This window comes from Streptomyces xylophagus, assembly GCF_000716435.1.
GTDB classification, from domain to species: Bacteria; Actinomycetota; Actinomycetes; order Streptomycetales; family Streptomycetaceae; genus Streptomyces; species Streptomyces xylophagus.
This window is the reverse complement of record NZ_JNWO01000011.1, coordinates 1-112,059: the sequence shown is the minus strand read 5'-3', so window position 1 is coordinate 112,059 and position 112,059 is coordinate 1. Positions and strand designations below refer to the sequence as shown.

111 protein-coding genes and 1 pseudogene (1 of these 112 only partly in view) are annotated in these 112,059 nt (G+C 70.0%); 59 read left to right on the top strand and 53 right to left on the bottom strand.

The features are described from left to right. A protein-coding gene (locus OO70_RS25310; RefSeq protein WP_043675900.1) for a TetR/AcrR family transcriptional regulator crosses the window boundary here: on the top strand, positions 1–195 show its 3' end. Its footprint begins 399 nt before the window's first position; only the last 195 of its 594 coding nucleotides appear in the window; its start codon lies off the left edge, out of view; the stop codon is at positions 193–195. A gap of 1 nt (position 196) precedes the next feature. Here the strand turns inward: OO70_RS25310 and OO70_RS25305 are convergent, their stop codons facing one another. After that, complete coding sequence (locus tag OO70_RS25305) at positions 197–697, bottom strand: Lrp/AsnC family transcriptional regulator (protein ID WP_407702827.1); 501 nt, start codon at positions 695–697, stop codon at positions 197–199. A gap of 174 nt (positions 698–871) precedes the next feature. Between OO70_RS25305 and pdhA (OO70_RS25300) the strand changes: the two genes are divergently transcribed. The 7 genes from pdhA (OO70_RS25300) (at position 872) to OO70_RS25270 (ending at position 8,879) form a co-directional block, all read left to right on the top strand. Next, on the top strand, positions 872–2,005 hold the full coding sequence (pdhA, locus tag OO70_RS25300; protein WP_043675894.1) for a pyruvate dehydrogenase (acetyl-transferring) E1 component subunit alpha: 1,134 nt from the start codon (positions 872–874) through the stop codon (positions 2,003–2,005). Then, positions 2,005–3,009 carry an alpha-ketoacid dehydrogenase subunit beta gene (locus tag OO70_RS25295; RefSeq protein WP_043675892.1) on the top strand — a complete coding sequence of 335 codons (1,005 nt, stop codon included), beginning with the start codon at positions 2,005–2,007 and terminating at the stop codon, positions 3,007–3,009. The genes pdhA (OO70_RS25300) and OO70_RS25295 overlap by 1 nt, the downstream gene beginning before the upstream one ends. Continuing rightward, positions 3,009–4,334 carry a dihydrolipoamide acetyltransferase family protein gene (locus tag OO70_RS25290; RefSeq protein ID WP_043675891.1) on the top strand — a complete coding sequence of 442 codons (1,326 nt, stop codon included), beginning with the start codon at positions 3,009–3,011 and terminating at the stop codon, positions 4,332–4,334. Before OO70_RS25295 ends, OO70_RS25290 begins: the two co-directional genes overlap by 1 nt. A 54-nt stretch (positions 4,335–4,388) precedes the next feature. Next, on the top strand, positions 4,389–5,342 hold the full coding sequence (locus tag OO70_RS25285; RefSeq protein ID WP_043675889.1) for an NTP transferase domain-containing protein: 954 nt from the start codon (positions 4,389–4,391) through the stop codon (positions 5,340–5,342). Further along, positions 5,339–6,736, top strand: a complete 1,398-nt coding sequence (locus tag OO70_RS25280; protein ID WP_043675886.1) for a molybdopterin molybdotransferase MoeA — start codon at positions 5,339–5,341, stop codon at positions 6,734–6,736. Before OO70_RS25285 ends, OO70_RS25280 begins: the two co-directional genes overlap by 4 nt. Next, positions 6,733–7,827 carry a potassium channel family protein gene (locus OO70_RS25275; RefSeq protein WP_043675883.1) on the top strand — a complete coding sequence of 365 codons (1,095 nt, stop codon included), beginning with the start codon at positions 6,733–6,735 and terminating at the stop codon, positions 7,825–7,827. Before OO70_RS25280 ends, OO70_RS25275 begins: the two co-directional genes overlap by 4 nt. 71 nt (positions 7,828–7,898) lie before the next feature. After that, positions 7,899–8,879, top strand: a complete 981-nt coding sequence (locus OO70_RS25270) for an NAD(P)H-quinone oxidoreductase (RefSeq protein ID WP_043675880.1) — start codon at positions 7,899–7,901, stop codon at positions 8,877–8,879. 38 nt (positions 8,880–8,917) lie between these two features. Here the strand turns inward: OO70_RS25270 and OO70_RS54705 are convergent, their stop codons facing one another. Next, a complete protein-coding gene (locus OO70_RS54705) occupies positions 8,918–9,619 on the bottom strand; it encodes a hypothetical protein (RefSeq protein WP_158711513.1) in 702 nt (233 codons plus the stop codon). A gap of 161 nt (positions 9,620–9,780) precedes the next feature. Between OO70_RS54705 and OO70_RS25265 the strand changes: the two genes are divergently transcribed. Continuing rightward, on the top strand, positions 9,781–10,320 hold the full coding sequence (locus OO70_RS25265) for a bacterial proteasome activator family protein (protein ID WP_043675877.1): 540 nt from the start codon (positions 9,781–9,783) through the stop codon (positions 10,318–10,320). 89 nt (positions 10,321–10,409) lie between these two features. Here OO70_RS25265 and OO70_RS25260 read toward each other — a convergent pair whose 3' ends face one another. Beyond that, positions 10,410–12,038 (bottom strand): protein kinase domain-containing protein, encoded by a 1,629-nt coding sequence (locus OO70_RS25260; protein WP_043675875.1) that lies wholly within the window; start codon positions 12,036–12,038, stop codon positions 10,410–10,412. A 375-nt stretch (positions 12,039–12,413) separates the two neighbouring features. On the opposite strand from OO70_RS25260, the gene OO70_RS25255 reads away from it, so the two are divergent. Next, on the top strand, positions 12,414–13,916 hold the full coding sequence (locus OO70_RS25255) for a protein kinase domain-containing protein (RefSeq protein WP_051741609.1): 1,503 nt from the start codon (positions 12,414–12,416) through the stop codon (positions 13,914–13,916). Positions 13,917–13,999: 83 nt separating this feature from the next. Here the strand turns inward: OO70_RS25255 and OO70_RS25250 are convergent, their stop codons facing one another. The 3 genes from OO70_RS25250 to OO70_RS25240 form a co-directional block, all read right to left on the bottom strand. Continuing rightward, on the bottom strand, positions 14,000–14,995 hold the full coding sequence (locus tag OO70_RS25250; protein WP_043675869.1) for a phosphotransferase: 996 nt from the start codon (positions 14,993–14,995) through the stop codon (positions 14,000–14,002). Between the two features lie 113 nt (positions 14,996–15,108). Next, the gene (locus OO70_RS25245; RefSeq protein ID WP_043675866.1) at positions 15,109–15,531 is read right to left on the bottom strand and encodes a pyridoxamine 5'-phosphate oxidase family protein; all 423 of its coding nucleotides are present in this window, start codon (positions 15,529–15,531) and stop codon (positions 15,109–15,111) included. A gap of 49 nt (positions 15,532–15,580) precedes the next feature. Further along, positions 15,581–16,285 carry a response regulator gene (locus OO70_RS25240; protein WP_051741593.1) on the bottom strand — a complete coding sequence of 235 codons (705 nt, stop codon included), beginning with the start codon at positions 16,283–16,285 and terminating at the stop codon, positions 15,581–15,583. Positions 16,286–16,606: 321 nt separating this feature from the next. Here OO70_RS25240 and pdhA (OO70_RS25235) point away from each other — a divergent pair, with 321 nt between their 5' ends. Genes pdhA (OO70_RS25235) through OO70_RS25225 form a run of 3 tightly spaced genes read left to right on the top strand, consistent with a single transcriptional unit; the run spans position 16,607 to position 20,157 of the window. Continuing rightward, complete coding sequence (gene pdhA, locus OO70_RS25235; RefSeq protein ID WP_043675864.1) at positions 16,607–17,764, top strand: pyruvate dehydrogenase (acetyl-transferring) E1 component subunit alpha; 1,158 nt, start codon at positions 16,607–16,609, stop codon at positions 17,762–17,764. A 1-nt stretch (position 17,765) separates the two neighbouring features. Then, entirely contained in the window at positions 17,766–18,758 is a 993-nt protein-coding gene (locus OO70_RS25230; RefSeq protein ID WP_043675861.1) for an alpha-ketoacid dehydrogenase subunit beta, read from the top strand. 10 nt (positions 18,759–18,768) lie between these two features. Next, complete coding sequence (locus tag OO70_RS25225; RefSeq protein ID WP_043675859.1) at positions 18,769–20,157, top strand: dihydrolipoamide acetyltransferase family protein; 1,389 nt, start codon at positions 18,769–18,771, stop codon at positions 20,155–20,157. A gap of 40 nt (positions 20,158–20,197) precedes the next feature. On the opposite strand, the gene OO70_RS25220 is transcribed toward OO70_RS25225, so the two are convergent. The 7 genes from OO70_RS25220 to OO70_RS25195 all read right to left on the bottom strand — a co-directional run bounded on the left by OO70_RS25220 (position 20,198) and on the right by OO70_RS25195 (position 24,846). Then, positions 20,198–20,896, bottom strand: coding sequence for a contact-dependent growth inhibition system immunity protein (locus OO70_RS25220; RefSeq protein WP_043675856.1), 699 nt, complete (start codon positions 20,894–20,896; stop codon positions 20,198–20,200). A 24-nt stretch (positions 20,897–20,920) separates the two neighbouring features. Further along, a complete protein-coding gene (locus tag OO70_RS25215) occupies positions 20,921–21,220 on the bottom strand; it encodes an RNase A-like domain-containing protein (protein WP_043675853.1) in 300 nt (99 codons plus the stop codon). A gap of 77 nt (positions 21,221–21,297) precedes the next feature. Continuing rightward, on the bottom strand, positions 21,298–21,786 hold the full coding sequence (locus OO70_RS54700) for a hypothetical protein (protein WP_158711512.1): 489 nt from the start codon (positions 21,784–21,786) through the stop codon (positions 21,298–21,300). Positions 21,787–21,805: 19 nt separating this feature from the next. Then, the gene (locus tag OO70_RS25210) at positions 21,806–23,500 is read right to left on the bottom strand and encodes an RNase A-like domain-containing protein (RefSeq protein WP_051741591.1); all 1,695 of its coding nucleotides are present in this window, start codon (positions 23,498–23,500) and stop codon (positions 21,806–21,808) included. Further along, entirely contained in the window at positions 23,500–23,817 is a 318-nt protein-coding gene (locus tag OO70_RS25205; protein ID WP_043675850.1) for a WXG100 family type VII secretion target, read from the bottom strand. The genes OO70_RS25210 and OO70_RS25205 overlap by 1 nt, the downstream gene beginning before the upstream one ends. Before the next feature lie 72 nt (positions 23,818–23,889). Beyond that, positions 23,890–24,318 carry a WXG100 family type VII secretion target gene (locus OO70_RS25200; protein WP_043675847.1) on the bottom strand — a complete coding sequence of 143 codons (429 nt, stop codon included), beginning with the start codon at positions 24,316–24,318 and terminating at the stop codon, positions 23,890–23,892. A 90-nt stretch (positions 24,319–24,408) separates the two neighbouring features. Next, positions 24,409–24,846 carry an ATP-binding protein gene (locus tag OO70_RS25195; RefSeq protein WP_043675844.1) on the bottom strand — a complete coding sequence of 146 codons (438 nt, stop codon included), beginning with the start codon at positions 24,844–24,846 and terminating at the stop codon, positions 24,409–24,411. Between the two features lie 234 nt (positions 24,847–25,080). Between OO70_RS25195 and OO70_RS25190 the strand changes: the two genes are divergently transcribed. Further along, positions 25,081–25,962: a helix-turn-helix domain-containing protein gene (locus OO70_RS25190; RefSeq protein WP_043675841.1), complete on the top strand. Its 882-nt coding sequence runs from the start codon at positions 25,081–25,083 to the stop codon at positions 25,960–25,962. A gap of 5 nt (positions 25,963–25,967) precedes the next feature. Beyond that, the gene (locus OO70_RS25185; protein ID WP_043675839.1) at positions 25,968–26,159 is read left to right on the top strand and encodes a DUF397 domain-containing protein; all 192 of its coding nucleotides are present in this window, start codon (positions 25,968–25,970) and stop codon (positions 26,157–26,159) included. 139 nt (positions 26,160–26,298) lie between these two features. Here OO70_RS25185 and OO70_RS25180 read toward each other — a convergent pair whose 3' ends face one another. Together OO70_RS25180 and OO70_RS25175 are read right to left on the bottom strand one after the other, a co-directional pair. Further along, positions 26,299–27,198, bottom strand: coding sequence for an aminoglycoside phosphotransferase family protein (locus OO70_RS25180; protein ID WP_199827395.1), 900 nt, complete (start codon positions 27,196–27,198; stop codon positions 26,299–26,301). 160 nt (positions 27,199–27,358) lie between these two features. Beyond that, positions 27,359–28,267: a D-alanyl-D-alanine carboxypeptidase family protein gene (locus tag OO70_RS25175; protein WP_043675833.1), complete on the bottom strand. Its 909-nt coding sequence runs from the start codon at positions 28,265–28,267 to the stop codon at positions 27,359–27,361. Between the two features lie 302 nt (positions 28,268–28,569). On the opposite strand from OO70_RS25175, the gene OO70_RS25170 reads away from it, so the two are divergent. Continuing rightward, positions 28,570–29,265, top strand: a complete 696-nt coding sequence (locus OO70_RS25170; RefSeq protein ID WP_043675830.1) for a GntR family transcriptional regulator — start codon at positions 28,570–28,572, stop codon at positions 29,263–29,265. Next, positions 29,262–30,581, top strand: coding sequence for an MFS transporter (locus OO70_RS25165; RefSeq protein ID WP_043675827.1), 1,320 nt, complete (start codon positions 29,262–29,264; stop codon positions 30,579–30,581). The genes OO70_RS25170 and OO70_RS25165 overlap by 4 nt, the downstream gene beginning before the upstream one ends. 7 nt (positions 30,582–30,588) lie before the next feature. Here the strand turns inward: OO70_RS25165 and OO70_RS25160 are convergent, their stop codons facing one another. Further along, positions 30,589–31,389, bottom strand: a complete 801-nt coding sequence (locus OO70_RS25160) for an SAM-dependent methyltransferase (RefSeq protein WP_051741589.1) — start codon at positions 31,387–31,389, stop codon at positions 30,589–30,591. Positions 31,390–31,467: 78 nt separating this feature from the next. Beyond that, on the bottom strand, positions 31,468–32,292 hold the full coding sequence (locus tag OO70_RS25155) for a maleylpyruvate isomerase family mycothiol-dependent enzyme (RefSeq protein WP_043675821.1): 825 nt from the start codon (positions 32,290–32,292) through the stop codon (positions 31,468–31,470). Between the two features lie 179 nt (positions 32,293–32,471). Here OO70_RS25155 and OO70_RS25150 point away from each other — a divergent pair, with 179 nt between their 5' ends. Both OO70_RS25150 and OO70_RS54695 read left to right on the top strand, forming a co-directional pair. Beyond that, entirely contained in the window at positions 32,472–33,272 is an 801-nt protein-coding gene (locus tag OO70_RS25150) for a carbon-nitrogen family hydrolase (RefSeq protein WP_043675819.1), read from the top strand. 122 nt (positions 33,273–33,394) lie between these two features. Then, entirely contained in the window at positions 33,395–33,541 is a 147-nt protein-coding gene (locus tag OO70_RS54695) for a hypothetical protein (RefSeq protein ID WP_158711511.1), read from the top strand. A 15-nt stretch (positions 33,542–33,556) separates the two neighbouring features. Here the strand turns inward: OO70_RS54695 and OO70_RS25145 are convergent, their stop codons facing one another. Together OO70_RS25145 and OO70_RS25140 are read right to left on the bottom strand one after the other, a co-directional pair. Then, positions 33,557–34,048: an LURP-one-related/scramblase family protein gene (locus OO70_RS25145; protein WP_043675817.1), complete on the bottom strand. Its 492-nt coding sequence runs from the start codon at positions 34,046–34,048 to the stop codon at positions 33,557–33,559. Then, positions 34,045–35,055 carry a helix-turn-helix domain-containing protein gene (locus tag OO70_RS25140; RefSeq protein ID WP_043675815.1) on the bottom strand — a complete coding sequence of 337 codons (1,011 nt, stop codon included), beginning with the start codon at positions 35,053–35,055 and terminating at the stop codon, positions 34,045–34,047. The genes OO70_RS25145 and OO70_RS25140 overlap by 4 nt, the downstream gene beginning before the upstream one ends. A 52-nt stretch (positions 35,056–35,107) precedes the next feature. Between OO70_RS25140 and OO70_RS25135 the strand changes: the two genes are divergently transcribed. Together OO70_RS25135 and OO70_RS25130 are read left to right on the top strand one after the other, a co-directional pair. Next, entirely contained in the window at positions 35,108–35,500 is a 393-nt protein-coding gene (locus OO70_RS25135; protein ID WP_043675812.1) for a cupin domain-containing protein, read from the top strand. 20 nt (positions 35,501–35,520) lie between these two features. Then, entirely contained in the window at positions 35,521–36,396 is an 876-nt protein-coding gene (locus OO70_RS25130) for a class I SAM-dependent methyltransferase (protein ID WP_234336923.1), read from the top strand. Here the strand turns inward: OO70_RS25130 and OO70_RS25125 are convergent. After that, positions 36,386–36,577, bottom strand: coding sequence for a DUF397 domain-containing protein (locus tag OO70_RS25125; RefSeq protein WP_043675806.1), 192 nt, complete (start codon positions 36,575–36,577; stop codon positions 36,386–36,388). The genes OO70_RS25130 and OO70_RS25125 overlap by 11 nt on opposite strands. A gap of 10 nt (positions 36,578–36,587) precedes the next feature. Next, entirely contained in the window at positions 36,588–37,433 is an 846-nt protein-coding gene (locus OO70_RS25120; RefSeq protein ID WP_043675803.1) for a Scr1 family TA system antitoxin-like transcriptional regulator, read from the bottom strand. Between the two features lie 233 nt (positions 37,434–37,666). On the opposite strand from OO70_RS25120, the gene OO70_RS25115 reads away from it, so the two are divergent. Beyond that, positions 37,667–38,116, top strand: a complete 450-nt coding sequence (locus OO70_RS25115; RefSeq protein WP_043675801.1) for an ATP-binding protein — start codon at positions 37,667–37,669, stop codon at positions 38,114–38,116. Here OO70_RS25115 and OO70_RS25110 read toward each other — a convergent pair. Beyond that, positions 38,111–39,100: an aldo/keto reductase gene (locus OO70_RS25110; protein WP_043675798.1), complete on the bottom strand. Its 990-nt coding sequence runs from the start codon at positions 39,098–39,100 to the stop codon at positions 38,111–38,113. The two genes, OO70_RS25115 and OO70_RS25110, sit on opposite strands and share 6 nt — an antisense overlap. A gap of 85 nt (positions 39,101–39,185) precedes the next feature. Continuing rightward, complete coding sequence (locus OO70_RS25105; RefSeq protein WP_043675795.1) at positions 39,186–39,626, bottom strand: hypothetical protein; 441 nt, start codon at positions 39,624–39,626, stop codon at positions 39,186–39,188. A gap of 150 nt (positions 39,627–39,776) precedes the next feature. Here OO70_RS25105 and OO70_RS25100 point away from each other — a divergent pair, with 150 nt between their 5' ends. After that, on the top strand, positions 39,777–41,645 hold the full coding sequence (locus tag OO70_RS25100; RefSeq protein ID WP_043675792.1) for an NHL domain-containing thioredoxin family protein: 1,869 nt from the start codon (positions 39,777–39,779) through the stop codon (positions 41,643–41,645). Positions 41,646–41,668: 23 nt separating this feature from the next. Here the strand turns inward: OO70_RS25100 and OO70_RS55430 are convergent, their stop codons facing one another. From OO70_RS55430 to OO70_RS25080, 5 genes are all read right to left on the bottom strand, one after another. After that, positions 41,669–41,833 (bottom strand): hypothetical protein, encoded by a 165-nt coding sequence (locus OO70_RS55430; protein WP_019055237.1) that lies wholly within the window; start codon positions 41,831–41,833, stop codon positions 41,669–41,671. Positions 41,834–41,887: 54 nt separating this feature from the next. After that, on the bottom strand, positions 41,888–42,946 hold the full coding sequence (locus OO70_RS25095; RefSeq protein ID WP_043676279.1) for a glycosyltransferase family 2 protein: 1,059 nt from the start codon (positions 42,944–42,946) through the stop codon (positions 41,888–41,890). 187 nt (positions 42,947–43,133) lie between these two features. After that, on the bottom strand, positions 43,134–43,361 hold the full coding sequence (locus OO70_RS25090; RefSeq protein ID WP_043675789.1) for a DUF6458 family protein: 228 nt from the start codon (positions 43,359–43,361) through the stop codon (positions 43,134–43,136). Between the two features lie 87 nt (positions 43,362–43,448). After that, positions 43,449–44,744: a M18 family aminopeptidase gene (locus OO70_RS25085; protein WP_043675786.1), complete on the bottom strand. Its 1,296-nt coding sequence runs from the start codon at positions 44,742–44,744 to the stop codon at positions 43,449–43,451. 121 nt (positions 44,745–44,865) lie between these two features. Then, entirely contained in the window at positions 44,866–46,707 is a 1,842-nt protein-coding gene (locus tag OO70_RS25080) for an acyl-CoA dehydrogenase (RefSeq protein WP_043675783.1), read from the bottom strand. Positions 46,708–46,844: 137 nt separating this feature from the next. Between OO70_RS25080 and OO70_RS25075 the strand changes: the two genes are divergently transcribed. The 4 genes from OO70_RS25075 to OO70_RS25060 all read left to right on the top strand — a co-directional run bounded on the left by OO70_RS25075 (position 46,845) and on the right by OO70_RS25060 (position 50,168). Then, positions 46,845–47,318: an SseB family protein gene (locus OO70_RS25075; RefSeq protein WP_019073480.1), complete on the top strand. Its 474-nt coding sequence runs from the start codon at positions 46,845–46,847 to the stop codon at positions 47,316–47,318. Positions 47,319–47,428: 110 nt separating this feature from the next. Then, entirely contained in the window at positions 47,429–48,400 is a 972-nt protein-coding gene (locus OO70_RS25070; protein WP_078622785.1) for a pirin family protein, read from the top strand. A gap of 192 nt (positions 48,401–48,592) precedes the next feature. Further along, positions 48,593–48,991 carry a peptidase inhibitor family I36 protein gene (locus OO70_RS25065; RefSeq protein WP_043675780.1) on the top strand — a complete coding sequence of 133 codons (399 nt, stop codon included), beginning with the start codon at positions 48,593–48,595 and terminating at the stop codon, positions 48,989–48,991. 82 nt (positions 48,992–49,073) lie between these two features. After that, positions 49,074–50,168, top strand: a complete 1,095-nt coding sequence (locus OO70_RS25060; protein ID WP_043675777.1) for an AI-2E family transporter — start codon at positions 49,074–49,076, stop codon at positions 50,166–50,168. Here the strand turns inward: OO70_RS25060 and OO70_RS25055 are convergent. Further along, positions 50,090–52,264 (bottom strand): ATP-binding SpoIIE family protein phosphatase, encoded by a 2,175-nt coding sequence (locus OO70_RS25055; RefSeq protein ID WP_043675776.1) that lies wholly within the window; start codon positions 52,262–52,264, stop codon positions 50,090–50,092. The genes OO70_RS25060 and OO70_RS25055 overlap by 79 nt on opposite strands. 165 nt (positions 52,265–52,429) lie before the next feature. Here OO70_RS25055 and aspS point away from each other — a divergent pair, with 165 nt between their 5' ends. The 3 genes from aspS (at position 52,430) to OO70_RS25040 (ending at position 55,867) form a co-directional block, all read left to right on the top strand. Further along, positions 52,430–54,193 (top strand): aspartate--tRNA ligase, encoded by a 1,764-nt coding sequence (gene aspS, locus OO70_RS25050; protein WP_043675773.1) that lies wholly within the window; start codon positions 52,430–52,432, stop codon positions 54,191–54,193. 122 nt (positions 54,194–54,315) lie between these two features. After that, a complete protein-coding gene (locus OO70_RS25045) occupies positions 54,316–55,281 on the top strand; it encodes an intradiol ring-cleavage dioxygenase (protein ID WP_051741587.1) in 966 nt (321 codons plus the stop codon). A gap of 202 nt (positions 55,282–55,483) precedes the next feature. Beyond that, complete coding sequence (locus OO70_RS25040; protein ID WP_043675770.1) at positions 55,484–55,867, top strand: hypothetical protein; 384 nt, start codon at positions 55,484–55,486, stop codon at positions 55,865–55,867. A 67-nt stretch (positions 55,868–55,934) separates the two neighbouring features. Here the strand turns inward: OO70_RS25040 and OO70_RS25035 are convergent, their stop codons facing one another. The 3 genes from OO70_RS25035 to OO70_RS25025 form a co-directional block, all read right to left on the bottom strand. Next, positions 55,935–56,744: a hypothetical protein gene (locus OO70_RS25035; protein ID WP_043675767.1), complete on the bottom strand. Its 810-nt coding sequence runs from the start codon at positions 56,742–56,744 to the stop codon at positions 55,935–55,937. Between the two features lie 41 nt (positions 56,745–56,785). Then, positions 56,786–57,724 carry an RpnC/YadD family protein gene (locus tag OO70_RS25030; protein ID WP_043675764.1) on the bottom strand — a complete coding sequence of 313 codons (939 nt, stop codon included), beginning with the start codon at positions 57,722–57,724 and terminating at the stop codon, positions 56,786–56,788. Between the two features lie 80 nt (positions 57,725–57,804). Beyond that, positions 57,805–58,227, bottom strand: coding sequence for an ATP-binding protein (locus OO70_RS25025; RefSeq protein WP_043675761.1), 423 nt, complete (start codon positions 58,225–58,227; stop codon positions 57,805–57,807). Positions 58,228–58,445: 218 nt separating this feature from the next. Here OO70_RS25025 and OO70_RS25020 point away from each other — a divergent pair, with 218 nt between their 5' ends. The 4 genes from OO70_RS25020 (at position 58,446) to OO70_RS25005 (ending at position 62,029) form a co-directional block, all read left to right on the top strand. After that, a complete protein-coding gene (locus OO70_RS25020) occupies positions 58,446–59,294 on the top strand; it encodes a helix-turn-helix domain-containing protein (RefSeq protein ID WP_043675758.1) in 849 nt (282 codons plus the stop codon). A 2-nt stretch (positions 59,295–59,296) separates the two neighbouring features. Continuing rightward, a complete protein-coding gene (locus tag OO70_RS25015; RefSeq protein ID WP_043675755.1) occupies positions 59,297–59,470 on the top strand; it encodes a DUF397 domain-containing protein in 174 nt (57 codons plus the stop codon). Between the two features lie 77 nt (positions 59,471–59,547). Continuing rightward, positions 59,548–60,549 carry an intradiol ring-cleavage dioxygenase gene (locus tag OO70_RS25010; protein ID WP_078651544.1) on the top strand — a complete coding sequence of 334 codons (1,002 nt, stop codon included), beginning with the start codon at positions 59,548–59,550 and terminating at the stop codon, positions 60,547–60,549. 109 nt (positions 60,550–60,658) lie between these two features. Then, on the top strand, positions 60,659–62,029 hold the full coding sequence (locus OO70_RS25005) for a pectate lyase family protein (protein WP_043675749.1): 1,371 nt from the start codon (positions 60,659–60,661) through the stop codon (positions 62,027–62,029). 22 nt (positions 62,030–62,051) lie between these two features. Here the strand turns inward: OO70_RS25005 and OO70_RS25000 are convergent, their stop codons facing one another. The 3 genes from OO70_RS25000 to OO70_RS24990 form a co-directional block, all read right to left on the bottom strand. Next, positions 62,052–63,488, bottom strand: coding sequence for an FG-GAP-like repeat-containing protein (locus OO70_RS25000; RefSeq protein WP_043675746.1), 1,437 nt, complete (start codon positions 63,486–63,488; stop codon positions 62,052–62,054). A gap of 102 nt (positions 63,489–63,590) precedes the next feature. Next, the gene (locus OO70_RS24995) at positions 63,591–64,067 is read right to left on the bottom strand and encodes a hypothetical protein (protein WP_043675743.1); all 477 of its coding nucleotides are present in this window, start codon (positions 64,065–64,067) and stop codon (positions 63,591–63,593) included. A 46-nt stretch (positions 64,068–64,113) separates the two neighbouring features. After that, positions 64,114–64,758 (bottom strand): TetR/AcrR family transcriptional regulator, encoded by a 645-nt coding sequence (locus OO70_RS24990; protein ID WP_043675740.1) that lies wholly within the window; start codon positions 64,756–64,758, stop codon positions 64,114–64,116. A 130-nt stretch (positions 64,759–64,888) separates the two neighbouring features. Here OO70_RS24990 and OO70_RS24985 point away from each other — a divergent pair, with 130 nt between their 5' ends. Then, complete coding sequence (locus OO70_RS24985; RefSeq protein ID WP_043675737.1) at positions 64,889–65,626, top strand: SDR family NAD(P)-dependent oxidoreductase; 738 nt, start codon at positions 64,889–64,891, stop codon at positions 65,624–65,626. On the opposite strand, the gene metG (OO70_RS24980) is transcribed toward OO70_RS24985, so the two are convergent. The 7 genes from metG (OO70_RS24980) to OO70_RS24950 all read right to left on the bottom strand — a co-directional run bounded on the left by metG (OO70_RS24980) (position 65,623) and on the right by OO70_RS24950 (position 75,902). Then, entirely contained in the window at positions 65,623–67,203 is a 1,581-nt protein-coding gene (metG, locus tag OO70_RS24980; protein WP_043675734.1) for a methionine--tRNA ligase, read from the bottom strand. The genes OO70_RS24985 and metG (OO70_RS24980) overlap by 4 nt on opposite strands. 30 nt (positions 67,204–67,233) lie before the next feature. Beyond that, positions 67,234–68,958 (bottom strand): methionine--tRNA ligase, encoded by a 1,725-nt coding sequence (gene metG / locus OO70_RS24975; protein ID WP_043675731.1) that lies wholly within the window; start codon positions 68,956–68,958, stop codon positions 67,234–67,236. A 156-nt stretch (positions 68,959–69,114) separates the two neighbouring features. Next, positions 69,115–70,914 carry a VWA domain-containing protein gene (locus OO70_RS24970; RefSeq protein ID WP_043675728.1) on the bottom strand — a complete coding sequence of 600 codons (1,800 nt, stop codon included), beginning with the start codon at positions 70,912–70,914 and terminating at the stop codon, positions 69,115–69,117. A 229-nt stretch (positions 70,915–71,143) separates the two neighbouring features. Beyond that, positions 71,144–73,105, bottom strand: coding sequence for an FUSC family protein (locus OO70_RS24965; protein ID WP_043675725.1), 1,962 nt, complete (start codon positions 73,103–73,105; stop codon positions 71,144–71,146). Between the two features lie 49 nt (positions 73,106–73,154). After that, on the bottom strand, positions 73,155–74,153 hold the full coding sequence (locus OO70_RS24960) for an endonuclease/exonuclease/phosphatase family protein (RefSeq protein WP_043675723.1): 999 nt from the start codon (positions 74,151–74,153) through the stop codon (positions 73,155–73,157). Positions 74,154–74,189: 36 nt separating this feature from the next. After that, positions 74,190–74,948 carry an alpha/beta fold hydrolase gene (locus OO70_RS24955; protein ID WP_051741585.1) on the bottom strand — a complete coding sequence of 253 codons (759 nt, stop codon included), beginning with the start codon at positions 74,946–74,948 and terminating at the stop codon, positions 74,190–74,192. Between the two features lie 9 nt (positions 74,949–74,957). Further along, entirely contained in the window at positions 74,958–75,902 is a 945-nt protein-coding gene (locus OO70_RS24950) for a hypothetical protein (RefSeq protein ID WP_051741583.1), read from the bottom strand. Between the two features lie 178 nt (positions 75,903–76,080). Between OO70_RS24950 and OO70_RS24945 the strand changes: the two genes are divergently transcribed. Further along, positions 76,081–76,650 carry a hypothetical protein gene (locus OO70_RS24945; protein ID WP_043675720.1) on the top strand — a complete coding sequence of 190 codons (570 nt, stop codon included), beginning with the start codon at positions 76,081–76,083 and terminating at the stop codon, positions 76,648–76,650. A gap of 65 nt (positions 76,651–76,715) precedes the next feature. On the opposite strand, the gene OO70_RS24940 is transcribed toward OO70_RS24945, so the two are convergent. Further along, positions 76,716–77,195, bottom strand: a complete 480-nt coding sequence (locus OO70_RS24940; RefSeq protein ID WP_043675718.1) for a hypothetical protein — start codon at positions 77,193–77,195, stop codon at positions 76,716–76,718. A 103-nt stretch (positions 77,196–77,298) separates the two neighbouring features. On the opposite strand from OO70_RS24940, the gene OO70_RS24935 reads away from it, so the two are divergent. The 3 genes from OO70_RS24935 to OO70_RS24925 all read left to right on the top strand — a co-directional run bounded on the left by OO70_RS24935 (position 77,299) and on the right by OO70_RS24925 (position 80,427). Then, complete coding sequence (locus OO70_RS24935; protein ID WP_043675715.1) at positions 77,299–77,934, top strand: NAD(P)-dependent oxidoreductase; 636 nt, start codon at positions 77,299–77,301, stop codon at positions 77,932–77,934. Between the two features lie 22 nt (positions 77,935–77,956). Continuing rightward, positions 77,957–79,156, top strand: coding sequence for a PP2C family protein-serine/threonine phosphatase (locus tag OO70_RS24930; protein ID WP_051741582.1), 1,200 nt, complete (start codon positions 77,957–77,959; stop codon positions 79,154–79,156). A 92-nt stretch (positions 79,157–79,248) separates the two neighbouring features. Next, the gene (locus tag OO70_RS24925; protein WP_043675710.1) at positions 79,249–80,427 is read left to right on the top strand and encodes a hypothetical protein; all 1,179 of its coding nucleotides are present in this window, start codon (positions 79,249–79,251) and stop codon (positions 80,425–80,427) included. 5 nt (positions 80,428–80,432) lie between these two features. Here OO70_RS24925 and OO70_RS24920 read toward each other — a convergent pair whose 3' ends face one another. Beyond that, a complete protein-coding gene (locus tag OO70_RS24920) occupies positions 80,433–81,677 on the bottom strand; it encodes an amidohydrolase (RefSeq protein ID WP_043675707.1) in 1,245 nt (414 codons plus the stop codon). A 94-nt stretch (positions 81,678–81,771) separates the two neighbouring features. After that, on the bottom strand, positions 81,772–82,698 hold the full coding sequence (locus OO70_RS24915) for a ribosome-inactivating family protein (RefSeq protein ID WP_043675705.1): 927 nt from the start codon (positions 82,696–82,698) through the stop codon (positions 81,772–81,774). Between the two features lie 223 nt (positions 82,699–82,921). Between OO70_RS24915 and OO70_RS56135 the strand changes: the two genes are divergently transcribed. The 5 genes from OO70_RS56135 (at position 82,922) to OO70_RS24895 (ending at position 89,438) form a co-directional block, all read left to right on the top strand. Continuing rightward, entirely contained in the window at positions 82,922–86,293 is a 3,372-nt protein-coding gene (locus OO70_RS56135; protein WP_234336922.1) for an nSTAND1 domain-containing NTPase, read from the top strand. Next, positions 86,208–86,993 (top strand): WD40 repeat domain-containing protein, encoded by a 786-nt coding sequence (locus OO70_RS51835; protein WP_063749738.1) that lies wholly within the window; start codon positions 86,208–86,210, stop codon positions 86,991–86,993. Before OO70_RS56135 ends, OO70_RS51835 begins: the two co-directional genes overlap by 86 nt. Positions 86,994–87,115: 122 nt before the next feature. After that, positions 87,116–87,973: a mechanosensitive ion channel family protein gene (locus tag OO70_RS24905; protein WP_043675702.1), complete on the top strand. Its 858-nt coding sequence runs from the start codon at positions 87,116–87,118 to the stop codon at positions 87,971–87,973. A 156-nt stretch (positions 87,974–88,129) separates the two neighbouring features. Further along, positions 88,130–88,798: a hypothetical protein gene (locus OO70_RS52665; RefSeq protein WP_051741564.1), complete on the top strand. Its 669-nt coding sequence runs from the start codon at positions 88,130–88,132 to the stop codon at positions 88,796–88,798. Positions 88,799–88,874: 76 nt separating this feature from the next. Further along, positions 88,875–89,438: a Uma2 family endonuclease gene (locus tag OO70_RS24895; RefSeq protein ID WP_043675699.1), complete on the top strand. Its 564-nt coding sequence runs from the start codon at positions 88,875–88,877 to the stop codon at positions 89,436–89,438. Between the two features lie 244 nt (positions 89,439–89,682). Here the strand turns inward: OO70_RS24895 and OO70_RS24890 are convergent, their stop codons facing one another. Continuing rightward, positions 89,683–90,000 carry a DUF6401 family natural product biosynthesis protein gene (locus OO70_RS24890; protein ID WP_043675697.1) on the bottom strand — a complete coding sequence of 106 codons (318 nt, stop codon included), beginning with the start codon at positions 89,998–90,000 and terminating at the stop codon, positions 89,683–89,685. A 113-nt stretch (positions 90,001–90,113) separates the two neighbouring features. Here OO70_RS24890 and OO70_RS24885 point away from each other — a divergent pair, with 113 nt between their 5' ends. The 5 genes from OO70_RS24885 to OO70_RS24865 all read left to right on the top strand — a co-directional run bounded on the left by OO70_RS24885 (position 90,114) and on the right by OO70_RS24865 (position 94,426). After that, a complete protein-coding gene (locus OO70_RS24885; protein WP_043675694.1) occupies positions 90,114–90,956 on the top strand; it encodes a helix-turn-helix domain-containing protein in 843 nt (280 codons plus the stop codon). Further along, positions 90,922–91,182 (top strand): DUF397 domain-containing protein, encoded by a 261-nt coding sequence (locus OO70_RS24880; RefSeq protein WP_043675692.1) that lies wholly within the window; start codon positions 90,922–90,924, stop codon positions 91,180–91,182. The genes OO70_RS24885 and OO70_RS24880 overlap by 35 nt, the downstream gene beginning before the upstream one ends. Before the next feature lie 49 nt (positions 91,183–91,231). Next, the gene (locus tag OO70_RS24875) at positions 91,232–92,575 is read left to right on the top strand and encodes a helix-turn-helix domain-containing protein (RefSeq protein WP_043675689.1); all 1,344 of its coding nucleotides are present in this window, start codon (positions 91,232–91,234) and stop codon (positions 92,573–92,575) included. A gap of 133 nt (positions 92,576–92,708) precedes the next feature. Continuing rightward, positions 92,709–93,668 carry a permease gene (locus tag OO70_RS24870; protein ID WP_199827401.1) on the top strand — a complete coding sequence of 320 codons (960 nt, stop codon included), beginning with the start codon at positions 92,709–92,711 and terminating at the stop codon, positions 93,666–93,668. Next, positions 93,665–94,426: a TIGR03943 family putative permease subunit gene (locus tag OO70_RS24865; protein ID WP_043675687.1), complete on the top strand. Its 762-nt coding sequence runs from the start codon at positions 93,665–93,667 to the stop codon at positions 94,424–94,426. Before OO70_RS24870 ends, OO70_RS24865 begins: the two co-directional genes overlap by 4 nt. A 24-nt stretch (positions 94,427–94,450) precedes the next feature. On the opposite strand, the gene OO70_RS24860 is transcribed toward OO70_RS24865, so the two are convergent. Continuing rightward, entirely contained in the window at positions 94,451–95,236 is a 786-nt protein-coding gene (locus tag OO70_RS24860; RefSeq protein ID WP_043675684.1) for a hypothetical protein, read from the bottom strand. Between the two features lie 282 nt (positions 95,237–95,518). On the opposite strand from OO70_RS24860, the gene OO70_RS24855 reads away from it, so the two are divergent. The 5 genes from OO70_RS24855 to OO70_RS24840 all read left to right on the top strand — a co-directional run bounded on the left by OO70_RS24855 (position 95,519) and on the right by OO70_RS24840 (position 101,698). Next, entirely contained in the window at positions 95,519–96,214 is a 696-nt protein-coding gene (locus OO70_RS24855; RefSeq protein ID WP_043675680.1) for a type 1 glutamine amidotransferase domain-containing protein, read from the top strand. A 188-nt stretch (positions 96,215–96,402) separates the two neighbouring features. Continuing rightward, entirely contained in the window at positions 96,403–97,638 is a 1,236-nt protein-coding gene (gene thrS / locus OO70_RS24850; protein ID WP_043675675.1) for a threonine--tRNA ligase, read from the top strand. Between the two features lie 43 nt (positions 97,639–97,681). Continuing rightward, positions 97,682–98,641: a nucleoside hydrolase gene (locus OO70_RS24845; RefSeq protein ID WP_043675672.1), complete on the top strand. Its 960-nt coding sequence runs from the start codon at positions 97,682–97,684 to the stop codon at positions 98,639–98,641. Positions 98,642–98,685: 44 nt separating this feature from the next. Continuing rightward, the gene (locus OO70_RS52660) at positions 98,686–98,907 is read left to right on the top strand and encodes a transposase (RefSeq protein ID WP_407702826.1); all 222 of its coding nucleotides are present in this window, start codon (positions 98,686–98,688) and stop codon (positions 98,905–98,907) included. Between the two features lie 343 nt (positions 98,908–99,250). Beyond that, complete coding sequence (locus tag OO70_RS24840; protein WP_234336921.1) at positions 99,251–101,698, top strand: N-acetylmuramoyl-L-alanine amidase; 2,448 nt, start codon at positions 99,251–99,253, stop codon at positions 101,696–101,698. Between the two features lie 661 nt (positions 101,699–102,359). Here the strand turns inward: OO70_RS24840 and OO70_RS24835 are convergent. After that, positions 102,360–103,307, bottom strand: a complete 948-nt coding sequence (locus OO70_RS24835; protein ID WP_043675669.1) for an LAETG motif-containing sortase-dependent surface protein — start codon at positions 103,305–103,307, stop codon at positions 102,360–102,362. Positions 103,308–103,481: 174 nt separating this feature from the next. Here OO70_RS24835 and OO70_RS24830 point away from each other — a divergent pair, with 174 nt between their 5' ends. Then, positions 103,482–105,143 (top strand): glycoside hydrolase family 13 protein, encoded by a 1,662-nt coding sequence (locus OO70_RS24830; protein WP_043675666.1) that lies wholly within the window; start codon positions 103,482–103,484, stop codon positions 105,141–105,143. A gap of 6 nt (positions 105,144–105,149) precedes the next feature. Here OO70_RS24830 and OO70_RS24825 read toward each other — a convergent pair whose 3' ends face one another. Beyond that, positions 105,150–105,893 (bottom strand): DUF4142 domain-containing protein, encoded by a 744-nt coding sequence (locus tag OO70_RS24825; protein ID WP_407702825.1) that lies wholly within the window; start codon positions 105,891–105,893, stop codon positions 105,150–105,152. Positions 105,894–106,092: 199 nt separating this feature from the next. Here OO70_RS24825 and OO70_RS24820 point away from each other — a divergent pair, with 199 nt between their 5' ends. Continuing rightward, complete coding sequence (locus OO70_RS24820) at positions 106,093–107,307, top strand: PucR family transcriptional regulator (protein ID WP_043675662.1); 1,215 nt, start codon at positions 106,093–106,095, stop codon at positions 107,305–107,307. On the opposite strand, the gene OO70_RS24815 is transcribed toward OO70_RS24820, so the two are convergent. Continuing rightward, positions 107,295–107,768 (bottom strand): carboxymuconolactone decarboxylase family protein, encoded by a 474-nt coding sequence (locus OO70_RS24815; RefSeq protein ID WP_043675660.1) that lies wholly within the window; start codon positions 107,766–107,768, stop codon positions 107,295–107,297. The two genes, OO70_RS24820 and OO70_RS24815, sit on opposite strands and share 13 nt — an antisense overlap. Positions 107,769–107,914: 146 nt before the next feature. Here OO70_RS24815 and OO70_RS24810 point away from each other — a divergent pair, with 146 nt between their 5' ends. Then, positions 107,915–109,471 carry a hypothetical protein gene (locus OO70_RS24810; protein WP_043675658.1) on the top strand — a complete coding sequence of 519 codons (1,557 nt, stop codon included), beginning with the start codon at positions 107,915–107,917 and terminating at the stop codon, positions 109,469–109,471. Between the two features lie 87 nt (positions 109,472–109,558). Here the strand turns inward: OO70_RS24810 and OO70_RS52655 are convergent, their stop codons facing one another. Then, positions 109,559–109,726 (bottom strand): DUF397 domain-containing protein, encoded by a 168-nt coding sequence (locus OO70_RS52655; protein ID WP_078651543.1) that lies wholly within the window; start codon positions 109,724–109,726, stop codon positions 109,559–109,561. A 48-nt stretch (positions 109,727–109,774) separates the two neighbouring features. Between OO70_RS52655 and OO70_RS56130 the strand changes: the two are divergent. After that, positions 109,775–109,903, top strand: a pseudogene (locus OO70_RS56130) (ATP-binding protein); the annotation flags it as partial. A gap of 16 nt (positions 109,904–109,919) precedes the next feature. Here OO70_RS56130 and OO70_RS24805 read toward each other — a convergent pair. Together OO70_RS24805 and OO70_RS24800 are read right to left on the bottom strand one after the other, a co-directional pair. Next, positions 109,920–110,303: a limonene-1,2-epoxide hydrolase family protein gene (locus OO70_RS24805; protein ID WP_043675657.1), complete on the bottom strand. Its 384-nt coding sequence runs from the start codon at positions 110,301–110,303 to the stop codon at positions 109,920–109,922. A 50-nt stretch (positions 110,304–110,353) separates the two neighbouring features. Then, entirely contained in the window at positions 110,354–111,262 is a 909-nt protein-coding gene (locus tag OO70_RS24800) for an alcohol dehydrogenase catalytic domain-containing protein (protein WP_043675654.1), read from the bottom strand. A gap of 87 nt (positions 111,263–111,349) precedes the next feature. Between OO70_RS24800 and OO70_RS24795 the strand changes: the two genes are divergently transcribed. Next, positions 111,350–111,895 carry a MarR family winged helix-turn-helix transcriptional regulator gene (locus OO70_RS24795; protein WP_043675651.1) on the top strand — a complete coding sequence of 182 codons (546 nt, stop codon included), beginning with the start codon at positions 111,350–111,352 and terminating at the stop codon, positions 111,893–111,895. The last annotated feature ends 164 nt before the right edge of the window (positions 111,896–112,059 follow it).

Sequence of the window (112,059 nt, the reverse complement as noted above, 5' to 3'; positions counted from 1 at the left end):
CTGCTGAAGGCCGCGGCGGCCGACGGCGATGTGCGCGGTGACGTGGAGGTACGGCTCGCGACCCGGCTCGTCTTCGGGATGATCAACTCCATCGTGGAGTGGTACCGGCCCGACGGGCGGGGCGTGGGCGAGCGCGAAGTGACCGACGCGGTGGCCCAGTTGGTCTTCTCCGGGCTGCGCAACCAGGCCCAGTAGGTCAGCTCTGGGGCTCCAGGTCCTCCTCCTCGAACACCAGCAGCGTGCGCGAGCTGAGCACCTCGGGGATCGCCTGGAGCCGGGTGAGCACCAGCTCGCGCAGCGCCCGGTTGTCCGGCGTGTGCACCAGCAGCAGGACGTCGAAGTCGCCGCCCACCAGCGCGATGTGCGAGGCCCCGGGGAGCAGTCGCAGCTGCTCGCGGACCGTGCGCCAGGAGTTCTGCACGATCTTCAGGGTGATGTACGCCGACGTGCCCTGACCCGCGCGTTCATGGTCGACCCGGGCACCGAAGCCGCGGATCACGCCGTCCTCGATGAGCCGGTTGATACGCGCGTAGGCGTTGGCGCGCGAGACATGCACGCGTTCGGCGACCGACCTTATCGACGCGCGGCCGTCCGCCTGCAGCATCTGCAGGATGTCCTGATCAATGGCGTCGAGCGGACGCGGGGCCGGCAGAGCGCTGCCCGCGTCCGGGCCTTCGGCCATTTGTTCAGGTGCCATGTCCCCCCGCCTCCCTACCATGGACGTACTGCGTTCATTTCAGGTTGTGGAGAACCGTTTGTCCACAGCCTGGAGGTGCCTGTAGCCAAAATGTGCCGACGACCGAACAATCGGTAGGGAGGCGCCGCACGTCCGACGCGCCTCTTCGAGCCACTCCCCCGAGGAGGTGCCGTCATGACGGTCATGGAGCAGCGGGGCGCGTACCGGCCCACACCGCCGCCCGCCTGGCAGCCGCGCACGGACCCCGCGCCGCTGCTGCCCGACGCCGCGCCGTACCGCGTCCTCGGCACCGAGGCCGCCGCGCACGCCGACCCCGAGCTGCTGCGCCGGCTGTACGCCGAGCTGGTGCGCGGCCGCCGGTACAACGCGCAGGCCACCGCCCTCACCAAGCAGGGCCGGCTCGCCGTGTACCCCTCCACCACCGGCCAGGAGGCCTGCGAGGTCGCCGCCGCGCTGGTCCTCCAGGAGCAGGACTGGCTCTTCCCCAGCTACCGCGACACGCTCGCCGCCGTCGCCCGCGGCCTCGACCCCGTGCAGGCCCTCACCCTGCTGCGCGGCGACTGGCACACCGGCTACGACCCGCGCGAGCACCGCATCGCCCCCCTGTGCACCCCCCTCGCCACCCAACTCCCGCACGCCGTCGGCCTCGCCCACGCGGCCCGCCTCAAGGGCGACGACGTGGTCGCCCTCGCCATGGTCGGCGACGGCGGCACCAGCGAGGGCGACTTCCACGAGGCGCTGAACTTCGCCGCCGTCTGGCAGGCCCCGGTCGTCTTCCTCGTCCAGAACAACGGCTTCGCGATCTCCGTCCCCCTCGCCAAGCAGACCGCCGCCCCCTCCCTGGCCCACAAGGCCGTCGGCTACGGCATGCCCGGCCGCCTGGTCGACGGCAACGACGCGGTCGCCGTGCACGAGGTCCTCGCCGACGCCGTACGGCACGCGCGCGAGGGCGGCGGTCCCACGCTCGTCGAGGCCATCACGTACCGCATCGAGGCCCACACCAACGCCGACGACGCGACCCGCTACCGCGTCGACACCGAGGTCGAGGCCTGGCGCGCGCACGACCCGATCGCCCTCCTGGAGCACGAGCTGACCGAGCGCGGGCTCATCGACGAGGACGGCATCAAGGCCGCACGCGACGCCGCCGACACCATGGCGGCCGAACTGCGCGCCCACATGAACCAGGACCCGGTCCTCGACCCCATGGACCTGTTCGCCGACGTGTACGCCGACCCCACCCCCCAACTGCGCGAGCAGGAAGCCCAGTTGCGGGCGGAGCTGGCGGCGGAACAGGAAGGGGGACACTGATGACCACCGTCGCCCTCAAGCCCGCCACCATGGCGCAGGCCCTCACGCGCGCGTTGCGCGACGCCATGGCCGCCGACCCCACCGTGCACGTCATGGGCGAGGACGTTGGCACCCTCGGCGGAGTCTTCCGGGTCACCGACGGCCTCGCCAAGGAGTTCGGGGAGGACCGCTGCACCGACACCCCGCTCGCCGAGGCGGGCATCCTCGGCACGGCCGTCGGCATGGCGATGTACGGCCTGCGCCCGGTCGTGGAGATGCAGTTCGACGCCTTCGCCTACCCGGCGTTCGAGCAACTGATCAGCCACGTCTCCCGCATGCGCAACCGCACGCGCGGCGCCATGCCCCTGCCGATCACCATCCGCGTCCCCTACGGCGGCGGCATCGGCGGCGTCGAGCACCACAGCGACTCCTCCGAGGCGTACTACATGGCGACCCCGGGACTCCACGTCGTCACCCCCGCGACGGTCGCCGACTCCTACGGCCTGCTGCGCGCCGCCATCGCCTCCGACGACCCGGTCGTCTTCCTGGAGCCCAAGCGCCTGTACTGGTCCAAGGACACCTGGAACCCCGACGAGCCCTCACCCGTTGAACCGATAGGCCGCGCAGTGGTCCGCCGCCCGGGCAGCAGCGCGACACTCATCACCTACGGCCCCTCCCTCCCCGTCTGCCTCGAAGCCGCCGAGGCGGCCCGGTCCGAGGGCTGGGACCTCGAAGTCGTCGACCTGCGCTCCCTGGTGCCGTTCGACGACGAGACGGTGTGCGCGTCGGTACGGCGGACCGGCCGCGCCCTCGTCGTCCACGAGTCGGGCGGCTACGGCGGCCCGGGCGGCGAGATCGCGGCCCGCGTCACGGAGCGCTGCTTCCACCACCTGGAGGCGCCGGTGCTGCGCGTCGCCGGGTTCGACATCCCGTACCCCCCGCCGATGCTGGAGCGGCACCACCTGCCCGGCGTCGACCGGATCCTGGACGCCGTGGGCCGGCTCCAGTGGGAGGCCGAGAACTGATGGCACAAGTACTGGAGTTCAAGCTCCCCGACCTCGGCGAGGGCCTGACCGAGGCGGAGATCGTGCGCTGGCTGGTCGAGGTCGGCGACGTCGTCGCCATCGACCAGCCGGTCGTCGAGGTCGAGACGGCCAAGGCGATGGTCGAGGTGCCTTGTCCGTACGGCGGTGTCGTCACGGCCCGCTATGGCGAGGAGGGCACCGAACTGCCCGTCGGCGCCCCGCTGTTGACGGTCGCGGTGGGGGCACCGGCCGCTGACACCGACGCGGAGACCGAGGGCTCGGGGAACGTGCTGGTGGGCTACGGCACCGGGGCGCCTCCCGCGCGGCGGCGGAGAGTCCGGCGGATGGCAGCGGATGTCGTGACGTCGGTGGCGGACGCCCCCGCCCTCGCCCCCACCCCCGAGACCGGCGGTCGCGGGGACGGACCCGTACCCGTGATCTCGCCTCTCGTGCGACGGCTCGCGCGCGAGAACGGCCTGGAACTGCGGGAGTTGACGGGTTCCGGGCGGGACGGGCTGATCCTGCGGGCGGATGTCGAGAAGGCGCTGCGGGCTGTGGCGGCCCAGGAGGCGATCGCACAGGAAGCGACTCTCCTTCCGCCAGCCACGGTCCCTGCCCCAGTGGCCACCTCGGACGGGGTGACGCGCACCCCTCTGCGCGGCATCCGAGGGGCCGTGGCCGACAAGCTCTCCCGCAGTCGCCGGGAGATCCCCGACGCGACCTGCTGGGTGGACGCCGACGCGACGGAGCTGATGCGCACCCGCGCGGCCATGAACGCCGCCGGTGGCCCCAAGATCTCCGTACTGGCACTCCTCGCCAGGATCTGCACGGCCGCGCTGGCCCGGTTCCCCGAGCTCAACTCCAGTGTGGACATGGAGGCGAGGGAGATCGTCCGCTTCGACCGGGTCCACCTCGGCTTCGCCGCGCAGACCGAGCGCGGGCTCGTCGTGCCCGTCGTACGGGATGCGCACGCGCGCAACACGGAGGCGCTGAGCGCGGAGTTCGCGCGGCTGACCGAGACGGCTCGGACCGGGACGCTGACGCCGGGGGACCTCACCGGCGGGACCTTCACGCTCAACAACTACGGGGTGTTCGGCGTCGACGGTTCCACGCCGATCATCAACCACCCCGAGGCGGCCATGCTCGGCGTCGGCCGTATCGTCCCCAAACCGTGGGTGCACGAGGGCGAGTTGGCGGTGCGCCAGGTCGTCCAGCTCTCGCTCACCTTCGACCACCGGGTGTGCGACGGCGGCACTGCGGGCGGTTTCCTGCGGTATGTGGCGGACTGCGTCGAACAGCCGGCGGTGCTGCTGCGCAACCTGTGATCACGGCGGCGCGCGCAAGTTCCCTGTGATCAGGGCGGGACGCATACTCGGGGGGTGACCGCGTACGAGCACCCCGACGCCGCACCCGCAGTCGCCTACGACGCCGTCGTGCTCGCCGGTGGTGCCGCCCGGCGGCTCGGTGGTGCCGACAAGCCCGGTCTGCGGGTGGGTGGCAGGGCTTTGCTCGACCGGGTGCTCACCGCCTGCGCCGACGCCGGGACCACGGTCGTGGTGGCCGACCCTCGTCCCACCGCCCGGCCGGTGCGCTGGGCCCGCGAGGACCCGCCCGGCGCGGGCCCGGTCGCCGCACTCGACGCCGGCCTGCGCCACACCACCGCCGACGCCGTCGTGGTCCTCTCCGCCGACCTGCCGTTCCTCGAACCGGCAACCGTACGGCGGCTGTTGACCGCCCTGCGGACCAGCGGCACCGAAGGGGCACTGCTCACCGACGCCGACGGGCGAGACCAGCCGCTCGTCGCCGCGTACCGGGCACCGGCACTCCGCCGGGAGCTGACCGCACTCACTTCAGAGCACGGCAGCCTCGCCGGGCTGCCCCTGCGGCGGCTGACCGCCGCGCTCGATCTCACTCGCGTCCCCGACCCCGTCGCGTCCTTCGACTGCGACACCTGGGACGACCTCGCCACCGCCAGGGCACGCATCAGGGAGCATGGGCACGTGTTGGATGAATGGATTTCCGCAGTCAAGGACGAACTGGGCATCGACCTGGACGTCGACACCGGCATCCTGCTCGACCTCGCCCGCGACGCCGCCCACGGAGTGGCCAGGCCCGCCGCACCGCTGACCACCTTCCTGGTCGGTTACGCGGCGGCGCAGGGCAAGGGCGGCCCGGAGGCCGTCGCCGAGGCGGCCCGCAAAGCGGCGGCCCTCGCGCTGCGCTGGGCGGACGAGGACACCCCCGAGGCCAGGCCCGACGCGAAACCCGGGGCCACGTCCGACGCCACGTCGCAGACCTCGTCGGACACCCCGGGTCCGGACGCCGCCGGATGACCGCGCGCGGCACGCACACGCACACCGGCGAGCACGCCCGGGACGCCGAGGACCTCGACGTCGAGGAGGTACTCGCCCTCGTGAACGAAGGCAGCACCGGCGACCCCGCCGTGCCCTCCCCCTCGACCTCGGCTGCACCGCAGGGCACGCCTCAGCCCCCCGGCACTCCCCGCAAGCCGGACACCGACCAGCACAGGGCCACCTCCTGGTCCGAGGCCCGTGCCATTGCCGGACGCGCCGCCCGCTCCGGTGGCCACCGCGCCCCCGTCTCCGTGACCCTCGACTCCGCGCTCGGCCTGGTCCTGGCCGCGCCGCTCGTCGCCCTGAGCGACCTGCCCTCGTTCGACACCTCCGCGATGGACGGCTGGGCGGTCGCGGGGCCCGGCCCCTGGGCCGTACGCGAGGACCGGGTGCTCGCCGGACACGCGCAGCCCGAGCCGCTCAGCGACGGCGAGGCCGTACGGATCGCGACCGGTGCCCGGGTCCCCGCCGACGCCACCGCCGTCATCCGCAGCGAACACGGCCGCACCGACGACAAGGGCCGTCTCCACGCGGCCCGGGACGTCGGACACGGTCAGGACATCCGCCCCCGTGGGCAGGAGTGCCGCAGCGGCGACCATCTGCTGCCCGGCGGCACGCTGGTGACCCCCGCGGTGCTGGGCCTCGCCGCGGCCGCCGGATACGACACGCTCACCGTCGTACCCCGCCCCCGGGTCGAAGTCCTCGTCCTGGGCGACGAGTTGCTCACCGAAGGGCTGCCCCGCGACGGGTTCATCCGGGACGCGCTCGGTCCGATGCTGCCGTCCTGGCTGCGCGCGCTCGGCGCCGAGGTCATCGCGGTCCGCAGGCTCGGCGACGACGCGAAGGCGCTGCACAAGGCCATCACGGCCAGCACCGCCGACGTCATCGTCACCACCGGCGGCACCGCCTCAGGCCCTGTCGACCACGTCCACCCCACCCTGCGCGGCATCGGCGCCGAACTCCTCGTGGACAGCGTCAAGGTCCGCCCCGGCCACCCCATGCTGCTGGCCCGCATCAAGGACGACCAGCACCTCGTCGGCCTGCCCGGCAACCCGCTGGCCGCGATCTCCGGCCTGCTCACCCTCGCCGAACCACTGCTGCGGACCCTGTCGGCACACCCCGCCCCGGAGCCGTACGCGCTGCCCCTCCAGGACGCGGTGCACGGGCACCCGTACGACACCCGGCTCATCCCCGCCGTCCTGCGTGGCGACTGTGCCGTACCGCTGCACTACAACGGCCCGGCCATGCTGCGCGGGATCGCGGCGGCCGACGCGCTCGCTGTCGTACCGCCGGGTGGTGCGCGGCAGGGACAGCAGGCGGAGCTCATCGATCTGCCCTGGGCGGTCGCCGGGATCGGGGTGTGTTTCACGTGAAACAATCGGGCCATGATGCGATCGCCCGCCAGGCGGACGAACATCTCGTGACCCATCGGGTGAAACTCCCGAAGAAAGTGGTCGAGCACCCCTTCCAGCAGGTCGCCAGACGGCTGTCCGTCGCCCTGCTCCTGCTCGTCGCGACCGCGCTGATCGTCTATGCCGACCACGAGGGCTACAACGACAACTCGGACGGCTCGGTCGACTTCCTCGACGCGCTGTACTACGCCACGGTCACTCTCTCGACCACCGGCTACGGGGACATCACCCCGGTCAGCGACAGCGCCCGGCTCACCAACATCCTTGTCGTCACGCCGCTGCGCGTGCTGTTCTTGATCGTCCTCGTCGGCACCACCCTCGAAGTCCTCACCGAACGCACGCGGGAGGAATGGCGTCTCAACCGCTGGAGGTCCGCGTTGCGGGATCACACCGTCGTCATCGGCTTCGGTACGAAGGGGCGGTCCGCGATCCAGACCGTGTGCGCGACGGGGCTGAAGAAGGAACAGGTCGTCGTGGTCGACCCCAGTGCGAAGGCGATCGAGGCGGCGAGCAGCGACGGGTACGTCGGAGTCGTCGGGGACGCCACCCGCAGCGAGGTCCTGAAGCGTGCCGAGGTGCACAAGGCGCGGCAGATCATCATCGCGACACAGCGCGACGACACGGCCGTGCTGGTGACTCTCACGGCCCGGCAGCTCAACCGCGGCGCGAAGATCGTGGCCGCGGTCCGCGAGGAGGAGAACGCGCCGCTGCTCAAGCAGTCCGGCGCCGACGCTGTGATCACCAGCGCCAGCGCGGCCGGCCGCCTGCTCGGCCTGTCCGTGCTCAGCCCCGCCGCCGGCATGGTCATGGAAGACCTCATCCAGCAGGGCAGCGGGCTCGACATGACCGAGCGGCCCGTCATAAAGGCCGAGGTGGGCAAGACACCGCGCGAGACGGACGACCTGGTGGTGAGTGTCGTACGCGGGCACCGGGTGCTCGGCTACGACGACCCGGCCATCGGGACGCTTCAGCTGACGGACCGGCTGATCACCATCGTGCGGGTCTCGCCGGGCTCGCAGGTAGCGCCGGACACCCGGCCGTTGCCGGAGTGACCCGCCCTCGACCATTGCCGCGGTGACACACCTCGGCGGTCGGCCGCAGGGCAGGGAGTAGCGTCGGCCTCATGCATGCGATCACGATTTCCGAACCTGGTGGGCCCGAGGCGCTGGTGTGGGGCGAGGTCCCGGATCCGGTGGCCGGCGAGGGCGAGGTACTGGTCGAGGCGGTGGCCAGCGCCGTCAACCGGGCCGACATCATGCAACGCCAGGGCTTCTACAACCCACCGCCCGGCGCCTCCTCCTACCCCGGCCTCGAATGCTCCGGCCGGATCACCGAGATCGGCCCCGGGGTGTCCGGCTGGTCGGTCGGCGACGAGGTGTGCGCGCTGCTCGCGGGCGGCGGTTACGCCGAGAAGGTCGCCGTTCCGGCCGGGCAGCTGCTTCCCGTGCCCGCCGGTATCGATCTGAAGCAGGCCGCGGCGCTGCCCGAGGTGGTCTGCACGGTCTGGTCGAACGTCTTCATGGTCGCGCACCTCCGCCCCGCCGAGACCCTGCTCGTGCACGGTGGTTCCAGTGGCATCGGCACCATGGCGATCCAGCTCGCCAAGGCCGTCGGCGCGAAGGTCGCCGTCACGGCCGGCACCAAGGAGAAGCTCGACTACTGCGCCGAGCTGGGCGCCGACATCCTCATCAACTACCGCGAGCAGGACTTCGTCGCCGAGATCGCGCAGGCCACCGGCGGTGCGGGTGCCGACGTCATCCTCGACAACATGGGTGCCAAATACCTGGACCGCAACGTCCAGGCGCTCGCCGTCAACGGGCGGCTCGCGATCATCGGGTTGCAGGGCGGCACCAAGGGCGAGCTGAACATCGGCGCCCTCCTCCACAAGCGGGCCGCGATCAGCGCGACCTCGCTGCGGGCCCGTCCGCTCGGCGAGAAGGCGGCCATCGTCGCCGCCGTACGCGAGCATGTGTGGCCGCTGATCGAGGCCGGACACGTCCGGCCGGTCGTCGACCGGGAGCTGTCGATGAGCGAGGCCGGGACCGCGCACCAGGTGCTGGAGGACAGCGGGCACATCGGCAAGGTGCTGCTCGTCGCGCCGTAGGCCCCGGACCGGCCGCCGTAGGGCGGCCCGGCCGGCGGCTAGCTGCGTCGCACGCGGAGGCCGATGAAGGCGAGGCCCAGGCCGAGCCCGATCAGGATCAGGCCGCTGCCCAGCGGCAGGATCCGCAGCACGGGCTCGGCGGTGCCCTCGGCGCGGGCGACGGTCCGGTGCACGGGCTGGAGCGGCGGCGAGGACGGCACGAGCCCCGCCACCTGGGGCGAGGCGGAGTCGGCGGCTGCGGGACTCGCCGAGCTGCCGCCGTCGTCGCCTTCGTCCGCACCCGGCTCGGCGGTGTCCTCGCCGTTGCCCCCGCTTTCGTCCCGGTCCTCGTCCGCGGTCGGCTCCGCGCTGCGCCCCGGCCGTTCCCGTCCTTCGCCCGCCCGGCTTCCGGCCCTGGACGGATCGGCCGAGGCGGGCGCGGGGGCGAGGACATCGCCGGGGCCGGGTGCGTGGGCGGGCGGATGCGGACGGGGAGGTGCGGGGAGACGGCTGCTACCGGGGCGGGGGCTGGAGTCGGGCGCGGAAGCTGCCGTGGCGCCGACACCCCGGAGGGCACGCCCAGCCGTAGCGCCGACACCCCCAGCCGAGTCACCCCTGACGGCGACGACCGCTGAAGCGCCCCGCACCTCCCCGCCGTACGCGAGGGCATCTCCGCACGGCCCCACGACCGTGCCCGTGCCCAGAACGAGCAGTAGTCCGGTCGCCCGCAGTGAGGGCGATGTGCGCAGCCATGGAGTCACGTCCGTGACCCCCTCCCGAGCCGAGGCGGCAAGATCGACGGAACAAGCGTCACATCGGCCGCTCTTTCCGGCATTCCGGGTTCGGCCAGGCGGGAACGGTGGATCACGCTTGGAGGGGGGCACCAGGGTGGTGAGGTGTACGGGTGCGAGAGAATGGCCGCATGGAGATGCCGAGGAACGAAAGGTCACCGGAGAAGCCTCAGATCCTGGTCGTGGGCCAGGACGGGATGGCGCTCGGTGGGACCGGGGACGAGGACTCCCGCGAGATCCCGGTGACGGAGATGGTGGAACAGCCCGCCAAGGTCATGCGGATCGGCAGCATGATCAAGCAGCTCCTCGAGGAGGTGCGTGCGGCTCCCCTCGACGAGGCGAGCCGGGTGCGGCTCAAGGAGATCCACGCCAGTTCGGTGAAGGAGCTGGAGGACGGTCTGGCGCCGGAGCTGGTCGAGGAGCTGGAGCGGCTCTCGCTGCCGTTCACCGACGAGGCGATTCCCAGCGACGCGGAACTGCGGATCGCGCAGGCCCAGTTGGTGGGGTGGCTGGAGGGTCTGTTCCACGGGATCCAGACCACGCTGTTCGCCCAGCAGATGGCCGCGCGGGCACAGTTGGAGCAGATGCGCCGGGCGTTGCCGCCGGGCGTGGGCGACGGCGGTGAGGAAGGGCAGCCGGGCGGCGGCCGCGTGGGCGGACCGTACCTGTAGACACCTGGCCCGTACCTGTAGACACCCCTACACGATCGAAGGGCCCGGCAGCAGTCGCTGCCGGGCCCTTCCCCATCACTGTCACCGGGTCAGGACGGGTTGCCCGTCGACACACCCAGCTGGATCTCGGGCATCTTCTTGGGGTCCACGTCCGTGCCGGCCGCCGGGAACTGGTCCATGACCGTGCCCTGGCCGTAGGTGTTCTCGTCCTCGGGTTTGATCTTCACCTTCCAGCCCGCGGCCTGCAGGCAGGACTTGACCGAGTCGATGTACTTGAACTGGAAGCTCGGGATCTGGATCTCGCTGGGGTCGTTGTACGACTCCTCGGGCTCCGTGCACGCGGTCGTCTCGATCGTCTTCGACGTGTCGCCCGCGCGGTGGCCCTCCACCGCCGTCGTCGAGGCGCTCGCGCTGGAGCTGCTGCCGCCGCTGCCCTTCAGGTCGGCCGTGCCGCCGTTGGACATCGCCAGGGCCGTGATCAGGGAGCCGATCGCGACGAGGGCGACGACGACCGCGCCGATGATCACCGGCTTGTTGTTCCTGCCGCCTCCCCCGGAGGCCGGCGTCGGGTGCTGCGGGGTCAGGTTGTACGGCGGCGGGGTGGAGATGCCCTGCTGCCCGAACCCGACCGAGGGCGGCGTCTGGTAGCCCGCCTGCTGCGGATAGCCGTACGCGGGCGAGGGCGCCGGAGCGGAGCCGTAGGGACCCGGGTGGTACGGCGTCTGCACGGGGCCGGAGGGTGCCGGGGCCGCCTGGTCGACCGGCGGGAACACCGCGGAGCCGACGCCGGCGCCGCTCTGGACGGGCGCGCCGGGCACGATGCTCGGGGCGGCCGCGTGGAGCGAGGACGCGACGCGGAGACACTCGTCGCGCATGGCCTCGGCGTTGGGGAAACGCTCGTTCGGGTTCTTCTTCAGCGCGCGGGCGACCAGCGCGTCCACCGCCGGTGGCAGGGAACGGTTGATCGAGGAGGGCGCGACCGGCTCCTCCTGCACATGCGCGTACGCGATGGCCAGCGGCGAGTCCGCGTCGAACGGCAGCCGCCCGGTGACCAGTTGGAACAGCATGATGCCGACCGAGTACAGGTCGCTGCGCGCGTCCACGCCCCGGCCGAGCGCCTGCTCCGGCGAGAGGTACTGCGGGGTGCCGACGACCATGCCGGTCTGCGTCATCGAGGTGACGCCGGACTGCATGGCGCGGGCGATGCCGAAGTCCATGACCTTGACGACACCGCGCTTGGTCATCATCACGTTGCCCGGCTTGATGTCCCGGTGGACCAGGCCCATCTCGTGGCTGATGTCCAGCGCGGCCAGCACGTCCGCGGTGATCTTCAGCGCCTTGTCGGCGGGCATCGCGCCGAACTGCCGTACGTCCTCGTCGAGGACGGAGCCGAGCGGGCGGCCCTCGACGTACTCCATGACGATGTACGGCATCGTCGTGCCGTCGAGCGCGTCCTCGCCGGTGTCGAAGACCGAGACGACGTTCGTGTGCGTGAGCTTGGCCACGGCCTGGGCCTCGCGGCGGAAGCGCTCGCGGAAGGCCTGTTCACGGCCGAGTTCGGTGTGGAGTGTCTTGATCGCGACCTGACGGTCGAGCACCGAGTCGTACGCCAGGTGTACGGAGGCCATGCCGCCCTCACCGAGCAGGTCGCGCAGCTGGTAGCGCCCACCTGCGAACGCGCGCCCCGCGTACCGGTCCTGTGGGCCGTCCTGGCTCATCTTCCGTGTCCCCCATCGGCGCCGGCTCGGTGATCGAATGCGTCATTCCCGGCCAAGTCTGCCGGAGGGCACTGACACGTCAAGCGCGGTGCCCGATCCGTGACCGTACGCGAAAGAAGAGTCGTGGAAGCGTTACAGGTGCTGTACCGGCGGTACACAGAATTTGCACGACGCCACGTGGTACCGATTTGATGGCCGGTCCGTCTCCGGACGATTCCGGCACTCATCCCGGAACGGCGGCTTGCGCTGAGCCTGTAGCGTGGCCGACGGAGACCGTAACAACACCGCGCGCACCGCGGGCAGAAACGACGGCGAGGACTGATGGCACAGCAGCACGCTCAGGGCCCGTCCGACCCCGAGACGGCTGGCGGCGGAATGTCGGACGCACCGGAGCTGTGGGGTAACGGCGGACTGGTCGGCGACGGCCGGTACCGGCTGACCCACAGACTGGGTCGGGGCGGTATGGCCGAGGTTTTCGCGGCCGAGGACGTACGGCTCGGGCGCACGGTCGCGGTCAAGCTGCTCCGCTCGGACCTGGCCGAGGACCCGACGTCGAAGGCCCGCTTCACGCGCGAGGCCCAGTCGGTGGCCGGGCTCAACCACCACGCGATCGTCGCCGTGTACGACTCCGGCGAGGACTACGTCGGCGGCATGTCGGTGCCGTACATCGTGATGGAGATCGTCGAGGGCCGGACGATCCGCGACCTCCTCCTGAACGCCGAGGCGCCCGGGCCCGAGCAGGCCCTGATCATCGTCTCCGGTGTCCTGGAGGCGCTCGCCTACTCGCACCAGCACGGCATCGTGCACCGCGACATCAAGCCCGCGAACGTGATCATCACGCACAACGGCGCGGTGAAGGTCATGGACTTCGGCATCGCGCGCGCCCTGCACGGGGCGTCCACGACGATGACGCAGACCGGCATGGTCATGGGCACGCCCCAGTACCTCTCCCCGGAGCAGGCGCTCGGCAAGGCCGTCGACCACCGCTCCGACCTGTACGCGACGGGCTGCCTCCTCTACGAACTCCTTGCGCTGCGGCCCCCGTTCACCGGCGAGACGCCGCTGTCGGTGGTCTACCAGCACGTCCAGGACATCCCGGTCCCGCCGTCCCAGACGTCGAACGGCGTCTGCCCGCCGGAGCTCGACGGCCTGGTCATGCGTTCCCTCGCGAAGGACCCGGACGACCGTTTCCAGACGGCCGAGGAGATGCGCGGGCTCGTCCAGTACGGCCTGCAGATGCTCTACGACCAGGGCGGCCACACCGGCACCTGGAACACGGGCCCGGTGACCGTGGCCAACGGGCAGGGGACCCCGCCCGGGGGGTTCGCCGGTACGACCGTGATGCCCCAGGACTCCTCCGGCACCACGCAGATCCCGCAGCCGATCCTGCCGGGCGGTTACGGCAACGGCGACGACGGCGGCTTCGAGGGGCACGGCAACCACGGCAGCGGCCGGGGCAAGCTGTGGATCCTGGCCGTCCTCGCGGTGGTCGCCATCGCGGCGGGCGTCGCGCTGGCGATGAACAACACAGGTAACGGCACCGGCGGTTCGGGCACCACCCAGTCGCCGACCACCTCGCAGTCCGCGACCGACGACACGGCCTCGGAGACGCCGAGCGACGACACGACCGCCTCGCCGTCCGACACGGCCACGGACGACAGCGGCACGAGTTCCGGTTCGAACTACACGCCGACGCCGACGCCCTCGTACACCCCGACCGAGACGGCCACCGAGAAGCCGTCGAGCACCCCGTCCGCGACAGCCTCCGAGGAGCCGTCGGACACCCCGTCCGCGACAACCTCGGCGGACCCGTCGGACTCGGGCGACCCCGGTGACGACGGCGGTACCGGCACGGTCGCCGGCGCGCTGGGCGGCTGACCTTCACGCACCCCGACACGCGCGCGTGCGCCCCGTAACAGGGGTCCACGCGCGCGTGCCGTTTTCCGGTGCCCCCAGGGGGCTCATTCCGCGAAGGCCTCGCACACCGCGTCGTACTCCCGCGTCCACCACACGGCGAGCGCCGACGCCGCCGGGAACTGCGGGTCCGCGCGGGTGTCGCCGCGTTCGTAGTGCCAGCGCAGCATCCAGAAGTCGTTGAGCCGCTCCCACCACACCCGGTGCACGGCGGCGGCGAGTTCGGAGGAGCCGGCGCGCGCCGTACGCCGGTACGCGTGCGCGTACGCCCGCACCTTCGACAGGTCCAGGGCCCCGTCGGGCCGTACGAAGAAGATCGCGGCGGCGCGTACGGCCTCTTCGGCGCGGGGCTGTACGCCGAGCCGGTCCCAGTCGACGATCGCGGCGGGGGCGTCGCCCTTGTAGAGCAGGTTGAACGGGTGGAAGTCCCCGTGCACCCACCCCACGGAGGCACCGCGCGGCGGACGCCGGTCCGCGTGCCGTTCCAGCAGCTCCCGGCGCTCCAGCAGCCGGCGTCTGGCGAGTTCGTCGAAGGCGTCGGCGGGCCGGTGCCGGCGGACGTGCCCGAGCAGGTCGTCGATGAGGGCGAAGGTGTCGGCCGGGTCGGCGCCCGGCGCGCACTCCTCCCGGCGCCCCGGCATGACCCGCTCCAGGCTCGCGTGGACGACGCCCAGCAGCGCCCCCAGCCGCCCGCACTGGACGGTGGTCAGCTGGCCGCCGTGGCGGTGGCGGCCGTCGATCCAGGGGTGCAGGGCGTAGGCGTGACCGCCCACGACGGCGACCGTACGGCCGTCGCGGGCCGGGAGCGGGGGTGCCACGGGGACGCCGAGGTCGGCCAGGCGCCGGGTCGCGGTGTGCTGGCGGGCGATCGCCGCCGGGTCCGCGGTCTCGGGGTCGAAGTGGTGCTTGAGGAAGTAGCGGCCCCGGGTGGTGCGGAGCCGGTAGCCGCGGTTCAGGAGGCCCTGTTCGACGGGTTCGCAGGTGACGGCGGACCCGGCGGCGTACTGGCGGAGAAGGGCGCCCAGAGGGGGCGCGTGGGGCATGGGGGGTGGTACACGTAAGCGCGGCACGCGGCCGATGCTAGGGCACGAGCCGGGCCCTTGAGCTGCGGTTTGTCACAGAAAGTCACCGGTCGGTCGTCGATGGTCGCTTTCGGTCACAGGGTGCGCCCGAAGTGCCTTTCGAGGCCGCCGTCCGTCGAGTGGACGGTGCCCAGTCGCGGCTCGATGCGCAGATAGACCGGCTCGTACGACTCGCCGTCCACTGTGTCCGGAGCGGGGCCGAAACGTTCGACCTGGTCAGCCGTCGGCTCGTACGTCTCGCACGCGCCCACGACCTGCACGGACCACAGACCCTCGCCCGGCCCGGCCGAGCCCAGATTGTCGGCCCCGTAGGCGACGACGCTGCCCACGCACGCGTGGTGGTATCCGTGACTCCGGGGCATGCGCAGCAGCAGCCGGCCGTCCTGGACGATGTGGCTGGCGAAGGCCAGGAAGGGCAGCGCCCGCAGAGTGGTGGCCACCCGGCCGTGGTCGGTACGGGCGAGCAGGTCGACGGCGAGCTCTGCGTCGGAGGGCATGTCACCACTGTCGGCCGGACCGCACGCCCAGGGGAGGGGTCTTTGGTCCCTAATGCCGCTGCTGCTCGACCTGACTCTGTGCCTGTGCCTGTGCCTGTGCCTGTTGCTGTGTCTGTCTGCGCGCCACATAGGCCGCCGCCTGCGAGCGCCGCTCCATACCGAGTTTGGAAAGCAGACTCGACACGTAGTTCTTGATGGTCTTCTCCGCGAGGTGGAGCCGCTCGCCGATCGCCCTGTTGGTGAGTCCCTCTCCGATCAGGTCGAGAATCCTGCGCTCCTGGTCGGTGAGAGAGTCGAACTTGTCGTCCTTCTGGGCGCCGCCGTTGCGCAGCCGCTCCAGCACCCGGGCGGTCGCCACCGGGTCGAGCAGCGACTTCCCGGCGGCCACGTCCCGTACGGCACTCAGCAGTTCGTTGCCCCGGATGGCCTTCAGGACGTACCCGGAGGCGCCCGCCATGATCGCGTCGAAGAGGGCCTCGTCGTCCGCGAACGAGGTCAGCATCAGGCACTTCACCGAGTCGTCCAGGGCGCGGATCTCGCGGCACACCTCGACACCGCTGCCGTCCGGGAGCCGTACGTCGAGAATCGCGACATCGGGGCGCACGGCCGGGATCCGCACCAGTGCGTCGGCCGCCGTACCGGCCTCGCCGACCACCTCGATGTCGTCCTCGACCGAGAGCATCTCGTACACGCCCCGGCGGACCACTTCATGGTCGTCGAGGAGAAATACGCTGATTTTTCCGTCTTCAGGCACGCGGTAAGTCTCACATACAGGCTCTTCCCGTGCCCGAGGTGAGCGGGATAACGTGCCGTTGTTCCGGCCCCCTGCAAGGCTGTGACCAGGACTTGTTCCCGACTTTCGCGATTTACTTGGAAATCCAAGCAAAATCGCAGGTCAGGAGGGGTTTCACAGAATTGTGGAGCACTGGGTAACGTGCCTGTTGCAGGGCGCTCGCCGGGGCACCTGTCACGCCTGCTCCCGACGAACCGCACCCACCCTGTGCGTCCGTGGGGCGCAGGTGAGCCGCACTGGCACCCGGCGAACCCGGGGAGCCGGACCGACGGAGGAGCACACGTGACCGTGGAGAGCACTGCCCCGCGCAAGCCGCGACGCAGCGCCGGAAGCAAGGCCAAGGGCGCCGACCCGGACCTCGTCCAGCTGCTGACGCCCGAGGGCAAGCGAGTCAAGAACGCCAAGACCGCCCCGTACGACAAGTACGTCGCCGGCATCACCCCCGAAGAGCTCCGCGGCCTGTACCGCGACATGGTGCTCACCCGCCGCTTCGACGCCGAGGCCACCGCCCTGCAGCGCCAGGGCGAGCTGGGCCTGTGGGCCTCGCTGCTCGGCCAGGAGGCCGCACAGATCGGCTCCGGGCGGGCCACCCGCGAGGACGACTACGTCTTCCCGACCTACCGCGAGCACGGCGTCGCCTGGTGCCGCGGGGTCGACCCGACCAACCTGCTCGGCATGTTCCGGGGCGTCAACCACGGCGGCTGGGACCCGAACACGAACAACTTCCACCTGTACACGATCGTCATCGGCTCGCAGACGCTGCACGCCACGGGCTACGCGATGGGCGTGACCATGGACGGCGCCGACAGCGCCGTCATCGCGTACTTCGGGGACGGCGCCTCCAGCCAGGGCGACGTGGCGGAATCGTTCACCTTCTCGGCGGTGTACAACGCCCCGGTCGTGTTCTTCTGCCAGAACAACCAGTGGGCCATCTCCGAGCCCACCGAGAAGCAGACCCGCGTCCCGCTCTACCAGCGCGCACAGGGCTACGGCTTCCCGGGCGTCCGCGTCGACGGCAACGACGTACTGGCCTGCCTCGCCGTCACCAAGTGGGCGCTGGAGCGGGCCCGCAACGGCGAGGGCCCGACGCTCGTCGAGGCGTACACCTACCGCATGGGCGCCCACACCACCTCCGACGATCCGACGAAGTACCGGGCCGACGAGGAGCGCGAGTCCTGGGAGGCGAAGGACCCGATCCTGCGGCTGCACCGGTATCTCGAGGCCTCAAACCACGCGTACGAGGGATTTTTCGCGGAACTCGAGACGGAGAGCGAGGCGTTGGGCAGGCGAGTGCGCGAAGCGGTCCGTGCCATGCCGGACCCGGACCGGTTCGCCATCTTCGAGCACGTGTACGCGGACGGGCACGCGCTCGTCGACGAGGAGAGGGCCCAGTTCGCCGCCTACCAGGCGTCGTTCGCGGACGAAGAAGGGGGTAAGTGACATGGCGGAGACCGCGACTTTCAAGAACCTGCCGCTGGCCAAGGCGATCAACGAATCGCTGCGCGCCGCCCTGGAGTCCGACCCCAAGGTCCTCATCATGGGCGAGGACGTCGGCAAGCTCGGCGGCGTCTTCCGCGTCACGGACGGCCTCCAGAAGGACTTCGGCGAACGCAGGGTGGTCGACACCCCGCTCGCCGAGTCGGGCATCGTAGGCACGGCCATCGGTCTCGCCCTCCGCGGCTACCGCCCGGTCGTGGAGATCCAGTTCGACGGCTTCGTCTTCCCGGCCTACGACCAGATCGTCACCCAGCTCGCCAAGATGCACGCCCGCTCCCTGGGCAAGGTGAAGATGCCGGTCGTCGTGCGCATTCCCTACGGCGGCGGCATCGGCGCCGTGGAACACCACTCGGAGTCCCCGGAAGCCCTGTTCGCGCACGTGCCGGGCCTGAAGATCGTCAGCCCGTCGAACTCGTCGGACGCCTACTGGATGATGCAGCAGGCCATCCAGAGCGACGACCCGGTGATCTTCTTCGAACCGAAACGGCGCTACTGGGACAAGGGCGACGTCAACACCGAGGCCATCCCCGACCCCCTCCACCGGGCCCGCGTGGTCCGCGAGGGCACGGACCTCACCCTCGCCGCCTACGGCCCGATGGTGAAGCTCTGCCAGGAGGTCGCCGACGCGGCCGCCGAGGAGGGCAGGTCGCTGGAGATCCTGGACCTGCGCTCGGTGTCCCCGCTGGACTTCGACGCGATCCAGGCCTCGGTCGAGAAGACCCGCCGCCTGGTCGTGGTCCACGAGGCACCGGTGTTCTTCGGCTCCGGCGGCGAGATCGCGGCCCGCATCACGGAGCGCTGCTTCTACCACCTGGAGGCCCCGGTGCTGCGCGTGGGCGGCTATCACGCCCCGTACCCGCCGGCACGCCTGGAGGAGGAGTACCTGCCGAGCCTGGACCGGGTGCTCGACGCCGTCGACCGCGCTCTGGCGTACTGAGGAGAGGGTCGTGACGACGATGACTGAAGCTGAAGCGTCCGTACGCGAATTCAAGATGCCGGACGTGGGCGAGGGCCTCACCGAGGCCGAGATCCTCAAGTGGTACGTCCAGCCCGGCGACACCGTCGCCGACGGCCAGGTCGTCTGCGAGGTGGAGACGGCGAAGGCGGCGGTGGAACTCCCCATCCCGTACGACGGCGTGGTGCGCGAACTCCGCTTCCCCGAGGGGACGACGGTGGCGGTGGGCATGTCCATCATCGCGGTGGACGTGTCCGGGGGCGCGGCTCCGGCCGAGGCTGCTGCTGAGATTCCCGAGGAGGAGGCGAAGCCCGCGGCACCGGCCCGCACGCCGGTACTGGTGGGCTACGGCGTCTCCACGTCCGCCACGAAGCGCCGCCCCCGCAAGGGCGCGGAGATCCCGGCGCAGGAGGTGTCGTCGGCGACGGCGGCGGTCCAGGCCGAGCTGAACGGGCACGCGAGCGGGACGGTCGTACAGCAACGCCCGCTGGCGAAGCCGCCGGTGCGGAAGCTGGCGAAGGACCTGGGCGTGGACCTGGCGACGGTGACTCCGTCGGGCCCGGACGGCGTGATCACGCGCGAGGATGTGCACGCGGCGGTGGCGCCAACACCGGCACCGGCATCGGTGCAGGCCCCCGAGCCCGCCGCCCTTGCGCCCGCCCCCGTGACGTACGACACGACCCGGGAGACCCGTGTCCCGGTCAAGGGCGTCCGCAAGGCGACGGCCGCGGCGATGGTCGGTTCGGCGTTCACGGCGCCGCATGTCACGGAGTTCGTGACGGTGGACGTGACCCGGACGATGAAGCTGGTCGAGGAACTCAAGCAGGACAAGGAGTTGCAGGGCCTACGGGTGAACCCGTTGCTCCTGATCGCCAAGGCCCTGCTGGTCGCCATCAAGCGCAACCCGGACATCAACGCGTCCTGGGACGATGCCGCCCAGGAGATCGTCCTCAAGCACTACGTCAACCTCGGCATCGCGGCGGCGACCCCGCGCGGCCTGATCGTGCCGAACATCAAGGACGCCCACGCGAAGACGCTGCCCCAACTGGCGGAGTCGCTGGGTGAGTTGGTATCGACGGCGAGGGAGGGCAAGACGTCCCCGGCGGCGATGCAGGGCGGCACGGTCACCATCACCAACGTCGGTGTCTTCGGCATCGACACCGGCACACCGATCCTCAACCCCGGCGAGTCCGCGATCCTCGCGATCGGCACGATCAAACTCCAGCCGTGGGTCCACAAGGGCAAGGTGAAGCCGCGCCAGGTGACGACGCTGGCGTTGTCCTTCGACCACCGGTTGGTGGACGGGGAGTTGGGGTCGAAGGTGCTGGCGGATGTGGCGGCGATTCTTGAGCAGCCGAAGCGGTTGATCACCTGGGGGTAGAGGCAGGGGCCGCGCATCCCCGTGAGTCGGGATGCGCGGCTCAGCTCTCCTGTGCCGGGTGTGCCGGGGGGCTGTAGTCGGCCCGGGGCGTGGTCAGCCGGTCGGCGACCAGCGCGAGCCAGCCGCTGGGTGAGTACGGCGTCGGTGGGTCGACCTCCATGCCCAACTCGGCGACGGCGAGGGCGTAGTCGGACTCGTCGATGTCCAGGGCGAGCAGTTCGTGCAGCTCGCCGGCGAGACGGGCGACCAGCTGCGGATCGGTCGAGGTCCGGTAGTCGTCGATCGCCGCGTCGTGGTCGTCGAACTCGTCCTGCATGTCCTGGGAGAACCAGCCGCCGAGGAACTGGCCGAGTTCCGGGAAGCGGGCGTGCCATTCCCAGTGGGTGGCGGGGGTGGCCGGGGGTGGGACCTCGCCCTCCTCGACGCTGTGCTTGATGTGGTCGGCGAGGCAGTACAGCCACTGCTGGATCTCGCCCTCGGGGAGCCCCACGTCCGGGACGGCGTAGAACTCGCCGAGACGCAGGCGGAGTCGGCCGGGCGGGTTGTCGGCGTACTCGCGGAGTTGACGTTCGGCGACGGCGAGAGCCCACGGTCGGCTGTGCCAGGTGTGGCGCAGGTAGGCGACCAGCGCCTCGCTCGCCTTGTCCGGGGTGTCGTCGGCCGACTGCCCGGCGTAGGCGCGGATCACCTGGTCCAACTCGCCGTAGCGGCGGTCGTGTTCGAGGGGGCTCAGGGGCACGGGATCAGCCTCTACGGGTCGTCATCACAGGTACATCGGAAACGTGGCGTGGACGGCGAAGCCGTGTGGCCGCGACTCGTCCCGCTTCAGGATCACCCGGGCCGCACGGACGTCGACGGGTTCCCGGCCGGCCAGCATCATCGCCTGGAGCAGTACACGTCCGACCGGTTCGGGGCGGGACGGCCAGGTCGCCTCGATGGTCAGGCGGGGGCGGGTGGACTGGGCGAGCCAGCGGTGGATGACTTGTTCGTTGGCGGTGACTACCTGTTGGGTGGCCCATTGGGCTGTTTCGTGGTCGGGGTAGGTGGCGGAACGGGTCCGCATTCGTTGCTCGCTCTCAGTCTTCACGGCCTGTACATCGCGACGCCAGTCCTCATGGTTTCGGGGGTGGCCAGGGGTGTCTAGTCATCCTCGAAACGCCAGAGAACCATGATATTTTCGTCAGAAACTCCGATGAGGCAGACGTCGATTGTTGTAGCGGCAAGCGAGTTTACGTGAAACGACGACACCAGAAAATCGGCCTGGTCACCATCTTCCGCGTGCCCGTGATTGGTGAAGAACCGGGCATTTTTCCCAGCAGTTCCCAAGGTTTCACGCAAGCAGTCGTCCCGCTCGGTGTCCAATGTTCGGAGGGATTCGCTGGGACCGTAGAGAAGGGACCCGCCGGAAATCAGTCTGGCCAGATCCAGAGCTCCCTCATATGAAACTTCAAAAAGGCTGTCACGCAATGTTGTGCGGTCAATACCTCGGAGTGCACGGGTTCCGCGAACCATTTCTACGACAGTTTCATGCCAATCCGCTTCCCCGCGGGAATCAACTGCAGCAAAGGATTGGCGTTCGTCGAAATATCCTTGCTGGCATCCGGGCAGGTCCGGATTCTTCCTCGTCACAGATCCTCCCATGGTGGGCTTATGGAAGCGTCGGCATGGATGTGTAGGCCACATAGGGTGGGTGGAGGCCATTCTTGTATTTGAGTACGACCTTCACGGTATGTGTATCCTGCGCCGCACTCGCATGCGGGTTGCCAGCTGTAATGGTACGTCCGGTCACGGAATTGTACTCGACCGGATCAAGAGTCAAAATAGAGGCATCGGTGCGTGGCCTGGAAAGCCACTTCTTGATCTTCTCCTGATTGTTCACGCCTGCGTTCTGCTGCCCTGAATTTGCAGGTGGTCCGACATATTCCATCGCGTTCTGTGTGTATTTTTGGGCGGCGGGAAGGTCCGAGAAAGTGGAGGCAGCGTCGATCGTCGGCTGATCCCTGAGCCGCTGCGCGAGCTGCGCATCGGTCTTACCCACGTGCTTGTCGATGATGTGACTGCCGTGTACTCCCTCCTGATTCGCTAGGTCGAGCGGGTACGCATGATTGGCTTCGCTGTCCCCTGGCACTGTATACAGAGGATTTCCCTTGAAACCTGTCAACGCCCGTGCGCCGAACGCCTCGGCTCTGGCCGTTTCGGCGTTGAAGGTCGGTATGCTCGTGTACGCCTCGTCCAATGCCGGCAGCAACGCTTTGATTTCGCCGGCCTGTCGATGAAGGCGGTTCTCGTAGGCCGACACGGCGTCGTTCAGGGCGCCCTCGTCGATGTTCAGCACGATCCCCACCGAGACGTCCGCGACCAAACCCTTTCCTGCTTCCCACAACCCCTTCACCAGGCTTTTGGCGTCCGTGATGTCCAGCTCTCTCGGATCGAGTTGCTTGAGACTGTCGACAACGGCTTGGCGGTAGATCCGGTGCAGATCGTCCCGGACGTCCTCGGCCGCCTTTGCGACGTTGTAGATCGCATCGACCATGGCATCGCACGTGTCGAAGAGAACGGCGAAGACGGGATGGCTGCTTCCCCTCTTGTTCGCGTCGTCGTTGGCCCAGTCGTAACCCTCACGGTTCTGGCCCCAGGCGGACGTCCCCCACAACGTGCTGCAGAACGTCCGCATCGCGTTGTACCAGTCCTGGTCGGTCTGGTCGGTGATGCTGCCGACGAGGCCCGTCAGCGTTCCGTCCACCATGCCGAGCGTGGTCTGCGGCATGCGCCATGCCTGGGAGATCGAGTACAGACGCAGATGATTGGGCAACGGGAGGATCGTCGCCGCTTTGCCCCAACGGCACTCGTGCTCCAGCAGGGGACGCATGACAGCCAGGACTACGGCTTCCAGACCTTCGAGGGCCTCCTGCATCAAGTCCTGGCCCGCGTCGATGTCCCCCCACTTGAAATCGGTGACCGGGCCGTAGGTGGGGGCTTTGTCGATGACATGCGGGTTCGGCCGATGCGTCGGCTGTCCTGTCGGCGAAGGGTGGGTGGCCGCGTCGGCCGCCGCGTAGTTGTTGGCAGTGGACGTGAAGCCGACAGCGGCTCCCCCCACGCTCACCACGGATTTCGCCCAGACATCGAGGAAGCGCTCGGCGACTTGCAGGTAGGTGGTCGTGAAGTCCTTCATCGCCGTGCCCCTCCCGCCGCCGTCCGGGTACCGGGCCAGTTCGTCGAGGAACGACTTGATGCCACGGTCAAGAGGGTCCTGCTGGCCTGCTATTCCCGTCGAGACGCCGTACAGGACGGTCGGAGTGACGTCGATCTTCCCGTTCGCCGGAGACGTCGGGGTGCTCATCAGCCCGCTCCCCAACCCCGCAGTACCGCCCGATGAGCCGCCGCGTAATTCGCATGACCGGTGGTGACATACGAGTGCAGCCACTTCTGCGCGGCCTGCAGGTCCTGCGCCGAGCGGTCCCACTCGTCGAGCTTCTCGACGAAGACCTCGCGGGCCTCGCCCTTCCAGGACAGGACGACCGGTTCGGCGCGGTCGTAGAGGTCGTCGAGTTTGCCGTTGAGCTGCTTGAGGATGTCCTCCAGCTCGGCGGCGAGGTCGTGGAGGGTGGCGAAGGAGACGGTTATGTGGTCGTCGTCGGCGGAAGCCCCGGTCGACATGATCCCCCTGGATATCGGTCGGCAACTATGGCTGGTTGATGGACACTTGGCGGCGGCCCGCGTTCAGAAAGGTCAGAAGGAGTCGAGGCTGCTGCGGGGCGGCGTCGGTGTATCGCCCGTCGCCCCCACCTTCGGCGTCGACAGCTTGTCGACCTCGCTGCCGACGTTGACCTGGATCTTCCGCATGCGCTCCAACACCTCGATGTCGTTCGCGGAGAAGCCGTCCCGGCTCATCCGGACGGCCTGCTCCAGCAGCTTCATCACTTCGCGGATGCGTACGGCGTCCTCGGTCGCCGCGCGGTGGAACTCGCGGTACGCCGTCGCCGCCGGGCCGCGCCAGCCGGCCTCGATGCGGTCGACGATCGCGTCCATGCGTCTGACCTGCTTGTCGAGGTGGTCCTGCATGTCGTCGAGGTCGCCGGCGAGTTTGGTGAGGTCGGAGGACGTGACCTTCAGGTCAGGGCCGCCGCCCTGGCCCGCACCGGTTCCGGGCACTGCCATGCCGTATCCCCGCCCCCGTCGCGTCGGCATCACACGTCACTTGCTGTTGCAATAATCCTACGGTTCGCAGTGGCTTCGAAGCGAGGCCGTTCAGGGGCCCGCGATGTCCAACTCCGCCCAGACGGTCTTGCCGACAGTGAGCTTCTCCACGGACCAACGGGCCGCCAGCGTACGGACGATGAGCAGGCCGCGGCCGAACTGGTCGTCGTGGGTGGAGATTTGGGGGTACGGGAGTCGCTCGCCCCTCGGGTCGGTGACCGCCACGCGCAATGCGTTGCCGGTGAGTGACGTCTCCACGCGGAACAGGCGGTCGCGGAGGCACCCGTGCAGTAACGCGTTCGTGCACAACTCGCTTGCCAGTAGCGCCGCGTCGCCGGCGGAGTTGGGGTGTCCCCAGGTGGTGGTGAGGTGGGCGACGTGTCTGCGGGCGCGGGGGATGTTGCTCGGGTACGGGGTGTAGGTGACGGCGTCGTAATGGTCGTACGGGCCGATGGGCTTGGGGAGTCCGGGAGGACAGGAGTCGGTCACCGGGGCGCACCTCCTTGTGCGATGGGGGAGCAGGAGCCAGGTGGGGTGGCTTTGCCGTGGGCAGCACGGTGCACTTCCGCCAACTGGTGTCGCTGGGTGGGCGATTGAGTACTGAAGGTGGCGGCGTGACGAGTAGGGCAGCAAGTGTGAGGCCATAAATTTCTACTCGAACTTGCTTGCCCTCCGTGTGGCCGCCGCACAGACTGTGACCAACTCGGCCGATGGGAAGGCGACATGGCAGGCAGAAACCCTGATCGCGGTGTGTCCGTATCGACCGTGCTGGCGCGGCGGCTGGGCGGTGAGCTGCTGCGTATGCGTGAGGGGCAGGGACTTAGGCAGGCGCATGCCGCCGAGGCGTTGTCGGCGTCGGTGGCCAAGGTCGCGAAGATGGAGCGCGGGCTGGTGCCGATCCGCGACCCGGACATTCGCGCGCTCTGTCACCTGTACGGCGAGACGGCTGAGCCGGTGATCGGGCGACTGCTGACCCTCGCGAGGACGGACCGTGAGAGACGCAAGGCTCGCGGTTGGTGGAACCAGTACCCGCAGCTTTCCGCGATGGTCGAGTACGTGGCGTTGGAGGACATCGCCACCAGCATGCGTACTTGGGAACTCGCCTTCGTCCCCGGCCTGTTGCAGACACCTGACTACGCGCGGGCGGTTGCCGTCGGCGCCGGATCGTGGGAGGACCCGGGTGAGATCGAACCCTTCGTGGAGGCCCGGCTGGCGCGTCAGGCTCGACTGCGTTCGGAGCGGCCACTGGAGTTGTGGGCCGTGGTGCACGAGGGCGCGCTACGTCAACTCGTAGGCGGGCGGGCTGTGATGAGGGAACAGCTGGGGCAACTGCTGGACCTTGCGCGCACGGACACGGTGACATTGCAGGTGGTGCCATTTCTGGCAGGCGCCAACCCCGGCATGATCGGGTCGTTCAGCATCGTCTCGTTCGCGGAACCCGGTGCCCTGGACGTCGTACACATGGACGTACCCTCTTCTACGCTCTGGTTGGAGAGCGAGGATGACGCGGCCCGGCACGGTCGGATCTTCGATCGCATCGCGCGAGTGGGGCTGGCGGAGCGCAACGCTCTCGACCTGATCGAAGCCATTCGCAAGGAGATGTAGATCCGGTGACAGAGTTCGTGTTCGTCAAGTCCAGCTACAGCGGCGGAGATGCTGGGCAGCAGTGCGTCGAAGTCGCCCGCAACATCCCCACCACCATCGCCGTCCGCGACTCCAAGGCCCCCGACGGACCCATACTCCAGGTCACCGCCTCCGCCTGGGCCGCGTTCGCAGTGCACCTGGGGGACGACCGAGGGTGAGCGATTCCGTCGGCCTCAGGTGGGGACGGGCCGGGCAGCGTGCCGCGCAGGGTGACGCGTCGTACGTGGTGCTCCGTGGCCTTGAGGCCGGCGCCGACTTCCCGAGCCGTTCGACCAGCACTTCCTCCTGCGGGGTGCCTCAGCCCTCTTGCAGCACCGTCCGGATCACGTACCGGGCATTGTGCGCCATCGCGGGGTTCGTCTTCCGGTAGTACGGCAGCGCGATCAGTGCCTGCGAGAGTGTGCGTCCCCGGCCGCGGATCCAGGTCGCGTCGTCCACGCCCAGCGCCTCGCGGAAGACTTCCCTCGCCTTGGCCGGCAGCAGATTCCACGCCGGGAACAGATCGCAGGCCGGATCGCCCGCGCCCAGGCACCCGAAGTCGATCACCGAGGTCAGCCTGCCACGGTCCACCAGCAGGTTGCCCGGCATGAGATCGGCGTGCAGCCACACCGGCGGCCCGTCCCAGCCGGGGGCCCGCAGCGCCTCCTCCCACACGGCTGTGGCGGCATCGCAGTCGACGCCCTCCTGTGGGATCCCGCGCAGCTCCTCGATCGCCGCCCGGGTCTCCGCGTCGAGCGAGGCGACCGGTCCCCCGCGGTGGGCCCGCGGCGCACCCGGCAGGGTGATGCTCCGCATCGCCGCCACGAACCCGGCCAGATCCTCGGCCAGCAGCACCGGCTCGCGCAGGGCTCCCGCCTCGGGATTCTCCCCGGCCAGCCACCGGTACACCGACCACGGCCACGGGTACCCCTGCGCGGGCTGCCCCTCCCCGAGTGCCTCGGGGACGGTCGTAGGCAGGTGAGGCGCGAGCAGGGGCAGCCACGTCCGCTCCATCGACACGTCGTTGGCCCCGCCCTGCACAAGCGGCAGCCGTACGACCATGTCATCGCCCAGCCGGTACATGGCGTTGACCGTCCCGCCGGACGGAAACCGCTCGACCGCCAGCCCCGCCCACCGCGGGAACTGCTCGGCGATCAGTCGCCGTACAAGGTCGACGTCGATGGGGTGCATGCCGGGATGCATCTGCCCTGTGTTCATGACACGTCATCCGACCGTCGGACGCCGGCGCGCGTCAATCACTTTTCGCTGGCACCACTTTCGCCACACGCCCTGGAGGGCAGCCTGAGTCGAAGAGCTCCGTACGACAAAGGGACCCGCCGCTGGCATGCGGCAGGCCCCCGAAGAACGTGTCGGTATGTCAGATCGTCGCGAACCCGTAGTTCAGGAGCTTCGTCGCGTCCGTCGCGCGCTGGGTGACGGAGGACGACGCGAGGACCGTGCCGATGACCGTCTTGCCGTTGCGGGTGGCGGCGAAGACGAGGCAGTACTTGGCCTCGGGGCCGGAGCCGGTCTTCACGCCGATCGTGCCGCTGTAGCTGCTGAGCAGGGTGTTCGTGTTGGTCCAGGCAGCCATCGTGCGGGTGCTGCCGGTCTTGGTGATCGTCTTGGCGGTGTACGACTTCGTCTTGACGACCGTCTTGAACGTGGAGTTCTTCATCACGTTGCTGGCGAGCTTCGTGAGGTCGCGCGGCGTCGAGTAGTTGCTGCCGTTGCCGATGCCGTCGAAAGAGTCGAACTTCGTGTTCGTCAGGCCGAGCGTCTTCGCCGTCGAGTTCATCTTCGCGATGAACGACTTCACGCGCGCCGCCCGCGTCGAGCCCGTACCGAACTTGTCGGCCAGGGCGTACGCCGCGTCACAGCCCGACGGCAGCATCAGGCCGTAGAGGAGCTGGCGGACGGTGACCTTGTCGCCGACGATCAGGTGGGCGGAGGAGGCGGTGTTGGCGACGATGTAGTCGCTGTACGCCTTCTGGATGGTGACCTTGGCGTCGAGGTTGAGGTTCGACTGGGAGAGCACGACCTTCGCGGTCATGATCTTCGTGGTGGAGCCCGTCGACCGCTTGGTGTCCGCGGCCTTCGTGTAGAGCGACTTGCCGGTGGCGTTGTTCATCACAAAGCCGCCCGCCGCCACGATCGTCGGCTTCGTGACGGCCTGCGCGGGTGCCGCGGTCAGGGCGCCGGTCGCGAGCACGGCGCCTGCGGTCACGGTGACCGCGGCGGCTCTGCGGAAGCGGCTGCCCTTGATGCCGGTAATGGCAGTAATCAACTGAGGTACCCCGAATACGTTGAATGCCCCTGAGGAAACGGCCCAGTTGGAGGGGGGAAAGAGAGGGCCGCACGTGTGTGACACGTAAGTAGCACAGAAGGTTGTGCGGTTGCTGGGTCGGGTTCCCCGAATGTGTGAAACGCCCCCGAGAACCGGCCGCAACCGGCCGCGGAAACTCGCGCCGTAGACGCATCCCCGTAGACGCGCCCCCGGCTCCCGTTGGTTCCCCTCGACTCCCCTCCGTTCCGTCCGCATCCTGGACGCCCGTCCTCATGCGTACGTGTTGTATCTATGCTGTCCTCATGTCGTCCCCGTCCCTCTCTCCGTCCCTCGCCGCCACCGGTTCCGCCCCTCCCGCCGTCAAGCAACCCCCCGCCGCCGACCGCGTCTACACCCACGTCAAACAGGGTGTCCTGGACCGGCGTTACGAAGGCGGAACCCTGCTCACCGAGGGCGAGTTGGCCGAGGCTGTCGGAGTGTCACGGACACCCGTGCGCGAGGCGCTGCTGCGGCTGGAGGTCGAGGGGTTGATCAAGCTCTACCCGAAGAAGGGCGCCCTCGTCCTGCCCGTCTCCTCGCAGGAGATCGCGGACGTCGTGGAGACCCGGATGCTGGTCGAGCAGCACGCGGTCCGCAAGGTCGTACCGGCGTCGCCGACGCTCATCGCCCGGCTGGAGGAACTCCTGGACCGGCAGAAGGAGCAGGCCGCCGCGGGGGACCTCGCCGGCGCCGCCGTCACCGACCGCTGCTTCCACGCCGAGATCGTCCGCAGCGGCGGCAACGAAATCCTCTCCCGCCTCTACGACCAACTCCGCGACCGCCAGCTGCGGATGGGCGTCGCCATCATGCACTCGCACCCCGACCGCATCGCCAAGACGCTCACCGAGCACGCGGCGATCCTCGACGCGCTGCGCACCGGGGACGCCGAGGCGGCCGCCGGGATCGTGCACCAGCACGTCGACTGGTTCTCCCACCTGGCTCGGGGCGAGGTCCGATGAGCAGCAGCAGTTCGAGTTCCGCTTCCGCGCTGTCCCTGCCCGGTGATCCGCCCGGTGGCCGCCGTGCCATCGCCGTGTGGGGCATCGGCGTCTCCGTCTACTTCGTCGCCGTCATCTTCCGTACGTCCCTCGGGGTCGCCGGCCTCGACGCGGCCGAGCGCTTCCACGTCAACGCCTCCGCCCTCTCCACCTTCTCGATCCTCCAACTGCTGGTCTACGCGGGCATGCAGATACCCGTCGGCCTGCTCGTCGACAGCCTCGGCACGAAGAAGGTCCTGACCATCGGGGTGGTTCTCTTCACCGCCGGCCAGCTCGGCTTCGCCTTCTCCCCCTCCTACGGCACCGCCCTCGCCTCCCGCGCACTGCTCGGCTGCGGCGACGCGATGACGTTCATCAGCGTGCTGCGGCTCGGCACCCGCTGGTTCCCGGCCCGGCGCGGACCGATGGTCGCCCAGCTCGCCGGCCTCGCCGGAATGGCCGGAAACCTCGTCTCCACCCTGGTGATCGCCCGCCTGCTGCACGGCATCGGCTGGACGGCCGCCTTCGCGGGCAGCGCGCTCGCGGGAGTCGTCGTACTCGTCCTGCTGCTGCTCTTCCTGAAGGACCACCCGGAGGGCCACGAGCCGGAGCCCTTCCCGCACCGGGGAGCGGCGTTCGTACGACGCCAGATCGCCGCTTCCTGGCGCGAACCGGGCACCCGACTCGGCCTCTGGGTGCACTTCACCACCCAGTTCCCCGCGATGGTGTTCCTGCTCCTGTGGGGCCTGCCCTTCCTGGTCCAGGCCCAGGGCCTGTCCCGCGCCACCGCCGGCGAACTCCTCACCCTCGTCGTCCTGTCGAACATGGTGGTGGGGCTGATCTACGGCCAGATCGTCGCCCGGCACCACGCGGCCCGGCTGCCGCTCGCGCTCGGCACGGTCGGCGCGACGGCGTTCATCTGGGCGGTCGTCCTCGTCTACCCCGGCGATCACGCGCCGATGTGGCTGCTGATCGTGCTGTGCGCCGTGCTCGGCTCCTGCGGGCCCGCCTCGATGCTCGGCTTCGACTTCGCCCGCCCGGCCAACCCGCCGGAGCGTCAGGGCACCGCCTCCGGGATCACCAACATGGGTGGTTTCACAGCCTCGATGACGACCCTGTTCGCGGTCGGTGTCCTCCTCGACGCGACCGACGACAACTACTCGATCGCCTTCTCGGTGGTCTTCGTGCTCCAGGCGATCGGCGTCAGCCAGATCCTCCGGCTACGGCGCCGGGCGGCCCGCCGCGAGCGCGAACGGCTGGTGGCGAGCCGGGTGGAGACGGTGCACGTGCCGGCGTGACACACCCCTACGCAGGGATCAAGGTCAAATACGTGATCCCCAGCACACCCCGGTAGCTCATCCACTGGGCCCGGTGCCGGTCGAGGCGCTCGCGGGTCTCGGCGGCCAGGGGGTGATCACCGTGCCCGGCGAGCCACACCTCCGTGTCCGCCTGGTACCCGGCCTCGAACTCCTCCCACTCGTCCGCGTTCGCCGTCTCGACCCATTCGGGACGGAACCCGGCCGCCACCGCGAGATCGACGAGCGTCGCCAGGTCGTAGTGGTCGTCGGCACGCGCCCCCGGCCACATGCCGGCCAACTCGGCCGTCGTGGGCGGGCGTTGCCAGAACCCCTCGCCGAGCAGCACACGTCCGCCGTCGGCGACGAGCCGCCGCAGTTCCCGCAGCGCTTCGGCGGTGTGCCGGGGAGGCTCCTCGGCGCTGAGGGCCTGGCTCGCGCCCAGACACAGCACCAGATCGGCCGGCCCGCGCGCCGTCCCCACGGCCGACTCCTCGACGAACTCGACCCGCTCCGCGAGCCCCCGCGCCTCGGCGTCGCGCCGCCCGCGGTCCAGATCCCGCGCGTTCACGTCGACACCGACACCCCGCGCTTCCGGTACGGCGGTCAGCACCCGGAGCATCAACTCGCCCCAGCCGCAGCCCAGATCGAGCACCGTTCGCGGCGCCGCACCCGCCAGCCGCCGGACGATCCGGTCCGCGCGCTCCTCGGAGAGGGGACCGTGGAAGGTGAGCCGGGTGAGGCGGGGCGGACCGTCGTCGGGCTCGGCGTTCTCGGCGTTCTCGGTTTTGGTGGACGTCACATCAGACATGCGGCGGAGGCTAGCCGCGGACGGCCGACCACCGACAACGAATTTGCGCCCCCGGTGACCGACTTGGGCTTGGGCGTGTCACTTCGTGACCGTGAAGTTCCGCAGTATCGACGCCGCCAGCTCCGGATCGCCGTCCGCCTTGACGCGGTCGGTCACCGAGTCGAGGGGGACGCGTCCGCAGGCCAGCCGGACGTACGTCTCCCAGTCGAGGATCAGGGTGGCGGCGGGGCCGAGCGCCGGGGCCGTCTCGAGGGTGCCGCGGCCCTGGATGTCGACCCGGATCGTACGGAGGAACTCGATCGGACCGTGCACGTCGAAGACGACCGCCGAACTGCGCGGTGCGCCCGCGTCGTCGGCGACGACGCGGGGGAGCTCGGCGAGGAGGACGTCACGGGCGACCTGCGCGCCGGGTGAGTCGAGGTTTCCGGGGCGGCCGAGGGCGGTGCGCAGATCCTGCTCGTGCACCCACACGTTGAACGCGTGGTTCCGCATGGACTGTTCGAGCGTGACCTCGGTGCTGACATGGCCGCGCACCTTCGTACCAGGGTCCCGCGACTCGTTCCGCAACTGCCGGTTGCGGCGGATGATCGTGTACTCCAGCTCCGACGTCATCTCCGGCGCCGTGTGGTGGCGGCGGACATCGACCTGCATCTCCATGTACCGCTGGTGCTCGTTGGTGACGTGGTAGAGGTCGCGCGGGAGAGTGTGGATGGGGCGGGGGTCGCCGAGCATCTCGTTGTCCAGCCCGATGACATGGGAGACCACGTCACGCACCGACCAGCCGGGGCACGGCGTTCGCCGGTTCCACTCTCCCTCCACGAGGGGGGTCACCAGCTCGGATATCGCTTCGATGGAGTGGGTCCAGGCGTCGGCGTAGGGCTGGAGAGTGGGATGCAGACTCACGGAACGGGACCCCTCGGCGGTCGGTACAGGTCGGGTGGCGGGCGGCGTTGCCAGCGGGAGGTGGCTGTCGGCGGGTGTCTTGGAACGCTAAGTTACGCTGCTGTGAGGCACCCCGGCAGTGCTTTCGTGTGACGATCGTAGGCCCGTGTGAACGGCTCGAATGCCAGGACGGTGGTAGTGTGCGCGCCTCTCTCATCCAGATCGCCGTAGAAGAGGGCGAATCGGTCGAAAATCGCCGGGTTCGGGTGGGTGCTCTCGTCCGCGAACAGGCGGGCGCCGATCTGGTCGTCCTGCCGGAACTGTGGACCACGGGCGCGTTCGCCTACGAGCAGTTCGGCACCGAGGCCGAGCCGCTGGAGGGGCCCACCTACGAGGCGATGGCCAAGGCGGCGAGCGACGCGGGCGTCTGGCTGCACGCGGGCTCGATCCCGGAGAGGGACCCGGAAGGCCCCCTCTACAACACGTCCCTCGTCTTCTCCCCCTCCGGTGAACTGGCCGCCGCCTACCGCAAGATCCACCGCTTCGGCTTCGACAAGGGCGAGGCCGTGCTGATGGGCGCGGGCGCCGAACTGGTGACGGTCCGTCTGCCCGAGACGACCCTCGGTCTTGCCACCTGCTACGACCTCCGTTTCCCCGAACTCTTCCGCGGCCTCGTCGACGCCGGCGCCGAGACCCTCGTCCTCCCCGCGGGCTGGCCCGAACGCCGCCGCTCCCACTGGACCCTCCTGGCGCAGGCCCGCGCCGTGGAGAACCAGTCGTTCGTCCTCGCCTGCGGAACGGCCGGCACGCACGCCGGAGTTCCCCAGGCCGGTCACTCGATCGTGGTCGATCCCTGGGGCGAGGTCCTGGCGGAGGCGGGCGCGGGCGAGGAGATCCTCACGGTGGACTTCGACCCGGCGAAGGTGGCGGTGACCCGCGAACAGTTCCCGGCGCTGAAGGACCGGGTGCTGGGGTTGGAGCGTCCGGGGCGGGCGAGCTGAGCGGCAGAACCGGGCGGACACCGGCCGCACCGAAGCGCGGCTCCGGGGCGACCGCCGGCCGCCGGGCCGTACTCACCGACCTGCTCATCGCGTGGGGCCTTGCGACGGTGCTCGTCCGGCTCGTGGGCAAGCTGAACGACGACCCTCCCGGCTGGACGGACAGCGCGGTTCTCGGCGCGCTGTTCGTCGTGGGCGGCCACTTCAGGGACCGCCTTAAAGAACGCCGCCGGACCCGAGCCCGCGCAGCCGCCGACCAGGAAGCGCGTTAGTCCCCCCCGGGCTCCTCAGTCCTCCCGCTCCTTCTCCGCCAGGTGGATCACGCACACCGCCACCGCGATCAGCAGCGCCGCGTCCGCGTCCTCCCGGACGATGTCGACGCCGTACGTCTCCCGGATGTGCAGCCAGCGTCGGGAGATCTGGGCGAGCAGCTCACCGTCGTAGTCGACGCCGAACTCGCGGTCGAGGATCTTGCCGCTGACGTCGAGTTCGGTGCCGTCCACCAGGGACACCCGATAGTGGTTGCGCAGCAGCGAGAACCGCTTGCGTCTGATGGTCGCGAGGGGCTCACCGTCCCGTTCGATGACCATCGTGTCGCGCAGGGCGAGCATCTTCTTGTGGATGTCGATGAGCACGCGCCCGTGCGTGTCCTTCAGCTCGAAGGTGTCCCTGATGCGCATGGCCTTGCCGTCGACCAGGAACACCTTGTTGCCGTTCTGGTCCTCGATCCAGTAATCCTCACCGAAGCCGAGGATCCGATCGCGTACGAGGAATCTCATGCCGTTACGGCTTCCCCGGCAGCCGGTCCGAAACGCCGCCGGTAGGCCGACGGGCTCAATCCGGTCTCCCGCCGGAGCCGCGCCCGCAGGTTCGCCCCGGTCCCGAGACCACACCGCGCGGCCACCACATCGAGTCGTTCCTCCCCGCGCTCGATCAGCCGGCACGCCAGCGCCACCCGCTCCCCGGTCAGCCAGGCGAGCGGCGTCGTCCCGAGCTGCGCCCTGAACCGCCGGTGCAGGGTCGCGGGGGAGACGGCCGCGCGGGCGGCCAGCTCGGCCACCGCCAACGGCTCGCCCAGCCTCTCCTGCGCCCACGCGAGCAACGGCGCGAGCGACTCGTCCGGCACATCGGGCACCGGCCGCTCCACGAACTGCCGTTGCCCGCCGTCCCGATGGGCGGCGAAGACCAGCCTCCTGGACACCGCGTTGGCGATCTCGGCGCCGTGGTCCCGCCGTATGACATGCAGCCCGAGATCGAGCGCGGCGGCGCTGCCCGCGGCGGTGAGGATGTCGCCGTCGTCCACGAAGAGCACGTCCGGTTCGAGCCGCACGCGCGGGTGCAGGGTGCGGAAGCGGTCGGCCCACATCCAGTGGGTGGTGGCCCGGCGCCCGTCCAGCAGCCCCGCCTCGGCGAGCGCGAAGCTGCCGGTGCACAGGCTCATGACACGGGCCCCGCGCGCGTGGGCACGTCGGATCGCGTCGAGGACGTCATCGCCGCGCGGTACGACGTTGTCGGGCCGGCCCGGCACGACGAGGGTGTCCGCCGTGTCCACCGCGTCGAGACCGTGCGCTCCGGTGAGGGCGAAGAACCCGTGGTTCATCCGCACCTCACGCGCGGGCGTGCACACCAGCACCTCGTACAGCGGCTCGGAGAGCCCGAGTTCGGGCCGGGGCAGCCCGAACAGCTCGGTGGCGACGCCCACCTCGAAGGGATTGGTGCCCTCGTCGACGATGACGGCGACGCGGTGCGGATGCGTCGAGGGCTGCTGAGAGAATCCTTGCGGCATGTGCGATTCCTAGCACTGGTCCGCCGAATACGACACCCCGCACGCTGACCGCATGGAACCCATCGCGCTCTCCGCCGCCCTCGCCTCCTTCACCGACCAGTGGAGCCCCCGCATCGTCACCACCGTCAACGACTACGACGTACGCGTCGCCAAGGTCGAGGGCGAACACCTCTGGCACACCCACGACCACACCGACGAGTTCTTCCTGGTCCTGGACGGCGAACTGCACATCGCCCTACGGGAGTCGGCAGGCTCCGGCGAACGCACGGTCGTCCTTCCCAAGGGCTCCGTCTTCACGGTCCCGCGAGGCACGGAACACAAGCCCTACGCCCCCGTCCCGTCCGAGATCCTCGTCCTCGAACCGACGGGCACGCTCACGGTCGGCGACCAGCACGGGGAGATCCCGGCCCACGTGGACGCGACGACGGGTCACACCCTGAACTGACCCGCTGCCCGCTAATTTCGTTGAGCCCGCACTCCGCGATCGTGTTGGCTGGCGGCGCCGGACTGTCGTACCGCAGGTGTCCGCTCGGCTGGAGCAGGGAGTTGAACGTGCAGGACAGTGGTGTCGACCCCGTTGCCCACAATCGGGCAGCCTGGGACAAGTACGTCCAGGAGGGCAACGAGTGGTCGAGGCCGGTGAGTGCCGAGGATGTCGAGCGCGCCCGCAGGGGCGACTGGTCGATCGTTCTCATCGGGCATGAGCCGGTCGACCGCTCCTGGCTGCCGGCGGATCTGACCGGCAAGGACGTGTTGTGCCTGGCCTCCGGCGGTGGCCAGCAGGGTCCGATCCTCGCCGCCGCGGGGGCGAGGGTCACCGTATTCGACAACTCACCCCGCCAACTCGGCCAGGACCAGTTGGTGGCGGCGCGCGACGGACTCGAACTGCGCACCGTCCTGGGCGACATGCGCGACCTCGGCGCCTTCGGCGACACGACGTTCGACGTCGTGTTCCATCCGGTCTCCAACCTGTTCGTACCGGACCTGGCCCCGGTGTGGCGCGAGTGCTTCCGCGTCCTGCGACCGGGCGGAACCCTGCTCGCGGGTTTCATCAACCCTGATGCGTACTTGTTCGACCACGAGGCGCTCGACGAGCGCGGCGAACTGATCGTCGTGCACAAGCTGCCCTACAGCGATGTCACGCAGTACTCCGCCGAGGAACGCGCCACGAAGTTCGGCGCGGATGCCGCCCTTGAATACAGCCACACCCTCACCGACCAGATCGGCGGGCAGCTCGCCGCGGGGTTCGTCCTCACCGGCTTCGCGGAAGCGCCGCACCAGTCCGACGCGTCCGCTCAATACCTGTCGCACTATTTCGCGACGCGGGCGGTCAAGCCCTGAACTGACCCTTCAGTGCGGTGAGTAGGGCGTTCAGGGCGTTGGGGGCGGGTGTGAGGAGCGTGGCGGGGTCGTCGCTTTCGCGGAGGTGGAGGGTGGTGGGGGCGGCGGCTATCTCCAGGCAGTTGTTGTCGGCGTCGCCTGTGGAGAACGACGACTTCTGCCAGTGGAGGGCTTCGGGCACGGGTGTTCCTTCAGAGTTCCTGGGCGATGCGCTGGACGAGGTCAAGAGAAGCATCGTGCGGCAGTGCTGCGCTGTCGATGCTCTCGAAGCGGGTTCGGCAGCGATTCAGCCGAGCCGTCGCGTCGATGAACTCGGCGCCATGCGACGTGTCGATCTGCACGGTGTCGAGTTGGGGGACGACCCCGCCAACGTACTGCATGGGAAGACCCGCCCCGGCAAAGCCTTCGGGGCTGAACGGGATGACGCGAAGGGTGACTGTCTCTCTGTCGGCTGCGTGGAGGAGATGTCCGAGCTGGGTGCGGGCAACCTTGGATCCCCCGACACACATCCGCAGTGCTGCTTCGTGGACGACGATGTCGTAGGGCGTACCCGACTCCAGTACCTGCTGGCGGCGCATGCGGAAAGAGACGCGGGTCTCCAGTTCCTCCTTGGGAAGACCCGGATCCACGAACAGTGAGGCAGCGCGTACGTGGTCCTCGGTCTGGAGGACTCCGGGGATGTGCACCATCTCGAACGCGCGGACGTACGTGGCATCGTGTTCCAGCTCGGCCAGATCAAGAGCCTGGCGGGGCATCACACCTCGGTACTCGTCCCACCAGTTGCCGGTTCGGTACTCCGCCATCTCGACAAGGGCGTCCACGAGCGCGGGATCGTCACAGTCGTAGAACTCGGCCATTCTGCGCAGTCGTTCCTCGCTGAGACCGAACCGACCGGACTCGATGTGGCTGATCTGGGTTGGGCTGGTGTCGAGTTGAGCGGCGGCCTGCCGGTTCGGGACGCCCGCGGCCTCGCGCAGCTTGCGAAGTTCTGCCCCCAGCCGAGCCTGTCGTGCTGTCGGGACGGATCGTGCGGACATCTGTCCTCCTCGTGAGTCGATGCCGAGTTTGCCTGAAACGTTGAGGCGCCTCAACGTTTCACGCTACTGTCGTCACTGTACTCACGGAGGGTGCCTACATGGTCACCCATCCGCAACTCCCGCACGCCCACGCCCCGTTGGAAGTGCCACCCCGACCGTCGACACCGGGGCGCCGGACAGCAACGAGCTCGGGCTCGCGCAAACCCCCCTCACCTCACCGGAGTTGATGCCCCATGCCCTCGTACACCCTCATCTGCCCACCCCTCGACACCTCCCCCCACATCGCCCGCGACTTCGTCGCCACCGTCCTGCGCACGCTGGAGCTGGACCGTGCCCTGGTCGACGACGCGATCCTCTGCACCTCAGAACTCGTCACCAACGCCTGCGTCCACGCGAAGGGCGGTGACGGCACGGTGCTGTGGCTTGCGGTGGAAGAGGGGCGGCTCCGGGTCGTGGTGTACGACGGGGACGAGAACCCGCCGGTGATAAGGGAGTTGACGCCCGAACCGGGTGAGTGGGGCGGCGGCCGAGGCCTGTTCCTGGTGGACGCCCTCACCGAAGGCCGCTGGGGCCACGGCCCGGACATCCCGTACGGCGGCCAGTCGCACCCGGAGGGCAAGGGGGTGTGGTTCGACCTGCCCGCAGACTCGCCCGGAGGGTCGCGGCGCCCGGCATCACTATGACCGGACGGGTGTGGGCGCCCGCTCGTCCAGGAGACCCTCGCCCCGCAGGTCGTCCCAGAGCTGTGCGGGGATGTCCACGCCGAACGCCGCGACATTGCGCCGGACTTCGTCCTCGGTGCGCATGCCGACGACGATGCCCGCAACCACAGGATGGTGAAGCGGAAAGGCCATGGCCACGGCCGGCAGCGTCACGCCGTGGGCTTCGCAGACGTCCGCCAGGCGATGTGCGCGATCGAGTGTCTGCGGTGTGGCGGGCGCGTAGTCGAAGGTCGCACTCGCGGACGGGCGGGCCGTGGCGAGAAGGCCGGAGTTGAAGATCGAGGCCGCGAGCACCGAGACGCCCCGGTCCGCGCAGGCGGGGAGCAGGCTGTCGAGGGCACTGTGATCGAGCAGCGTGTAACGGCCGGACAGCATCACCACGTCGACGTCCGACTCCTCGACCAGCCGGGTCAGCTTGCCCGGGTGATACATCCCCGCACCGATCGCCCCCACCACCCCCTGGGCACGCAGTTCGACGAGGGCCGGAACACCCTCGCGCAACGCGTCCTCGAAGTGCTCCTCCGCATCGTGCAGATAGAGCACGTCGATCCGGTCGACGCCGATGCGTGCCAGCGAGTCCTCCACGCTGCGCAGCACACCGTCCCGGGTGAAGTCCCACACCCGACGGTGCGTGGCGGGCACCTGGAACGGCTCGTCCGTCCGACCTGCGGGGTCCTGCGGAACCAATAACCTGCCGACCTTCGTCGACAGCGTCCACTCGTCGCGCGGCTTGCCCCGCAGGAGATCACCGATACGGCGCTCGGAATGCCCGATTCCGTAATGGGGCGAGGTGTCGAAGTAACGGATCCCGCTGTCCCACGCCGCCTCAAGCGCCGCCGCCGCGGTCTCGTCGTCGAGCGGCTCGAAGAGCCCGCCGAGCGGACCGCCCCCGAAACCCAGCTCCGTGACCTGCACCTTGCTCCGGCCGAGCCGATTCTGCTTCATCCACCGATCCCCTCACCTGGCTGACAGGGCGCGAACATCCTTTCGTGGCCCGCGCCGTACTCCAAGGGGCGTGCACGCGACACGATCAGCCAAGCGCAGGGGGCATCAGGTCAAGGATCAGCAAGTTCCCCCAGTCGTTGGTGAAAGTGGCGCGCATGTCCTCGTAGCGCACACCGACGAACGGGTTGGAACGAAACATGACGGCGACCCACCGCAACGAGGAGTCGGCGTTGAGACGGGCGAGATAGCCGATGTTGCCCATTCCGCCGCCTCCACCGGACATCCATCCTGATCCGTCCGGCAACGGTCCCTCGAAATTGGTGGTCACCTCATCCGTGTCGTATTCCTCAAGGGCTTGGGCCACATCAAACGGCCTCCCGATACGAAAGGGAATCGGCTGCCCGGCATCCGGGTGGTACGCCCCCGGGCCGTCGACATGCAACTCCAAGCCGGTGTCGTCCGGCCGGTACAGCCCGTCCCGAAGCGGCATCTCCCCGGCCTTCCAGAGCCTTTCGACCGCTCCCATAGCTCACCCCACCGTCAATTCGGATCTACTCGTCCAGATGACATGCAACCTCATGCACAGCGCTGGGAGTTGAGCTTCCGGTACCCCTGGCGTGGTCGTCATCGATCCACGCGAATCGATACTGTCAGTGGCGGGTGGCACTCTTGATTCATGACCGATGCATCCTCGCCCCGGACCTCCCGACGCGCCCGTGTCCGCGCCCCCCAGCTCACCGGCAAGGGCGGCTGGCTGAACACGGGCGGCAAGCAGTACACCCTCGCCGACCTGCGGGGACGCATCGTCATCCTGGACTTCTGGACCTTCTGCTGCATCAACTGCCTGCACGTCCTCGACGAACTCCGTGAGCTTGAGGAGAAGCACCGGGACACCGTCGTGATCATCGGGGTGCACTCGCCCAAGTTCGTGCACGAGGCCGAGCACCAGGCGGTCGTGGACGCGGTCGAGCGGTACGGCGTCGAGCACCCGGTGCTGGACGACCCGGAGCTGGCCACCTGGAAGCAGTACGCGGTGCGGGCCTGGCCGACGCTCGTCGTCATCGACCCGGAGGGGTACGTCGTCGCGCAGCACGCGGGCGAAGGGCACGCGCACGCCATCGAGCGCCTGGTGACGGAGCTGGAGACCGAGCACGCGGCGAAGGGCACGCTCCGGCGCGGGGACGGGCCGTACGTGGCACCGGAGCCGGAGCCTACGGTGCTCCGCTTCCCGGGCAAGGCGCTGGCCCTGCCGTCCGGGACCTTCCTGGTCAGCGACACCACCCGGCATCAACTGGTCGAGCTGGCGGCGGACGGGGAGAGCGTCGTACGGCGGTTCGGTTCCGGGGCGCGCGGCCTGCACGACGGTTCGGCCGACTCCGCCACCTTCAACGAACCCCAGGGACTCGCCCTCCTCGACGACGGCTCCGTCGTCGTCGCCGACACCGTGAACCATGCGCTACGACGGCTCGACCTCACCACCGGCACCGTCACGACCCTCGCGGGTACCGGTCGCCAGTGGATGCAGGGCGAGCCCACGTCCGGCCCCGCCCGCGAGGTCAGCCTCTCCTCCCCCTGGGACGTGGCCTGGTGGCAGGGCAAGGTGTGGATCGCCATGGCCGGTGTACATCAGCTCTGGGCCTACGACCCCGCCGCGGATCCCGCCGACGACACCGTCGGCGTCACCGCCGGCACCACCAACGAAGGGCTCGTCGACGGCCCCGGCCCCGAGGCCTGGTTCGCGCAGCCCTCCGGCCTCGCCGCCACCCCCGACCGACTCTGGCTGGCCGACTCCGAGACGTCCGCCCTGCGCTGGGTGGATCTCGACGGGGCCGTGCACACCGCCGTCGGCACCGGCCTCTTCGACTTCGGGCATCGTGACGGAGCGGCCGAACAGGCCCTGCTCCAGCACCCGTTGGGCGTCACCGCGCTCCCGGACGGCTCGGTCGCGATCAGCGACACGTACAACCACGCGCTGCGCCGCTACGACCCCGCGACCGGCGAAGTCACCACGCTGGCCACGGACTTGAGGGAGCCGAGCGACGCCGTGCTCGTCGGCGACGAGATCCTGGTCGTCGAGTCGGCCCGGCACCGGCTGACCCGGCTGCGCCTGCCGGAAGAGGCGGTGCGCGTCGAGTCCGTCGCCCATCGCACCCAGCGCGCGGCCACCGAAGTCGCCCCCGGCGAGCTGAAGTTGGACGTCATCTTCCAGGCCCCGGCCGGGCAGAAGCTCGACACCCGGTACGGCCCCTCGACCCGGCTGCTCGTCTCCGCCACCCCGCCCGAGCTGCTCGTTGGCGGCGAGGGCGAGGGCACGGACCTGAACCGCACCCTGACCCTCAACCCGGCCGTGGCGGAAGGCGTGTTGCACATCTCCGCGATGGCCGCGTCCTGCGACGACGACCCCGCCAACGAATACCCCGCCTGCCACGTCCACCAGCAGGACTGGGGCGTCCCGGTCCGCCTCACCGAGGGCGCGACGGACCGTCTCCCCCTCGTCCTGGCCGGCATGGACGACCGTGACGGTCGAGACAACCAGAACGCCTGAAACGGGGGACCACCGGCAACGCCCTATCGGCGACGCGCCCTCGGCGCCAGCTTGTACAGCGCCATCCCCGCCGCCACCAGCGTGGTCGCCGCCACCATCATCGCCATGCTGTTCAGCCACAGGCCGGTCGCGGCCAGCGTGGCACCTCCGGCGCCGGTCGTGCCGGCGCCGACAACTCTTCCGTACATAAACGTTTCTCCTAAAGGGTTCCGCTACAGCGTTCCGGTGCGTGAGGGGTGGGGCTAGGTGGCCACCCACTTCTCCTCGCTGCGGCGGGCCAGCCCCCACAGCGAGGTGAAGTAGACGGCGTGCTGGAAGAGGTCGTAGAGCATCTCGGGGATCATCAGCGCGGCGACCAGGACCGCGAGGGGGCCCGCGCGGCGGACGGAGACGGTCTTCTCGACCACGAAGATCAGGCCGATCGCGGTCCAGAACGGGGAGAGGCCGGGCCAGCCGTAGAGCGTCGTGTAGGTGGCCATGAAGGTCAGGTAGACCAGGAAGGACAGCGCGCCGAAGCCCATCAGGAACTGCTGGAGGAAGTAGCGGGCGGTGACCTTGGTCCAGCCGTAGTCGCGGAGGTTCTCCAGGGCGCCGCGCTGCCAGCGCAGGCGTTGGTGCCAGAGTTTGGGGAGGCTGGTCATGACCTCGGTGGTGACCGCGCAGCCCGCCGGGGACATGGCGCGGTAGCCGAGGGTCTTGACCGCCTTGGTCATCTCGTCGTCCTCGGTGAGCGAGGCGAGGCTGTAGTAGCCGTCGCCGCCGCCGATCAGCCCCGAGTGCCGGGCCTCCCGGACCTCGCGCAGGACACGGGCACGGAACATCGTGCCGGTGCCGGTGAGGACCTGGGCCTTGCCGCCGGTGCGGTTCAACTCCCAGGCGTAGCGCTGGAACTCCATGCGCTGGAGCAGTCCGAGGAGCCCGCCGCCCTGCTCGCCGTAGAAGACTCCGCCGACGGCGCCGACCTTACGGTTGAAGGTGGCCATCGCGGTCTCGCTGAACCAGGGGTTGAGGACGGTGTCCGCGTCCTGGACGAGGAGAAGGTCACGTTCGTCGAGGTGGGGCAGGACCCAGTCGATGGCCTGGTTGAGGGCGCCGGCCTTCTTGTGGGTGTTGCCGTGGGTGGCGAAGACCTCGGCGCCGTGCGAGGCGGCCACGGCGGCGGTGTCGTCGGTGCAGTTGTCGGTGACGACGACGATCAGGTCGGGTTTACGCGTTTGCCGCCACAGGCCCTCGATCGCGGCGCCGATGCGGTCCGCTTCGTTGTGGGCCGGTATGAGGACCACCAGCCGTGGTTCGAGCACGGCAGCGGCCCCCCTCGTGAAGATCATGAGACGGGCCCGGGGCTGCCTCTCCCCGGGCCCTCAACTGCACAAAGTCTTCACTAGGTTCACACAACCGCACAATGCGACTGGCGTCACGGATTGCTCACGGTTGTCTGTGGATGTCCTGTGCGGGCGATTCCGTCCGAGTGCGGGTTACGCCCCCGTATCAGCCGCGGTAGCCGCGCGTCTCGTCGCCCTCGACGACGGTCGCCTGACCCGGTATCACCACGCGTCGGCGCCGGGCCATGCTCGCGAACGTCACGACGCCGATCAGCCCGACGACCATGAGGATCACGCCGACCAGGTCGAGATTGACCCCCTGCATCTGCCAGTCGGTCGCGAACGTGAGGATCGCGCCGACGGCGATGAGGATGATGCATCCGCCCAGGCCCATGAGTGTCGCCTCCCTGTCCGGTCCGGTCGGCCCGGTCCGCCACCGGGTACCCGGGAAGGCAACACCCATGCGCCAAGCGGGAGTTGGCTAGCCCTCCAGGAACGCGACCAGCGCGTTGGCCAGCAGGAACGGGTCCCGGTCGCCGCAGAGTTCGCGGACGCTGTGCATGGAGAGGATCGCCACGCCGATGTCGACGGTCTTGATGCCGTGCCGGGCCGCGGTGATCGGGCCGATCGTCGTGCCGCACGGCATGGAGTTGTTGGACACGAAGGACTGGAAGGGCACGCCGGCCTTCTCGCAGGCCGCGGCGAACACCGCGCGGCCCGAACCGTCCGTGGCGTAGCGGTTGTTGACGTTGACCTTGAGGATCGGTCCGCCGTTGACCCGCGGGTGGTGCGTCGGGTCGTGCCGCTCCGCGTAGTTGGGGTGCACCGCGTGACCTGTGTCGGAGGACAGACAGACGGTGCCGGCGAAGGCCCGCGCCCGGTCCTCGTAGGACCCGCCGCGCGCGAACACCGAGCGCTCCAGCACCCCGCCGAGCAGCGGTCCGTCGGCGCCGGTGTCGGACTGCGAGCCGTTCTCCTCGTGGTCGAAGCCGGCGAGTACGGGGATGTACGGCACGTTCTCGCGGGCGGCGACGGCGGCGAGCGCGGCCACGCCGGCGTGCAGGGACAGCAGGTTGTCCATGCGCGGACCGGCGACCAGCTCCTGGTCGCGGCCCAGGTAGGCGGGCGGCTCCACGGAGTGCGTCATCAGGTCCCAGCCGGTGACCTCGCCCGGCGCGAGTCCCGACTCCTCTTCCAGGAAGGCGATCAGGTCGCCGTCGCGGACGTCGTCGCCGAGGCCCCAGATCGGCTGGAGGTGCCGCTGCTTGTCGAGCTTGAGCCCCTCCGTCGACACGGAACGGTCCAGGTGGATGGCGAGTTGGGGCACCCTGAGCAGCGGCCGGTCCACGTTCACCAGGCGGGTCGAGCCGTCCCGCAGGGTCAGCCGGCCGGCGAGGCCGAGGTCGCGGTCGAGCCAGGAGTTGAGGAGCGGCCCGCCGTAGATCTCGACGGCGACCTGGCGCCAGCCGTGCGCACCGGTGTCGGGCTGCGGCTTGACCCGCAGGTTCGGGGAGTCGGTGTGCGCGCCGATGATGCGGAAGGGGGTGTGGGGTGCCGCACCTTCGGGGACGAACCAGGCCACGATCGCGCCACCGCGCAGCACGTACTTGCCGCCGGTCGTCCCGTCCCAGGCGTCCGTCTCGGCGACCTGCCTGAATCCGGCCTTCTCCAGCCGCTCGGCGCTGTTCGCCACGGCGTGGTACGGCGTGGGACTCGCCGCCAGGAAGGGCATCAGATCGTCGGTGTGGCCGCGGTCGAAGCGGGAGGGTTCGCTCATGGGGTTCACCTTAACGACGTACGAGGGCCCGCTCCCGGGGACGGAAGCGGGCCCTCACAAGGGCGATGTGGGGTTTCGCGAAGCTGTACCGGTGTTGTCCTGGAACGTGTTCCGCGGTCGCCTAGAAGGCAGCCTCGTCCAGCTCCATCAGGTCCAGTTCTACGCCCTCGGCCACCTTGCGGGCCAGGGTGACGCCCGGCAGAACGTTGGCCGCGAAGAACTTCGCAGCCGCGATCTTGCCCGTGTAGAAGGCCACATCCTTGGCGGAGACGGCCTTCGTGGAGGCGGCCTCCAGCTTCTCGGCGGCGATCGCGGCACCCTTGAGCAGCAGGTAGCCGACGACGACGTCACCGGAGGCGAGCAGCAGGCGGGTGGTGTTGAGGCCCACCTTGTAGATGTTCTTGACGTCCTGCTCGGTCGCCGTGAGGTCGGTCAGCATCAGACCGACGATGGCCTCCAGCTCGACGGCGGCCTTGGCGAGGTGCTCCCGCGCACCGGCCAGGTCCTCGCCGCCCGTCCCCAGCGCGAGGAACTTCTTGATGTCCTCGGCGAGGGAGTTGAGGGCCGCGCCCTGGTTGCGGACGATCTTCCGGAAGAAGAAGTCCTGGCCCTGGATCGCGGTGGTGCCCTCGTACAGGGTGTCGATCTTGGCGTCCCGGATGTACTGCTCGATCGGGTACTCCTGGAGGAACCCGGAGCCGCCGAAGGTCTGCAGCGACTGGGCGAGCTGCTCGTAGCCCTTCTCGGAGCCGTAGCCCTTGACGATCGGCAGGAGCAGGTCGTTGAGCGCGTGCTCGGCCTTCGAGTCCTCGCCGCTGGCCTCCTTGACGGCGATCGCGTCCTGGATCGACGCGGTGTACAGCACGAGGGCGCGCATGCCCTCGGCGTACGCCTTCTGCGTGATCAGCGAGCGGCGCACGTCCGGGTGGTGCGTGATGGTGACCTTGGGCGCGGCCTTGTCGCCGAAGGCCGCGAGGTCGGAGCCCTGGACACGCTCCTTGGCGTACTCGAGGGCGTTGAGGTAGCCGGTCGAGAGCGTCGAGATGGCCTTCGTGCCGACCATCATGCGAGCGAATTCAATGATCCGGAACATCTGGCGGATGCCGTCGTGCTTGTCGCCGATCAGCCAGCCCTTGGCCGGGTGGCGGTCGCCGAAGGTCATCTCGCAGGTGTTGGAGGCCTTGAGGCCCATCTTGTGCTCGACGTTCGTGGCGTAGACGCCGTTGCGCTCGCCCAGCTCGCCGGTCTCGACGTCGAAGAGGAACTTCGGCACGAGGAAGAGGGACAGCCCCTTGGTGCCCGGCCCGTGGCCCTCCGGGCGCGCCAGCACGTAGTGAAGGATGTTCTCCTCCATGTCGTGCTCACCGGACGTGATGAAGCGCTTGACGCCTTCAATGTGCCAGGAGCCGTCTGCCTGCTGGATCGCCTTCGTACGGCCCGCGCCGACATCGGAACCCGCGTCGGGCTCGGTCAGCACCATGGTCGAACCCCAGGTCCGCTCCACCGCGAGCTGCGCGATCTTCTTCTGTACGTCGTTGCCCTCGTCGTAGAGGATCCCGGCGAACGCCGGGCCGGAGGAGTACATCCACACGGCCGGGTTCGCACCGAGGATCAGCTCCGCGTACGACCAGATCAGGGACGGGGGAGCCGTCGTACCGCCGATGGCCTCGGGCAGTCCCAGCCGCCAGTACTCGGACTCCATGAAGGCCTTGTAGCTCTTCTTGAAGGACGCCGGTACGGGCGCGGTGTTCGTCTCGGGGTCGAAGACCGGCGGGTTGCGGTCGGCGTCCGCGAAGGACTCCGCCAGCTCGTTCTCCGCGAGCCGGGTCAGCTCCTCCAGGACGCTCTTCGCGGTGTCCGTGTCCATCTCCGCGAACGGACCGGTGCCGTACAGCTTGTCGCGCCCGAGGACCTCGAAGAGGTTGAACTCGATGTCGCGGAGATTCGACTTGTAGTGCCCCATGGCGACGACTCCGTAAGAGATGTGTGCAACGAGATGCGTACTGAGATGTGTACCAAGTAGTAGCTACGATGATGCTACCCGTCGGTAATAAGAAGCAACCCCAAGCCCTCCATCTGTGACTCAGTACTCTTGCTCGCATGTACGGCTACGACCAGAACGTGGGCGCTCAGCAGGGGTACGTCCCGCCCCAGCAGCAGATGGCCGGTGGCGTGGGCGGCTACGGCCAGCAGCCTCCCCTCTACCCCGAGCCGTCCCCGCCCTCGCTCGCGGACGCGGTGCGCGCCTTCACCACCGGGCAGATGGCCGCCGAGGACTTCCAGCAGGTCTTCGCGACCTCCAAGGTCTACTGCCCGCGCGGCGACAACCCGGGCTTCCTCGCCCTCCACAACACCCAGCAGCCGGTGATCCCGATGTTCACCTCGCTCAAGGAACTGCGCCGGTACGCCGGCAAGGAGTCCAAGTACTTCGTCATCACCGGCGCCGAGGTCATCGACCTCCTGCCGACCGGCTACGGCTTCGTCGTCGACATGGAGGGCGAGCACCGCATGGTGTTCGACGCGAAGGCGGTCGAACAGATGGTGGAGTTCGCGATGCGCAGGATGTACGGCTAGTTGTCCCAGCCCTGTGTGAGCCCGGAGGGAATGCCCTCCGGGCTCTCTGCTGTTAGGGGTAGCAGAAAGTTCAACGCTCAACTAAACTCGACGCACAAGGAGGTCCCGACATGCCTGCAGTGACCGTAGAGAACCCGCTGACCCTGCCCCGCGTGGCCGCGCCGGCCGACGCCGTGGCACGTCCCGTGCTCGCCGTCTCGACCGCGCCCAGCGGTTTCGAGGGTGAGGGCTTCCCGGTGCGCCGCGCGTTCGCCGGGATCAACTACCGCCACCTCGACCCGTTCATCATGATGGACCAGATGGGCGAGGTGGAGTACGCGCCGGGCGAGCCCAAGGGCACCCCCTGGCACCCGCACCGCGGCTTCGAGACCGTCACCTACATCATCGACGGCGTCTTCGACCACCAGGACTCCAACGGCGGTGGCGGCACCATCACCAACGGCGACACCCAGTGGATGACGGCGGGCGCGGGCCTGCTGCACATCGAGGCGCCGCCGGAGTCGCTGGTCGTGTCCGGCGGTCTCTTCCACGGTCTGCAGCTGTGGGTGAACCTCCCGGCCAAGGACAAGATGATGCCCCCGCGCTACCAGGACATCCGCGGCGGCCAGGTCCAGCTGCTCACCACCCCCGACGGCGGCGCGCTCCTGCGGGTCATCGCCGGTGAGCTGGACGGCCACCAGGGCCCCGGCATCACGCACACGCCGATCACGATGATCCACGCGACGGTGGCACCGGGTGCGGAGGTCACCCTGCCCTGGCGCGAGGACTTCAACGGTGTCGCGTACGTCCTGGCGGGCAAGGGCAGCGTCGGCGCCGAGCGGCGCGCGATCCACATGGGCCAGACCGCCGTCTTCGGCGCGGGTTCGTCCCTGACCGTCCGCGCGGACGAGCAGCAGGACGGGAACACCCCGGACCTGGAGGTTGCCATCCTCGGCGGCCAGCCGATCCGCGAGCCGATGGCCCACTACGGCCCGTTCGTCATGAACACCCGCGAGGAACTCCAGCAGGCCTTCGAGGACTTCCAGAAGGGCCGGCTGGGGACGATCCCCGCCGTGCACGGAATGGGCGAGGGCGGTCTGTAAGCCTTCGTTGTAAGCCTTCGTGGAACGGAAATGCCCGAAGCCCCGTCCTTGTCCGGACGGGGCTTTTGGCATGCAGGTCGGCGGCCGGCCCGGGTCCTCCGTCCGGGTGACCCGGACCCGGCTGGGGCATGAAGGTGCCGCGCACGGAAAGAGGCCGGCTGAACGTTGGCATCGACCGCAAGGAAGTCACCCGTGCGTATCCGCATGAGTACGGCCGTCGTCATGGCGGCCACCTGTCTCGCCCTGACGGGCGCGGCAAACCCCTCCCAGGCCCGCACCCCCGCCGCCTCCACCGAACAGGCGGCGAGCGCCGCGCGGCACCGCGCGGACGAGAACTGCGGGGCGGGGGAGATCTGCTTCTGGCACGACAGGAACTACTCGGGCACCCCCTGGCGGTGGAGCCCCGCCTCCGGGTACCGCGACATGCCGTCCAACCTGCACGACCACGTGTACTCCTTCAAGGCCAACGCCAACGCGTGCTTCATCGACTGGGACCCGCAGGAGAAGCGAACCGTCGTCTCCGGCGACTACGCCCAGGCCTACGACACCAACTTCGGCAAGAGGATCGACGCGGTCGGCCCCACCTGCTGAGTCCCTGGAAGGGGGCTTCTCCCGTCACCCGGGCGGGCCGTCCTGCCAGGACGGCCCGCCCGATGCGTGTTCGGCTGGGACCGTGCAGCTCCTCCCCGATCCCGTACGACGGCTCGCCGCCTGGTGTGCCGTCGTCCTGCTCGTCTCGGGGGTCGGCTACGTCGGGATCCGGCTCTGTTCCGAGCTGCGGACCGCCGTGACGCCCGTGCTGCTGGCGCTGCTCGGCACCGCGCTGCTCGGGCCGCTCTACCGGCGGCTGGTGAAGGCGAAGGTCAACCGGTCGGTGGCCGCCGGGATCACCTGTGTCGCGGTCGTCGCCGTGGTCGGCGGGGCCGTGTACATCGTGGTCGCCGCGCTGATCGACACCGGGGATCAGATCGTGTCCTCGCTCAAGGACGCGGCGAACTCCGTCTCCGACCACTTCGGTGCCGCCGGGACCTCGCTGGACGACCTCGCCTCCAACGCGAAGGAGCTGCTCTCCAAGTTCGGCGGGACGGCCGCCTCGAACGTCATCAGCGGGGTCAGTGTCGTCGGCGAGACCATCGCCATGGCCGTCCTCGCGCTGCTGCTCGTCTTCTTCTTCCTGCGCGACTCCCACCTGGCCACGGGACTGTTGCGCTCACTCGCCCCGCACGGCACCGCCGACCTCGTCGAGGCCATGGCCCGCCGTGCCTTCGAGGGCGTCGAGGGCTTCATGCGCGGGACCACCGTCATCGCCCTCATCGACGCCCTCTGCATCGGCATCGGACTGCTCGTCCTGGACGTGCCGGGGGCGTTCGGCCTGGCCGCGCTCGTCTTCGTCGGCGCCTACATCCCCTACCTCGGCGCCTTCCTCTCCGGCGCCGTCGCCGTACTGGTCGCGCTCGCCGACCGGGGTGTCGTCATCGCCCTGTGGGCCCTCGGGGTCGTACTCGCCGTGCAAGTCCTGGAAGGACACGTCCTCCAGCCGATGATCCAGAGCCGGACCGTCCAGATGCACCCGGCGGTCGTGATGATCGCGATCACCGCGGGCGCCTCCGTGGCCGGCATCCTCGGCATGCTCCTCGCGGTACCGCTGACCGCGGCCGTCTTCGGTGTCGTGCACGAACTGCGGGAGCGCTACGCGTCCCAGGACCCGAACTCCGGGCCCTCGCCCGGGGTGTCCCCGGCCCCGTCCCCCGCGCCGTCGGACTCGTAGAGCTCGAACCAGATGCTCTTGCCCTCGCCCCTCGGGTCCACGCCCCAGGTCTCGGCGAGCAGTTCGATCAGGAGCAACCCGCGCCCGGAGGACGCCAGTTCGCCGGGGTGCCGCTTGTGCGGGAGGTCGTCGCCGGCGTCCGTGACCTCGACGCGCATCCGCCGCTCGCCCACCTCGCCGGCCACCTCGGCGGTCAGCAGGGCGTCGGCGTCGGTGTGCACGAGGACGTTGGTGAGCATCTCGGAGACGAGGAGGACCGCGGAGTCGACCTGGTCGGCGCCGGTCCAGTCGTGGAGGAGTTCGCGCAGCTGCTGCCGGGCCACCGCGATCCGCTCGGGCTCGGCCTGCGCGACCGTGAGCACCGTGCGGCGGATCCTCGGTGGCACGGTCGTCGTGTCGCCGCAGCCGCAGCTCTCGCCCTCCCGGGACAGCAGCAGTACGGCGATGTCGTCCTCGCGGCGGTCCGCGAGCGGGCCGGTGGTGTGGTGCGAGGAGGGCCCGTGGACGGCCTGCACGAGCGCGTCGGCCAGTTCCTCCAGGTCGCCCTTGTGCTCCTCCAGGATCGTCCGGATGCGCAGCCAGCCCGTCTCGAGGTCGTGGCCGCCGGTCTCGATCAGCCCGTCGGTGCAGATCAGCATGGTCTCGCCGGACTCCAGGGCGAGCGTGGTCGTCGGATAGTCGGCGTCCGGGTCGATGCCGAGCGGCAGTCCGCCCGCCGTGGGCCGCATCAGCACCGTCCCGTCCGCCATGCGTATCGCGGGGTCGGGATGGCCGGCGCGGGCGATCTCCAGGACGCCGGTCGCCGGATCGGCCTCGACGTACAGGCAGGTCGCGAAGCGCGGGTCGGCCGTCTCCAAGTTGCCGTTGGTGATCCCGTGCAGGAAACGGGAGGCGCGCGAGAGCACCGCGTCGGGCCGGTGGCCCTCGGAGGCGTAGGCACGCAGGGCGATCCGGAGCTGGCCCATCAGCCCGGCGGCGCGCACGTCATGACCCTGCACGTCCCCGATGACGAGCGCGATCCTGCCGTTGGGCAGCGGGATCATGTCGTACCAGTCGCCGCCGACCTGGAGGCCGCCGCCCGTCGGGATGTAGCGGGCGGCGACGCTCATGCCCGGGATCTCCGGGCCCAGCGTGGGCAGCATCGAGCGCTGGAGTCCGTCGGTCAGTTCCCGCTCGGACTCGGCGACACCGGCTCGGGACAGGGCCTGCGCGAGCATCCGGGCCACCGTGGTGAGGACGGACCGCTCGTCCGGTGTGAAGGCGACCGGGTAGGTGAAGCCGGCCATCCAGGCGCCCATGGTGCGTCCGGCGACGGTCAGCGGCAGGAACGCCCAGGACTGCCGGTGGAAGCGCTGGGCGAGCGGCCAGGTGACCGGGTAGCGCTCCTTGTACTGCTCGGGCGTGGACAGATAGACGGCACGGCCCGTCCGTACGACCTCGGCGGCCGGGTAGTCCGTCACCAGGGACATGTGCGAGAACGGGTCCTCGTCGCCCGGCTGATGCCCGTGGTGCCCGATGATCGTGAGCCGGTCGCCCTGCACCCCGAACACGGCCAGGCCGTCCGGTGAGAAGCCCGGCATCGACAGGCCCGCCGCGACCCGCAGCACCTCCGCCGTGGACCGCGCCTCCGCGAGCGCCCGGCCCGCGTCCAGCAGGAACGCCTCCCGGGAGCGCCGCCAGTCACCGGTGACCGCCGTCCGCCCGGCGGGCGTACCCGGCGTGGGTTCGGCGACCTCCTGGAGGGTGCCGATCAGCTCGAACGACCGGCTCTTGGGGTCGTACGACGGCTTGGAACGGCTGCGGACGGTACGGATCACCCGGCCCCGCTCGTCCATGATCCGGACACGGACCTCGGCGAGGGTGTCCTCGGCGACGGCAAGGCCGACGACCCCGGCGATCTCGTTCCAGTCGACGGGGTGGAGTCTGGCCCGGGTCTGGGCCTCCGTGAGGGTGGTCGGCTCGGCGGGCAGCCCGAGCAGCCGTGCGGCCTCGGCGTCCACCGTGACCAGCTCCGTAGCGGTGTCCCAATGCCACAGTCCGGTCGCGAGGGCGGCGAGTACCTCCCCCACGGCGGGCAGGGGCTCACCAGTGCGCATTGCCCCACTCTAAGAAGAGGAGATCGATAAGTGCCACCGATGGAGTCACGAGTTAATGGTGGGGAGGCGATCTATGGGTGGCCGGTACCCTTGGGAGGTCCGGGCTCCGGCCCTGGACGTTTCACGTGAAACACTCCCCGATCCGCGAAGGCTGGATGAACGACGATGCATCGGTACAGGTCCCACACCTGCGGCGAGCTCCGCGCCTCTGACGTCGGCACCGACGTCCGGCTGAGTGGCTGGCTGCACAATCGGCGCGACCTGGGCGGCATCCTCTTCATCGATCTGCGCGATCACTACGGCATCACGCAGCTCGTCGCCCGCCCCGGCACGCCCGCGTACGAGGCCCTCGACAAGGTCACCAAGGAGTCGACGGTCCGCGTAGACGGCAAGGTCGTCTCTCGCGGCGCCGACAACGTGAACCCGGATCTGCCGACCGGCGAGGTCGAGGTCGAGGTCGGCGAGGTCGAGCTGCTCGGCGCCGCCGCCCCGCTCCCCTTCACGATCAACACCGAGGACGGGGTCAACGAGGAGCGGCGTCTGGAGTACCGCTTCCTGGACCTGCGCCGCGAGCGCATGCACCGCAACATCATGCTGCGGTCGTCGGTGATCGCCTCGATCCGCTCGAAGATGGTCGCCCTCGGCTTCAACGAGATGGCGACCCCGATCCTGTCCGCGACCTCCCCCGAGGGCGCGCGCGACTTCGTGGTCCCGTCCCGCCTGAACCCGGGCAAGTTCTACGCCCTTCCGCAGGCGCCGCAGCAGTTCAAGCAGCTGCTGATGATCTCCGGCTTCGACCGCTACTTCCAGATCGCGCCCTGCTTCCGCGACGAGGACGCCCGCGCGGACCGCTCGCCGGGCGAGTTCTACCAGCTCGACGTCGAGATGAGCTTCGTGGAGCAGGAAGACGTCTTCCAGCCGATCGAGAAGCTCATGACCGAGCTGTTCACGGAGTTCGGCGGCGGCCAGGAGGTCACCTCCCCCTTCCCGCGCATCCCGTTCCGCGAGTCGATGGTGAAGTACGGCTCCGACAAGCCGGACCTGCGCGCCAAGCTCGAACTCGTCGACATCACCGACGTGTTCGAGGGCTCCGAGTTCAAGGCGTTCGCCGGCAAGCACGTGCGCGCGCTGGCGGTGCCGGACGTAGCGTCGCAGTCCCGCAAGTTCTTCGACCAGCTCGGCGACTTCGCGGTCACCCTCGGCGCGAAGGGCCTGGCCTGGGTCCGCGTGACCGAGGACGGCTCGCTGACGGGCCCGATCGCGAAGTTCCTCACGGAGGAGAACGTCGCCGAGCTGACCAAGCGCCTGTCGCTGGCCGCCGGTCACGCCGTGTTCTTCGGAGCGGGCGAGTTCGAAGAGGTCTCGAAGATCATGGGCGCGGTCCGCGTCGAGGCCGCCAAGCGAGCCGGTCACTTCGAGGAAGGTGTCTTCCGCTTCTGCTGGATCGTCGACTTCCCGATGTACGAGAAGGACGAGGAGACCGGGAAGATCGACTTCTCGCACAACCCGTTCTCGATGCCCCAGGGCGGCCTGGAGGCCCTGGAGACCCAGGACCCGCTGGACATCCTGGGCTGGCAGTACGACATCGTCTGCAACGGCGTCGAGCTGTCCTCCGGCGCGATCCGGAACCACGAGCCCGACATCATGCTCAAGGCCTTCGAGATCGCGGGCTACGACCGTGAGACCGTCGAGGAGCAGTTCGCCGGCATGCTGCGCGCATTCCGCTTCGGCGCCCCGCCGCACGGCGGGATCGCCCCCGGCGTCGACCGCATCGTCATGCTGCTCGCGGACGAGCCGAACATCCGCGAGACGATCTCCTTCCCGCTCAACGGCAACGCCCAGGACCTGATGATGGGCGCGCCGACGGAGCTGGACGAGACGCGGCTTCGGGAGCTGCACATCTCGGTGCGGAAGCCGCAGCCGAAGTAGTACGCGTTTGGCGGGAGCCGAGCCCCTCTCGCTTGCGCACAGGATTCACAGCGCATTCTCATGTTCATGTCATGTTGGGTGCCCCTAGCGTCCCGGGCATGACGGATTCCCCAGTACCCCCCATGGATTCTGAAGTCCCCGAGGACAAGGGCCGGTTGGCACGTCGTACGGTCCTGGCGGCCGGCGGTGTGGCGGTGACGGCGGTGGGTGTCGCCGGAGCGCTGTCGGTGAACGCCTCGGCGCAGGAGCGCGGCGGTCCGCGTCCGCCGAAAGGGACACCGCCGGCCTCGGGGGAGGCGTGCTACACGCTCACCTCCGAGCTGACCGAGGGCCCGTACTACATCGACGCCGACAAGATCCGCCGCGACGTGACGGAGGACCAGGAGGGCATCCCGCTCACCCTGGACCTGAAGGTGATCGACGCGGACACCTGCAGACCCCTCCGCAACGCGGCCGTGGACATCTGGCACTGCAACGCGACGGGCGTCTACTCCGGCTACGAGGCGGGTGGCGGTGGCGGCCCGGCCCCCACGGGCGCGCCGCCCTCGGGCACCCCGACCGGCACCCCGACGGGTGGTCCGCCGCCCGGTGGCGGCGGCGGCCACCAGGAACCCACCGACGACGACCGCTTCCTGCGCGGCACCTGGCACACCGACCGCCACGGACACGTCACCTTCAAGACGGTGTTCCCGGGTTGGTACCAGGGCCGCTGCGTCCACATTCACGTCAAGGTCCACGTCGACGGCGAGTGGACCGACGCGGGCTACGAGGGCGGCCACACCTGCCACACGGGCCAGCTGTTCTTCGACGAGAAGTCGGTCCTGGCGACGGCGGTACTGGAGCCGTACGTCTCGAACACGGCGACCCGTACGACGCTCACCGAGGACGGCATCTATCCCCAGAACGGCCACGAGGGCGGCCTGCTCTACCTCAAGTACGACAGGCGGCACATCGGGCGGGGCGTCCACGGGCATCTGACGCTCGGGGTGGCGCCGGACGAGACGAACGACGGGGAGGGCGGGGGCGGCGGACCGGCCCCGTCGGCTTCTGCTTCTGCTTCCGCCTCGCCGTCGGCGACGGCAAGCTGACGGACACGGCGACGCGCACGGACTGACACCGGCTCGCACCGGTTCCCACCGACCTCGTACGTCCCACCGGCCCCCCGCCATGGAAACCTCGCAGCGGACACACAGGAATATCGATGTGCCTGCACAGAGGCAGGGCGTGTCATGGACGTACGAGGTCGGACCCCCCCGGCCTCATGGACCATGGGAACGCCGGGAGGAAGCGATGGGATACATCGTGCTCGCACTGCTGTTGATCGTCGGGGCGGCGTTCGCCGTCGTCCTCCTGCGGCGCGCGCACGGGGCGCGGGGCGGGTCCGACCTGTCCGACCTGGACGCGGAGGTCGAGGCCAGCGGCTGGGTACTGCGGCTCGGCGCGAGCCTGTCCGTCCCCGAGGCGAGGATCTGGGCGGGCGCCGACGAGATCGCTACGCGCGCGCTGACGGCTGCCGCCGAGTGCCACCGGGCCGCCGGGGCCCAGCTGACCGCGGCCCACACCGCGAACGAATACGCCCAGGCGACCCGGTTCGCCCAGGAGGGCCTCGCTCATATCGCTACGGCGCGTGCGGCGCTGGGGCGAGGGGTGGAGCTGGCGGACTCGGCCGCGTAGACGAGCGGAGAGCGGGGATACCGGCCCGGAGTCTGGGCTCGGGCCGTGCGGTGGCCGGGGCGACGGGTCAGCTACGGCGCTGCCACCAGCGGCGTTTGCGGGGCGGAGTGAGGGTGACGGCAGTGGGCGCCGGGGTCTCGGAATCGAGTGCGTCCAGGGCCCGCCTGATGGCGTCGAAGGTGGCCACGGGGTGGTGGCCGAGGTCGCGTTCGTCGGCCGGCAGCGCGACTCCCACGCAGACCAGTTTGAAGCTGTTGCCGTCGAGGGGGACGGACATGAACACCGGGGCGCCCACGCACCCTTGGGGAAGCCGGCCGCCCCAGCGGATGGTTCCGTCGCCCGCGCGGGCGACCTCGCCGACCACCGCGGCCTGATTGCGGGCGCCGTCGTCAGGGTTCACGTCGTGACCCAGGACATACGCTACGACGGGTTCGGCACCGATCCGCGCGATGTCCTCGTCCCTGGCGGCGATGCCGTCGGTTATCTCGTCGGTGTTCCAACGCCAGCCCTTGCGGTCGGCGTACGCGTGCAGAACGGCTGCGGGCATCACCGCGACACCCAGGCCGCCCGAGTCGCCCAGGTGGGTCCAGCCCTCGGCGAAGTCGGTCATGAGCAGTTTCCCGGCACTCGGCGCCGGGTCGCACAGCGACGGCCGTATGTTCACCTCGGCGAGTTCGATCCGTGTCGACTCCCCTGCTGTCACGAGGAATTGGCGAACCACGTCACCGTCCGGTGCGCTCTGCACGAGCTCGTTGAACCAGAAGAACGTCGCGTGACCTACGTCCCGCTGAGCTTCCTGGAAGGGCAGTGTCGCGCCACCGGCATGTCCGACGATGGCGTCGATGGTGGCTTCGTGAAGGGTGGGGAGTTCGGGCATGCGGGGGAGCCTATGCGTTGACTGTCAGCCCCGGCGACGGGTTATGCACCGGGCTCGGAAGCCTCAGGGGTCTCGACGAACAGGTCTTCGGCCGTGGAGGCGGTAAGGGAACGGTCGAACCAGAGGGTGAGGGTGTCGAGGTCGGTGCAGGAGGTGATGCGTTCGCGGATGTCTTCAGGGACGTCGATGCCGTGCTTTTCCAGCACGCGCAGGATGAACGAGGCGCCCTCCTCGGCCTTGCCCTCTGTCTTGCCTTCGGCCTTCCCCTCGGCCTTGCCCTCCAGGTACCTCTCCTCGTAGATCGTCCCGTGGCCCGGGAAGTGGGTGATGACGTTCGACATCAGCTCTCTCCATTTCTCCTTGACCGGAGTGTTCTCCAGGCCGACTTCCAGAACCTCGAACCAGTACGCCGTGGTGTCCGGATCGAACGACAGGAGGCCACGAACCATCGCTTCCAGTATGGCGGGCGCCCTGCGGTCATCGCTATGAACCATCGCCGAGAGCACGGACAGCGCCGGCTGTTGGGCCACCGTCGACTCGTCGGTGATCACCGGGACGGTGCCCGGTCCCAGCACGAACGGGCGTGTGACCTGGGTCGACCACGGGCCGACGGCGCACTCGAAGGGACCGGCTGCCCACTTTGCCGTCGACCGGTCTCGGCATACGGCCACCAACAGCACCGGCATGTCGTACTTCGCGCTGAGGTGCGCCACGTAATAGGCCCAGCTCTTCGCCTTGTCCGGGTCCTTCTTGGTCTGGGACTCGATGGCGAGCAGGAAGCTCTCTCCCATGGCGGGTTCGAACTTGAGCACCGTGTCCACTCGGCGCTCAAGGGGCCGGATTTCGGTGGCGTCGGGTGTGATCGAGCCGAAGTCCGACTTCGCGGGCGGCGGGATGCCCAGCGACTCGAAGACGAGGGTGAGGGCCTCCGGATGCTCCTGGAAGAGCCGGTGGGTCGCCTCGTGGGTTGATGTGACCATGTGCGCAACCTAGGTGGATCAAGGACGGAGATGTCCGGCCGAATCGGTGACGTTCACTCTTTCGAGGGGCGGAGGAACGTTCAGGCCGCCGTGGTCAGTTCGCACCAGACGTACTTGCCCTTGCTGCCGTTCCTGGACAGCGGCTGCCAGCCCCAGAGGTCGGCGCAGGCCCTGACCAGGCCCAGACCCCGGCCCTCCTCTATGTCCAGGAGCTTGGCCAACTCCCTTGGTGGTTCCGGGGGTTCGGGGCTCGCGTCCCAGGCGCCGATGCGGAGGGTGCCGGGTTTCCAGGCGACCCGGAGGATCACGGGGCCTTTCGTGTGGCGTACGGCGTTGGAGACCAACTCCGTTGCGAGGAGTTCGGCGGTGTCGACCAGGCCGATCAGTCCGTGCATCGTGAGGATCAGGCGGAGGGTGCGGCGGCTGACCGTGACTGCGCGGAGGTCGTGGGGGATGGTGAGGGTGTACTCCCAGGGGGCGGGCGGCTCTTTGGATTCGGGCATGCGTGACTCCTGGTCAGGGAGGGGGAGTTGGCGTGTGGTGCGGGTCGGCGGGCGGTGGCTTGTCGCGGCCGGCATGGCATGGCGGGGCGGTGCGCTTCCGGGGTCCCGGTGTTCCGCAGGGTGTGCGTCGCGTGACTGACGGTAGAGAATAAAGTTAGTACGGCGCAACCTGTTGTCGTAACCTGGTCACCCAATGTGGTGGAAGCGGGGAGGCGTAGGTGCCACGAAAGCAGCCAACGGCCCGACAGCGGCGGCTGGGGCGGGAGTTGCGCAGGCTGCGTGAGGCGGCGGGTCTGACAGCACGCCAGGCGGCTGAGTCGCTGGGCACGATCTCGGTGACGATGAGCCAGATCGAGTCGGGGGTCGCCGGCGTCAGCGAGGCGCGGGTGCGGCGGATTGCGGCTCAATACACCTGCACGGATGCCCAGTTGATCGATGCGCTGGTGGAGATGGCGACGGACCGCACCGATGGATGGTGGGAGGGGTACCGGGACATCCTTCCGCCGTCCTTCCTTGATTTGGCGGAGCTGGAGTACCACGCGGCCTTCGTCGAGGAGATTGGTACCACGCATGTCACGGGGCCTCTGCAGACAGAGGACTACGCACGTGCTGTTTTCGCCTACTGGCGGCCGGAACTCCCGGGGAACGAGTTGGAGGCGAGAGTTGCCCACCGCATGCGCCGCAAAGCGACCCTGGCGAGGGGCGGTGAGTCGCCGTACACGGCTGTACTGCACGAGTCCGTCCTGCGGACCCGGGTCGCTGACCGGAGTGTGGCACGGGGGCAACTCGACGAACTCCTAGCGCAGTCGGAGCGGCCTGGTGTCACCATGCGTGTGATCCCGTTCGACGTCGACGGGTTCGCGGGTGCGAGTGCGGCGCTGTTGTACGCGGGCGGACGCGTCCCGGCGCTGGACACCGTGCAGAAGGACACTCCGTCCGGAGCGGCGTTCGTGGATGCGGCCGCACAGCTTCAGGCGATGCGAACACTCTTCCGTAAAGTGGAGTCGGCATCGCTTGAGCCCGCCCGGTCGCGGGACTTTGTCCATCGCCTCGCCAAGGAGTTGTAGCCGTGATTCAGTGGCAGAAGTCGACCTTCTCAAGCGGCTCGGACGGGTCCTCCTGCGTCGAACTCGCCCGTATCGACGCTTCGTTGCTCCTCCGCGAGAGCGACGACCCCACCCGAATACTCCCCCTCACCCCCACCACCCTCGCCGCCCTCCTCCACCGCATCCGCTCAAGCTGAGGAGGCGACTTCAGGTTTCATGGGAAAGCACAGCCCACACCCATGCTTCTTACAGGCCTCTTACCTACGGTCCGGGCATGACGGGAAACGAAACAGCGCACGAGTCGCTGGAGCAACCGCGTAACCAATCCCCCGCGCACAAACGGGACTTGACCCGGCGCAAGGTCGTCGTCGCCGGCGGAGCCGCCGTTGCCGCGGTGGGTGTGGGTGGAGGGCTTGCCGCGAGTGCGTTCGCGGACGGGGCGACCTCCCCCGTGAACGTGAAGGGCACGCCGAGCGCCGGCGAGGCGTGTTACACGCTCACCTCGGAGACCACCGAGGGGCCGTACTACATCGACGCCGACAAGATCCGGCAGGACATCACCGAGGACGAGGAGGGCATTCCCATGACCCTCACTCTCAAGGTGATCGACGCGGAGACCTGCAAGCCGATCAGGAACGCGGCCGTCGACATCTGGCACTGCAGCGCGCTCGGCATCTACTCCGGCTACGAGGCGATGGGCAGCGGCGGAGCCGGAGGCGGCGGCGCTCCCACCGACGCGCCCTCGGGTACGCCGACAGGTACGCCTACCGGCGAGCCCCCGTCCGGCGCCCCCTCCGGCGGAACCGGTGGCGGGCACTCCGAACCGACCGACGACGAGCGGTACTTGCGCGGCACCTGGCGGACCGACAAGCACGGTTACGTCACCTTCAAGACGGTGTTCCCGGGGTGGTATCAGGGCCGTTGCGTGCACATCCACGTCAAGGTGCATGTCGATGGTGAGTGGACCGACGCGGGTTATGAAGGCGGGCACACCTGCCACACGGGCCAGTTGTTCTTCGACGAGAAGTCGGTGCTGGCGTCGGCGACAGTCGCGCCGTACTCCACCAACACCACCACCCGCACCACCCTCACCGAGGACACGATCTACCCGCAGAACGGCCACGAAGGCGGCCTGCTCTTCCTCGAGTACGACAAGAAGCGCACCGCCGACATCGCCAAGGGGGTCCGCGCCCACCTCACGATGAGCGTCGCCCCCGACGAGACCCATGACAGTACGGACACCCAGCCGAGCGCGTCGGCGTCGGCATCCTCATAGATCGTTAACTGTGCTCAGGATCAAGAAAGTTGGCGAGCCGCGGCAACCTTCTTGATCCTGACGGCCACTGAGGAGTCGTAACCCCCTCACCGCACCGAAGGACTCCCCCGTGGCCGCCACCGCTTCACCCGCCCCCGCCCCCTCCCACCGCCGCTCCCTCCGCAAGCGCCGCACGATCGTCGTCACCGCGGCTGCCGCCGCCGCGGGCATCGGCGCCGGCATCCTCGTACTCAACGCGAACGCCGCCAGTACCACCGTCGACCTGTACCACCAGACGCTCGCGGCGAAGGACGGGTGGGCGTCGTCCGGGACCGGTACCACCGGCGGCGCGAAGGCCGATGCCGCGCACACCTTCACCGTCAGCACCCGCGCCCAGCTCGTGAAGGCGCTCGGGTCCGCCAGTGACACCACGCCCCGGATCGTCAAGATCAAGGGCACGATCGACGCCAACACCGACGACAGCGGGAAGAAGTTGAGCTGCGCCGACTACTCGGCGGGGACCGGGTATTCGCTGTCCGCCTACCTCAAGGCCTACGCCCCTTCCACCTACGGCACCTCCAAGCTGCCCTCCGGTACCCAGGAGAAGGCGCGGGCCGCCGCGCAGGTCAAGCAGGGGAAGAACATCATCTTCCGGGTGCCCGCCAACACCACCGTCGTGGGCGTGCCCGGCACCAAGGCCGGGATCACCGGCGGCATGCTGCAGATACAGGGCGTGGACAACGTCATCGTGCGGAACCTGACCTTCGCCGCCACCCAGGACTGCTTCCCGCAGTGGGACCCGACGGACGGGGACAGCGGCAACTGGAACTCGCAGTACGACGCCGTGACGCTGCGCGGTGCCACGCATGTGTGGGCCGACCACAACACGTTCACCGACGCGCCGGGACTGGACACCTCCGACCCTACGTACTACGGCCGCCAGTATCAGATCCACGACGGCGACCTCGACATCACCAAGGGCTCGGACTTGGTGACCGTGGAGCGCAACCAGTTCACCAACCACGACAAGACGATGCTCATCGGCAGCAGCGACACCGACAGCGTCGGCAAGCTGCGCGTCTCCATCCACCACAACGTGTGGAAGGGGATCGTGCAGCGGGCGCCGCTGGCCCGGATCGGGCAGATCCACATCTACAACAACTACTTCGACACCACGACCCTCAACGGGTACGTCCTTCAGTACAGCGTCAACTCGCGGGCCAAGGCGCAGGTCGTCGTCCAGAACAACTACTGGAAGACTTCCGCCAGTCAGAAGCTCGGCAAGCTGTTCAGCGGTGACGGGACCGGGTCCATCGCGGGCAGCGGCAACATCGTCAACGGCACGGCCACCGACCTCGTCGCCGCCTACAACGCCGCCAACTCCAAGAAGCTGAAGACCACCGTGAACTGGACGCCGACCCTCACGACCGGTCTGGAGACCTCCGCCAAGAACCTGCCGACGGAACTCGCCACCACGACCGGGGCCGGCGTCCTCAACTAGCCTGAGGCGAACGGCCGTTGCCTCAGATCAGCCAGAGCAGCCCGTACCCGCCCAGGGTCGTGTTGGTCCGCTGGGTGAGGTTGACCGAGGCAGCCGTGAAGACGCGGCTGCCCTTGGCCACGGGGCCGTTGGCGCCGCCGGGGAAGACCCAGACGGCGCCTGTGCCGATGTTCTCCTGTGCCGCGCTCACGAACAGCTCCGGCTTGCCGTCGTTGTTGATGTCCCCGACGGAGACGGTGGTACCGAAGAGGTCGCCGAACTCGTTGCCGCCCGGCACCCCCGCGGTGAACTGGGAGAACGAGTACGCGCCGGCGCCCAGCGCGCCGGTGTGCCGGCCCGGGATCACGGTCACCTCGCCGGCCTGGTTCTGGCCCGCGACGCCTTCGAACGGTGCGCCCACGACGATGTCGGCGAGCCCGTCCCGGTTCAGGTCGGCCACGGCCAGGGCACCGCCGAACGCGTCGCCCTTCTCACTGCCGCCGGGCACCCCAGCGGTGTTCTGGGTGAGCTGCACAGGCTTGGTGTCGGCCGCGATGCCGTTCGCCGAGCCGTAGTAGACCAGCACTCGGCCGCCCAACGCGCCGTCCACGCCCGCGACTTCGGGTTCAAAGGGGTCGCCGACCACGAGGTCGGCGTACCCGTCGCCGTTGACGTCTCCGGCGGCGGAGATGAGCCCGTTGCCCTGCTGGAGTGGCGAGGAATAGGGGGGATAGACGTAGACCTCGCCACCGCTCAGACCGCTCATGCCCACCGTGGTGAGTGCCTCGTCCGGAACGGCGTTGCCGTTGAAGTCGCCGAGTGCGACGCTCGCCACGGAGGGGATGCCCTGGAGCGAGCCGCGCCCGCCGTAGGTGCCGGTGCGGCTGAACGGTCCCCTGAAGGTCGCGGAGGCGTCCAGCGCGCCGACCAGGACCTCCTCCTTGGGTCCGCCGCCGGTGCTCACCGCGGCCAGGTCGAGGCCGAACTCTTCCGAGGCCGTGCGCACCGGGGACGGCAGGTCCGTCGCCGTCGTCAGCCCGTTCCTGCTGCCCCACAACACGGTGACCAGGCCCGCGTCCTTGCCGTCCGCCGTGTCCTCGTACGGCGCCGAGACCACGAGGTCCGCGTAGCCGTCCCGGTTGAGGTCGGCCGTCGCGGTGGACGCGCCGAACTGGTCCCACGCCTCGCTCGAACTCGGCACTCCGGGCGTGTTCTGCGTGATGGTCTTGCGCCGGGTCGCCGACAGGCCCGACGACGATCCGTAGAGGACGACCACGGCCCCCGCCATCTCCTTCCCGGCGACGGTCGCGCCCGGCGCCGGCAGGACGGCGTCCCGGTAGCCGTCGCCGTTGAAGTCGCCGGGAACCGCGCCGTGCACGGCGAGTGCCGGGGCGGCGGGCAGCAGCGTGCCGCCGACCAGGGCCGCGGCGACGACCGCCGCGGCCCTCCATCTCCCTCTGGACGTCCGTGAGTTGCCCATGTGAGTCCCCTCCCACCCCTGGCGCACCCCCTGTGCGCCGACATCAGGCGCGCAGTGTAAAGCCGCCAGGTGTACGGGAGTTGGACTCAGCGGAGCATGTGCTCAGGTGTCGTACGTCCCGTCCCACGGCGGCCCGAACGCGCGCCGGTCCGGGTACAGCTCCGCCCAGCTGCCGTCCTCGTCCTCCTCGACCAGCAGGCCGAACAGGACGCCGTCCACGGTGCGTTGGAAGGGGCGGATCGCGATGTTGGTGTAGCTGCGGCGGGGGAGGGCGCGGAGCAGTTTCGCCAGGTGGATGCGGGCCTGCGAGAGGACCGAGTCGTCGCCGTGCGGGGCGCGTTGCTGCTCGGCCCAGGTGCCGGCGCACCAGATCTCCGAGTCGCGGTACCGGCCCGCGGAGTCGAAGGTGTGGAGCACCGTGTAGAGACGTTTCTGCTCTTCCCAGCCGTCGTCGGGACGGAAGCCTTGGGGGAACGCGTAGGTGACCGACGCCAGGAACTGGCCGTCCGCGTAGCGGCCGACGGCGCCGCTGCGTTGATTCGGCTCGTAGGCGATCGGAATGACCTCGGGGACTGCCATGGCGGAACCTTACGGGTTGGCGCGAACACGTCTACGACGGGGTCGGTCAGCGAGACCGCATGACCTCGCTGAGTTGACCTTGGGTCAAGGGTGCCACCGGGAGGGGGTGGGCCGCACCGGTTCGCAGACCGTCCAGGAAGAAGGCGAGGCAGCGGCGCCACTGGTCCGGTGCCGCCTCCATCGACTCCCGGATCACCTGGGACATCGCCCAGATCAGCGTGACCAGGTCCTGCGGCTCGAAATCGGGGCGCAACTGCCCGCTGTCCCGGGCCCGTCGGATGATCCGCTCGGCGTGCCGGAACCCGCGGTGACAGGCCTGCTCGACCTCCCCCGCCGCCCGGAACCGTTGCGCCAGCGCGTCGTTGAGGCCCCGGTCCTCGGCCTGCAGCGCGAACAGCCCCTCGACGAACGCGACGAACCCGTCCCAGGCGTCCGGGGCCGCGAGCGCAGTCTCGGTGACCTGCTCCAGCGCGGCCAGCCGCTCCGGGAAGATCGCGTCCCAGAACGCCTCCCGGGTCGGGAAGTGGTTGTACAGCGTGCCGATGCTGACCCCGGCCCGCCGCGCGATCTCCTCCAGCGGCGCGTCGAGCCCACGCTCGCCGAACACCTCGGTGGCGGCCACGAGGAGTTTGTCGCGATTGCGGGCGGCGTCGGCCCGTAGGGGCTTGGGGGCGGGGGCGGGCTGTTGCATGGCCTCATCATACGGAACTTGAGGGGAGCCTCAGGTTCCGTGCTACGGTCGGAGGCATAAGTTGAGGGATACCTCAAGTTATCCGTGCTTGTTCAGCCATGTCCGTGCACCCGTCCCGGAAGGCTCCGCCATGCCCGCATCGCAACAGCCCAAGATCGCCGTCGTTCTCGGGGTCGGCCCCGGTCTCGGCATGTCTGTCGCCCACCGCTTCGGCCGCGAGGGGTACGCCGTCGCCCTGGTGTCCCGCAGCGACACCCGGCACGCCGGCTACGTCGCGCGGCTGACGGCGGCGGGAGTCGAGGCGCGGTCCTACGTCGCCGACGTGCGCGACGCCAAACAGCTCGGCTCCGTTCTCGACACCGTCGTCGAGCGCTACGGCCGTATCGACCTCGTCTACTACGGGCCGGGCGCCCTCGACCTCGACGAGAGCCGCCCCAAGTCGATCACCGAGACCGACTCCGCCGGCGTCCAGGAGGCGATGAGCTGGATGTATCCGGCCGTCGACGTGGTGGGCAAGGTGCTGCCCGGCATGGTCGAACGGGGCGCCGGTGCCTTCGTGTTCGCGGGCGGGCTCAGTGCCGTGGTGCCGATGCCCATGCTCGGCGCGCTCGCCGTCTCGGCCGCCGCCCTGCGCAACTACGCCCTGACCCTCAACGCGGCGCTCGCCGACACCGGGGTCTACGCCGGGAACCTGGTCATCGGCGGACTCATCGAGCGGGGTGACATCCACCAGCTGATCACGTCGAACCCCGAGCAGTTCGGGAACGTCGGCGACCGCACCCTCGACCCGGACGAAATCGCCGACGGCGCCTGGGAGTTGGTGGCGCGCCGGGACCGGGCCGAGGACACGTTCAGCGTGTTCGGTTAGGTGTCTGTACGGTCCTCGAGGCGCGGAAAGAGAACCTCGCCCTTCGTCACCGGGGAGCCGGGCGGAAGCGCACCCCAGGCCGAGGCGTCCCGGACCCGCTGGTCGGCCAGGGGCCCGAGGGTCGCCCCCGCGCCCAGGGAGTCCCACAGCCGTTCCGACGTCTCCGGCATGACCGGTTCGAGGAGGATCGCGAGCGCGCGGAGCGAGTCGGCCGCCGTGTAGAGGATCGTCGCCAGGCGGGTGCGGGCCTCGGGGGAGTCGGACTTGGCCACCTTCCAGGGTTCCTGGTCGGTCAGGTAGCCGTTGACCTGCCGGACGAAGTCGAAGACGGCCAGGATGCCGCCCTGGAAGTCGAGTTGGTCGCCGATGCGGTGGTCGGCCTCCGAAGTCGCCTTGAGAAGAGCCGACTTGAGTGAGCGCTCGGCCTCGGTCTCCTCCCCCGGCGCGGGCAGGACGCCCTCGAAGTACCTGGCCGTCATCGCGGTCACCCGGGACGCCAAGTTGCCGTAGCCGTTGGCGAGTTCGCTGGTGTAGCGGGCGGTGAAGTCCTCCCAGGAGAAGGAACCGTCCTGGCCGAAGGCGATCGCGCGCAGGAAGTACCAGCGGTAGGCGTCGACGCCGAAGTGCGCGGTCAGGGTCTCGGGGCTGATGCCGGTCAGGTTCGACTTGGACATCTTCTCGCCGCCGACCAGGAGCCAGCCGTTGGCCGCGATTCGGCCCGGCAGCGGCAGGCCGTTGGCCATGAGCATCGCCGGCCAGATCACCGCGTGGAAGCGGAGGATGTCCTTGCCGACCAGGTGGACGTCGGCCGGGAAGGTCGCCTCGAACTTCGCCGGGTTCTCGTTGTAGCCCACGGCGGTGGCGTAGTTGAGGAGCGCGTCCACCCAGACGTAGATGACATGCGAGGTGTCCCAGGGGACCTTGACGCCCCAGTCGAACGTCGAGCGGGAGATCGACAGGTCCTGGAGGCCCTGGCGGACGAAGTTCACGACCTCGTTGCGGGCCGAGGCGGGCTGGACGAAGTCCGGGTGGGCTTCGTAGTGGGCGAGGAGACGGTCGCCGTACTCGCTCAGCTTGAAGAAGTAGTTCTCCTCCTTGAGGAGTTCGACCGGGCGTCGGTGGATGGCGCACCACAGGGTCCCCGTGCCGTCCTCCGCCTCGATCAGCTCGCCCGGGAGCTTGTACTCCTCGCAGTAGACGCAGTACGGGCCCTCGTAACCGCCCTTGTAGATCTCGCCCTTGTCGTAGAGGTCCTGCACGAACTCCTGGACGCGGTCGGTGTGGCGGCGCTCGGTGGTGCGGATGAAGTCGTCGTTCGAGATGGCCAGGTGGTCCCAGAGGGGTTTCCAGGAGTTCTCGACCAGGCGGTCCGCCCACTCCTGCGGGGGCACGCCGTTCGCCTCCGCCGTGCGCAGGATCTTCTGGCCGTGCTCGTCCGTGCCCGTCAGGAACCAGACGTCCTCCCCGCGCCGGCGGTGCCAGCGGGCGAGGACGTCTGCGGCGACGGTGGTGTAGGCGTGGCCGAGGTGGGGGGCGTCGTTGACGTAGTAGATGGGGGTCGTGACGTAGTACGTCATCGGGTCATCCCTGTGCAGTACGTCGTCGGGTCACCCCTGGTCGCCGCCGAACCGCTCCTTGTACGTCTCCAGGTCCTCGTCCGTGAGCTTCGCGAAGAGGACCGGGGGGACGGTGAAGGGGGTGCCGGCGGGGACGGCGGACAGGGCGCGGGCCTCGTCCGCGGAGACCCAGGTCGCGGTGTCGTCCTTGAGCTGGAACGCCTGGCGCATCGCCGCCGACGAAGACGGGATGAAGGGTTCCGAGACCACCGCGTACAGGTGGATCAGGTTCATCGCGGTGCGCAGGGTGAGGGCGGCGCCCTCCGGGTCGGTCTTGATCTCCAGCCAGGGGGCCTTCTCCTCCAGGTAGGAGTTGCCCGCCGACCACAGGGCGCGGAGCGCCGCCGCGGCCTTGCGGAACTGGAGGGCCTCCATCTGGATCTCGTACTCGGCCAGCAGGCCCGCGATCTCCTCGCCGAGCTTCGCCTCCGCCGGGCCCGCCTCGGTGCCGGCCGGGACCTCGTCGCCGAAGCGCTTCTTGGAGAAGGACAGGACGCGGTTGACGAAGTTGCCGAGGGTGTCGGCCAGGTCCTTGTTCACCGTGGCGGTGAAGTGCTCCCAGGTGAAGGAGGAGTCGTCGGACTCGGGGGCGTTGGCGATCAGGAAGTAGCGCCAGTAGTCCGCCGGGAGGATGTCCAGGGCCTGGTCGGTGAAGACGCCGCGCTTCTGGGACGTGGAGAACTTACCGCCGTAGTACGTCAGCCAGTTGAAGGCCTTGACGTAGTCGACCTTCTTCCACGGCTCGCGGATGCCGAGCTCGGTGGCCGGGAACATCACCGTGTGGAACGGGACGTTGTCCTTGGCCATGAACTCCGTGTAGCGGACCGGGTTTTCGCCCTGGTCCGACTCGTACCACCAGGACTTCCAGTCGCGGTTCTCCGGGTCGAGGTCCGACCATTCCTTCGTCGCGCCGATGTACTCGATCGGGGCGTCGAACCAGACGTAGAAGACCTTGCCCTCCGCCGCCAGCTCCGGCCACGTGTCCGCGGGGACCGGGACGCCCCAGTCCAGGTCGCGGGTGATCGCGCGGTCGTGCAGGCCCTCGGTGAGCCACTTGCGGGCGATGGAGGAGGCGAGCTGCGGCCACTCCTCCTCGTGGGCGGCGACCCACTCCTCGACCTCGTGCTGGAGCTTCGACTGGAGGAGGAAGAGGTGCTTGGTCTCGCGGACCTCCAGGTCCGTGGATCCCGAGATCGCGGACCTGGGGTTGATGAGGTCTGTGGGGTCCAGGACGCGGGTGCAGTTCTCGCACTGGTCGCCGCGGGCCTTGTCGTAGCCGCAGTGGGGGCAGGTGCCCTCGACATAGCGGTCCGGGAGGAAGCGGCCGTCGGTGGGGCTGTAGACCTGGCGGATCGCCCGCTCTTCGATGAAGCCGTTCTCGTTCAGGCGGCGGGCGAAGTGCTGGGTGATCTCCCGGTTCTGGGGGGACGAGCTGCGGCCGAAGTAGTCGAAGGCGAGCGCGAAGCCGTCGTAGACCGCCTTCTGCGCGTCGTGCGCCTGCGCGCAGAACTCGGCGACCGGGAGGCCCTGCTCCTTCGCGGCCAGTTCCGCCGGGGTGCCGTGTTCGTCCGTCGCGCAGATGTACAGCACGTCGTGGCCGCGCTGGCGGAGGTAGCGGGAGTACACGTCCGCCGGGAGCATGGACCCCACCATGTTGCCCAGGTGCTTGATTCCGTTGATGTACGGAAGGGCGCTGGTGATGAGGTGTCGAGCCATCGGGGGGCTGCTCCCAGGTCGGTCTGGCTGGTGCGTTCTGTGTCTCGCGAACGCGTCTTGCGAACCTTGAAATCGTAGCCGACATGGGTGTGCCGCCCGCCTCCCGTTTTACGGGGTGGGAAGCGGGCGGCACGGTTGTTCGTCCACGCGGTGGTGCTACGGGCGCCAGTCGATCAGTACGCCGTCGTAGAGCTCCGCGTCCGTGAGCTCCAGGGGGGTCGGGCCCGCGTGGAAGAAGGCCGTGTTGTCGGTCTTCAGCTTGCGGAGGTAGTCGAAGGCCTTGTTCTCGTGGTCGCCGAACGCGACGAACGAGAAGAAGACCGAGGCGTGGGACTTCGCGGCGTCCGTGAGGGACTGGGTCGCCGGGGTCTTCGCGTCCGGGGCGCCGTCCGTCTGGAAGACGACGAGGGCGGGGGTGCCGGGGGTGGCGTTCTTGTCGTAGTGCGCGAGTACGGCTTCTACGGCGGCGTGGTAGCTCGTGCGGCCCATGCGGCCGAGGCCTGCGTGGGCCTCGTCGATCGCGTTCTCGGGGGAGGTGGGGGTGAGGTCTGTCGTGCCGTCGACCTCTGTGGAGAAGAAGACGACGTGGACGGTGGGGGTGGGGTCCGGGTCCAGGTGGGTCGCGAGGGCGAGGGTCTGGTCGGCGAGGGCCTGGGCGGAACCGTCCTTGTAGTACGGGCGCATGCTCGCGGAGCGGTCGAGGACGAGGTATGTCTTCGCTCGGGTACCGGTGAGGTTGGCCTTGCCGAGAGCGAGGGCGGCGGAACCGGTCCCCACGGCCTCGGCTACGCCCTCGGCCTCGACAGTTTCCCCACCCGCACCGCCCGTGATGCTTTCGTCGTCGGGTGCGGGTGGCCCCTGTGGGGCGTCCTCGCCGTCGGCGGCTGCGGCAACCAGGACGGGTTCCGGTTCGGGGGCCGCGACCGGCTCGGGCGCCTCGACGGCTTCCGGCTCGGCCTCGGCCGCGGGCTCCGTCGCCGCAGCGGCTGCGGGCTCCGGCTCGGGGGCGACCTCTGCGACCGCTTCGGGGGTTGTGGCGGACTCCGTCTCCGTCTCCGCTTCCGGCTCCGGCGTGACCTCGGCCACCGGCTCCGCGACCGGCTCCGCCTCAGGGGTCGCTTCCGCGACCGGCTCCGCCTCGGGTGCGGTCTCGGCGACAGCTTCGGGCTCGGGCTCCGGGTCAGCCTCCGCCTCGGCCTCCGGGGCAGGTTCTACGACGGGCTCGGCTTCCGCCTCGGGCGTGACCTCGGCGACCGGTTCAGCTGCGGGCTCGGTCTCCGCTTCCGGCTCAGCTTCCGATGCCGCGACCGGCTCGACGACCGGCTCCGGTGCAGCCTCGGCCACCGGCTCCGCCTCGGGGGCGGCGGCCTCCGCGACCGTCTCCGCCTCCGGCTCAGCGACGGGCTCGGCCTCTGCCTCCGCCTCGGTGACCGGCTCGGCTTCCGCGACAGCCTCAACGACCGGCTCGGGTTCGGGCTCCGGCGTCACCTCAGCCGTAGGCTCTGCCTCTGCCTCTGCCTCTGCCGTAGGCTCCGCCTCCGCCTCCGGCACGACGACCGACTCGGTCTCCGCGACCGGCTCGACGACCGGCGCGACGACAGCCTCGGCCACCGGCTCTGCCTCCGGTGCAGCCTCCGTGACCTCCGTGCTCTCCACCGACGGCGTCGGCGCCGGCTTGGGAACCGCCACGTTGTCGAAGGCCAAGGCCACCAGCTCGTGCTCGTCGTCCTCAAGCGTGGACGACGTGCGGGGTTCCGGGACCTGGGCCGATGCCGTGGGGACGGGGGCGGACGTGAGGTCGGGTTCGGTGGAGGGGGACGGGACCTTCGCGTCCGGTTCCCCTGTCACCGTGGTCGGCTGCTCTTGCGAAGGAGTGCGTTCCGCACCCTCTGTCTCGGCGGCACGCTCCTTGCGTGACCTGCCGAACGCATTCCGCAGGAGAGTGAGAATGCCCATGTGCGCAACCCTTCGCGTGAGTTGAAGCCGTCAATCCCTGGCCAGGACGGACACGTAAGGTTAGCGGCCTCGGATGGCGATCTTAGGCAGGGGCGAGGCGCATGAGACGCGTCTCGTCAACACCCCCTGTTTCAGCCACCACTTCGCTCACCCGTTCACCTGCCTGTTCGCGGCGGACGCACGGCCCGCTCACGAAACACCGTGACCTGAGTGACGCCACGACGTGACCTCAGTGCGGCGACGCGATCGCCCGTGCCGCCGCCACCTCCTGCCGCAACGGCTCCAGCACACTCTCCGCCGGGCCCGTCAGATCCGTACGGACCTCCACCAGTACCTCCGACTCGCGTACGCCCTCCGACAACTCCCGCAGTTGGAGCGCGACTTGGGTGACCTCGGCCGGTGACGGCGGCGGTGCCCCGTGTTTCACCCGTACCCTCGCCGCCGTCGTCGCGTCGACGATGCGTTCCACGGCGACGACCAGCGGGAGCCAGCCGGCGGCGAGGCGGCCGGTGGGCGGGGGTTCGGTGAGGGCGCGTTGGAACTCGGTGCGGATGACGGACAGGTCGCGGTAGAGGCGGCGGCGCATCCGGGCGCGGGCGCTTGCGTCGGCCTCCGCCCCCGAAGGGTCGGAAGTTCCGAACGCCGTCTCCACATAATTCGCCGTGTCCGCGACCGCCTCCGCCAAGCGGTCGCCTACCCGCGTGTGCCAGCTCTCCGGCCAGAGCAGATAGCCCGCCACCAGCGCGATCCCGCAGCCGATGAGGGAGTCCACCAGGCGGGGGAGCAGCAGGGCCGTGCCCTGGTGGTTGAGGACGTCGGACAGGAGCAGGATCACCGGGGTGATCGCCATCGTCTGGTAGCCGTAGCCCCGGGGGGTGAGCGCGGGGATCAGCGGGGCGAGGACGAGCAGGACCAGTACGTCCCACCAGCCCCGCGGTACCGCCGACAGCACCGCCGCCGCGATCACCAGTCCCGCCACCGTGCCCAGCGCGCGCAGCAGGGCCCGCGAGAAGACCGAGCCGAAGTCGGGCTTCAGGACGAACGTGATCGTCAGGGCGACCCAGTACGAGCGCGGTACCGGGACCGTCGACACCAGCACCTGCGCCAGGCCGATGCAGACCGCCAGGCGCAGGCCGTAGCGCCACGAGCCGGAGGAGAGGAGGACGTTGCGGGCGGCTCGGGTGGCGCGGATGCGGAGGGCGGCCGGGCGGCCCAGGCGGTCGTCGATGCCCCTCGGGTCCACGTCCGGAGCCGTGACCACCTCTGCCGCGTGGCGCAGGGCGTGGTCGATCGCGCGGGTCGTCTCGCCTGTGGGGGTGGGGAGGTCGAGGCCTATCGGGCCGGTGTAGCCGGTCTCGACCGCCTGGGCGAGGTGGCGGACCGTCTCGCGGATCTGTGGGGGGAGGGGTTGGCCGGACTGGTGGACCGCGGGGGCCGCCTCTACCACCGGCGTGATCGCGTTCAACTGGGCCAGCAGGCGGGTGAGTTCGGGGCTGCGGCCGTGGTGGCGGGCCCGGCGGGCGAGGACCAAGTCGTAGGACTGGTTGAGGGATTGGGTGACCGCCTGGCGGGCGGAGTCGTAGGCGGCCGTGGGGTCGTCGCCGCAGGTCGCGAGGAGGTCGGCGACGGTGCGGTAGGTGTTCGCCACCGCCGCCCGTTCCGGGACTCCGGAGCGCAACGGCCAGGCCAGGAGGGCCAGGAGGAGGACCAGGAGGCCGCCGCCGGACATCAGGACGGGGGCCAGCCACCACGCGCCGGGGAGCGGAAGGCCCGCGCCGATCACCGAGTTGAGGAGCAGGAGCAGGCCCGATACGGAGGCCACCGCGCCGATCGTCGAGATCATCCCGGAGACGAGCGCGATGCCGGTGAGCGTGGCGACCGCGTACCAGCCGTGGCCGTACACCGCGGCGCCGAGCGTGACGCCGATCGCGCCGAAGAGCTGGGGGATCGCGATGTTGAGGATGCGCATGCGGTAGGCGTCGGCGGTGTCGCCGATGACGCCGGAGAGGGCGCCCATGGAGGCGAGGGCGCCGTAGGCGGTGTGTCCGGTGGCGAGGCCGATGGCGAGGGGGAGGGTCATCGCCACGGCGGCGCGGGCGATGGCGGGCCGGTTGAGGGGGGCCTGCTGGGGTTGGAGGTTCCTCACCAGCCAGTCGGGGGGTGTGAGGCCGATGGGGAACTCGCGGGACATGCGACCCATTATGGGCGTCGCGTCCCGCGGAAAAGGGATCGCGCCCGGGTTATTCGTGCTGGTGGAGCGTGATGTCCACCAGCAGCGCGCGGTGGTCGGTGTCGGCCAGGTCGAGGAAGCGGGCGCTGTTCGTGGAGAAGTCGGGGGACAGGAGGACGTGGTCGATCTGGGTGCCGAAGGTGGGCGCGAAGCGCTCCGGCCAGCTCGGGGTGCGGGGGTGTCCGGCCATGCGAGCGGCGTCGCGCAGGCCGGTGTCGAGGATGTGGCGGAAAGTCGCGTGGTCCTGCGAGGAGTTGAAGTCGCCGGCGAGGACGGTCGGGGTGGTGGGGTCGGCGGCGGCGAAGGTCCGGAGCCTGCCCAGTTCGCGGCGCCACAGGGCGACCTGGTTCGGCAACGGGGGCATGGGGTGCGCGAGTTGGAGCCGTACGGAATGTCCCTCGACGTCGGCCACGGCGCCGGGCATGCCCATCGTGCCGGTGACGCCCTTCGTGCCCTTGAGGGGGAAGCGGCTGAGGATCATCGAGCCGTGCGAACCGGCGGCCGCGACCGCCTGCCGGTACGGGAACTCGGTGCCGAAGTCCCGCCGCAGCGTGGCCTGGCAGGTGTACTCGCACTCCTCCACGAACACCACGGCCGGCCGCTCCCGCCGGATCACCGGCACCAGGGAGCCGGTCCCCCGCCCGAACTCGACGTTCGAGGTCAGGACGCGGAACTCGGCGACCGCCGGCCCGCTGGGCTCACCACTCTTCCCGTACGGCTCGATGAACCACGCCAGCAGGCCGAGCAGCGCGACGCCCCAGACCAGGCCGAGCCGCCAGCGGGTGAGCAGGGCGAGGAGGAGTCCGAGTCCGGTGGGGGCGAGCAACCAGGGGAAGAAGGCGAGGAGTTGGGGGACGGGGGTGATGGCGTCGGTGTCGGCCGTACGGCAGCCGACGACCACGCTCACGCCGGTGAAGAGGAGCCCGGCGCACCACGTGGTGAAACGGCGGGCGCGGTGGCGCTCGGGTACGAAGTCGGCGGCGGTCCACTCGGAGGTCACGGTGCTCAAAAGTCGACCTTCCGCCAGTGGACGTAGACGCCCAAATCATCCCACGCGGTCCAGGAACTCCCCCAGGATCTCGTTGAACTCCTTCGGGCGCTCGAGATTCGGCATATGGGCCGCGCCCTCGATCACATGGAGCGTGGAGTCGGGGAGCACCGCGTGCATCGCCTCCGCGTCGGAGACGGGGGTGTAGGTGTCGTCGGCGCCCACGACCACGAGGGCCGGGACCGTCACCCTGGTCAACAGGTCGCGGTAGTCGGGGCGTTGGGCACGGGCGCGCAGGGCCGCTGCTGCGGCTTCGGGGGCGGTGGCCGTCATCATGCCGTGGACGTGGGCCTTGACCTGGGGGTCGGCCGACGGTGCCACCATCTTCTCCAGCACCTCGTCGGCGTAGCCACGCATGCCCTCGCGCAGGAGGCGGTCGGCCATGGCGTTGCGGGTGCGGACGCCCTCCGGGGTCTCGGCCGCCGGGAAGGTGTCGGCGAGGACCAGACCCCGGACGCGCTCGGGGAAGCGGCCGTAGCAGTCCATCGCGATCTGCCCGCCCATCGACAGCCCGGCCAGCACGAACGTCTCCACCTTCAGCTCGTCGAGCAGCGCCTCGATGTCGGCGGCGAAGTCCGAGAAGCGGGTGACGGTGGAGGGTGAGCGGCCGTAGCCGCGCAGGTCGGGGGCGACGACCTGGCGGGAGGGGGAGAACGCCTCGATCTGCGGGGTCCACATCGTGTGGTCGAAGGGGTGGCCGTGGATGAGGACGAGGGGGAGGGGGTGGGGGAGATATGGGGTGTTAGGGGATGACATGCCCCGACCCTAGGTGCGCTCAACTCCCCCGTGCAACAAGGTATTTGACGCCGGGTCCGTGGTGGGTGCGGTGGGCGCCGGCCGGTCCCGTACGAGGCGCAGGAGCAGGAACTCCCTTGCCGGCCGGGCGTATCGGGTCAGCCAGGCCACCCCGGCGACCGTCAGGCCCACGCCCAGGAGGAGCCAGGCGACCGTGCGCAGGGTGGCGGTCAGGGCGTCGTAGATCGCGCCGCCCGCCGCCTGGGAGACCTCGGCCGGGAGGTCGGCGACGGTGAAGTGGCGGCCGATCGTGAGGGCGAGGCCGAGCAGCGCGCCGCCGAGGGCCGTGCCGAGGGCGGTCGCCGTGATCGCGCGGCGGCGGCGCACGGCGACGGCGATGCCGGTGACGGCGAAGACGGCGGCGGCGACGGGGAGCCAGAAGCCGGCGACTTCGAGCACGTGGAACCCCTTCCGGAGTGGGCCCAGTTCACCCGCGGCCAGGACCGCGACCTCGGTGTGCTGGACGGGGATGCGGTTCGCCAACGGCACGTGGTCGTGGGCGAGTTGCTGTTTTATGTGGGTGGTCAGCGGGGCGAGGTCGACGGTGACCGTGCCGTCCCTGCGGTCGTCCTCCAGGGCCTGCAGCACGGCGTCGTGGGTCGCGCGGTTGCCCTCGTCCCAGGCCAGGCGGAAGGCCTCGGTCTTCGTGAACGAGCGCACCGCGTCGTGCACGAACGGCGCCATCGTGCCCCGCATCCCGCCCACATGGACCTCGCGCAGGATGCCCGCGCCGACGGTGTCCGCGATCACGTCCCGTACGTCCGGGTCGGCGGCGAGCGGTGCCATCGCCGTGACGTAGCGGCCGGAGTCGGTCAGGTCGTACGCCGCCCAGGCCGCCAGCGCGCCGAAGGGCGTGAGGCAGCAGGAGAGGGCGACGAGTACGGCCGACAGGGCGCTCCGGAGACGTGGGGGCACTCCTCTAGGACACGGGCGGGGCGCGTGGTGTGCGAGCCGGTTTCCTGCATTCGGGTGCAATGTCAAGCCGAACGGGTGCCCTGACCTCGGAACCCTTGGCGGAACTGGCCATTCCGCTCTCGGGTGGAGGGTTGACCCGAACGGGTGTTTCCTGGAACCGGGGAGAAGGAGGCCGAACATGCGCACCACTCCGGCCCTGCGGACTCTGGCCGCGGCCCTGCTCACCGGTGGCACCCTCGCCGTCGCGGCGGCGGGCACCACGGCGATGGCAGCACCGACCACGTACGCCGAAGGACATGGCGGTGGCGGCGGTGGCGGCAGTCCGATCTGGGGCACGATCGTCTCCCGCACGGATCTGAACGTGCGGCAGTCGCCCACCACGCACTCACCCGCCGTCGACACGCTCTCACCGGGCAGCCAGGACCGCGTCCAATGCGTGGTCAGGGGACAGAGCGTCAACGGGAATCCCGACTGGTACTGGCTCGTCGGCGCCCAGGGCTGGGCCAGCGCCGCGTTCGTCGACACCGGCGGCCAGTGGGTGCCGTCCTGCTCGGACCCGTGTCCGGGCTGGAAGGACGGCGGCAACAACAACTCCGGCAACTCCAACTGGAACAACGACCCGAACTGGAGCGACAACTCCAACTCGTGGAGCACCTCGGCCTCCGGGTCGTGGAGCGTCTCGGGCTCGTGGAGCTGGAGCGCCTCCGGGTCGTCGAGCGGCGGCGGCATCTGGAACTGGGCGCCGTAGGGGAACAGGGGAAAGGAGTGGGCCCCGGCCGTCCGGCCGGGGCCCACTCCTTGTGCCGTACGGCGTCAGCGGATGCGGTTGCCCTCTCCGTCCTCGCGCGTGTAGTAGCGGTAGAAGAACACCAGGAAGACGCCCGCCGTGGTCGCGATCCCGACGGCCGCGGACCGCAGGACGCTCTCTCCGGTCTGGCTGTAGAGGAAGCCGAGCGCCGCGCCCGCGAAGGCGGACTTCACCAGCGAGTGCAGTTCGCGCTTCAGCAGCGGGGCGAACCGTGCCACCGCCAGGCACAGCACGATGAACGCGAGCGCCGTCACGAAGCCGAACAGGATGTTCCAGCCCGTGATGGGACCGCCGCCGCGACGGTTGGCGGCCGCCCAGTAGCCGTAGACGAGCCCCAGGACGACCGGGATCGCCACCTTCGCCACGCGGTGGACGCGGGTGTCGAAGATGTCGGGCAGACCGCTCGGGCCGGTGAATGCGCCGGAGCCTGTCGTTCTGCCGCTCCGGCCGGTCATTCCGCCGGGCGTGGGTGCCGCTTGAGCCATGAGAGCACTCCTCTCTCTCGCCCCCGTCTACCAATGCACACCCCGGCGGAGGCGGTGGCAAGTCGGGGTGCGGCCTCCGTTACCGCGTGTTTCGCTGGGGCGCATGAAGCTCGTACTCTTCGGCGCCACCGGCATGGTCGGCAGCCGGATCGCCACCGAGGCGTCCGCCCGCGGCCACCAGGTACTGGCGGTCAGCCGCTCCGGCCAGTCACCGGTCCCCGGGGTCACCGCGGCGGCGGCCGACGCGACGGACCAGGAGAAGGTGGCCGGCCTCGCGCGCGGCGCCGACGCGGTGGCCTCCGCCTGCGTACCGCCCCGCGACGGCAGCGACCCGCGCGGCCCCTTCCTCGCCCTGAACGAGGGCCTCGTCGCGGGAGTCCGCGCGGCCGGTGTCGGACGGCTCATGGTCGTCGGGGGCGCCGGAGGGCTTGAGGTCGCTCCCGGGCAGGTGCTCAGCGAGCAGCCCGGCTTCCCCGAGGCCTACCTCCCCGAAGCCCGCGCCCACCGCGACGTCCTCGCCTACTACCGCACCCTCGACGACCTCGACTGGACCTACGTCTCCCCCGCCGCCGAGATCGCCCCCGGCAAGCGCACCGGCCGCTTCCGCGTCGGCGGGGACCGGTTCTTGACCGACGACCAGGGCCGCAGCTTCGTCAGTGCCGAGGACTACGCGGTCGCCTTCGTCGACGAACTCGAGCAGGACGCCCACCCCCGCGGCCGGATGTCGGTCGCGTACTGATGTCCGGCGCATACTGACGGCTGTGAGCGGCCGCGGACTCAGACCGGTGCGCTACGGCGCCTCGGGCCGCTCCGTGCTGGACCGGCTGCCCGGCGCCGGGCGTGACCCCGACGCGCTCCGCCGTCAGCATCTGCTCCGGGTCGGCGGACGCAGTGTCGCCTGGGTGCCGCCGCTGCTGGTCCTCGTCACCATCCTGCTGGTCGACTGGTACACCGGCGGCGAGTTCCGGACCGTCTCCTGGATCGTGCTCGTGCCCGGAATCGCCGCCGCGATCTGCGGGGTGCGAGGCACCGCCGTGTTCGCGGTACTCGGCCTGGCCACCTACGTCCTCGCCGACCACGCCTGGCCGCGCCAGTACCAGACCGGCCTGCCCGACTTCATCCTCGTCGGCGTCGGCGGCGCCCTCGCCGTGCTGGCCTGCGCGGTACGGGTGCGCGGCGAGCGCCGCATGCTGCACATGAGGGACGTCGCCGAGACCACCCGCCGTACCCTGCTGCGCCCGCTGCCCCCGGGCTGGGGCGGCCTCGAACACGCGGCCGTCTACCTCGCCGCGGACGCCGTCGCCCGCGTCGGCGGCGACTTCTACGACATCCAGCCCGGCCTGCACGGCACCCGCGCCCTCGTCGGCGACGTCCAGGGCAAGGGCCTCGGCGCGGTGGAGGCGGCGGCCGCGCTGCTGGGCACGTTCCGCGAGGCGGGATACCACGAGCCGGAGCTCGCCACCGTCGCCGCGCGCCTCGACGTCCGAATACTGCGGCACGGGCTGCATCTCGGCGCCCTCGGCCGCGAGGACGTCGACCGCTTCGCCACGGCCGTGCTGCTGAGCTTCCCCGCCGGTGACCCGAGCACCGTCGAGGTCGTCAACTTCGGTCACGAACCCCCGCTGGTGGTCGGCCCGTTCGGGGTACGGTCCCTGCCGCCCGGGCACGGACTCCCGCTGGGGCTGGGCGAGTTGGCGGGTATGAAGGGCCCGCCGCCGACCCTGCGCAGCACCCTCGCGCCCGGCGAGACCCTCCTCATCGTCACCGACGGGGTCACCGAGGCCCGGAACAGCGCCGGTGTCTTCTTCCCCCTCAAGGAACGTGTCTCCGAGGGTCTCCTGGCCGATCCACGCACCGCCGATCCGGCCCGCCTGGTCGCCTACGTCCGCGACGGCACGCTCGCCCACTGCGGCGGACATCTCGCCGACGACACCACGATCTTCGCGGTACGGCGGGTGTGACATCACCCTTTGCAGCAGCAGAGGTTCGGCGGGGGTTCGGCAGAGGTTACGGTGCTGAGGTACGTAGTGATCGACGGTTCGGGGGAGGGCGTATGCCTGGGACGGTGTTGCTGCTCGCGGCCTCGCCGGTGGGCAAGGGGCGCCTGGTGGACGCGGCGTCCGTGCTGCCGGTCCTCGCGGCCGTCGCCCCGGGTGTCCTGTCCGGCACCGAGACCGCCAACGTTGTCGAACTCGCCGACCCGTTGGAGCCGCAGGCCGTACTGACCCGGTTGCGTGCCGCCGCGACCGCCTCCGGGCCGCTCACCGTGTTCGTCACCGGGCAGCTCCAACTCGACCGGAAACAGCACCTTCCGCATCTGGCGCTGGCCCGTACGACTCCGGCGACCGTCCGTTACACCGGGTTTCCCTGGGCCTGGGTCCGCGAGGAGTTGCGGCTGCGGGCACCGGGCACGACGACGCTGCTGCTCGATCTCCACGCGGACGCGGAGACCTGGCAGTGGCTGCGGGCCCATCCGCTCGACTCGGGTCGCACGAACGCCGTTTACGGTCGCATCGCACCGCCTCCTGCTCGGCGGGTGGTGGCTGTGCCGTCGTACATGAAGGCGGTCGCGACGATTTTGCGCAGCGGGTATCGGCCGGAGCTGGAGCAGTTGCATCAGCAGGCGTTGGGGAGGTTGGGGGCGGAGGGGTATGCGGATGTCGTGTTGTCCGCGGCGGGAGTGGGGGCGGGCGTCCCTGGGGGCTCCGCCCCCAGACCCCCATCGGCCCTGAAGGGGCCTCGTCCTCAAACGCCGGACGGGCTGAAAAATGAGGGGAATTGGGAGGCCGACCGGCGTCACAAGAGTGACAGCGACCCGCACATCGCCGTCGCCTCTGCCGCCCAAGACGGCCGTCACGCCCACGCCGACGCCCTCGCCGCCGAGCACGAGCAAGCCGCCGTACGGGCCCACGGGCGGGGTTCCGAGGAAGCGCTGCACTGGACCGAAGTCCGGGCAGATCTCGCGATGTTGGCCGGGGAGCCGGTGCGCAGTTGCCGGGCTTGGCTTGCGGTGGCCGGGGCGCGGCTGGCGGCGGGGCAGGCAGCCGACACGGCCGCCGTCGAGGCGGCAGTCGACCGTGCTCACCATCAGTGGGGCCAGATCCACGACCCGGCCCCCGCTCGCGAACTCGGTCTCGCGCTGGCGGAGTTGAGGAGTCGGGTCCCCGGGCGCCGCGCGGGCGCCCTGGACCACGTACAGAAGCAGCTGCTCCAACTCCAGGCGCAGGGCTAGTCAGGTCAGTTGACGGTCAGGATCTCCAACGCGCCTGAGACCAGGGTGCGTACGCCGGGCACGATCGTCGACAGGTCGGGGGCGAACTGGGGGCTGTGGTTGCTGGGGACCGCGTGGAACTTCTCCATCAGGTCCGTGCCGGGGGCCGCGTCCCACACGTCCGCCGAGGTGCTCGTCACGAACCAGTAGGAGTACGGCACCCCGTCCGGAGCGAGGAGGGGGAAGTCCTCGCTGCCTGTTGCCGGGCCGGGGTCGAAGACCGTGCCCGCGCCGAGGACCTCGGTGTGCACGGCGGCGATCCGGCGGTCGGTGTCCGCGTCGTTGACCATCGTGGGGAGGCTGGTGCCGATGGTCACCTCGGGCTCGCGCGGGCAGCCCGCGGCGAGGCACTCGCCGGCCGCGATACGGCGGATCGCGGCGATCATCCGGTCCCGTACGTCGGCGGACTGAGTGCGCAGGTTGAGGGCGATCCGGGCCTCGGCCGGGATGATGTTGTGCCGGGTGCCGGCCTCGATGCGGCCCACGGTCAGGACGGCGGAGTCGCCGGCGGCGATCTCGCGGGAGACGACCGTCTGGAGCCGGGTGACGAGGTACGCGGCGGTGACGACCGGGTCGACCGTCGTCTCGGGGCGGGAGCCGTGGCCGCCGCGGCCGTGGACCACGATGTCGATGTCCGTCGCGGAGGACATGATCAGTCCGGGCACGTGCGGGTAGAACCCGGCGGGTCCCGGTGCCGCGTGCTGGGCGAGCAGCACGTCCGGGCGCGGGACGCGCTCGTACAGGCCGTCGGCCACCATCGCCGCCGCGCCCGCGCCCGTCTCCTCCGCGGGCTGGCCCACCAGGACCAGCGTCCCCGACCAGGTGTCCCGCCCGGCGGCCAGCGCCTGGGCGGCACCGGCCAGCCAGGTCACGTGCAGGTCGTGCCCGCAGGCGTGCATCACGCCGGGGACCGATGACTCGTACGACAGCCCCGTCTCCTCCTGTACCGGCAGCGCGTCCATGTCGGCGCGCAGCAGGACGGTCGGGCCTTCGCCGTTGCGCAGCACTCCGGCGACGCCGGTGCCGCCGATGCCCTCGACGGTGTCGTAGCCCGCCTTCGTGAGGCGTTCGGTGAGCTTGGCGGCCGTGCGCTGCTCGTGGCCGGACAGCTCGGGATGTCTGTGCAGGTCCCGGTAGAAGTCCTCGAGGTCGGCGACCGGGAGGTCGGCGGTGAGGTCAAGTGCGGTGCGCGCGGCGGGGGAAGAGGTCACGAGGGCAGGGTATGCGGGTCGTATGTGCGTGCGGGAGCCCCGGCGGGACGGGGGAGTTGTCCCGCCGGGGCGGCCCCGGGGTGGTCTCAGCGGGTCACTTGGTGCCCACCCTGATCGCGAGGCGCAGGATGTTCGCGATCGCCTGGAGGGTGTCGAAGTGGTAGCGGCCGATGTTCGGGGTCGGCCGGGTGTGCGGGTTGTTCAGCCGGTTCTGGAGGTTGTTGCCGAGGGTCTGCCAGTTGTGGATCAGGCCCTCGTCGTCGTGGTCGAACTGGTAGCCGTTGTTCTCCGTGATGGCGGCCTCGATCCGGTCGGAGATCGCGTTGAAGCGGGCGCCCTCGGCGATGGCCTCGACGTAGAACAGCAGCGCGCCGGCCCGCTGGGCGCCCGTGGAGTTGGCGGCGGCCAGGATGCCTTGGTTGTAGGCCATCCAGGTGTAGGAGAAGCGGGGGCTGCGCACGGTCTGGTTGGCGTACGCCGTCATGGAGGCGTAGCTGCCGCCGAAGGGGAGCGCCACGGAGCGGGGCGCGTTGGTGGCGGTGCCGGCGCCGGGCCAGTGGCTCAGGGTCGCGTCGCTGAAGTGGTAGTACGTGTTGGTCCCCGGGACCAGGTAGCCCTGGACGTACAGGTCGTGGGCGCGGAGCAGGATGCGGATCGGCGGGTGCTCGCTGCTGCTGATGTTGACGGTGAAGTAGTTGTTCCGCTCGTCGTTGCTGACCTGCTGCCTGCTGGTGCCGCTGGTCGTGGTGCTGACCGTGGTCCACGTGGTCGCGGCGCGGTTGCCGTAGAGGACGCTCGACTCGGCGCTGCCCCGGACCTCGTCGATCATGCTCCGGTACGAGGACTTGCCGCTGTTCAGATACCAGTCGACGTCGTCGTTCTGGTCGATGGCGTGCGCCTTGGCCGCGCCGAAGGGGGCCAGCAGGCTCAGCAGCAGCGCGATCAGGACGGTGCCGGCGGCGGCCAGCGGGGTGCGGGCGCGACCGCCTCGGGGGTGCGCGGAGAGGACGGGACTACTCACGATCGGGCTCCAGTCGTTCGGTGTGGGGGATGCCACCACCGACGTTCGCGACCGGAAAGTTGATTGGCACGTCCCTCTCACCAGAGCAATCAATCCCGGATTGCGAGCGAGGGACGGTTTTGCGTCACCCACCTGTCACCTGGGGGCAACCGGACCGTTCCCTGGCCATCCGTATGGTCATCGCTCCTGATGTCGCTTTCGCGAGGTGTATGGAGGTACGCGCATGGGTCGTCCCGAGCGACCGGTCGACCCGGCGGCCGGTGCCGTGCAGGGGCTCGCGCACGCGCTGCGGGAACTGCGCCGCGCCGCGGGCGGACCCTCGTACCGGACGATGGCGAAGGCGGCGGGCTTCTCGGCGACCACGCTCTCCCAGGCCGCGGCCGGCGAACGGCTGCCGACGCTCGCGGTCGTGGAGGGATACGTACGGGCCTGCGGGGGCGACCCGGCGGAGTGGGGCCCGCGCTGGAAGGAGGCCGAGGCGGAGGCAGAGGCCGAGGCGAGCCGGGCCCGCGCGGCGGAACCCGAGGACGTCGGCGGCCCGGCGCCGTATCGCGGACTCGCCCGGTTCGAGCCGACCGACCGGCACCTCTTCTTCGGCCGCGACCGGGTGGCCGCCGAGGTGAACGGACTGATCCGCGACCACCGTTTCGCGGTGCTGTTCGGCCCCTCGGGCAGCGGCAAGTCGTCCCTGCTGCGGGCGGGACTGGTGGCACGGCTCCAGGCGGAGATCGCGGCCCGCGCCTGCCCGGCGACGCTGCGCATCCTCACCCCCGGACCGACACCCGCCACCACCTACGGGCAGCTGCTCACCCCCGGCCCCGAGGAGCCGGAGAGCTGGGTGGTGGTGGACCAGTTCGAGGAGGTCTTCACGCTCTGCTCGGACGCGCGGGAACGGTCCCGTTTCATCGACCTGCTCCTGGCGGCCCGCGCCCCGGACACCCGGCTGCGGGTACTGGTCTCCGTCCGCGCCGACTTCTACGCCCGCTGCGCCGAACACCGCGGCCTGGCCGACGCGCTGCGGGGGGCCGCGCTGCTGCTCGGTCCGATGACGGCGGAGGAGTTGCGGGAGGCGGTGGTGGGCCCGGCCCAGGCGGTCGGCTGCATGGTCGAGCGGACCCTGACCGCCCGCCTGGTGGAGGAGGTCCTCGACGAACCCGGCGGCCTGCCGATGCTCTCCCACGTCCTCCTGGAGACCTGGCGCCGCCGCCGGGGCCGCCTGCTCACCCTCGCCGGTTACGAGGCCGCCGGCGGGGTGCGCGGCGCGATCGCGGCGACGGCGGAGCAGGTGTACGGAGACCTGTCCCCCGAAGAGTCCCGCGCGGCCCGCCACCTCCTCCTCCGCATGGTCGTACCGGGCCAGGGCACCCCGGACACCCGCCGCCCGCTGACCCGGGCCGAGTTGGCGGAATGGGGCGACTCCGAGGTGCCGGTGGTCCTGGAACGCCTGACCCGGGCCCGCCTCCTGACCGCCGACGAGGAAGGCGTCCAACTCGCCCACGAGGCCCTCATCACCTGCTGGCCCCGCCTCCACGACTGGATCGAACGGGACCGGGAACGGCTCCGCCATCACCGAATGCTGACGGACGCGGCACGCACGTGGCTGGAGCACGACCGGGATGCCGGGGTGTTGTACCGGGGGACGCGGTTGGCGCGGGCGGAGGAGTTGTTCGGCGAGTGGGTGGGGGATCGGGCGGGGGGTCGTGGTGGGGGGCGTGGGGCCGGTTGCGCCGGCGGCGACGCGGCTGGTCGTGCGGGCGGTCGTGCCGGGGCTCGTGCGGGCGGTCACGTCGGCGGCGACGCGGCCGGTCGTCCGCGCGGGCACACGATGGACCGCGCCATCGATCCTGCGGCCGACCTCGCGACGGCCCCCGGCGCCGACCTCGCAGCCACCCCTGCGACCGCCCGGGCAACCGACCCCGCCTCCGCAACCAACCCCGACCCCGCGATCACCGGCACCCCCGACCCCGCCCTCGCAATCACCCGCACCTCAGATCTCGCCCTGACCACCCCCGAGCGAGCCTTCCTCACCGCCGCCCTCGACGCCCGCGCCGCCGAGCAGCGAACCGCCGCCCGGATCAGCCGCAGGCACCGCGTCCTGACCGCGTCGCTGTCGGCCGTGCTCGTGGTCGCGGTGTTGTCGGCGATCGCCGTGTGGCAGGAGCGGGACAACAATCTGCGGGCGCGTACGCAGAGCGCGGCCCGTCGGGTCGCCGACGTGGCCGACGGTCTCCGCACCACCGACCCGCGCACCGCGCAGCAACTCGGCGTCGCAGCCTGGCGCACGGCCCAACTGCCCGAGACGCGACGCGCTCTGCTCGGTTCGCTCGCGCAGGTGGAGACGGACACGTTCACCGACCCCGCGCCCGGCGAGGACACCCTGCGCGTGCTCACCGACGACGGCCGAACCCTGCTCAGCACGAGCGGCCGTACCTGGCACACCTGGGACGTGACCACCCACCGCGCCACCGGCTCGGGCCGGACACCCACCGGCACGGTGACCGAGGTCGACGCCTCCGCCCATGTCCTCGGGGTCACCGACGGGGCCGGCGGCCTGCGGCTGTGGAACACGGCCACCGGACGCTGGTCCGGGCCGGAACTGCACGACGTCGGCAACGCCCACTTCACCGGCGACGGCCGCTCCCTCCTCTCCACCGAGGGCGACCAACTGCGGCTGCGCTCGGTGGCCGACGGCCACGTCACGTTCGAGGCGCGGGCACCGGACGCGGCCCTCACCGCCGTCAGCCCGGACGGTCGTACGGTCGCGGCCTGTTCGGCGAACGCCGTGCACCTGTGGGACATGGCCAACTCCCGCTCCCTGCCCGGCACTTGGCAGCAGGACTCCGGCATCTGCGACACCGACACCCCCTTCCTCGCCCTCTCCGGCGACCGTCTCGCCGTCGCCACCGGCACCGGACTGCGCGTCTGGGACACCGGGACGGGCCGTGAGGTCGCCGACCTCCACGACACCGGGGTGCAGTCCGCGTCCTTCAGCCCGGACGGCGCCTTCGTGGCGACGGCGGACGGTTCGGAGCTGCGCGTCTGGCGGCTCACGGACCCCGGCGCCCCCGTCTTCCGGCACGCCCTCAACAACCAGCACCTCTACGGCGGCCTCGTCTGGGACCACGACGGCCGGACCCTTCGCTACCTGGAGAGCGGCACCGTCCACACCCTCGACCTCGGGGCCGCCGTTACCTCCGACTGGAGGCCGTCCGCCCTGAACGACGTCCGGTTCAGTCCCGACGGCCGCACCTACGCCACCACCCGGCGCACCGCCCGGCCACTATCTCTTCCGCCTCTACGACAGCTCCGACGGCCGTCTCCTGCACACCTTCCCGCCCGTCGCCGTCCCCGTCTCCACCGACCCCGCCCTCCCGACCGTCCCCGCCGACACCCTCCCCCTCATGGCCTTCGGCCCGGACGGCACCCGGTTCGCGTACGGCGTCTCGGCGCCGGGCCGGGAGGCGGTGTCGCAGGAGTTCGGGGTGTGGGACGTGACGCGCGGGAGGTCCGTGGCCTCGCTGGACCTGCCCGGCGCGGCGGTCGTCTCACTCGCCCTCGGTCCGAACGCCGACCACACCCTCCACGCGGTCCGTGACACCGCCGTCGGCCAACTCGCCGACGAGACATGGGACTTCGCGCGCGACCGCAGGACCTCCGTCCTGACCGGCGTGACCGGCTCCCACCTCGCCGTCCGCCCGGACGGCGCGCTCCTCGTCGGCGAGGGGCGCGTGGCCGCACTGCCCTCGGGCCGCTCCACCGGACGGGACCTCGTGCAGGGCGACGAGATCGGCGCCCTGGCCTTCACCGCCGACGGCTCCACGCTGGCGGTCGGCGACCAGACGGGCCGGGTGCACCTGTGGGACGGGGGCACGGGTGAGGGCGGGGGAAGCGGTGAGGGCGGGGCTCTCGGCCGCCGTACCGGCATCCTGCGCAACGTCTTCCCCGCCCCCGTCGGCACCACCCCGGAGGGCATCGCCGCGCTCGCCTTCAGCGCCGACGGCCGTACCCTGGCGGTCGCCGGTGACGCGGGCAGCCTGCAGCTCTGGGACGTGGGCACCCAACAGCCGCTCAGCAGCGCCCCGTTGACGACTCCGGGCGAGGCCGTCACGTCCCTCGCCTTCAGCGCGGACGGCAGCACGCTGTTCGCGGGCAGCGCGCACGTCCCCCTCCAGCGGTACACCGTCGACCCGGAGCGGGCGCGGGCACAGGTCTGCGCGAGGACGGGCAACGCGGAGCTGACGCGGGCCCAGTGGCGGACGTACCTGCCGGACGCGTCGTACCGCCGCATCTGCTGAGGACCACCGGTCTCCACCGATCCTCACCCGTACGGCCCAGCCCACGCGGCCACGCCTCCGCGGCGCTGCTCCACTTGTCGGTAACAGGGGGCCGGTAGTACCCAGCAAAGGAAGTGCCGCTCATGGCTGTCCCTGAATCCACCCTCGCCATCAACTTCACCCAGGGGCTGAACGACGCCTGGTCGAAGGTCGCGCAGTTCGTGCCCAAGCTCGTCGGTTTCCTGGTCATCCTGGCCATCGGCTGGTTCGTGTCGAAGATGATCGCCCGCGTCCTGGACCGGGTGCTGCGCAGGGTCGGTTCGGAGAAACTCTCCGAACGGGCCGGTACGGAACGGTACTTGCGGGACTCCAAGTACGACATGACCGGCATCGTCTGCAAGATCGTGTACTACGCGCTGATGCTGATCACCCTCCAGCTCGCGCTCGGCGTCTTCGGCTCCAACCCGGTCAGCACGATGATCAACGGCATCGTCGCCTGGCTCCCGCGCGGCATCGTCGCGGTGGTCCTGATCGTCGTCGCGATGGCCATCGCGAACGCGGTCCGCGGGATCGTCGGCAGCGCCCTGTCGTCGATGTCGTACGGCAGGATGCTCGCGACGATCGTCTGGGCCTGCATCATGGCGCTCGGCGTGATCGCGGCCCTCGGCCAGGCGGGCATCGCCACCTCGGTCACCCAGCCGGTGCTGTACGCGGCCCTCGGGACCGTCGCCGGCATCATGATCGTCGGTGTCGGCGGCGGCATGATCGCGCCGATGCGTCAGCGCATGGAGCGCATGCTGATGGCGGCGGAGCGCGAGACGACCAACGCGAGGGGCAGCCTCACGGCGTACCAGGCGGGTCGCGAGGACGCGATGACCAACCAGCCGGTGCGGGAGCGCACGGACATGGGGACGGACACCCGGCGTGGCATGGGGAACGGTATGGGGAACGACATGGGGACGGACTCGCGCCGGGACATGCCGGGATCGTCCGACATGTAGCGGTCGCCGGTGTAAGCGCAGGTGAGGTGGGTGATCCGGAGTTGATTGGCTCCTTGGGCGGGACTGTCCGATCAACTCCCCGGCGATGACGATCGGAGGCGTCGCCACCCGTCGCGGGTGGTGGCGCCGACCGACGTATCGACGAGGAGAACGACCATGAAGGTGTTCCCGCGCGGCCGCCGCCGACTGGCTCTGCTGGCGCCCGCTCTCGCCCTGGTGCTCATCCCCTTCTCCACGGGGACCGCCAGCGCCAACTCGAGCCCCGGCTGGGGCGACGACAAGCCGGACGTGCTCGCGAGCTGCAACCACGACAGCGGCAGCCGCAAGCCCGACTCGTGCCAGTACCACGAGGTCAACGCCTGGACCGCGCTCGGCAAGCGGCACCAGGCCAGCAACGTGGTCGCGAACTGCGCGGGCACCGACAACGGCACGTACGCCGTGAACTACAGCTACTCCACGAACACCTCGTACTCCTACGAGCAGGGCCAGAGCATCGAGGTCAGCGCCGGACTGTCGGACACCTTCGAGGCGGGCATGAAGGCCAGCTCGACGACCTCCGAGACCTGGACCCTCGGCAACACCCGCACCGCGAGCAGCACCATCACCAACACGATCCGCCCCGGCTACAAGGGCGCGTACTGGTTCGCGCCGTACGTCCGCCACTCGGTGGGCTGGCTGGAGGTCCACTACGGCAAGCGGGTCGACGGCCACTACTACTGGTACTACCCGGGCCAGGGCTCCTCGGGCATCCACATCGACACGCCTGTCGCCTGGTCGGACGGCTCACTGAAGGGCGAGCTGTACTGGGCCACGTGGAAGTGCTGAACCCGCACTACTCGGTGAACCGGACGGGGCCCGGCCATTGCGGCCGGGCCCGCGTTGGCCCTGGCTACCATGCGGTATGACCGAGCGTGCCGTTTACCACCGTCTGCGTGAGCTGCGCGAGCGCTTCACACCGCCGCCGGGCTTCACGTACCCGGAGATCAGCGGCGGGATGTTCGTCATGACGACGATCCCCTGTCGCCGGCACGAGGTCACGGTTGCCGACGTGCGTGATCAACTCGTTCCGCAACTGCCGGACGGTGTCGGTGCCTTCGAGGCCACCGTCACCGGGGACGAAGTCCTCGGCAAGCTCCGTGTCCCCGACCTTGTCGTCACCACGGGCGACGCCACCGTGCCCCTGCTGGCCGTCGAGGTCGTCTCCCCGTCGAACCCCCGCACCGACTACGAGGACAAGAGCCGCGACTACCCGGCGATGGGTATCCCGCACTACCTGATCGTCGACCCGCGTGACGGCACGTGGATGTACCACTGGCAGGTCGGCAGGCGGCGCGGTTCCCCGGAGTACGAGAACCGTTTGCGCCGGCCGTACGGGAACACCGTCACCATCGCGGGCGGGTGGAAGGTCGCGACCGGCGGTCTGCCGCTCTACCCGCGCACGGACGTGACGCTCGCGCCCGAGTGAGATGCCGGCAGGCGGTCCGCCGCCTTGGCCGGGTTTGCCGCTGCCGCGCCGATCAGGGCGGCTACGGCGATGACGGCGGCGCAGAATCCTCTGACGTAACGCGCGGACATACCTACCTCGCAACGACAGTGACGGCGACGGCAACAGCGATGAGTTAAGCACGCTTAATGCGTGCCTAACTTAGAGGGTCGGACCGTGCAACGGGAAGGGTTTCAAGGGGAGTTGAGCCACCGGAAACTCTTTTTCAGTCACCGCGGCGCTGCTCCGGCAGGAGTCCGTGCCGCTGCACCAGCCAGCTGATGGCGGTCAGCCTGCACACCGCGTAGTCGTGCCCGACCGGCTCCCGCCAGTCCAGCTCCGCGAGCGCGTCCAGGAAGCCGAGCGCGTAGTCCGTGAGGTCGGAGCGGTCCGGGGGCGGGGGCGTCAGATCCGGCCCGCCTGCCGACAGCCGTTCCCGCAGGTCAGCCACATGCTGATCCACCGCGGCCGTGAAGGCAGGCTCGAACGCGAACTCCGCGAAGCGGGGCCCGTACGCGCTGCTGATCTTGGCCAAAGGGGACATTTCTCCACGGTACGGCAGGCGGGCGCGGGTGAGTTACGTGATTCCCGTCACCGGGATGCGACGGAGTGGTTACGCTCGGCGACAGGCCGTAACTACTCGGAGGTGGCTGTCGCATGGTCCACGTTCGTCAACTCGACCCGAGCGCATCCCCGTTGGACTACTTCGGCTACGAAGCGCGTCGCTTGAGGGAAGCGGCGGGGATGACTTTGGAGCAGCTCGGCAAGGTGATCTATTGCACGGGCTCCCTGATCGGCCAGGTCGAGACGGCGGCGAAGGTCCCGAGCCGGGCCTTTGCCGAGGCGCTCGACGCGGCGTTCATGACGGACGGCTTCTTCAGCCGCCTGCTCGGGCTGGTCCTGCGCAGCCAGCTGCCGAACTGGTTCCAGCCGTACGCGGACATGGAGGCGAAGGCCTCCTTCATCTCCACCTATCAGTGCCAGTTGGTCTACGGCCTCCTCCAGACACCCGCGTACGCGGCGGCGCTACTGGCCGTCGACGAGCCGGACAAGGTCGAGGAGATGGTCGCGGCGCGGATGGAACGGCAGCGCATCCTCGAGAAGAAGCAGCCGCCCGCCGTGTGGGTCATCCTCGATGAGTCCGTGCTGTTCCGGATGGTCGGCGACCGCGAGGTCATGCGTACGCAACTCGCCCGTCTGGTGAGCTTTCGGGACAACCCCTGGGTCAATATCCAGGTGCTGCCGTTCTCCGTGGGCGCGCACTCCGGAATGATGGGCTCCTTCACTCTCCTGCGCTTCGACGACGACCCGGACATCCACTACTCCGAGGGCTACGACCAGGGGCACATGACTGCCAACCCGGACGTCATCAGGGAGCGTTCGGTCGGATACGCTCGCTTGCAGGCGGGGGCCCTCTCAGTGAAGGACTCGGCCGACCTGATCGCGCGCGTGATGGAGGAACGTTATGGAGACCGGGCGACAGACGACGACGTGGCGTAAGTCCAGTTACAGCGGTACCAACGGCGGTGAGTGCGTCGAGTGTGCCCCTCTCGGCACCGTGGAGTGGCGCAAGTCGTCCTTCAGCGGCAGCAACGGCGGTGATTGTGTCGAGGTCGCCGACCTCACCCCCTCCATCGCCGTCCGCGACTCCAAGAACCCCGGCGGAGCCGTTCTGACCGTCTCCCGTCGCCGCTTCGAGGACTTCATCAACTCACTCTCCATGTAACTGAGTTACTCGCCAGTCTGTAACTCGGCTTACTGGCATGATTAATCGCATGGTGAGACGGGACGACCCGGAAGTCATCGGGCGCAGAGTGCAGCAGTTGCGGCACGAACGTGGGCTGACTCAGCGGCAGTTGGCCGAGCCCGCCTACACGCCCGCGTACATCTCCACCCTCGAGGCCGGCCGGGTCCGCCCCTCCGACGACGCGCTGCGCCACCTCGCCGACCGACTCGGCGTCGCCTACGACGAGTTGGCGACCGGCCGCCCCGCCCACCTCGCCACCGAGCTGCGTCTACGGCTGACCGGCGCCCAACGCACCCTGGCGACAGGGGAGTCGGAGGAAGCCGCCGAGCTGTACGCCGAGCTGCTGGAGGAGGCCGAGTCGCACGGGCTGGCGGACGAGGAGGCCATCGCGCTGCTCGGACTCGGCGAATGCGGTCTCGACACCGGTGATCTCTCCTCCGCCACCCTGTACTTCGAGCGCGCCGAGCAGCGCCTGGCCGACGAACCACTCCCCGCCCGCGTCCCCGCCATCCGCGGCCGTGCCGTGGCGCACTACCTCACCGGTGAACTCCGTTACGCCGTCTACCTGTTGGAGTCCACGCTCGACGAGCTGAACCGCGGCGGCCTGCACGACCCCGACGCGCTGCTGCTGCTCTATGCGAGTGCGATAGGGCCGTACATGGACATGGGTGCGCACGCGAGGGCCGCGCAGGCGGCGGAGTTGGCGCTCGCGCTCGCCCCACAGGTGGCGGATCCGGCGCTGCTCGCGCGTATGCACCGGTCGGTGGCGCGGACGCTGATAGCGGAGGGCAAGGTCGCGGAGGCGGACGCCTCGCTCGCGAAGGCCGCCGATCTGTACCGCCAACTCCAGTTCCGTACCGAACTCGCCAACTGCCACTGGATGCGCGGCTACGTCTACGCCCAGGACGGTGAACTGGAGCGTGCCGAGGTCGAGTTGAGGCAGGCGCTGGCGATGCTGACGGCGAAGCGCGCGGCGCTGTACAGCAGTCAGGTCGCCGTGGAACTGGCCGACGTGCTGCACAAACGCGGCAAGTCCGACGAGGCCGCCGCCCTTCTCCAGGACGTCCTCAGCGACCTCAGCTCCGAACGCGGGGCCCTGCACTCCGCCGCCGCGCACCGCCTCCTCGGCATCATCGCCGAGGACGCCCGCGACACCGAGGCGGCCGAGGAGCACTACGTCCGCGCCCTCAGCCTGCTGGAACGCGCGGGCGCGGCCGGCGACCTGGCCGACCTGTGCCGCATGCTCGGCGATCTGCTCCGTCGTACCGGCCGGGTGGAAGCGGCCCTCGACGCCTACCGCACGGGCCTCGGGCACCGTACGGCTCCCGGCACCACCACCCTCGGCCCGGCCCCCGCACAGCCTCCTCTTTGACGAACCCGAGGTACCGCACAGCGCCGACGGTTACCGTGCGACGTACGAGTCGTAGTCGTGCGAAACGGGATGAGACAGGCGCGTGCAGAACGAACGGACCGTGGCCGACGGCCTGCGCCTGGCCGTACGCGCCATGGTCTACGCGGTCTTGGGCGGCGCGGCGCTCATAGCCATCGCGACGGTCGTGTCCGTCCTCGGCCCGATGCTGGCGATCGACCTCTACACCCCACCCGTGGCGGCCTGGTGGACGGTCTTCACGGCGGTCGCCGTCCAGGGCGTCCCCTTCCTCCTGCTGGGCACGGTGGTCTCGGCGGCGATCGGAGCGTTCGTCCCCGAGCGGGTGTTCACCAAACTCCTCCCCCGCAACCAGGCGTTGGCCGTCCCCATCGCGGGCGCGGCCGGAGTCGTACTCCCCGGCTGCGAATGCGCGTCGGTACCGGTGGCGAGCAGCCTGATGCGGCGAGGGGTCGCCCCGGCCGCAGCCCTCGCGTTCCTGCTGTCCGCCCCCGCGATCAACCCGGTTGTCCTGGTGGCGACTTCGATCGCCTTCCCGGGTCAGCCGAAGATGGTCCTGGGCCGGCTGATCGCGTCCCTCGCGACGGCGGTGGTGATGGGCTGGCTGTGGGCGCGCTTCGGCAAGGAGGAGTGGCTACGACTCCCGAAGCGCACGCGGACCACCGCGTCTTCGCCTGCGGGTATGAAGGCCTTCGTCGCGGGCCTGCAACACGACTTCCTCCATGCCGGCGGCTTCCTGGTCCTGGGCGCGGCAGCGGCGGCGACCTTCAACATCGCCGTACCGCGCTCGATCCTGGACATCTTCACGGGTTCGTCCTGGCTGTCGCTGCTCCTGCTCGCGCTGCTGGCGGTGGTGCTGTGCGTGTGCAGCGAGGCGGACGCGTTCGTGGCCGCTTCCCTCAGCGGCTTCTCGCCGGCCGCGAAGCTGGCGTTCATGGTGGTGGGCCCGATGGTGGACCTCAAACTCATCGCGTTGCAGGCGGGCACGTTCGGCCGTTCCTTCGCGTTCCGCTTCTCCTCGACGACCTGGCTGGTGGCCGTGACCAGCAGCACGCTGGTGGGGTGGTGGCTGCTGTGAGGCGCTACGGTTCGGCGGTCCTGCTGCTCTTGGTGGGCGGAGCGGTGTTGCGGATCTCCCTCTTCAGCGAGCTGTATCTGCGGTACGTACAGGCGGCGTTGCGGCCGTATCTGGTGATTTCGGGTGCGCTGTTGATCCTGCTGGGCGTGGTGGCGGTGGTCAGGGGCATGTGGCGGACACCGGACCACGAGGAGCACGAGGAGCATGACGAGGAGGAAGACGAGGAAGAGGAAGGGCACTCCCACTCTCACTCCCACGGCCCGCGCATCGCCTGGCTCCTCACCCTCCCCGCCCTCGCCCTCCTCCTCTTCCCGCCCCCGGCACTCGGCTCGTACAGCGCGTCCCGCGAGGAGGCGCAGCGCGCGGCACAGGGCGTGGGCACCTTCCCGGCGCTCCCCGCAGGGAAGGTGCTGGACATCTCGGTCGCCCAGTACAGCTCGCGGGCGATCTACGACACTGCCCACTCCCTCAAGGGCCGCACCCTCCGCATGACCGGCTTCGTGACCCACGGCGACAACGGCACCTGGTACGTCACCCGCCTCCTGGTCACCTGCTGCGCCGCCGACGCGACCACCAGCAAGGTCGAGATCCGCGGCGACGAAGCCGACGGCGCTCCCCAGACCGACACCTGGGTCACCGTCACCGGCACGTGGATCCCCAAGGGCAAGCTCGGCACGGACGGGGCGTGGCCACCGGTGCTCCACGCGGCGGACGTCAAGCAGGTGAAGCAGCCGGCGGACCCGTACGAGAAGCGTTGACCTGTCGTTCGGACCGGTCGGCTCCTAGATCTGCACCCGCCCCTGCCGCTGCACATCCGTCAGCCGCTGCGCCCCGATCTCCAGCGCCTGGCTGGTCGCGTCGAGGGGTACGTCCGCGAGGCCGCCGTTGGTGAGGGTGATGGTGTCGTCGCCGAGGCGGACGGCGGCGGTGTCGAGGGTGAGAGTGGACTGGTCGCCCTCGGGGGTGGTGCCGGTGAGGGTGAGGTGGAGGCCCTGGCGGGCGTCGCCGACGTTGGGGAGGGTGGCCTCCGTGACCGTCACGGTCTGGTTGCCCGAGCGGGTCGTCGTCGCCGTGAACTGGGCGCACTTCTGCGGGAGTGTCTTCAGCCAGGCCAGGGTGCGGTCCACGTCGGCGGGTGGGAACGCGGCCACCTGGTAGCGGAGTTGGGCCCCGACATCGGTGTTGTCCAGGCCGATCACCGCCTGGGTGGCGGCGGGGGTGCCGAGGAGTTCGTCGGCGTAGAGGGCGTCCAGGAGGCGTTGGCAGTCGGGGATGTCGGACTTGGCCTTGAGCAGGCTGTCGCGCCAGGTCGCCGTGCCCTGGGTCGGGGTCCAGGGGGCGCCCAGGTCCGTGTCCGTGATCAGCGCGGCCTGTGCCTGGGCCGGGGTCAGGACGGGGGCCGCGGCCGGGGACGCGTGGGCGGCGGGGGTGGTGCGCACGGCCGAGGGGGAGGGCGCGCTCGTCACCTTGTGCAGGGCGGCTTCGTTCGCGCAGCCGGCCGCGGTCAGCAGTGTGCCCGCCGACAGTGCCGAGGCGAGGAGGAGGACACGGGCCGGGGAACGGGTCATCGAGGGTCCCTCCTGGGGCATGCGGGGCGGGGCGGGGCGGTTCGGGGTGTCGCGTATGCGGAAGTGCCGGAGTCCCGGACGCGGATTTCGCCGTGCTCGTTTCCACGGCACCATCGCCCGCGCCCGCCCACCAGCGCGCCGGGCCGTCCGGGTGAGAGCCGGACCTGCTCCGGAGCCGGATGCCATCGGAAAACCAATACCGCGCATTCGATTCGTCATTGGCCGCCCGTCCGCGCCCGGCCTACTGTCGAGATCACCGCACCGACCCCCTGGAGACCCCCGATGTCGAAGATCCTCTTCGTGTTGACCGGCGCCGATCACCTCACCCTGGCCGACGGCACCCCGCACCCCACCGGCTACTGGGCCGAGGAGGCCGTCACCCCGTACGAGGCCTTCAAGGCGGCCGGTCACGAGGTCGTCGTCGCCACGCCCGGCGGTGTCGTACCGCCCGTGGACCGGGGCAGCCTCGCCCCCGACTACAACGGCGGCCAGGAGAACGCCGACCGGGTCGCGGGCGTGCTCGCGTCGAGCGCCGAGTTCCAGCACCCGGTCAAGCTCAGCGAGGTCGACCTCGCCGACTACGCCGCCGTCTACTACCCCGGCGGCCACGGCCCGATGGAGGACCTCGCCGTGAACGCCGACTCCGGCCGGCTCCTCACCCTGGCCCTCGCCTCCGGCAAGCCGCTCGGCGTGGTCTGCCACGGGCCGGCCGCGCTGCTCCCGGCGACCAAGGAGGACGGTACGAACGCCTTCGCCGGGCGGCGGCTCACCGGGTTCACCAACACCGAGGAGACCCAGGGCGGCCTCGCCGACAAGGTGAAGTGGCTGCTCCAGGACCGGCTCGTGGAACTCGGCGCCGACTTCGTGGAGGGCGAGCCGTGGGCCCCGCACGTCGTGGTCGACGGCAACCTCGTCACCGGCCAGAACCCGGCGTCCTCCGCACCGGTCGCCGACGAGCTCCTCAAGAAGCTCGGCTGATTAATTCCTTCGCGGGGGCCGTCGTACGACTGCTACCGTCCGCCGCATGAAGTGCGCCAAGCCGTTCCCGTCCTTCTGGACGACGACGCCGGAGACTGTCCCGGCGCGCTGACTGCTGAACCGAGTCGAAGCCCCGGGGCTTTGTCGTCGCCGGATTCCTCGCCCCGCAGGAGTGAAGCGAGGAACCCATGAGTGAGAAACCCCGGCACGACCACCGCCGTCTCGGCCGCGAACTCGGCCTCTTCGACACCGACCCCCTGATGGGCGCCGGACTGCCGTACTGGCTGCCCGACGGCGCGACCGTGCGGCACGAACTGGAGGAGTACGTACGGGGGTTGGAGCGCGCGGCCGGTTACCGGCACGTGTACTCGCCCGTCCTCGGCAAGCGTGAGCTGTACGAGATCTCCGGGCACTGGTCGCACTACAGCGACGACATGTTCCCGCCGATGAAACTGGGCGCGGAGGAGGTCGTGCTACGGCCCAGTCTCTGTCCCCATCACGCCCTCATCTACCGTTCCCGGTCCCACAGTTATCGCGAACTCCCTCTCCGGATCGCGGAGTTGGGCGGTATGTACCGCTCCGAGCTCTCCGGTGTCCTCGGTGGACTGACCCGCGTCCGCGCCATCCAGCTCAACGACGCCCACATTTTCTGCACCCTGGACCAGGCCGTCGAGGAGGCCCGCGCCGCCCTCGCCCTCATCGCCCGCGCCTACGCCGACCTCGGCATCCGCGCTTCCCGCTACCGGCTCTCCCTGCCGGGCGAGGGCGGCAAGTACGTTGCCGATCCGGCCCTTTGGGGGCGGGCGACCGCGATGCTGCGCGCCGTCCTCGACAGCTCGGGCATCGCCTACGAGTCCGCCGAGGGCGAAGCCGCCTTCTACGGCCCGAAGATCGACGTCCAGATCGCGGACGCGGCCGGCCGTGAGGCCACCCTCTCCACCGTGCAGATCGACTTCCACCAGCCCGAACGCTTCGACCTGCACTACATCGGCGCCGACGGCGCGAAACACCGGCCGGTGATGGTGCACCGCAGTGTCATCGGGAGTGTGGAGCGGGCGGTGGCGCACCTCGTGGAGGAGCACGGCGGGGCGTTCCCGGCGTGGCTGGCGCCGGTGCAGCTGGTGATTCTGCCGGTGTCGGAGGCGCAGGAGACCCCGGCATACGAGCTTCTCCGCCAGGCCCAAGTGCGGCGGCTGCGCGCCGAGTTGGCCTCCCCCGACCAGGGCAGCCTCGGTGCCCGTGTCCGAGGGGCGCGGCTCGTCCCGTACCAGGCGGTGATCGGTGAACGGGAGGCCGACGCGGGCCTGGTCGCCGTACGACTGCGGGACGGTCGCCGGATCGAGCCGCAGCCTGCCGCCGAACTCCTGCACCGCATCGGCGCCCGGGTCGAGGCGCGCGGCGCCGAACTGTGGGCGGATGCGTAAGGTCAGCCTTGATCCGCCGAACCGCCTGTGAGAGGAGTCTGCCGTGACCGGTCAGCCCATCCCCGTGATCATCGACTGCGACACGGGGGTCGACGACGCCCTGGCGCTGCTGTTCGCCGTCCGCCACCCGGGCCTGGACCTGCGGGCGGTCACCTGTGTCGCGGGGAACACGGACGTCGACCAGGTCGTACGGAACACGCTGATCGTCCTGGACCACGCCGGTGCCGGTGACATCCCGGTCGCGCGCGGTGCGGCCCGGCCGCTGATCGAGCCGGCCCGCTCGGCGGCGCACGTCCACGGGCAGGACGGCATGGGCGACATGGGGCTGCCGGACTCCACCCGTACGCCCGTCGACGTGGACGCGGTGACGCTGCTGCGCCGCGAGATCCGCGCCTCGCCGAGCCCGGTGACCCTGATCCCCACCGCGCCGCTGACGAACATCGCGCTGCTCCTGCGGACGTACCCGGAGGTCACCCGCAACATCGAGCGGATCGTGTTCATGGGCGGCGCGGTGGCGGTCGGAAACGCCACGCCGGTCGCGGAGTTCAACGTGTGGCACGACCCGGAGGCGGCGGCGATTCTGCTCACGGCCGGGGTGCCGATCACGATGTACGGGTTGGATGTCTTCGAGCGGGTCCAGGTCCCGGCCGCCGACGTCCAGCGTCTACGGCAGAGCACGGAGCCGCGCCTGAAGCTGGCCGGCGACCTCCTCGCCCACCGCGACCCGGCCGCCTCCGGCGACCCCACCCCCACCGGCGGCCTCGGCGACGCGGGCGCGGTCTGCGCGGTCGCCGACCCGGGCGGCCTCACCACCCGCCTCCTGCCGGTCGAGGTCTCCCTCGCCCCGGGCCCGGGGCGAGGACAGACGATCGTCGACCGCCGCCCTCGGCACGGCGAGTCCGAAATCCACGGCGGGGCCCGCGAACAGGCCCTGGTGGACGTGGGGTTGGACGTGGATGTGGAGCGGTACGTGAAGCTGTGGCTGGAGACGGTGGAGGGCTAGGGCCTGTTGCGAAAGTGGATCTTGTTCGTTGGTGATCATGACTCGTGGGGCGTGGAGATCTGACGAATGGCCAGTGGGACCGGCTTGAGTCGTTGCTGTCGCGGGGTATCAAGCCAGGTCGGCCGCAGGTGTGGACGCGGCGGCAGCTGACAGACGGCATACGGTGGCGGACCCGGACCGGTGCTCCGTGGCGGGACGTGCCCGAACGCTGTGGCCCGTGGGATCGGGCCTACGATCTGTTCCGGTTGTCAGGTTCCCGGGACTGACGTGTGGCTCGCGCGTTCGTCGCAATGGTGTGACCCACCACGCCCGCCACGATCATCGCGGACAGCCGAAAAGCCCGGGCTCTGTGCCACCGTTCCGCGAGCCCCAGGAACCTGTGACGTTTGAGCCTTCGGCGGCGCTTGATGTTTAGGGGCACCCGTGTGACGGCTGTGCCCAAACCATGGCAGTCAGGACGGGGGATGGGCGTGGCTCCGTGTGGAACGCGTCGTCGTATCCCCACGTTCGGCATGTGGCCTGTGATGCCACGTTTCTTCAGGGTGGGGCATGAGAACTGAACACAGGGTTGGGCCTCGACGTCGAGTCCGCCCGAAAACGCGTACGTGGGTGGCGCTGGGGGCGGTCGTCGCAGGCGGCGGCGCGGTCGCGGCGGCCGTTGCACTCGCCGGGCCGGGCGGCGCTCCCGGAGCGACGGCCGCGGCGGAACCGATCAAGACGCATGTGCACTCGCTGCCGCTGACCGGGGCGAGCGCGTCGCTCAAGACGCTGGGGGCCAGATCCACGGCTTCGTTCAGCATGGTCGGCGTCACCTGGAACGGTGCACACGCGAACCTGCGAGGCACGGTGGAGGTACGGACCCGTTCCGCCGCGAGCGGCCACTGGACCCAGTGGCTGAAGATGCAGCAGCCGGACGACCTTCCCGACCCCTCCGAGCTGAACCGTCCCGGGGTGCGCGGCGGAATGTCGCCGATGTGGTCGGGGCCGTCGAACGGCATCCAGGTCCGCGCGAGCGGCGCGCGCCGGACGGCCGCGCTGCCCGCTGGGCTGCGGGTGGACCTCATCGACCCGGGCAAGGCCACCGCCGGCACCAGCGGGACGACGGCCTCCGGCATGGCCCCGGCGGGCTACGCCATGGACCTGACGGCCACGGACACAGCCACGCCGACGGCCACCGATGTCGCCACGCCGACGGACAGTGATATCGCCACACCGACGGGCAGCGACACCGCGACGGCCACCGCAAGCGTCAGCCCTTCGGACACCCCGACCGCGACGGACTCCGCTTCCCCCGCGGACACCGCGACGGCCACGGACTCCGCCTTGCCGTCCGTCGCGGCCTCCGGCACCGTCTCCGACTCGCCGAGCCCGTCGGCGAGTTCCTGGCCCAGCCAGCTTCCGACGATGTCGGAGGCGTACCCGTCCTGCACGTCGTCCTCCTCGGCCAGCCCCTCCGCGTCGGCGTCGGAGAGCGCGCCGGACCCGATACCGGCCCCGACGACCTCGACGGTGGCACCGCCGAGCGTGGTCACCCGGGCCGGCTGGGGCGCGGACGAGTGCGCCCGGGAGTCCGGTTACCCGCTGTACGGGCAGGCCGTGAAGGTGATGTTCGTCCACCACACGGACACCACCAACAACTACTCCTGCTCGGACTCGCCGGCGATCGTGCGGGGCATCTACGCGGAGCACCTCAACCAGGGCTGGCGCGACGTCGGTTACAACTTCCTGGTCGACAAGTGCGGCACCATCTTCGAGGGCCGCTTCGGCGGGATGGCACTGCCGACCGTGGGCGCGCAGACGTACGGCTTCAACACCAACAGCATGGGCGTGGCAGCCATCGGCACGTACACCGACCTCAGCGGCGGTGACTCCACGGCCAGCACCTTCACCGGGGCCACGCCGAGCAAGGCGATGCTGGGCTCCATCGCCCGGATCGCGGCCTGGAAGTTCGGCATGACCGGTGTGAACCCGGGCACCGGTACCGCGAACCTGACCGAGGGTGCCTCCGACAGTTACGGCTTCACCCAGGGCACGAGCTACAAGTTCAACGTGATCTCCGGGCACCGCAACGGCTACGCCACCGACTGCCCCGGCAACCAGCTCTACAACGCCCTGAGCACGGTGCGCTCCTACGCGGCCGGTCCGGTCGGCACGGTCACGATCACCGGGATGTCCGGCGGCGCGGTCAAGTCCGGGGCGTCGTACTACACCAAGGGCACGGCCACGGTGAGCTGGACGACCGACACGCCGTCGCAGGTGATCTCCGGGTTCGACGTCCTGGTCGACGGAAAGGCCGTGGCGCACACCTCCGGTTCCGCCCGCTCCGCCTCCGTCTCGGTCGCCGCAGGCAGCCACAGCGTCCAGGTCCGCGCCACCCACGTCCGAGGCTCGACGACGCTGTCCTCCGGGCTCACCCTGGTCGGCGACACCACCGCACCCACCTTCACGACCGCTCCCGGTGTGACGGTGCGCACCGGCACCGTGAGTTCCACGGCGGTCCCGGTCACGGTGACCTGGAAGGCCGCCGACAACGCGGCTCTGACCAAGATCCTGGCGACCTCACCGTACTCGGCCACCTTCGGCCCGACCGTGACTTCCTGGAACACCAGCGCCAAGCCCGGCTCCTCGGACCTGTTCGCCCTGACGGCGTACGACGTCGCCGGCAACACCCGCGGCGCCTCCGTCTCCCGGACGCCGCACATCATCCAGGAGACGTCCACCACCCGCACCGGCAGCTGGACGCACCGGTACAGCAGCAGCTACCTGGGCGGCTACTCCTACAGTTCCTCCTCCAAGGGGGCCTCCATCAGCTGGACCTTCACCGGCCGCTCGGTGGCCTGGATCGTCTCGCGGGCCTCCACCTCAGGCCAGGCGTATATCTACGTCGACGGCACCAAGGTCACCACGGCGGACCTGAAGTCCTCCACCACGCAGTACCGGCAGGCCATCTGGACCAAGACCTGGTCCAGCTCCGCCAAGCACACCCTGAAGATCGTGGTGGTCGGCACCTCGGGCCGCCCCACCATCACCAGCGACGGCATCGCGACCATCGGCTGACCACACCCACCACGCCGGTCCGGCCCGCAGCACCATCGCGCGGGCCGGACGGGCGGGCGGGAGTGTCCCGTAGCGAGCACCTCCGCCTATCGAGGCCGACCGAGTCTCCACGGCCGAGGCAGGACCATCGTGCCCCATCGGTCGGAAACTGCGGGCCGCGAGGAGCGGGCACCTGCGACTTCGGCTTCACAGCATCGCGAGGCGCCGCCGACGCGTCGGCATCCCGCGAATCCGGGGTGTTCTCCGTGCCGGCGGTGTCACCGCCGCTCGGAGCCGGCAGCGCATCGACCCGCCTGCAGGCGGTCACCCACTCCCGCCATTCCAGCTCAGCCACGGTCAACTCCGCCTGGATGCGATCGGCCTCCTCACGCAGCTCGTCCACGGCCGCTTCAGTCTCGGCCGGTGCGGACGGCACTGTCGAACTGCGCTACAACCCGAGCTGCAAAGTGAACGGGGCGCGAATCACCGGCTCGTTCGCCGGCGCCCAAGCGACCGTGAGGAAGCCGTACAGCGCCGGCCCGGCTGCCGCGGGCAAGCCGCGGGCGCCGGGCTCGTCACCTGGATGGTGCTTCTGTCCGGGCGCTACCCGTCCTGCACCACCCCGGCCCAGCCGAACAGTTGCCGCGAACTACTGCTGATTACTGCGCATCACTGCGTATTGCTACGAGTGCGAAGCCCGCCGGCGTCGCGTGGCCACCACGATCGCCGCGCCGCCGGCCAGCAGCACCGCTGCCCCGCCGACGAGTACGCCACTGCTGCTGCCGCCGCCGGTCTCCGCGAGGTCGTCGCCGCCGCCGTTGGGCGAGGGTGCCGCCGGGGCGCTGCTCGAACCGGAGGCGACCGGGGTCGGGTTGGAGGACGCGGGGGTCGATTCGGAGGCGCTCGGGGTGGGGGTCGAGGAGTCGGAGGTGGGCGGGGTGGACTCCGGGGCCGACGGGGGGACCGACGCCGGGGCGGAGGGGGACGGGGGCTGGGACTCGGTGGTCGTGCAGTCCTTCGTGCCGCCGTTCCAGGCCGCGATCAGCTTGTCCTTGATGACCGTGTGGTCGGGGCCCTTGGGCAGGTCGCCGTGGACGAAGCCGTCGCCGGCGGCGGGGTTGCCGTCGAACTTGACCGCGCCGCGGTAGAGGTCGATCTGCGCGAAGCAGCCCTCGTCCGGCACCGCGATGTCGAGCGCGTCGGTCTGGCCCTTCTTCACGGTCACCGTGTCGAAGTCGACGAAGATCTGCTCGCCGGAGGTGGCGAACGTCGGGCCGTGGGCGATGTACGAGGCGAGCGAGGCGGTGCAGGAGGCGGCGTCACCGGCGGTGCGGACCTTGATGTGGACCTTGCCGTCGTCGGTGGGCTTCAGGTTCTGGTCGTCGACCTTGACGGAGGGGAAGTAGTCCGTGCCGTTCAGCGAGAACTGGCAGCCCTCGGTCTCGGTGACCGTACCGGCACCGGAGCCGGGCCGGTAGTGGCCACCGGACTCCCAGCCGTCACCGCCGCCGCCGTGGCCGCCGGTGGCCCAGGCGCCGGAAGCGGTGGCGACGGAGGCTGCGGCGAGGGCGAGGGAGGCGGCGCCTGTCCCCAACAGGCGGCGCACGGTGACACGACTCGCTATGGACATACTGATCCCATCTGGCGTGTGCAAGGAATGGCGGAGCGGAGCAGCGCGGGAGCGCGGGAATGAAGGAACACCGGGCCCATTGGTCACATGCGCCACAGCGTGTGCACATCGTGGGTCTACCGGAAGATGACTGTCAACTTGCCTTGGTGCAGCGGGAATTCATAAGGAGACCACGTGTCCGACCTGTCCTCCCATGACCCGAACTGGTGGCGTCAGGCCGTCGTCTACCAGGTCTACCCGCGCAGTTTCGCCGACGCCGACGGTGACGGGCTCGGGGACATCAAGGGCATCACCCAGCGCCTCGGTCACCTCGCCACGCTCGGCGTCGACGCCCTCTGGCTCAGCCCCTTCTACCCCTCCGAACTCGCCGACGGCGGCTACGACGTCGCCGACTACCGCGATGTCGACCCGCGCCTGGGCACCCTCGACGACTTCGACGCGATGGTCGCCGAGGCCCACCGGCTGGGCCTGAAGGTCATGGTCGACATCGTGCCCAACCACACCTCGCGGCTGCACAGTTGGTTCCAGGAAGCGCTGGCCGCTCCGCCCGGTTCCGCTGCCCGCGACCGGTACGTGTTCCGTGACGGGCGCGGCGAGGACGGCCAACTTCCGCCCACCGACTGGCCGTCGGTGTTCGGCGGCAGCGCGTGGAAGCAACTCCCGGACGGGCAGTGGTACTTGCACCTCTTCACGCCCGAACAGCCCGACCTGAACTGGGACAACGAGGAGGTCCGGGCCGACTTCCGCACCACGCTCCGCTTCTGGTCCGACCGGGGCGTCGACGGCTTCCGCGTCGACGTGGCCCACGCGCTGGTGAAGGACCTCGGCGAACCCCTGCGCGACATCGGCCCCCTCGCGGCGAACTCCGAGGCCGTCCTCGACGACCTCCCGCCCGGCAGCCACCCCTACTACGACCGCGACGAGGTCCACGAGATCTACCGCGACTGGCGGCGCACCGTCTTCGACACCTACACCCCGCCCCGCATGGCGGTCGCCGAGGCGTGGGTACCGGCCGCCCGGCGCGCCCTCTACGCCCGCCCCGACGAACTCGGCCAGGCCTTCAACTTCGAGTACCTGGAGGCTGGTTGGGACGCCGATCAGCTGCACGAGGTGATCACCGCCTCGCTCGCGACGGCCCACGCGGCAGGCGCCTCAGCGACCTGGGTGCTGTCCAACCACGACGTCGTACGCCACGCCTCCCGCCTGATGCTCCCCCCGGGCACCGACCCCAACACCTGGCTCCTCTCCGACGGCCGCACCCCGCCCGTCGACCCGGCGGCCGGCCTGCGCAGGGCTCGCGCCGCGACCCTGCTGATGCTGGCGCTGCCCGGTTCGTCGTACGTCTACCAGGGCGAGGAACTCGGTCTGCCCGAGGTCGCCGACCTGCCCGTCGAGGTCCTCCAGGACCCCGTCTGGGAACAACAGGGCCACACCCACAAGGGCCGCGACGGTTGCCGGGTACCCCTGCCGTGGACGTCGACAGGTCCGTCGTACGGCTTCGGGGCGGGCGGGGCATGGCTGCCGCAGCCGGCGAGTTTCGCGTCGTACGCCGTCGAGGCACAGGACGGGACGGACGGCTCGACCCTGGAGCTCTACCGCACGGCCCTTCGGCTGCGCCGCAAGCTGCTCGACGGGGAGTCGCTGACCTGGGCCGCGGACAGTCCGCCCGGTGTGCTGCACTTCGCACGCTCCGACGGCTGGCGCTGTGTCACCAACCTGTCGGACGTACCGGTCGCCCTGCCGCCGGGGGAGGTGCTGCTGAGCAGCGAACCGGCGGCGGGCGACGGGCAGTTGGGACTGCTGGCACCGGACACGACGGTGTGGCTGGGCGTGTAGCGGGGTTCAGCCGACGGTCGGGGTCGAGGTCCCGGCGGCGCTGCCGGAGGGTGACTCGCCAGGCAGGGCGGGCGGTTGGGTGGTGCTGTTCACCGGCGGGGTGAGCACCACCTCCGGCTGGCCCGCGGCCGGGGGCGGCGGGGTCAGGTCCACGGCCGGCAGCTTCGGCGGGGTCGTCTCCTGGAAGAGGACCTGGGGGAAGTTGACCAGTCCGGTGTCCTCCATCACCGTGATGTGGTCCAGAACCGTCGCGTTGGCCTGATTGGCCAGGAGCCGCACCAGGGTGTTCTCGGTCGTTCCGCGGATCTTCGCGATGGTGGCGAAGATCGAACCGTGCGTGACGCGCAGGATGTTGGCGAAGTCCGTGTCGAACTGCTTGCCGCTGTCCGCGTTCAGCGTGTTGATGAAGCCCTGCTGCTGCGGGCTCGGCTGGTTCGGGATCGTGATGTTGAGCATGGGCGCGATCTTGCGGACGGTGGAGTCCAGCGCCGCGTGCCCGTCGATCAGGTGCTTGCTCGCGGTGATGACCGCCGGGCTCGCCCCCTTCTTCAGGCCGATCTGGCCGACGGGGTACTCCCACAGCCCCGCCGCGCGCACCTTGACCACGAAGTCGCGGTCGGCCTCGGTCAGGGGCCCCCACTGCGTGTTGGCTATCACGCGTGCGGGCGCGCTGGAGACCGTGTTGACGCCCAGCATTGCCGGATAGGCGAGTGCGACGAGGGTCAGGCTGAGGGCACCTCCCACAACCATCGTTCCCGTCGCGTTCCGCGAAAAGCGCACCGTACCTCCTGTGTCGTGGACCGCCCGTCGGCGGTACGGACAGTCAGGAATACGGATCGGGGGAGCGCGCGAAGTCTTTGGTTTTGGTAAAGCCCGAGTGGGGCGCGTCACAAGTGACGGGTGGTTCCTCCGGATAGGGCGGGTGGTGCCTCCGGATAGGTTGCGAAGGATGAACTCCCTTTCTCCGGCTGCCCGTACGCTCGCCGCCCGCTGCGAGCCGCGGGTGAACGAGCTGGCCCGGCGGATGACCCGCACCGTCTTCGAGCAGCTCAGCGGGTACGCGGAACTGCCCGCCGAGGTGAAGGACGTCGAGATCACGGCGACGGCCCGGCGGGGGCTGCGGCAGTTCCTGCGCAACGCGGCGGGCGGGGAGGCCCCGGCCGCCACGCCGGGCGGCCTGCGGTACTTCCAGGAACGCGCCCACCAACGCGCCGACGAGGGCATGCCGCTCCCCCTCCTCCTCGGCACCTACACCACCGGCGCCCACGTCCTGTGGCAGGCCCTCACGGAAGCGGCCCGCCCCGGGGAGGAGGCCGCGCTGACCGAACTCTGCGGCGCGCTGATCGCGTCCCAGGGCCGGGTCATCGCCGCGGTCACCGAGAGCTACCTCGACGAACAGGCGGCAATCGCGGCGGAACGGCGGGAGCAACGCCGGTCGCTGGCAAGGGCGTTGCTGGAGGGGACGGGGACGGGGACGGGAACAGGTACGGGCATGGGCATGGGCATGGGGAGGGGACCGGCCGATGCGGTGGAGGGGCCGGTCCTGGTCGTGTACCTGCGGTTCGCGGCCGGGCAGTCCGGCGGTGTCGCGATACGACGGCTCGTGCGCCGGGTGCAGACGGCTCTGGACCGGATCTTCGGTACGGAGGTACCGGCGCTGCTGGACGGTGGTGGCGGTCACGCGCTCGTGCCGGGCCGCACGGAGCTGCCGGACACGGCGACGGCCGTACTGCGTGAGGCGGCGGGCCCCGGACTCCGGATTGCCGCGACGGTCGCCCCCGACGCCGGGGACATCCCGGAGGCGGCCCGGGTCGTAGCGGAGATCGTGCGGGTGGCGAAGGCCTGCGGTCACGCGCCGGGCCCGCACCACCTGGACGACGTACTCCTCGAGTACCACCTCTCCCGCCCCAGCGCGGGCAGCGACCGCATCGCGGCCCTCCTCGCGCCCCTCACGGACCGCCCGGACTTGACCGTCACCCTCCGCACCCACCTGGAACAGCGCCAGGACCGCAGAGCCACGGCCCGCGTCCTGGGCCTCCACCCCAACTCGGTGGACTACCGCCTGGCCAGGATCGCCGAACTGACCGGTCTGGACCTGGGCACACCCCGGGACGCGGCCCTGGCACTGGCGGCACTGCTGCTCGGCTCGGGCTACGCGAACTGACCGGGCCGGTAGTCGCCGGCGGGCATCTGGAGGATGACGTTCATGCGGTTGAAGCTGTTGATGAGGGCGATCAGCGAGACCAGGGCCATGAGCTGCTCCTCGTCGTAGTGCTTGGCCGCGTTCGCCCACACCTCGTCCGAGACCCCGCCCGCCGCGTCCGCGATCCGGGTGCCCTCCTCCGCCAGCTCCAGCGCGGCGCGCTCCGCGTCGGTGAACACGGTGGCCTCACGCCACACCGCGACGAGGTTGAGCCGTACCGAGGTCTCCCCGGCGGCGGTCGCGTCCTTGGTGTGCATGTCGGTGCAGAACCCGCACCCGTTGATCTGGCTCGCCCGGATCTTCACGAGTTCCTGCGTGGCGGCGGGCAGCGGCGAGTCCTCGATGACCTTGCCCGCGGCGACGAAGTGCTTCAGGGCCTTGCCGGCGACGGGACTGGCGAAGGCGTTCAGTCGAGCACCCATGGTGGGCTCCTTTGTTCTGTCGTGTTCTGTGTCGTGCCTGGTGCGTACACAGCTCTGACGGAACGACCCGGCAGGAATGTGACACCCCCGGATGTGACCCGGGTCTCGTCCTGGGAGATCACCACGGAGATCCCTACTCTGAACGGGTGCTCTCCTACGACGAGTTGACTGCTCCGGAACGCGCGTTGTGGGACGCGTTCCCCGAGGGACGGCGTGTGGATCTGCGCACGGGCGTTCCCGAGGACGACCGTGTCGCCGGGGGTGGGGGGTGGGGTGCGGGGCGGACGGTTCGGGGGGCCGTTATCGTGGCGCTGCTGCTGGGAGGGAACGCCGCGCAACCGGGGGCCGTCGCGTGTCTGCGGCTTGCGGGGGCGCGGATATCGGGGCGGCTGGATCTGGCCGGTGCGGAGATTGTGAACGCCCTCTGGTTCGAGGGCTGTTGGTTCGAGGAGTCGGTGAGCTTCCTCGGAGCAACAACGCGGACGCTCGCGATCACGGACAGTCGGGTGCCCGGCATCGAGGCCGATTCGGCCCGCATCGAGGGAAACCTCGACTTGCGGCGCTCCGTTGTGGAAAGCCTCGCTTCCTCACCTTTCAACCACGTGAGCACCGCCCTGTCACTCAGTGACGCCCGGGTGAGTGGCGGCATGCTCCTGAACGGAGCCCGCATCAACGCGCCCGGAGGATGGGCCATGGCTGCCGGCGGCCTCGCGATGGAAGGGGGCGTCTTCTGCCAGGGCGGTTTCGTCGCGCGAGGACAAATCCGGCTGATGGAGGCGCAGTTGCCCCGCGGACTGCACATGCGGGGCGCGCGGTTGGAATGCCCCGGCCCGCGGGGAGTGGCCCTCTCCCTGGACCACGCCGTGGCCTCGACACTCAACCTCTCCGACGGGTTCACCGCCGACGGGACCGTAAGGCTGCGGGGCGCCCAGGTCTCGGACAAGGCAACCTTCGAAGGAGCCGTCCTGAACGGACCTCCCGACGGCGATGGACCGGCCCTGCTCGGCATGCTGATGCAGGCCGTCGACTTCGACTTCACCCTCGCCCAACCGCCGTCCGGCACGGTGGACCTGCGCGCCGCGCAGGTGTCCTACCTCCATGACAACGAGCACAGCTGGCCGGACGTGGTCGAACTGGACGGCTTCGTCTACGGCTCCATCAAGGTGGACGAGGCGGGCGAGCGGCGGGAGGCGGTGGGACGCCGGGGTTCCGTGGCCCACCGCGTGGCGTGGATACGACGCAGCCCGGGCTACACCCCCCAGCCCTACGAACAGTTGGCGACCTGGTACCGCAAGGCCGGCCACGACGACGAGGCCCGCTGCGTACTCCTGGCCAAACAACGCCACCGGCGTCAAACCCTGCCCCGGGCCGCCCGCGCGTGGGGCCGCCTGCTCGACGTGACCGTCGGCTACGGCTACCGCCCCTGGCTGGCCGGAGTCTGGCTCCTCGCCCTGACCTTCCTGGGCACGCTGTCCTTCAGCACGCACACCCCCACCCCGGTCCAACGAGGCGAAGGCGCCCCGTTCCAGCCCCTCGTCTACACCCTCGACCTCTTGATCCCCATCGGCGGCCTGGGCCAACGAACGGCCTGGTACTGGCCGAACGACAGCGTGCAGTGGCTGGCCTACCTGCTGATCGCCTTCGGCTGGGTGCTGACGACTGCGGTCATCGCGGGTGTCACCCGCGCACTGCAGAAGAGTTAGGGCTCGACAGGCGACGGGGGCTTTTGCTCTGCGCCGCCGACTGCACCGGGACCGCGACTTCACTTCACGCGCAAGCGCTGAGGTGTCCTAGGGGCGTGAAGTGAAGGTGCCCGCGTGGATCGCATCGAGGAGTTGGGCGAGGGGGATGGGGGTGGTGGTGAGTTGGGTGGTGGGGATGGCGAAGAGCTCGACGCAGGCGTTCCCCTCAGCGCCTCCGGAGTAGGACGACTTCTGCCAGCGCAACTCGGTGACCATGCCCTCGCCTCACAGTTTGTGGATGAAGTCCCGTGATGACACGCATGCCTCCGCCTGATCCTGACGCTGCACGGACTGATCGGCCTGGTCGACACCGCCGAACTCCTGGTAACGGAGCTGGTGGGCAACGCCGTACGCCACACTGATGGTCCCGCCGCCCTACGGGTCTCCTGGTCGCCGGAGAGGTCCGGCCTCATCCCATCCGGCTGGTGAACTGGTTCATGTCGAAATAGTCGCGCCAGGCCTTGATCTTGCCGTCGGTGACCTCGAAGGTCCCCATCACCGGCAGTTCGAACGATCTGTCAGGGAGCTTGAAGACGTCCACGCGCTCGGTCATCACGATCGGTCCGGCGGCGGCGATGTTGAGGACGCGGAAATCGATCTGCTCGATGCCTGGCGGGCCGGGGCGGATGAACGAGGTGATGGTGTCGGCGATGGCCTCCCGGCCGGTGATCGGTGTCAGCGGGATGTTGTGGTAGATGGCGTCGTCGGTGAAAAATGCCGCGAGTTCGGCGGCCCCGGTGTTGTCCGACCACGCCGCGCAGAACCTGCGCACCACCTCGATCGGGCTCTCCATCCGGCTCGGCTCCCCTGTGGTTGATCTTGACGGTGGGTTGTGGCAGGCCGCTACGCGGTGAGGACGATCTTTTCGTGCGCTATGCCCGCTTCGAGGAGGGCGTGCGCCTGGGCGGCGTCCCGCATCGGCAGCAGCCGCTGGGCGCGCAGGCGGAGTTGCCCGGAAGCGAGGAGGGGCATGGTCTGCTCGACCGCGTCGGGGGCACGGTCCGGGGTGGGGGCGGAGAGGGCGACGCCGAAGTCGGCCGCGTGCTCGTCCGCGAGGGTGATCACGCGCTCGGGGCCGCCCGCGAGTTCGACGGCGTCGCGCAGGCCGCCCTTGCCTGCGGCGTCGAGGACGGCGTCCACTGTGCCGACGTGCGTGCGCATCTGCGCGAGGAGTTCCGAGCCGTAGCGGACCGGGATCGCGCCGAGATCCTTGGTGAACTGCTCGTCGCCCGGGCCGGTGGCGCTGAAGACGGTGAGGCCCTGGGACACGGCCAGTTGGGTGGCGATCACGCCGACCGAGCCTCCGCCCCCGAGAACGAGCAGGGTCTCGCCGGAGGTGACGCCGAGTTGGCGCAGGACGCCGACGGCGGCTTCGGCCGAGGCGGGCAGCGCTGCGGCGTCGGCCCAGCTGACGGTCGCCGGTTTGACGGTCCAGGCCGAGGCGAGGGCGTATTCGCCGTACCCGCCGAGTGTGGGCAGCTGGGCTGCGACCTCGTCACCCGGCGACACGCCGGTCACGCCCGGGCCGAGGGCGTCGACGGTGCCGGCGGCCTCGAAGCCGAGAACGGCGGGGTCGGGCAGCGGGAAGACCTCGCGGAGGTCGCCGCGCCGGATCTTCAGGTCGGTCGGGCCGACCCCCGCCGCGTGTACGCGCAGCCTGATCTGGCCGGGCCCGGGTGCGGGCAGGGCGACTTCCGACCACACGAGCGTCTCGGGCGATCCGTATCCGGTGAGCACTGCCGCGTACGGCATCGGTACCTCCTGCTCCTGGCGGTCCGCGCGAGATGATGCGGGAGCGGCACGCCTCGACGGTGGTGCTGGACAGAAAGCATAGGTGACATGTCACGCAATGCCAACGGCAGCGCGCCGGTGCCCGAGGGCGGGTGGCTCGACGGCGAACAGCAACGAGCCTGGCTGGCGTACATCCGGGTCCAGCTGCGGCTGACCTACGAGATGAACCGCCAGCTGCAGTCCGACAGTGACCTGTCCCTGCCGGACTACGACGTCCTGACCGCGCTGAGCGTCGCCGACGGCGACCCGATGCCGATCACGGCACTGGCCGCGCAGATCGGCTGGGAGCGCAGCCGGGCCTCGCACCACGTACGGCGGATGGCCAAGCGGGAACTGGTGAGCTGCGGCCTGTCCGCGAACGACCGGCGCGTGACCGAGGTGAGCCTGACCCGACACGGCCGGAAAGTGCTCGAAGCCGCGGCTCTGGGACACGTGGAACTGGTGCGCCGTCTGTTCTTCGACGGCCTGCCGCCCGAACTCGTCGGGCCGCTCAGCCAGGCGCTGGAGAGCGTCTACGCCAACACCGTCGCGCAGGGCACGCTGCCGCCGCCGGTGGACTGGCACCCGCCGACATCCGGTTTGGCCCGACCTTGAACGTCAACAACCCTACGTTGACGGAATGTTGACCGCTGTATGGCACAGCGTTGGTGAACCCCCGCTATACGTTCGGCCCCATGCCCCCACTCCTGTCTCTTATACACATCTCCGAGCCCACGAGACAGGCAGAAATCTCGTATGCCGTCTTCTGCTTGAAAAAA

What these genes read in the sequence shown, in the direction of transcription:
- OO70_RS24855 (WP_043675680.1), top strand. Translation starts at nt 95,519, where the DNA reads ATGTCGAAGATCCTCTTCGTGTTGACCGGCGCCGATCACCTCACCCTG.
- metG (WP_043675734.1), bottom strand. Translation starts at nt 67,203, where the DNA reads ATGACGTACTACGTCACGACCCCCATCTACTACGTCAACGACGCCCCC.
- OO70_RS24820 (WP_043675662.1), top strand. Translation starts at nt 106,093, where the DNA reads ATGAACTCCCTTTCTCCGGCTGCCCGTACGCTCGCCGCCCGCTGCGAG.
- OO70_RS25120 (WP_043675803.1), bottom strand. Translation starts at nt 37,433, where the DNA reads ATGTCCGCACGATCCGTCCCGACAGCACGACAGGCTCGGCTGGGGGCA.
- OO70_RS24970 (WP_043675728.1), bottom strand. Translation starts at nt 70,914, where the DNA reads ATGGGCATTCTCACTCTCCTGCGGAATGCGTTCGGCAGGTCACGCAAG.
- OO70_RS24870 (WP_199827401.1), top strand. Translation starts at nt 92,709, where the DNA reads ATGGTCTACGCGGTCTTGGGCGGCGCGGCGCTCATAGCCATCGCGACG.
- OO70_RS52665 (WP_051741564.1), top strand. Translation starts at nt 88,130, where the DNA reads ATGAAGGTGTTCCCGCGCGGCCGCCGCCGACTGGCTCTGCTGGCGCCC.
- OO70_RS24990 (WP_043675740.1), bottom strand. Translation starts at nt 64,758, where the DNA reads ATGCAACAGCCCGCCCCCGCCCCCAAGCCCCTACGGGCCGACGCCGCC.
- OO70_RS25170 (WP_043675830.1), top strand. Translation starts at nt 28,570, where the DNA reads ATGTCGTCCCCGTCCCTCTCTCCGTCCCTCGCCGCCACCGGTTCCGCC.
- OO70_RS25210 (WP_051741591.1), bottom strand. Translation starts at nt 23,500, where the DNA reads ATGAGCACCCCGACGTCTCCGGCGAACGGGAAGATCGACGTCACTCCG.
- OO70_RS24800 (WP_043675654.1), bottom strand. Translation starts at nt 111,262, where the DNA reads ATGCCGTACGCGGCAGTGCTCACCGGATACGGATCGCCCGAGACGCTC.
- OO70_RS25025 (WP_043675761.1), bottom strand. Translation starts at nt 58,227, where the DNA reads ATGCCCGAATCCAAAGAGCCGCCCGCCCCCTGGGAGTACACCCTCACC.
- aspS (WP_043675773.1), top strand. Translation starts at nt 52,430, where the DNA reads ATGCATCGGTACAGGTCCCACACCTGCGGCGAGCTCCGCGCCTCTGAC.
- thrS (WP_043675675.1), top strand. Translation starts at nt 96,403, where the DNA reads ATGAGTGAGAAACCCCGGCACGACCACCGCCGTCTCGGCCGCGAACTC.
- OO70_RS24995 (WP_043675743.1), bottom strand. Translation starts at nt 64,067, where the DNA reads ATGGCAGTCCCCGAGGTCATTCCGATCGCCTACGAGCCGAATCAACGC.
- OO70_RS25180 (WP_199827395.1), bottom strand. Translation starts at nt 27,198, where the DNA reads ATGAACACAGGGCAGATGCATCCCGGCATGCACCCCATCGACGTCGAC.
- OO70_RS25165 (WP_043675827.1), top strand. Translation starts at nt 29,262, where the DNA reads ATGAGCAGCAGCAGTTCGAGTTCCGCTTCCGCGCTGTCCCTGCCCGGT.
- OO70_RS25140 (WP_043675815.1), bottom strand. Translation starts at nt 35,055, where the DNA reads ATGCCGCAAGGATTCTCTCAGCAGCCCTCGACGCATCCGCACCGCGTC.
- OO70_RS25255 (WP_051741609.1), top strand. Translation starts at nt 12,414, where the DNA reads ATGTCGGACGCACCGGAGCTGTGGGGTAACGGCGGACTGGTCGGCGAC.
- OO70_RS25135 (WP_043675812.1), top strand. Translation starts at nt 35,108, where the DNA reads ATGGAACCCATCGCGCTCTCCGCCGCCCTCGCCTCCTTCACCGACCAG.
- OO70_RS24965 (WP_043675725.1), bottom strand. Translation starts at nt 73,105, where the DNA reads ATGTCCCGCGAGTTCCCCATCGGCCTCACACCCCCCGACTGGCTGGTG.
- OO70_RS25085 (WP_043675786.1), bottom strand. Translation starts at nt 44,744, where the DNA reads ATGAGCGAACCCTCCCGCTTCGACCGCGGCCACACCGACGATCTGATG.
- OO70_RS25100 (WP_043675792.1), top strand. Translation starts at nt 39,777, where the DNA reads ATGACCGATGCATCCTCGCCCCGGACCTCCCGACGCGCCCGTGTCCGC.
- metG (WP_043675731.1), bottom strand. Translation starts at nt 68,958, where the DNA reads ATGGCTCGACACCTCATCACCAGCGCCCTTCCGTACATCAACGGAATC.
- OO70_RS25265 (WP_043675877.1), top strand. Translation starts at nt 9,781, where the DNA reads ATGGAGATGCCGAGGAACGAAAGGTCACCGGAGAAGCCTCAGATCCTG.
- OO70_RS24825 (WP_407702825.1), bottom strand. Translation starts at nt 105,893, where the DNA reads ATGGTTGTGGGAGGTGCCCTCAGCCTGACCCTCGTCGCACTCGCCTAT.
- OO70_RS25055 (WP_043675776.1), bottom strand. Translation starts at nt 52,264, where the DNA reads ATGCGCACTGGTGAGCCCCTGCCCGCCGTGGGGGAGGTACTCGCCGCC.
- OO70_RS25215 (WP_043675853.1), bottom strand. Translation starts at nt 21,220, where the DNA reads ATGCGGACCCGTTCCGCCACCTACCCCGACCACGAAACAGCCCAATGG.
- OO70_RS24985 (WP_043675737.1), top strand. Translation starts at nt 64,889, where the DNA reads ATGCCCGCATCGCAACAGCCCAAGATCGCCGTCGTTCTCGGGGTCGGC.
- OO70_RS25160 (WP_051741589.1), bottom strand. Translation starts at nt 31,389, where the DNA reads ATGTCTGATGTGACGTCCACCAAAACCGAGAACGCCGAGAACGCCGAG.
- OO70_RS24940 (WP_043675718.1), bottom strand. Translation starts at nt 77,195, where the DNA reads ATGGCTCAAGCGGCACCCACGCCCGGCGGAATGACCGGCCGGAGCGGC.
- OO70_RS25290 (WP_043675891.1), top strand. Translation starts at nt 3,009, where the DNA reads ATGGCACAAGTACTGGAGTTCAAGCTCCCCGACCTCGGCGAGGGCCTG.
- OO70_RS24880 (WP_043675692.1), top strand. Translation starts at nt 90,922, where the DNA reads ATGGAGACCGGGCGACAGACGACGACGTGGCGTAAGTCCAGTTACAGC.
- OO70_RS24885 (WP_043675694.1), top strand. Translation starts at nt 90,114, where the DNA reads ATGGTCCACGTTCGTCAACTCGACCCGAGCGCATCCCCGTTGGACTAC.
- OO70_RS25045 (WP_051741587.1), top strand. Translation starts at nt 54,316, where the DNA reads ATGGATTCTGAAGTCCCCGAGGACAAGGGCCGGTTGGCACGTCGTACG.
- OO70_RS24890 (WP_043675697.1), bottom strand. Translation starts at nt 90,000, where the DNA reads ATGTCCCCTTTGGCCAAGATCAGCAGCGCGTACGGGCCCCGCTTCGCG.
- OO70_RS25250 (WP_043675869.1), bottom strand. Translation starts at nt 14,995, where the DNA reads ATGCCCCACGCGCCCCCTCTGGGCGCCCTTCTCCGCCAGTACGCCGCC.
- OO70_RS24895 (WP_043675699.1), top strand. Translation starts at nt 88,875, where the DNA reads ATGACCGAGCGTGCCGTTTACCACCGTCTGCGTGAGCTGCGCGAGCGC.
- OO70_RS55430 (WP_019055237.1), bottom strand. Translation starts at nt 41,833, where the DNA reads ATGTACGGAAGAGTTGTCGGCGCCGGCACGACCGGCGCCGGAGGTGCC.
- OO70_RS25230 (WP_043675861.1), top strand. Translation starts at nt 17,766, where the DNA reads ATGGCGGAGACCGCGACTTTCAAGAACCTGCCGCTGGCCAAGGCGATC.
- OO70_RS25010 (WP_078651544.1), top strand. Translation starts at nt 59,548, where the DNA reads ATGACGGGAAACGAAACAGCGCACGAGTCGCTGGAGCAACCGCGTAAC.
- OO70_RS25190 (WP_043675841.1), top strand. Translation starts at nt 25,081, where the DNA reads ATGGCAGGCAGAAACCCTGATCGCGGTGTGTCCGTATCGACCGTGCTG.
- OO70_RS25030 (WP_043675764.1), bottom strand. Translation starts at nt 57,724, where the DNA reads ATGGTCACATCAACCCACGAGGCGACCCACCGGCTCTTCCAGGAGCAT.
- OO70_RS25115 (WP_043675801.1), top strand. Translation starts at nt 37,667, where the DNA reads ATGCCCTCGTACACCCTCATCTGCCCACCCCTCGACACCTCCCCCCAC.
- OO70_RS25105 (WP_043675795.1), bottom strand. Translation starts at nt 39,626, where the DNA reads ATGGGAGCGGTCGAAAGGCTCTGGAAGGCCGGGGAGATGCCGCTTCGG.
- pdhA (WP_043675894.1), top strand. Translation starts at nt 872, where the DNA reads ATGACGGTCATGGAGCAGCGGGGCGCGTACCGGCCCACACCGCCGCCC.
- OO70_RS25110 (WP_043675798.1), bottom strand. Translation starts at nt 39,100, where the DNA reads ATGAAGCAGAATCGGCTCGGCCGGAGCAAGGTGCAGGTCACGGAGCTG.
- OO70_RS25075 (WP_019073480.1), top strand. Translation starts at nt 46,845, where the DNA reads ATGTACGGCTACGACCAGAACGTGGGCGCTCAGCAGGGGTACGTCCCG.
- OO70_RS24905 (WP_043675702.1), top strand. Translation starts at nt 87,116, where the DNA reads ATGGCTGTCCCTGAATCCACCCTCGCCATCAACTTCACCCAGGGGCTG.
- OO70_RS24955 (WP_051741585.1), bottom strand. Translation starts at nt 74,948, where the DNA reads ATGTCATCCCCTAACACCCCATATCTCCCCCACCCCCTCCCCCTCGTC.
- OO70_RS25260 (WP_043675875.1), bottom strand. Translation starts at nt 12,038, where the DNA reads ATGAGCCAGGACGGCCCACAGGACCGGTACGCGGGGCGCGCGTTCGCA.
- OO70_RS25270 (WP_043675880.1), top strand. Translation starts at nt 7,899, where the DNA reads ATGCATGCGATCACGATTTCCGAACCTGGTGGGCCCGAGGCGCTGGTG.
- OO70_RS24860 (WP_043675684.1), bottom strand. Translation starts at nt 95,236, where the DNA reads ATGACCCGTTCCCCGGCCCGTGTCCTCCTCCTCGCCTCGGCACTGTCG.
- OO70_RS24935 (WP_043675715.1), top strand. Translation starts at nt 77,299, where the DNA reads ATGAAGCTCGTACTCTTCGGCGCCACCGGCATGGTCGGCAGCCGGATC.
- OO70_RS25305 (WP_407702827.1), bottom strand. Translation starts at nt 697, where the DNA reads ATGGCACCTGAACAAATGGCCGAAGGCCCGGACGCGGGCAGCGCTCTG.
- OO70_RS25200 (WP_043675847.1), bottom strand. Translation starts at nt 24,318, where the DNA reads ATGGCAGTGCCCGGAACCGGTGCGGGCCAGGGCGGCGGCCCTGACCTG.
- OO70_RS24925 (WP_043675710.1), top strand. Translation starts at nt 79,249, where the DNA reads ATGCCTGGGACGGTGTTGCTGCTCGCGGCCTCGCCGGTGGGCAAGGGG.
- OO70_RS25090 (WP_043675789.1), bottom strand. Translation starts at nt 43,361, where the DNA reads ATGGGCCTGGGCGGATGCATCATCCTCATCGCCGTCGGCGCGATCCTC.
- OO70_RS24835 (WP_043675669.1), bottom strand. Translation starts at nt 103,307, where the DNA reads ATGTCCATAGCGAGTCGTGTCACCGTGCGCCGCCTGTTGGGGACAGGC.
- OO70_RS25000 (WP_043675746.1), bottom strand. Translation starts at nt 63,488, where the DNA reads ATGGGCAACTCACGGACGTCCAGAGGGAGATGGAGGGCCGCGGCGGTC.
- OO70_RS25295 (WP_043675892.1), top strand. Translation starts at nt 2,005, where the DNA reads ATGACCACCGTCGCCCTCAAGCCCGCCACCATGGCGCAGGCCCTCACG.
- OO70_RS25145 (WP_043675817.1), bottom strand. Translation starts at nt 34,048, where the DNA reads ATGAGATTCCTCGTACGCGATCGGATCCTCGGCTTCGGTGAGGATTAC.
- OO70_RS25035 (WP_043675767.1), bottom strand. Translation starts at nt 56,744, where the DNA reads ATGCCCGAACTCCCCACCCTTCACGAAGCCACCATCGACGCCATCGTC.
- OO70_RS24805 (WP_043675657.1), bottom strand. Translation starts at nt 110,303, where the DNA reads ATGGAGAGCCCGATCGAGGTGGTGCGCAGGTTCTGCGCGGCGTGGTCG.
- OO70_RS25080 (WP_043675783.1), bottom strand. Translation starts at nt 46,707, where the DNA reads ATGGGGCACTACAAGTCGAATCTCCGCGACATCGAGTTCAACCTCTTC.
- OO70_RS24815 (WP_043675660.1), bottom strand. Translation starts at nt 107,768, where the DNA reads ATGGGTGCTCGACTGAACGCCTTCGCCAGTCCCGTCGCCGGCAAGGCC.
- OO70_RS25280 (WP_043675886.1), top strand. Translation starts at nt 5,339, where the DNA reads ATGACCGCGCGCGGCACGCACACGCACACCGGCGAGCACGCCCGGGAC.
- OO70_RS24795 (WP_043675651.1), top strand. Translation starts at nt 111,350, where the DNA reads ATGTCACGCAATGCCAACGGCAGCGCGCCGGTGCCCGAGGGCGGGTGG.
- OO70_RS25205 (WP_043675850.1), bottom strand. Translation starts at nt 23,817, where the DNA reads ATGTCGACCGGGGCTTCCGCCGACGACGACCACATAACCGTCTCCTTC.
- OO70_RS25070 (WP_078622785.1), top strand. Translation starts at nt 47,429, where the DNA reads ATGCCTGCAGTGACCGTAGAGAACCCGCTGACCCTGCCCCGCGTGGCC.
- OO70_RS52655 (WP_078651543.1), bottom strand. Translation starts at nt 109,726, where the DNA reads ATGGTCACCGAGTTGCGCTGGCAGAAGTCGTCCTACTCCGGAGGCGCT.
- OO70_RS24945 (WP_043675720.1), top strand. Translation starts at nt 76,081, where the DNA reads ATGCGCACCACTCCGGCCCTGCGGACTCTGGCCGCGGCCCTGCTCACC.
- OO70_RS24875 (WP_043675689.1), top strand. Translation starts at nt 91,232, where the DNA reads ATGGTGAGACGGGACGACCCGGAAGTCATCGGGCGCAGAGTGCAGCAG.
- OO70_RS25245 (WP_043675866.1), bottom strand. Translation starts at nt 15,531, where the DNA reads ATGCCCTCCGACGCAGAGCTCGCCGTCGACCTGCTCGCCCGTACCGAC.
- OO70_RS25040 (WP_043675770.1), top strand. Translation starts at nt 55,484, where the DNA reads ATGGGATACATCGTGCTCGCACTGCTGTTGATCGTCGGGGCGGCGTTC.
- OO70_RS56135 (WP_234336922.1), top strand. Translation starts at nt 82,922, where the DNA reads ATGGGTCGTCCCGAGCGACCGGTCGACCCGGCGGCCGGTGCCGTGCAG.